126 protein-coding genes, 1 tRNA gene, 1 pseudogene and 1 riboswitch (2 of these 129 cut by a window edge) are annotated in these 110,775 nt (G+C 44.8%); of the genes and pseudogenes, 79 read left to right on the forward strand and 49 right to left on the reverse strand.

Annotated features, from left to right (window positions below; all coding sequences use genetic code 11):
• The 3 genes in view from mreD to ICE94_RS04390 are tightly spaced (at most 28 nt apart) and all read right to left on the reverse strand, a layout consistent with a single transcriptional unit that may run on beyond the window.
• Positions 1–511 carry the 5' portion of a rod shape-determining protein MreD gene (gene mreD / locus ICE94_RS04380; protein ID WP_216149237.1) on the reverse strand. Its footprint begins 8 nt before the window's first position, so the window shows 511 of its 519 coding nt (coding positions 1–511); the start codon lies at positions 509–511; its stop codon lies off the left edge, out of view.
• Complete coding sequence (gene mreC, locus ICE94_RS04385; RefSeq protein ID WP_216149239.1) at positions 508–1,425, reverse strand: rod shape-determining protein MreC; 918 nt, start codon at positions 1,423–1,425, stop codon at positions 508–510. Before mreC ends, mreD begins: the two co-directional genes overlap by 4 nt.
• A gap of 28 nt (positions 1,426–1,453) precedes the next feature.
• Complete coding sequence (locus ICE94_RS04390; protein ID WP_216149241.1) at positions 1,454–2,497, reverse strand: rod shape-determining protein; 1,044 nt, start codon at positions 2,495–2,497, stop codon at positions 1,454–1,456.
• A 67-nt stretch (positions 2,498–2,564) separates the two neighbouring features.
• Here ICE94_RS04390 and gatC point away from each other — a divergent pair, with 67 nt between their 5' ends.
• From gatC to ICE94_RS04475, 17 genes are all read left to right on the forward strand, one after another.
• The gene (gatC, locus tag ICE94_RS04395; protein ID WP_216149243.1) at positions 2,565–2,858 is read left to right on the forward strand and encodes an Asp-tRNA(Asn)/Glu-tRNA(Gln) amidotransferase subunit GatC; all 294 of its coding nucleotides are present in this window, start codon (positions 2,565–2,567) and stop codon (positions 2,856–2,858) included.
• Positions 2,855–4,357, forward strand: a complete 1,503-nt coding sequence (gatA, locus tag ICE94_RS04400) for an Asp-tRNA(Asn)/Glu-tRNA(Gln) amidotransferase subunit GatA (protein ID WP_216149245.1) — start codon at positions 2,855–2,857, stop codon at positions 4,355–4,357. The genes gatC and gatA overlap by 4 nt, the downstream gene beginning before the upstream one ends.
• Positions 4,354–5,820, forward strand: coding sequence for an Asp-tRNA(Asn)/Glu-tRNA(Gln) amidotransferase subunit GatB (gatB, locus tag ICE94_RS04405; RefSeq protein WP_216149247.1), 1,467 nt, complete (start codon positions 4,354–4,356; stop codon positions 5,818–5,820). The genes gatA and gatB overlap by 4 nt, the downstream gene beginning before the upstream one ends.
• Entirely contained in the window at positions 5,817–6,413 is a 597-nt protein-coding gene (locus ICE94_RS04410) for a DUF484 family protein (RefSeq protein WP_216149249.1), read from the forward strand. The genes gatB and ICE94_RS04410 overlap by 4 nt, the downstream gene beginning before the upstream one ends.
• 3 nt (positions 6,414–6,416) lie before the next feature.
• Positions 6,417–7,370 (forward strand): tyrosine recombinase XerC, encoded by a 954-nt coding sequence (gene xerC, locus ICE94_RS04415; protein ID WP_216149251.1) that lies wholly within the window; start codon positions 6,417–6,419, stop codon positions 7,368–7,370.
• 1 nt (position 7,371) lies between these two features.
• Positions 7,372–8,577, forward strand: coding sequence for a class I SAM-dependent rRNA methyltransferase (locus ICE94_RS04420; protein ID WP_216149253.1), 1,206 nt, complete (start codon positions 7,372–7,374; stop codon positions 8,575–8,577).
• A 56-nt stretch (positions 8,578–8,633) separates the two neighbouring features.
• Positions 8,634–9,707 carry a GTP-binding protein gene (locus ICE94_RS04425; protein WP_216149255.1) on the forward strand — a complete coding sequence of 358 codons (1,074 nt, stop codon included), beginning with the start codon at positions 8,634–8,636 and terminating at the stop codon, positions 9,705–9,707.
• Positions 9,708–9,832: 125 nt separating this feature from the next.
• Positions 9,833–10,249, forward strand: a complete 417-nt coding sequence (gene dksA / locus ICE94_RS04430; RefSeq protein ID WP_216149257.1) for an RNA polymerase-binding protein DksA — start codon at positions 9,833–9,835, stop codon at positions 10,247–10,249.
• Positions 10,250–10,251: 2 nt separating this feature from the next.
• The gene (locus tag ICE94_RS04435) at positions 10,252–10,608 is read left to right on the forward strand and encodes a hypothetical protein (protein WP_216149259.1); all 357 of its coding nucleotides are present in this window, start codon (positions 10,252–10,254) and stop codon (positions 10,606–10,608) included.
• 50 nt (positions 10,609–10,658) lie between these two features.
• Positions 10,659–12,719: a TonB-dependent receptor gene (locus ICE94_RS04440; protein WP_216149261.1), complete on the forward strand. Its 2,061-nt coding sequence runs from the start codon at positions 10,659–10,661 to the stop codon at positions 12,717–12,719.
• Positions 12,720–12,847: 128 nt separating this feature from the next.
• Entirely contained in the window at positions 12,848–13,750 is a 903-nt protein-coding gene (gene argB, locus ICE94_RS04445; protein WP_216149263.1) for an acetylglutamate kinase, read from the forward strand.
• A 7-nt stretch (positions 13,751–13,757) separates the two neighbouring features.
• Entirely contained in the window at positions 13,758–14,447 is a 690-nt protein-coding gene (locus ICE94_RS04450; protein WP_216149265.1) for a pyrimidine 5'-nucleotidase, read from the forward strand.
• Positions 14,444–15,091, forward strand: coding sequence for a nucleoid occlusion factor SlmA (slmA, locus tag ICE94_RS04455; protein WP_216149267.1), 648 nt, complete (start codon positions 14,444–14,446; stop codon positions 15,089–15,091). Before ICE94_RS04450 ends, slmA begins: the two co-directional genes overlap by 4 nt.
• A complete protein-coding gene (locus ICE94_RS04460) occupies positions 15,088–16,230 on the forward strand; it encodes a homoserine O-acetyltransferase (RefSeq protein WP_216149269.1) in 1,143 nt (380 codons plus the stop codon). Before slmA ends, ICE94_RS04460 begins: the two co-directional genes overlap by 4 nt.
• On the forward strand, positions 16,227–16,811 hold the full coding sequence (gene metW, locus ICE94_RS04465) for a methionine biosynthesis protein MetW (protein ID WP_216149271.1): 585 nt from the start codon (positions 16,227–16,229) through the stop codon (positions 16,809–16,811). Before ICE94_RS04460 ends, metW begins: the two co-directional genes overlap by 4 nt.
• Complete coding sequence (locus tag ICE94_RS04470; RefSeq protein ID WP_216149273.1) at positions 16,780–18,027, forward strand: AmpG family muropeptide MFS transporter; 1,248 nt, start codon at positions 16,780–16,782, stop codon at positions 18,025–18,027. Before metW ends, ICE94_RS04470 begins: the two co-directional genes overlap by 32 nt.
• 2 nt (positions 18,028–18,029) lie before the next feature.
• Positions 18,030–18,890: a M48 family metallopeptidase gene (locus ICE94_RS04475; RefSeq protein ID WP_255539081.1), complete on the forward strand. Its 861-nt coding sequence runs from the start codon at positions 18,030–18,032 to the stop codon at positions 18,888–18,890.
• 5 nt (positions 18,891–18,895) lie between these two features.
• Here the strand turns inward: ICE94_RS04475 and ICE94_RS04480 are convergent, their stop codons facing one another.
• Positions 18,896–19,678 (reverse strand): exodeoxyribonuclease III, encoded by a 783-nt coding sequence (locus ICE94_RS04480; RefSeq protein WP_216149277.1) that lies wholly within the window; start codon positions 19,676–19,678, stop codon positions 18,896–18,898.
• A 7-nt stretch (positions 19,679–19,685) separates the two neighbouring features.
• Between ICE94_RS04480 and pyrE the strand changes: the two genes are divergently transcribed.
• Complete coding sequence (gene pyrE, locus ICE94_RS04485) at positions 19,686–20,354, forward strand: orotate phosphoribosyltransferase (RefSeq protein ID WP_216149279.1); 669 nt, start codon at positions 19,686–19,688, stop codon at positions 20,352–20,354.
• A gap of 18 nt (positions 20,355–20,372) precedes the next feature.
• On the opposite strand, the gene dapF is transcribed toward pyrE, so the two are convergent.
• Positions 20,373–21,239, reverse strand: coding sequence for a diaminopimelate epimerase (dapF, locus tag ICE94_RS04490; RefSeq protein WP_255539082.1), 867 nt, complete (start codon positions 21,237–21,239; stop codon positions 20,373–20,375).
• 166 nt (positions 21,240–21,405) lie between these two features.
• On the opposite strand from dapF, the gene metK reads away from it, so the two are divergent.
• From metK to metF, 3 genes are all read left to right on the forward strand, one after another.
• Complete coding sequence (gene metK / locus ICE94_RS04495; protein WP_216149281.1) at positions 21,406–22,572, forward strand: methionine adenosyltransferase; 1,167 nt, start codon at positions 21,406–21,408, stop codon at positions 22,570–22,572.
• A gap of 10 nt (positions 22,573–22,582) precedes the next feature.
• Positions 22,583–22,664, forward strand: a riboswitch (S-adenosyl-L-homocysteine riboswitch).
• 67 nt (positions 22,665–22,731) lie between these two features.
• Complete coding sequence (gene ahcY / locus ICE94_RS04500; RefSeq protein WP_216149283.1) at positions 22,732–24,168, forward strand: adenosylhomocysteinase; 1,437 nt, start codon at positions 22,732–22,734, stop codon at positions 24,166–24,168.
• Positions 24,169–24,185: 17 nt separating this feature from the next.
• Entirely contained in the window at positions 24,186–25,016 is an 831-nt protein-coding gene (metF, locus tag ICE94_RS04505) for a methylenetetrahydrofolate reductase [NAD(P)H] (protein ID WP_216149285.1), read from the forward strand.
• A gap of 8 nt (positions 25,017–25,024) precedes the next feature.
• Here the strand turns inward: metF and ICE94_RS04510 are convergent, their stop codons facing one another.
• Positions 25,025–25,582 (reverse strand): 5-formyltetrahydrofolate cyclo-ligase, encoded by a 558-nt coding sequence (locus ICE94_RS04510; RefSeq protein WP_216149287.1) that lies wholly within the window; start codon positions 25,580–25,582, stop codon positions 25,025–25,027.
• 47 nt (positions 25,583–25,629) lie between these two features.
• Here ICE94_RS04510 and ICE94_RS04515 point away from each other — a divergent pair, with 47 nt between their 5' ends.
• From ICE94_RS04515 to ICE94_RS04525, 3 genes are read left to right on the forward strand one after another with little or no spacing between them, the layout of a single operon-like run.
• Entirely contained in the window at positions 25,630–27,576 is a 1,947-nt protein-coding gene (locus tag ICE94_RS04515) for a lytic transglycosylase domain-containing protein (protein WP_216149290.1), read from the forward strand.
• The gene (locus ICE94_RS04520) at positions 27,573–28,481 is read left to right on the forward strand and encodes a complex I NDUFA9 subunit family protein (RefSeq protein WP_216149291.1); all 909 of its coding nucleotides are present in this window, start codon (positions 27,573–27,575) and stop codon (positions 28,479–28,481) included. Before ICE94_RS04515 ends, ICE94_RS04520 begins: the two co-directional genes overlap by 4 nt.
• Positions 28,478–29,557: a hypothetical protein gene (locus ICE94_RS04525; protein WP_216149293.1), complete on the forward strand. Its 1,080-nt coding sequence runs from the start codon at positions 28,478–28,480 to the stop codon at positions 29,555–29,557. Before ICE94_RS04520 ends, ICE94_RS04525 begins: the two co-directional genes overlap by 4 nt.
• Here ICE94_RS04525 and ICE94_RS04530 read toward each other — a convergent pair.
• On the reverse strand, positions 29,552–30,712 hold the full coding sequence (locus ICE94_RS04530) for a class I SAM-dependent methyltransferase (RefSeq protein ID WP_216149295.1): 1,161 nt from the start codon (positions 30,710–30,712) through the stop codon (positions 29,552–29,554). The genes ICE94_RS04525 and ICE94_RS04530 overlap by 6 nt on opposite strands.
• A 39-nt stretch (positions 30,713–30,751) precedes the next feature.
• Here ICE94_RS04530 and ICE94_RS04535 point away from each other — a divergent pair, with 39 nt between their 5' ends.
• Genes ICE94_RS04535 through ttcA form a run of 3 tightly spaced genes read left to right on the forward strand, consistent with a single transcriptional unit; the run spans position 30,752 to position 32,796 of the window.
• Positions 30,752–31,534 carry an SDR family oxidoreductase gene (locus tag ICE94_RS04535; RefSeq protein ID WP_216149297.1) on the forward strand — a complete coding sequence of 261 codons (783 nt, stop codon included), beginning with the start codon at positions 30,752–30,754 and terminating at the stop codon, positions 31,532–31,534.
• A 3-nt stretch (positions 31,535–31,537) separates the two neighbouring features.
• Complete coding sequence (locus tag ICE94_RS04540; RefSeq protein WP_216149300.1) at positions 31,538–31,930, forward strand: dihydroneopterin aldolase; 393 nt, start codon at positions 31,538–31,540, stop codon at positions 31,928–31,930.
• Positions 31,927–32,796, forward strand: coding sequence for a tRNA 2-thiocytidine(32) synthetase TtcA (gene ttcA, locus ICE94_RS04545; RefSeq protein WP_216149302.1), 870 nt, complete (start codon positions 31,927–31,929; stop codon positions 32,794–32,796). Before ICE94_RS04540 ends, ttcA begins: the two co-directional genes overlap by 4 nt.
• Here ttcA and ICE94_RS04550 read toward each other — a convergent pair.
• Positions 32,744–33,640, reverse strand: coding sequence for a DUF6279 family lipoprotein (locus tag ICE94_RS04550; protein ID WP_216149304.1), 897 nt, complete (start codon positions 33,638–33,640; stop codon positions 32,744–32,746). The genes ttcA and ICE94_RS04550 overlap by 53 nt on opposite strands.
• A gap of 13 nt (positions 33,641–33,653) precedes the next feature.
• Between ICE94_RS04550 and glmU the strand changes: the two genes are divergently transcribed.
• The 3 genes from glmU to ICE94_RS04565 are packed head-to-tail and all read left to right on the forward strand — an operon-like array spanning position 33,654 to position 37,289.
• Positions 33,654–35,021 carry a bifunctional UDP-N-acetylglucosamine diphosphorylase/glucosamine-1-phosphate N-acetyltransferase GlmU gene (gene glmU / locus ICE94_RS04555; RefSeq protein WP_216149306.1) on the forward strand — a complete coding sequence of 456 codons (1,368 nt, stop codon included), beginning with the start codon at positions 33,654–33,656 and terminating at the stop codon, positions 35,019–35,021.
• Between the two features lie 21 nt (positions 35,022–35,042).
• The gene (glmS, locus tag ICE94_RS04560) at positions 35,043–36,863 is read left to right on the forward strand and encodes a glutamine--fructose-6-phosphate transaminase (isomerizing) (RefSeq protein ID WP_216149308.1); all 1,821 of its coding nucleotides are present in this window, start codon (positions 35,043–35,045) and stop codon (positions 36,861–36,863) included.
• Positions 36,864–37,289 carry a putative toxin-antitoxin system toxin component, PIN family gene (locus ICE94_RS04565; protein ID WP_216149310.1) on the forward strand — a complete coding sequence of 142 codons (426 nt, stop codon included), beginning with the start codon at positions 36,864–36,866 and terminating at the stop codon, positions 37,287–37,289.
• On the opposite strand, the gene ICE94_RS04570 is transcribed toward ICE94_RS04565, so the two are convergent.
• Positions 37,262–38,254: a nitronate monooxygenase family protein gene (locus ICE94_RS04570; protein ID WP_216149312.1), complete on the reverse strand. Its 993-nt coding sequence runs from the start codon at positions 38,252–38,254 to the stop codon at positions 37,262–37,264. The two genes, ICE94_RS04565 and ICE94_RS04570, sit on opposite strands and share 28 nt — an antisense overlap.
• A 105-nt stretch (positions 38,255–38,359) precedes the next feature.
• Between ICE94_RS04570 and ICE94_RS04575 the strand changes: the two genes are divergently transcribed.
• Complete coding sequence (locus ICE94_RS04575) at positions 38,360–39,343, forward strand: tripartite tricarboxylate transporter substrate-binding protein (protein WP_216149314.1); 984 nt, start codon at positions 38,360–38,362, stop codon at positions 39,341–39,343.
• Here the strand turns inward: ICE94_RS04575 and ICE94_RS04580 are convergent.
• From ICE94_RS04580 to aceK, 4 genes are read right to left on the reverse strand one after another with little or no spacing between them, the layout of a single operon-like run.
• Complete coding sequence (locus ICE94_RS04580) at positions 39,340–40,290, reverse strand: MBL fold metallo-hydrolase (protein ID WP_216149315.1); 951 nt, start codon at positions 40,288–40,290, stop codon at positions 39,340–39,342. The two genes, ICE94_RS04575 and ICE94_RS04580, sit on opposite strands and share 4 nt — an antisense overlap.
• The gene (locus ICE94_RS04585; RefSeq protein WP_216149317.1) at positions 40,254–40,430 is read right to left on the reverse strand and encodes a DUF1289 domain-containing protein; all 177 of its coding nucleotides are present in this window, start codon (positions 40,428–40,430) and stop codon (positions 40,254–40,256) included. The genes ICE94_RS04580 and ICE94_RS04585 overlap by 37 nt, the downstream gene beginning before the upstream one ends.
• A 1-nt stretch (position 40,431) precedes the next feature.
• Entirely contained in the window at positions 40,432–41,103 is a 672-nt protein-coding gene (can, locus tag ICE94_RS04590) for a carbonate dehydratase (protein WP_216149319.1), read from the reverse strand.
• 1 nt (position 41,104) lies between these two features.
• Positions 41,105–42,883 carry a bifunctional isocitrate dehydrogenase kinase/phosphatase gene (gene aceK / locus ICE94_RS04595; RefSeq protein ID WP_216149321.1) on the reverse strand — a complete coding sequence of 593 codons (1,779 nt, stop codon included), beginning with the start codon at positions 42,881–42,883 and terminating at the stop codon, positions 41,105–41,107.
• Positions 42,884–42,923: 40 nt separating this feature from the next.
• Between aceK and ICE94_RS04600 the strand changes: the two genes are divergently transcribed.
• Positions 42,924–43,982, forward strand: a complete 1,059-nt coding sequence (locus ICE94_RS04600; protein ID WP_216149323.1) for an MBL fold metallo-hydrolase — start codon at positions 42,924–42,926, stop codon at positions 43,980–43,982.
• Here the strand turns inward: ICE94_RS04600 and ICE94_RS04605 are convergent.
• A complete protein-coding gene (locus tag ICE94_RS04605; RefSeq protein ID WP_216149325.1) occupies positions 43,906–44,367 on the reverse strand; it encodes a PhaM family polyhydroxyalkanoate granule multifunctional regulatory protein in 462 nt (153 codons plus the stop codon). The two genes, ICE94_RS04600 and ICE94_RS04605, sit on opposite strands and share 77 nt — an antisense overlap.
• A 103-nt stretch (positions 44,368–44,470) precedes the next feature.
• Here ICE94_RS04605 and ICE94_RS04610 point away from each other — a divergent pair, with 103 nt between their 5' ends.
• The gene (locus tag ICE94_RS04610; RefSeq protein WP_216149327.1) at positions 44,471–45,508 is read left to right on the forward strand and encodes a homocysteine S-methyltransferase family protein; all 1,038 of its coding nucleotides are present in this window, start codon (positions 44,471–44,473) and stop codon (positions 45,506–45,508) included.
• A complete protein-coding gene (gene metH / locus ICE94_RS04615; RefSeq protein ID WP_216149329.1) occupies positions 45,508–48,204 on the forward strand; it encodes a methionine synthase in 2,697 nt (898 codons plus the stop codon). Before ICE94_RS04610 ends, metH begins: the two co-directional genes overlap by 1 nt.
• On the opposite strand, the gene ICE94_RS04620 is transcribed toward metH, so the two are convergent.
• A complete protein-coding gene (locus tag ICE94_RS04620) occupies positions 48,188–48,508 on the reverse strand; it encodes a DUF1840 domain-containing protein (protein ID WP_216149331.1) in 321 nt (106 codons plus the stop codon). The genes metH and ICE94_RS04620 overlap by 17 nt on opposite strands.
• A 48-nt stretch (positions 48,509–48,556) precedes the next feature.
• On the opposite strand from ICE94_RS04620, the gene argS reads away from it, so the two are divergent.
• Genes argS through ICE94_RS04635 form a run of 3 tightly spaced genes read left to right on the forward strand, consistent with a single transcriptional unit; the run spans position 48,557 to position 51,546 of the window.
• A complete protein-coding gene (gene argS, locus ICE94_RS04625) occupies positions 48,557–50,317 on the forward strand; it encodes an arginine--tRNA ligase (protein WP_216149333.1) in 1,761 nt (586 codons plus the stop codon).
• A gap of 9 nt (positions 50,318–50,326) precedes the next feature.
• On the forward strand, positions 50,327–50,887 hold the full coding sequence (locus ICE94_RS04630) for an SPOR domain-containing protein (protein WP_216149335.1): 561 nt from the start codon (positions 50,327–50,329) through the stop codon (positions 50,885–50,887).
• A 14-nt stretch (positions 50,888–50,901) separates the two neighbouring features.
• Positions 50,902–51,546 (forward strand): thiol:disulfide interchange protein DsbA/DsbL, encoded by a 645-nt coding sequence (locus tag ICE94_RS04635; RefSeq protein ID WP_216149337.1) that lies wholly within the window; start codon positions 50,902–50,904, stop codon positions 51,544–51,546.
• On the opposite strand, the gene ICE94_RS04640 is transcribed toward ICE94_RS04635, so the two are convergent.
• The 7 genes from ICE94_RS04640 to ICE94_RS04670 all read right to left on the reverse strand — a co-directional run bounded on the left by ICE94_RS04640 (position 51,547) and on the right by ICE94_RS04670 (position 57,509).
• The gene (locus ICE94_RS04640; RefSeq protein WP_216149339.1) at positions 51,547–51,966 is read right to left on the reverse strand and encodes a nuclear transport factor 2 family protein; all 420 of its coding nucleotides are present in this window, start codon (positions 51,964–51,966) and stop codon (positions 51,547–51,549) included.
• Positions 51,966–52,745 (reverse strand): SDR family oxidoreductase, encoded by a 780-nt coding sequence (locus tag ICE94_RS04645; protein WP_255539083.1) that lies wholly within the window; start codon positions 52,743–52,745, stop codon positions 51,966–51,968. Before ICE94_RS04645 ends, ICE94_RS04640 begins: the two co-directional genes overlap by 1 nt.
• Positions 52,732–53,958, reverse strand: a complete 1,227-nt coding sequence (locus tag ICE94_RS04650) for a cyclopropane-fatty-acyl-phospholipid synthase family protein (protein ID WP_216149341.1) — start codon at positions 53,956–53,958, stop codon at positions 52,732–52,734. Before ICE94_RS04650 ends, ICE94_RS04645 begins: the two co-directional genes overlap by 14 nt.
• Positions 53,955–54,722, reverse strand: coding sequence for a DUF1365 domain-containing protein (locus ICE94_RS04655; protein WP_216149343.1), 768 nt, complete (start codon positions 54,720–54,722; stop codon positions 53,955–53,957). Before ICE94_RS04655 ends, ICE94_RS04650 begins: the two co-directional genes overlap by 4 nt.
• Positions 54,719–56,050: an NAD(P)/FAD-dependent oxidoreductase gene (locus ICE94_RS04660; protein WP_216149345.1), complete on the reverse strand. Its 1,332-nt coding sequence runs from the start codon at positions 56,048–56,050 to the stop codon at positions 54,719–54,721. Before ICE94_RS04660 ends, ICE94_RS04655 begins: the two co-directional genes overlap by 4 nt.
• 109 nt (positions 56,051–56,159) lie before the next feature.
• A complete protein-coding gene (folE2, locus tag ICE94_RS04665; protein WP_216149347.1) occupies positions 56,160–56,954 on the reverse strand; it encodes a GTP cyclohydrolase FolE2 in 795 nt (264 codons plus the stop codon).
• A 9-nt stretch (positions 56,955–56,963) separates the two neighbouring features.
• Entirely contained in the window at positions 56,964–57,509 is a 546-nt protein-coding gene (locus ICE94_RS04670) for a glutathione peroxidase (protein ID WP_255539136.1), read from the reverse strand.
• Positions 57,510–57,804: 295 nt separating this feature from the next.
• Between ICE94_RS04670 and ICE94_RS04675 the strand changes: the two genes are divergently transcribed.
• The 3 genes from ICE94_RS04675 to rfaE2 are packed head-to-tail and all read left to right on the forward strand — an operon-like array spanning position 57,805 to position 60,784.
• Positions 57,805–58,734 (forward strand): cobalamin B12-binding domain-containing protein, encoded by a 930-nt coding sequence (locus ICE94_RS04675; RefSeq protein WP_255539085.1) that lies wholly within the window; start codon positions 57,805–57,807, stop codon positions 58,732–58,734.
• Positions 58,710–60,263, forward strand: coding sequence for a cryptochrome/photolyase family protein (locus ICE94_RS04680; protein WP_216149351.1), 1,554 nt, complete (start codon positions 58,710–58,712; stop codon positions 60,261–60,263). The genes ICE94_RS04675 and ICE94_RS04680 overlap by 25 nt, the downstream gene beginning before the upstream one ends.
• Before the next feature lie 23 nt (positions 60,264–60,286).
• Positions 60,287–60,784 (forward strand): D-glycero-beta-D-manno-heptose 1-phosphate adenylyltransferase, encoded by a 498-nt coding sequence (gene rfaE2 / locus ICE94_RS04685; RefSeq protein ID WP_216149353.1) that lies wholly within the window; start codon positions 60,287–60,289, stop codon positions 60,782–60,784.
• On the opposite strand, the gene ICE94_RS04690 is transcribed toward rfaE2, so the two are convergent.
• From ICE94_RS04690 to ICE94_RS04700, 3 genes are read right to left on the reverse strand one after another with little or no spacing between them, the layout of a single operon-like run.
• Positions 60,781–60,927, reverse strand: coding sequence for a hypothetical protein (locus ICE94_RS04690; protein WP_216149355.1), 147 nt, complete (start codon positions 60,925–60,927; stop codon positions 60,781–60,783). The two genes, rfaE2 and ICE94_RS04690, sit on opposite strands and share 4 nt — an antisense overlap.
• Positions 60,924–61,682: a type III pantothenate kinase gene (locus ICE94_RS04695; protein ID WP_216149357.1), complete on the reverse strand. Its 759-nt coding sequence runs from the start codon at positions 61,680–61,682 to the stop codon at positions 60,924–60,926. The genes ICE94_RS04690 and ICE94_RS04695 overlap by 4 nt, the downstream gene beginning before the upstream one ends.
• Positions 61,679–62,452: a biotin--[acetyl-CoA-carboxylase] ligase gene (locus ICE94_RS04700; protein ID WP_216149359.1), complete on the reverse strand. Its 774-nt coding sequence runs from the start codon at positions 62,450–62,452 to the stop codon at positions 61,679–61,681. The genes ICE94_RS04695 and ICE94_RS04700 overlap by 4 nt, the downstream gene beginning before the upstream one ends.
• A 26-nt stretch (positions 62,453–62,478) precedes the next feature.
• Between ICE94_RS04700 and ICE94_RS04705 the strand changes: the two genes are divergently transcribed.
• The 6 genes from ICE94_RS04705 to lipA are packed head-to-tail and all read left to right on the forward strand — an operon-like array spanning position 62,479 to position 66,485.
• A complete protein-coding gene (locus tag ICE94_RS04705) occupies positions 62,479–63,567 on the forward strand; it encodes a VanZ family protein (protein WP_216149361.1) in 1,089 nt (362 codons plus the stop codon).
• A gap of 7 nt (positions 63,568–63,574) precedes the next feature.
• Entirely contained in the window at positions 63,575–63,889 is a 315-nt protein-coding gene (locus ICE94_RS04710; RefSeq protein WP_216149363.1) for a ferredoxin, read from the forward strand.
• 4 nt (positions 63,890–63,893) lie between these two features.
• Positions 63,894–64,607 (forward strand): alpha/beta hydrolase, encoded by a 714-nt coding sequence (locus tag ICE94_RS04715; protein WP_216149365.1) that lies wholly within the window; start codon positions 63,894–63,896, stop codon positions 64,605–64,607.
• A 1-nt stretch (position 64,608) separates the two neighbouring features.
• Positions 64,609–64,884 (forward strand): DUF493 family protein, encoded by a 276-nt coding sequence (locus tag ICE94_RS04720; RefSeq protein WP_216149367.1) that lies wholly within the window; start codon positions 64,609–64,611, stop codon positions 64,882–64,884.
• Entirely contained in the window at positions 64,884–65,525 is a 642-nt protein-coding gene (gene lipB, locus ICE94_RS04725) for a lipoyl(octanoyl) transferase LipB (protein ID WP_216149369.1), read from the forward strand. Before ICE94_RS04720 ends, lipB begins: the two co-directional genes overlap by 1 nt.
• Positions 65,526–65,534: 9 nt before the next feature.
• Complete coding sequence (gene lipA, locus ICE94_RS04730; protein ID WP_216149371.1) at positions 65,535–66,485, forward strand: lipoyl synthase; 951 nt, start codon at positions 65,535–65,537, stop codon at positions 66,483–66,485.
• Here the strand turns inward: lipA and ICE94_RS04735 are convergent, their stop codons facing one another.
• On the reverse strand, positions 66,486–66,983 hold the full coding sequence (locus ICE94_RS04735) for a peroxiredoxin (protein ID WP_216149373.1): 498 nt from the start codon (positions 66,981–66,983) through the stop codon (positions 66,486–66,488).
• 49 nt (positions 66,984–67,032) lie between these two features.
• On the opposite strand from ICE94_RS04735, the gene ICE94_RS04740 reads away from it, so the two are divergent.
• Together ICE94_RS04740 and ICE94_RS04745 are read left to right on the forward strand one after the other, a co-directional pair.
• A complete protein-coding gene (locus ICE94_RS04740; protein ID WP_216149375.1) occupies positions 67,033–67,632 on the forward strand; it encodes a hypothetical protein in 600 nt (199 codons plus the stop codon).
• A 16-nt stretch (positions 67,633–67,648) separates the two neighbouring features.
• Positions 67,649–68,911, forward strand: a complete 1,263-nt coding sequence (locus ICE94_RS04745) for a nitrate/nitrite transporter (protein ID WP_216149377.1) — start codon at positions 67,649–67,651, stop codon at positions 68,909–68,911.
• On the opposite strand, the gene ICE94_RS04750 is transcribed toward ICE94_RS04745, so the two are convergent.
• Entirely contained in the window at positions 68,903–69,133 is a 231-nt protein-coding gene (locus tag ICE94_RS04750; protein ID WP_216150940.1) for an accessory factor UbiK family protein, read from the reverse strand. The two genes, ICE94_RS04745 and ICE94_RS04750, sit on opposite strands and share 9 nt — an antisense overlap.
• 283 nt (positions 69,134–69,416) lie before the next feature.
• On the opposite strand from ICE94_RS04750, the gene ICE94_RS04755 reads away from it, so the two are divergent.
• The 8 genes from ICE94_RS04755 (at position 69,417) to ptsP (ending at position 76,926) form a co-directional block, all read left to right on the forward strand.
• Positions 69,417–70,220, forward strand: coding sequence for a TorF family putative porin (locus ICE94_RS04755; protein ID WP_216149379.1), 804 nt, complete (start codon positions 69,417–69,419; stop codon positions 70,218–70,220).
• Between the two features lie 24 nt (positions 70,221–70,244).
• Positions 70,245–70,583, forward strand: coding sequence for a P-II family nitrogen regulator (locus ICE94_RS04760; protein ID WP_216149381.1), 339 nt, complete (start codon positions 70,245–70,247; stop codon positions 70,581–70,583).
• A gap of 13 nt (positions 70,584–70,596) precedes the next feature.
• Positions 70,597–72,081 carry an ammonium transporter gene (locus ICE94_RS04765; protein WP_216149383.1) on the forward strand — a complete coding sequence of 495 codons (1,485 nt, stop codon included), beginning with the start codon at positions 70,597–70,599 and terminating at the stop codon, positions 72,079–72,081.
• Between the two features lie 119 nt (positions 72,082–72,200).
• Positions 72,201–73,493, forward strand: coding sequence for a glutamate--cysteine ligase (gene gshA / locus ICE94_RS04770; protein ID WP_216149385.1), 1,293 nt, complete (start codon positions 72,201–72,203; stop codon positions 73,491–73,493).
• A gap of 1 nt (position 73,494) precedes the next feature.
• A complete protein-coding gene (gene gshB, locus ICE94_RS04775) occupies positions 73,495–74,442 on the forward strand; it encodes a glutathione synthase (protein ID WP_216149387.1) in 948 nt (315 codons plus the stop codon).
• 12 nt (positions 74,443–74,454) lie between these two features.
• A complete protein-coding gene (locus ICE94_RS04780) occupies positions 74,455–74,883 on the forward strand; it encodes a PTS sugar transporter subunit IIA (protein WP_216149389.1) in 429 nt (142 codons plus the stop codon).
• 15 nt (positions 74,884–74,898) lie between these two features.
• Positions 74,899–75,168 (forward strand): HPr family phosphocarrier protein, encoded by a 270-nt coding sequence (locus ICE94_RS04785; protein ID WP_216149391.1) that lies wholly within the window; start codon positions 74,899–74,901, stop codon positions 75,166–75,168.
• Positions 75,169–76,926, forward strand: coding sequence for a phosphoenolpyruvate--protein phosphotransferase (gene ptsP / locus ICE94_RS04790; RefSeq protein ID WP_216149393.1), 1,758 nt, complete (start codon positions 75,169–75,171; stop codon positions 76,924–76,926).
• On the opposite strand, the gene ICE94_RS04795 is transcribed toward ptsP, so the two are convergent.
• Genes ICE94_RS04795 through gpmA form a run of 3 tightly spaced genes read right to left on the reverse strand, consistent with a single transcriptional unit; the run spans position 76,913 to position 79,811 of the window.
• Complete coding sequence (locus ICE94_RS04795) at positions 76,913–77,677, reverse strand: HesA/MoeB/ThiF family protein (RefSeq protein WP_216149395.1); 765 nt, start codon at positions 77,675–77,677, stop codon at positions 76,913–76,915. The two genes, ptsP and ICE94_RS04795, sit on opposite strands and share 14 nt — an antisense overlap.
• A gap of 3 nt (positions 77,678–77,680) precedes the next feature.
• The gene (locus ICE94_RS04800) at positions 77,681–79,117 is read right to left on the reverse strand and encodes a S41 family peptidase (RefSeq protein WP_216149397.1); all 1,437 of its coding nucleotides are present in this window, start codon (positions 79,115–79,117) and stop codon (positions 77,681–77,683) included.
• 1 nt (position 79,118) lies between these two features.
• Positions 79,119–79,811, reverse strand: a complete 693-nt coding sequence (gene gpmA / locus ICE94_RS04805) for a 2,3-diphosphoglycerate-dependent phosphoglycerate mutase (RefSeq protein ID WP_216149399.1) — start codon at positions 79,809–79,811, stop codon at positions 79,119–79,121.
• A 22-nt stretch (positions 79,812–79,833) separates the two neighbouring features.
• Here gpmA and ICE94_RS04810 point away from each other — a divergent pair, with 22 nt between their 5' ends.
• Genes ICE94_RS04810 through ICE94_RS04825 form a run of 4 tightly spaced genes read left to right on the forward strand, consistent with a single transcriptional unit; the run spans position 79,834 to position 82,038 of the window.
• Complete coding sequence (locus ICE94_RS04810) at positions 79,834–80,247, forward strand: rhodanese-like domain-containing protein (protein ID WP_216149401.1); 414 nt, start codon at positions 79,834–79,836, stop codon at positions 80,245–80,247.
• Positions 80,248–80,254: 7 nt separating this feature from the next.
• Positions 80,255–80,512 (forward strand): glutaredoxin 3, encoded by a 258-nt coding sequence (gene grxC, locus ICE94_RS04815; RefSeq protein WP_216149404.1) that lies wholly within the window; start codon positions 80,255–80,257, stop codon positions 80,510–80,512.
• A gap of 12 nt (positions 80,513–80,524) precedes the next feature.
• Positions 80,525–81,028, forward strand: a complete 504-nt coding sequence (secB, locus tag ICE94_RS04820) for a protein-export chaperone SecB (protein ID WP_216149406.1) — start codon at positions 80,525–80,527, stop codon at positions 81,026–81,028.
• Between the two features lie 2 nt (positions 81,029–81,030).
• Positions 81,031–82,038 carry an NAD(P)H-dependent glycerol-3-phosphate dehydrogenase gene (locus tag ICE94_RS04825; protein ID WP_216150942.1) on the forward strand — a complete coding sequence of 336 codons (1,008 nt, stop codon included), beginning with the start codon at positions 81,031–81,033 and terminating at the stop codon, positions 82,036–82,038.
• Here the strand turns inward: ICE94_RS04825 and trmL are convergent.
• The 3 genes and pseudogenes from trmL to ICE94_RS08520 all read right to left on the reverse strand — a co-directional run.
• Positions 82,035–82,505: a tRNA (uridine(34)/cytosine(34)/5-carboxymethylaminomethyluridine(34)-2'-O)-methyltransferase TrmL gene (gene trmL / locus ICE94_RS04830; protein ID WP_216149408.1), complete on the reverse strand. Its 471-nt coding sequence runs from the start codon at positions 82,503–82,505 to the stop codon at positions 82,035–82,037. The two genes, ICE94_RS04825 and trmL, sit on opposite strands and share 4 nt — an antisense overlap.
• Positions 82,477–83,028, reverse strand: coding sequence for a ComF family protein (locus ICE94_RS04835; RefSeq protein WP_216149410.1), 552 nt, complete (start codon positions 83,026–83,028; stop codon positions 82,477–82,479). The genes trmL and ICE94_RS04835 overlap by 29 nt, the downstream gene beginning before the upstream one ends.
• Positions 83,029–83,091: 63 nt before the next feature.
• A pseudogene (locus ICE94_RS08520) lies at positions 83,092–83,190 on the reverse strand (hypothetical protein); the annotation flags it as partial.
• A gap of 21 nt (positions 83,191–83,211) precedes the next feature.
• Between ICE94_RS08520 and ICE94_RS04840 the strand changes: the two are divergent.
• The 7 genes from ICE94_RS04840 (at position 83,212) to ICE94_RS04870 (ending at position 88,722) form a co-directional block, all read left to right on the forward strand.
• Positions 83,212–83,964 carry a hypothetical protein gene (locus tag ICE94_RS04840; protein ID WP_216149412.1) on the forward strand — a complete coding sequence of 251 codons (753 nt, stop codon included), beginning with the start codon at positions 83,212–83,214 and terminating at the stop codon, positions 83,962–83,964.
• 206 nt (positions 83,965–84,170) lie between these two features.
• A complete protein-coding gene (coxB, locus tag ICE94_RS04845; protein WP_255539137.1) occupies positions 84,171–85,292 on the forward strand; it encodes a cytochrome c oxidase subunit II in 1,122 nt (373 codons plus the stop codon).
• Positions 85,293–85,321: 29 nt separating this feature from the next.
• A complete protein-coding gene (gene ctaD, locus ICE94_RS04850) occupies positions 85,322–86,917 on the forward strand; it encodes a cytochrome c oxidase subunit I (RefSeq protein WP_216149414.1) in 1,596 nt (531 codons plus the stop codon).
• 9 nt (positions 86,918–86,926) lie between these two features.
• Positions 86,927–87,046: a cytochrome oxidase small assembly protein gene (locus ICE94_RS04855; protein WP_216149416.1), complete on the forward strand. Its 120-nt coding sequence runs from the start codon at positions 86,927–86,929 to the stop codon at positions 87,044–87,046.
• A gap of 1 nt (position 87,047) precedes the next feature.
• A complete protein-coding gene (locus tag ICE94_RS04860; protein ID WP_216149418.1) occupies positions 87,048–87,638 on the forward strand; it encodes a cytochrome c oxidase assembly protein in 591 nt (196 codons plus the stop codon).
• Entirely contained in the window at positions 87,635–87,850 is a 216-nt protein-coding gene (locus ICE94_RS04865) for a DUF2970 domain-containing protein (protein ID WP_216149420.1), read from the forward strand. Before ICE94_RS04860 ends, ICE94_RS04865 begins: the two co-directional genes overlap by 4 nt.
• 17 nt (positions 87,851–87,867) lie before the next feature.
• Positions 87,868–88,722, forward strand: coding sequence for a cytochrome c oxidase subunit 3 (locus tag ICE94_RS04870; protein ID WP_216149422.1), 855 nt, complete (start codon positions 87,868–87,870; stop codon positions 88,720–88,722).
• Between the two features lie 70 nt (positions 88,723–88,792).
• Here ICE94_RS04870 and ICE94_RS04875 read toward each other — a convergent pair whose 3' ends face one another.
• Positions 88,793–89,002 carry a twin transmembrane helix small protein gene (locus tag ICE94_RS04875; protein WP_216149424.1) on the reverse strand — a complete coding sequence of 70 codons (210 nt, stop codon included), beginning with the start codon at positions 89,000–89,002 and terminating at the stop codon, positions 88,793–88,795.
• A 21-nt stretch (positions 89,003–89,023) separates the two neighbouring features.
• On the opposite strand from ICE94_RS04875, the gene ICE94_RS04880 reads away from it, so the two are divergent.
• The 5 genes from ICE94_RS04880 to ICE94_RS04900 are packed head-to-tail and all read left to right on the forward strand — an operon-like array spanning position 89,024 to position 92,994.
• The gene (locus tag ICE94_RS04880; protein ID WP_216149426.1) at positions 89,024–89,773 is read left to right on the forward strand and encodes an SURF1 family protein; all 750 of its coding nucleotides are present in this window, start codon (positions 89,024–89,026) and stop codon (positions 89,771–89,773) included.
• Positions 89,766–90,422: a hypothetical protein gene (locus ICE94_RS04885; RefSeq protein ID WP_216149428.1), complete on the forward strand. Its 657-nt coding sequence runs from the start codon at positions 89,766–89,768 to the stop codon at positions 90,420–90,422. Before ICE94_RS04880 ends, ICE94_RS04885 begins: the two co-directional genes overlap by 8 nt.
• Positions 90,423–91,526, forward strand: a complete 1,104-nt coding sequence (locus tag ICE94_RS04890; protein WP_216149430.1) for a heme A synthase — start codon at positions 90,423–90,425, stop codon at positions 91,524–91,526.
• Entirely contained in the window at positions 91,523–92,395 is an 873-nt protein-coding gene (gene cyoE / locus ICE94_RS04895) for a heme o synthase (protein WP_370623776.1), read from the forward strand. Before ICE94_RS04890 ends, cyoE begins: the two co-directional genes overlap by 4 nt.
• Positions 92,392–92,994, forward strand: coding sequence for an SCO family protein (locus tag ICE94_RS04900; protein WP_216149432.1), 603 nt, complete (start codon positions 92,392–92,394; stop codon positions 92,992–92,994). The genes cyoE and ICE94_RS04900 overlap by 4 nt, the downstream gene beginning before the upstream one ends.
• Before the next feature lie 47 nt (positions 92,995–93,041).
• Here the strand turns inward: ICE94_RS04900 and rpoH are convergent, their stop codons facing one another.
• Positions 93,042–93,911: an RNA polymerase sigma factor RpoH gene (rpoH, locus tag ICE94_RS04905; RefSeq protein WP_216149434.1), complete on the reverse strand. Its 870-nt coding sequence runs from the start codon at positions 93,909–93,911 to the stop codon at positions 93,042–93,044.
• A 65-nt stretch (positions 93,912–93,976) separates the two neighbouring features.
• The gene (gene ftsY / locus ICE94_RS04910; protein ID WP_216149436.1) at positions 93,977–94,867 is read right to left on the reverse strand and encodes a signal recognition particle-docking protein FtsY; all 891 of its coding nucleotides are present in this window, start codon (positions 94,865–94,867) and stop codon (positions 93,977–93,979) included.
• A 21-nt stretch (positions 94,868–94,888) separates the two neighbouring features.
• Here ftsY and ICE94_RS04915 point away from each other — a divergent pair, with 21 nt between their 5' ends.
• Genes ICE94_RS04915 through ICE94_RS04935 form a run of 5 tightly spaced genes read left to right on the forward strand, consistent with a single transcriptional unit; the run spans position 94,889 to position 98,975 of the window.
• On the forward strand, positions 94,889–96,271 hold the full coding sequence (locus ICE94_RS04915) for a pitrilysin family protein (RefSeq protein ID WP_216149438.1): 1,383 nt from the start codon (positions 94,889–94,891) through the stop codon (positions 96,269–96,271).
• Positions 96,271–97,593 (forward strand): pitrilysin family protein, encoded by a 1,323-nt coding sequence (locus ICE94_RS04920; RefSeq protein ID WP_216149440.1) that lies wholly within the window; start codon positions 96,271–96,273, stop codon positions 97,591–97,593. Before ICE94_RS04915 ends, ICE94_RS04920 begins: the two co-directional genes overlap by 1 nt.
• A 3-nt stretch (positions 97,594–97,596) precedes the next feature.
• Entirely contained in the window at positions 97,597–98,187 is a 591-nt protein-coding gene (gene rsmD, locus ICE94_RS04925; protein WP_216149442.1) for a 16S rRNA (guanine(966)-N(2))-methyltransferase RsmD, read from the forward strand.
• Between the two features lie 27 nt (positions 98,188–98,214).
• Complete coding sequence (gene coaD, locus ICE94_RS04930; RefSeq protein ID WP_216149444.1) at positions 98,215–98,688, forward strand: pantetheine-phosphate adenylyltransferase; 474 nt, start codon at positions 98,215–98,217, stop codon at positions 98,686–98,688.
• 20 nt (positions 98,689–98,708) lie between these two features.
• On the forward strand, positions 98,709–98,975 hold the full coding sequence (locus tag ICE94_RS04935; RefSeq protein WP_216149446.1) for a YfhL family 4Fe-4S dicluster ferredoxin: 267 nt from the start codon (positions 98,709–98,711) through the stop codon (positions 98,973–98,975).
• On the opposite strand, the gene pth is transcribed toward ICE94_RS04935, so the two are convergent.
• From pth to ICE94_RS04965, 6 genes are all read right to left on the reverse strand, one after another.
• Positions 98,972–99,562 carry an aminoacyl-tRNA hydrolase gene (gene pth, locus ICE94_RS04940; RefSeq protein WP_216149448.1) on the reverse strand — a complete coding sequence of 197 codons (591 nt, stop codon included), beginning with the start codon at positions 99,560–99,562 and terminating at the stop codon, positions 98,972–98,974. The two genes, ICE94_RS04935 and pth, sit on opposite strands and share 4 nt — an antisense overlap.
• An 81-nt stretch (positions 99,563–99,643) precedes the next feature.
• Complete coding sequence (locus ICE94_RS04945; RefSeq protein WP_216149450.1) at positions 99,644–100,279, reverse strand: 50S ribosomal protein L25/general stress protein Ctc; 636 nt, start codon at positions 100,277–100,279, stop codon at positions 99,644–99,646.
• Between the two features lie 112 nt (positions 100,280–100,391).
• Positions 100,392–101,348 (reverse strand): ribose-phosphate pyrophosphokinase, encoded by a 957-nt coding sequence (locus ICE94_RS04950; protein WP_216149452.1) that lies wholly within the window; start codon positions 101,346–101,348, stop codon positions 100,392–100,394.
• 59 nt (positions 101,349–101,407) lie between these two features.
• Positions 101,408–101,484 (reverse strand) — tRNA-Gln (locus tag ICE94_RS04955).
• A 13-nt stretch (positions 101,485–101,497) separates the two neighbouring features.
• A complete protein-coding gene (ispE, locus tag ICE94_RS04960; protein ID WP_216149453.1) occupies positions 101,498–102,358 on the reverse strand; it encodes a 4-(cytidine 5'-diphospho)-2-C-methyl-D-erythritol kinase in 861 nt (286 codons plus the stop codon).
• A complete protein-coding gene (locus ICE94_RS04965) occupies positions 102,351–103,793 on the reverse strand; it encodes an outer membrane lipoprotein LolB (protein ID WP_216149455.1) in 1,443 nt (480 codons plus the stop codon). Before ICE94_RS04965 ends, ispE begins: the two co-directional genes overlap by 8 nt.
• A 35-nt stretch (positions 103,794–103,828) precedes the next feature.
• Here ICE94_RS04965 and mutM point away from each other — a divergent pair, with 35 nt between their 5' ends.
• Entirely contained in the window at positions 103,829–104,665 is an 837-nt protein-coding gene (gene mutM / locus ICE94_RS04970; protein ID WP_216149457.1) for a bifunctional DNA-formamidopyrimidine glycosylase/DNA-(apurinic or apyrimidinic site) lyase, read from the forward strand.
• Positions 104,650–105,693: an A/G-specific adenine glycosylase gene (gene mutY, locus ICE94_RS04975; RefSeq protein WP_216149459.1), complete on the forward strand. Its 1,044-nt coding sequence runs from the start codon at positions 104,650–104,652 to the stop codon at positions 105,691–105,693. Before mutM ends, mutY begins: the two co-directional genes overlap by 16 nt.
• Here mutY and rapZ read toward each other — a convergent pair.
• The 7 genes in view from rapZ to lptA are tightly spaced (at most 56 nt apart) and all read right to left on the reverse strand, a layout consistent with a single transcriptional unit that may run on beyond the window.
• Positions 105,667–106,536, reverse strand: a complete 870-nt coding sequence (gene rapZ / locus ICE94_RS04980) for an RNase adapter RapZ (protein WP_216149461.1) — start codon at positions 106,534–106,536, stop codon at positions 105,667–105,669. The genes mutY and rapZ overlap by 27 nt on opposite strands.
• Before the next feature lies 1 nt (position 106,537).
• Positions 106,538–107,506, reverse strand: a complete 969-nt coding sequence (hprK, locus tag ICE94_RS04985; RefSeq protein ID WP_216150955.1) for an HPr(Ser) kinase/phosphatase — start codon at positions 107,504–107,506, stop codon at positions 106,538–106,540.
• An 8-nt stretch (positions 107,507–107,514) separates the two neighbouring features.
• The gene (locus ICE94_RS04990; RefSeq protein WP_216149463.1) at positions 107,515–107,970 is read right to left on the reverse strand and encodes a PTS sugar transporter subunit IIA; all 456 of its coding nucleotides are present in this window, start codon (positions 107,968–107,970) and stop codon (positions 107,515–107,517) included.
• A 42-nt stretch (positions 107,971–108,012) separates the two neighbouring features.
• Entirely contained in the window at positions 108,013–108,339 is a 327-nt protein-coding gene (gene hpf, locus ICE94_RS04995; protein ID WP_216149465.1) for a ribosome hibernation-promoting factor, HPF/YfiA family, read from the reverse strand.
• Positions 108,340–108,358: 19 nt separating this feature from the next.
• Complete coding sequence (gene rpoN, locus ICE94_RS05000; protein WP_216149467.1) at positions 108,359–109,726, reverse strand: RNA polymerase factor sigma-54; 1,368 nt, start codon at positions 109,724–109,726, stop codon at positions 108,359–108,361.
• Between the two features lie 56 nt (positions 109,727–109,782).
• A complete protein-coding gene (lptB, locus tag ICE94_RS05005; protein WP_216149469.1) occupies positions 109,783–110,529 on the reverse strand; it encodes an LPS export ABC transporter ATP-binding protein in 747 nt (248 codons plus the stop codon).
• A 6-nt stretch (positions 110,530–110,535) separates the two neighbouring features.
• A protein-coding gene (gene lptA / locus ICE94_RS05010) for a lipopolysaccharide transport periplasmic protein LptA (protein WP_216149471.1) crosses the window boundary here: on the reverse strand, positions 110,536–110,775 show its 3' end. Its footprint extends 267 nt past the window's final position; the window shows 240 of its 507 coding nt (coding positions 268–507); its start codon lies off the right edge, out of view — the gene reads right to left on this strand; its stop codon occupies positions 110,536–110,538.

Genomic DNA, 110,775 nt, shown 5'->3' on the forward strand with positions numbered 1-110,775 from the left:
GACGATTTAAATCGACATCTGTGGGCCTACGTTGCGGTGCCAGTAAAAGAAATACTGCCACTGGCCAAAGCCCCGCCTCTATGAATGCAGAAAATAGACTAGTCCAAGCCCACAGGGGAATGTCCCCGCTGGTTACCCAATTAACGGCCAAAGGCCAAATCGAAGCCGCGATAAATAATGGTAATAAATGTAAGGCTTGCTGAATACGTGTAAAGCCAAGAACCCGCCTTTGCCAGTTAATGCCGAAGAAGGCAACTACAGGGTACATAAAAGCATGTTGTCCCAAAAGACTTGCGCTATGGATATCCATAATCAAGCCTAAGAAAAAGGCCCATACAACTCCCACGCGTCTTGGTTGATAGATCGTCCAAAAAACTAAACAAATGAGCAGCCAATCGGGTACCCATGGCGCATTACCAAAGGGTAAAAAATTCAGAAGCAAGGCTACAAAAATACTAAAGCCAATAAACAGAGGGTTAGCTGGGCGCAGAATATAACCTTGCTCAATCATGGCTTGCCTCGATATAAGCGTGAAGGTTTATTAGGAGCATTATTAACGCTAGGGGTATTCGCAGTGGGGCGTGGCCCGTAGTTAGCGTCATAAAACAGAATCATCACGTGTCTAAAACGGTTCACGCCGCCGATGGGTGAGCAGTAAACACTCGCAAAGTTTTTGTCGACATTACGATCAATCTTGTCAATCGTAGCTACAGCAAATCCGGGTGGGTAAATGCCATCGATACCGGAGGTCATGAGAATATCGCCGACTTGTAAATCACTAATCGCTGCCATGTGACGGAGTTCTAAAGGTCTACCACGACCATTGCCATATAGTGCGCCACGTAAACCATTACGAGCGACTTGAATGGGAATGACCATATCACGGTCATCGAGTAAGGCAACTTCAGATCGGTTTTCCATGACTCGAACGACTTGGCCAACAATACCTTGGTGATCAGCAACACCCTGCCCTAGGCTGATATTGTCATTGGCGCCACGATCGATGATGATTCTTTGAGAGAGTGGGTTGGGCGGGCTAAATAAGATTTCAGAAATCAGAATCTTGAATCTAGATTGTTGTGCAATCCCAATTAAATTACGTAGTTGAGCGTTCTCGCTTAGCAGTAACTCAGATTGGTTGGCTAATAGAGTTAATTCAGCAACACGCTTGTTGAGATTTTCATTTTCCACTTCAAGAGAACCTTTAGTGGTTAGATAATCATAACTAGCACGCAAAAAATTTCGAGGCGCCTGCATCACTGCTTGAATAGGTGAAATCAAGACATTAGCGATAGAGCGAATTTGTTCTAAAGCTTTGAATTGCGAATCAGCAATCATCAAAGCTAAACTGATCAATAAGCAAAGCGCCAGCTTGAGTAAAGCTGGCGTGCCATGTTTGAAAAGTGGTGGAGGACTAAGCTGCACTTTGCATTTCGATGCTGCTCAGTAAGGATTACTCCTGTGAGAAGACACCGCCTAGTTTGTCCATTCTTTCGAGGGCGATGCCGGAACCGCGCACCACACACGTTAGAGGATCTTCAGCAACGTGAACGGGTAATCCTGTTTCCTCAAGCAAGAGGCGATCTAGATCTCTTAACAATGCACCACCACCGGTGAGCATCATGCCGCGATCAGCGATATCAGAAGCGAGCTCTGGAGGAGTTTGCTCGAGCGCCACTTTGACTGCAGTCACAATTTGATTCAGTGGGTCTGTCAGGGCTTCCAGGATTTCATTGCTGGTGACAGTAAAGCTACGAGGAATACCTTCAGACAAATTGCGTCCACGAATTTCCATATCGCGTACTTCAGCGCCTGGGAAAGCAGAGCCGATAGTCTTTTTGATCGATTCAGCGGTTTGTTCACCAATGAGCATGCCGTAGTTACGGCGAATGTAATTGATGATGGCTTCATCAAACTTGTCGCCACCAACACGAACAGAGCCTTTGTAAACCATGCCACCCAAAGACATCACCCCGACTTCAGTGGTGCCACCACCAATATCAACGACCATGGAGCCCGAGGCCTCAGAGACTGGTAGGCCCGCACCAATAGCAGCAGCCATTGGTTCTTCAATCAAATACACTTGAGAGGCGCCTGCTCCTAAAGCAGATTCACGAATCGCGCGACGCTCTACTTGAGTCGAGCCACAGGGTACGCAAATGATGATGCGTGGGCTAGGCTTGAGCAGTTTGGTTTCGTGAACCATTTTGATAAACTGCTTGAGCATTTGTTCTGTGATTGTGAAGTCAGCAATCACACCATCTTTCATAGGGCGAATGGCTTCAATATTGCCAGGTACGCGACCTAACATTTGTTTGGCTTCTTTACCTACGGCCAAAATTGTTTTTTTACCGTTAGGTCCGCCTTCTTGACGGATTGCAACTACAGAGGGTTCGTCGAGTACGATACCTTTGTCGCGCATGTAAATGAGAGTGTTGGCAGTGCCAAGGTCGATAGCTAAATCGTTAGAAAAATAGTTGCGAAAGAGACCAAACATAGTGAAAGTAGGAAAATAGGTAAATTAATTAGTTTTAAAACCCTTAAATGATACCGTAGCGGACCAAATGAATCTCGAAGAAGTTAAGCAAATTGCACATTTATCTCGCCTAGCCATCACTGATAATGAGGCCTCGGCTAGCCTAGAACAATTGAATAAGGTTTTTCAGTTGGTGGAGAAGATGCAGGCAGTCGATACCGAGGGCGTTATCCCTATGGCACACCCGATTGAAATGGTTATGGCGGTTGCCCAACCTCTAAGAGAGGATGCGGTGACTGAGCCTGATATGCGTGAAGCTAACTTAAAGAACGCGCCAGCCAGTTTTGAAGGTCTCTTTTTAGTGCCCAAGGTGATCGAATGACCTGGCATCTGAAAACATTGGCGGATCTTAAAAAATCCATTAAAAACAAAGAGGTAAGCTCATTTGAATTGGCTCAATATTTCTTGAGCCGGATCAAAAATAACCAAAAGTTGAATGCTGTCATTGACTTGGATGAGGCGCTTAGTCTGGCTCAAGCCAAAGCTGCGGATGAGGCTCTGGCGAATGGCAAAGCCGCTGCCCTGACGGGCTTACCCTTGGTGCATAAAGACGTATTCGTGACACAAGGTTGGCATTCAACGGCCTGTTCGAAGATTTTGCAGGGATATCAAAGCCCATTTGATGCCCACATTGTGGAGCGCTTGGGCCATCGGGGGGCTGGGATGGTCTGTCTCGGTAAAGCCAATATGGATGAATTTGCCATGGGCTCCACCAATGAAAACTCTTATTTCGGACCAGCGAAGAACCCATGGAATCTAGAAAAGGTCCCGGGTGGCTCTTCTGGGGGCTCAGCTGCTGCAGTAGCTGCGGGCTTAATTCCAGCTGCCACAGGTTCAGATACTGGGGGCTCTATTCGCCAACCAGCTTCTTTTTGTGGCATCACGGGTATTAAGCCCACTTATGGACGTGTATCTCGCTATGGGATGATTGCTTATGCATCCTCTTTGGACCAAGCGGGCCCTATGGCAAAAACAGCTGAAGATTGCGCTTTATTACTCGCGCATATGGCTGGTCATGATGCACGTGATTCAACTTGTTTGGCGAAAGACGTGGATGATTATGTGTTGGGAATTACTCAAGTTACCGAGAGTTCGAATAGTCAGCCCCTCAAGGGTATTCGAGTCGGTTTACCTAAAGAGTACTTTGGGCCAGGTTTGGCTGCAGATGTCAGAGCGGCCATAGAAGCAGGCATAAAGGTCTACGAATCCTTGGGCGCCACACTGGTAGAAGTGAGTTTGCCAAAAACCGAATTATCGATACCCGTGTATTACGTGATTGCTCCTGCAGAAGCTTCGAGCAATTTGAGTCGTTTTGACGGTGTACGTTATGGTCATCGTGCGAAGGCATACAAAGATCTACTGGATATGTATAAGACTAGTCGTGCAGAAGGCTTTGGGGCTGAGGTAAAGCGACGCATCTTGATTGGTACCTATGTTCTGTCCCACGGTTACTACGATGCTTATTACTTGAAAGCACAAAAGTTACGCAGAATTATTGCGCAAGATTTTCAGAATGCTTTTCAAGTTTGCGATGTGATTGCGGGACCTGTCGCGCCGAGTGTTGCGCCAACAATCGGTTCTAAAACCGCAGATCCTACACAAATGTATTTAGAGGATATCTTTACCTTATCGCCAAATTTGGCAGGCTTGCCTGCGATGAGTCATCCTTGTGGATTTGGTGCAGATCATATGCCTGTAGGTATGCAATTGATTGGTAATTATTTTGATGAAACCAGAATGTTACAAATGGCACATGCTTTCCAGCAAGTCACAGAGTGGCATAAAAAAATGCCAGAAGGATTTAGTGGGGTGGCGCAATGAAGTGGGAAGTCGTCATCGGCATGGAAACCCATGCCCAATTGAGAACTCAATCAAAAATTTTTAGTGGCGCTTCAATTGAGTTTGGAGCACAAGCCAACCGTCAAGCGTGTGCCGTGGATTTGGCTTTGCCAGGCGTGTTGCCAGTATTAAACAAGCAAGCCGTAGCGCACGCGATTCGTTTTGGTTTAGCCGTGGGTGCCAAGATTGCGCCCGTGAGTATCTTTGCTCGTAAAAACTATTTTTACCCAGATCTACCGAAGGGCTATCAGATTAGCCAATATGAAATCCCGGTTGTTCAGGGGGGTCAAATCAAAATCGTGGTGGATGGTCAAACAAAAATCATTCAACTAACACGCGCACATCTAGAAGAAGATGCAGGTAAATCTTTACATGAGGATTTTCAGGGGCCGCATGGTGAGCCTTCAAGTGGTATCGATTTAAATCGTGCCGGCACACCTTTATTGGAAATTGTTTCAGAGCCTGAGATGAGGAGTGCAGCAGAAGCGGTTGCCTACGCTAAAGCTTTGCATAGCCTAGTCGTATGGTTGGGCGTCTGTGATGGCAATATGCAAGAAGGCTCTTTCCGCTGCGATGCTAACGTGTCAGTCAGACCTTTAGGTCAGGCGGAGTTCGGAACGCGTTGCGAAATAAAAAATTTGAACTCATTTAAGTTTTTGGAAGAAGCCATTCAGTACGAAGTCAGACGTCAGATTGAGCTGATTGAAGACGGTGGCAAGGTGGTTCAGGAAACCAGACTTTACGATCCAGATCGTAAAGAGACGCGCAGCATGCGAACTAAAGAGGATGCCAACGACTACCGTTATTTCCCAGACCCTGATTTGTTGCCTTTGGTGATTTCCGATGCTTGGGTCGAAAAAGAAAAGAATGAGATGGGTGAGTTGCCATCCGAGCTCGCCAAGCGCTGGCAAGCTGAGTATGCCCTGACAGAATATGACACTCAGGTGTTAACCCAAGAGAAGAGCTTTGCGCATTACTATCAAGAGCTCGTGGCGAGATTAAGTAAGGATCAGGCAAAAACGGCAGCTAATTTTTTAATTGGCGACTTTGCTTCTGCACTTAATAAAGCTGATTTAGTGGCGGCCGATGCGCCAGTGAATGCAGAGCAATTAGCTTTGCTAATTCAGAGGATTTCTGATGGCACGATCTCTAACAAGATTGCTAAAGATATTTTTACGATCTTGTGGGATGAGAAAGCCAGCGATGCTAACGCGGTCGATCGTATTATTGAAGCCAAAGGCCTTAAGCAAATTAGTGATAGTGGAGCACTCGCAGCTGTTGTTGATGAAGTTTTGGCTAAAAATCAAAAATCAATTGACGAATTTAAAGCGGGTAAAGAAAAAGCGTTTAATGCCTTGGTGGGTCAAATCATGAAGGCCACGCAGGGCAAAGCAAATCCGCAACAAGTTAACAAAATATTGACTGAAAAACTGGGAGCCTTATGAGCGAGATCTCAACAGAACAACAAGAGCGTGAAGCATTGGTCGCGGAGTGGTTGAAAGCAACCCCAGGCTTCTTTGAAAGACATGCTGATTTGCTGGCGAGTATCCAATTAAAAAGCACACATGATTCGCGCGCAATTTCTTTACAAGAAAAGCAGTTAAAGGTTTTACGTGATCAGAATGAAGCTTTAAATCGTCGTTTGTCTGAGATGCTGCATTTTGGTAATCAAAATGACCGCACGCAGGGGCTCATGGTGGAGTGGTTGAAGTCATTGTTACAAGCGCACAATCAGACTGAGATAGAGCATGCGGTCATAGAAGGTCTTAAAGAAATTTTTGGTATTGAGCAAATCTTATTGACGCACCAGGCTGATGCGAAAGATTATTGCGGCACTATCAATCACGCCCCTGATTCTGTGAAAGCCCTTTTGGCTGAGAGCGTTAAAAGTCTTGCAATCGTAGCATTGCCCACACAGGCAAAAGAGTTGGTCTTGGCCAGTCATGCGGAGGCTAAATTTACTGCAGATATGGGACGTCATTATCTGAATCAAATCGCCTCTTTAGTCGATGCGGCTTTGTCACGAGTGTCTGAATAAAACATGATGCAAGATCTTGTCCATGAGTACTTGGCTGAGCTCCAAGTAGTCAGGCAAGTATCGCCTCATACACTGGCAGCTTATGGTCGAGACCTTAAGCTTTTAGCTGAGCGCACGAGTGAGGCAGGGCGAGAGCTAGCTCAGTTAAGTTCAGAAGACGTTCGATCATGGTCTGCCCGAATGCACGCTTCAGGTTTATCGGCTAAGTCAATCGCTAGAATTTTGTCGGCCTGGCGAGGGTTTTTTGAATGGTTAGCCAGTCATAAAAAACTCATCTCTAAAAATCCTGTTGATGGCGTTAAAGCGCCCAAGAAAAAAACGGCTTTGCCGAAAGCCTTGTCTGTTGAACAAACCTTAACCTTGTTAGATGGGGCCAGTCGCTTATCTGATTCAGAGGACAGGTTTAATCAAACTAGAGACCTAGCGATACTGGAGCTTTTATATTCTTCTGGCCTGCGTTTATCGGAATTATTGGGTATCGACTGCTTTCCGGTAGAGACAAAAACTTATACCTCGGTGGGCTGGATAGATCCTGATGCAAAAGAGGTCAACGTACTCGGCAAAGGTAAAAAACGTCGTACAGTGCCTGTCGGTTCGCAAGCATTGCTAGCCATTCAGCGTTGGCTAGAGTTGCGCAATGAGGTCAAGTTAGATGGTGAGTTTGGTGAAAAACCCATGTTCATTAATAAAAAAGGACAGCGCTTAAGCGCTCGAACTGTACAAAAGAAATTGGCAGAGTTAGCCTTGCGCTTGGGCATACCCACACATATTCATCCGCATATGCTCAGGCATAGTTTTGCTAGCCATGTATTACAGTCATCCGGCGATTTGAGGGCTGTACAAGAGATGTTGGGCCATGCGAGTATTGCAAGTACACAAATTTATACTGCACTCGATTTTCAGCACTTAGCTCGCGCCTATGATCAGGCGCACCCACGGGCCAAACAGAAGAAATAATATGTCAACAGTTATTCAATTGAAGTCAGGTAAGGAGAGAGCTGCGCTTAAGCGCCACCCTTGGATTTACAGCAACGCCATTGAGAGTGTTTATGGCAAAGCCTATCCAGGTGCTACGGTGACCGTTCAGGATCATCGAGGGGCATTTATTGCTAAAGGGTCGTTTAGCCCTAGTTCACAAATTAGGGTGCGCCTTTTAACTTGGAATGAGAGCGAGCCGATTGACCATGTCTTTTTTAAAAACCGCATACGCGCAGCTTTAGCCCATCGCCAAGCTTGGGTAAAAAATACCAATGCGGTGCGTTTAATTTTTGGTGAAAGTGATGGTTTGCCAGGATTGGTTGTAGATCAATATGATCAGGTTTTGGTCTGCCAGTTCTTATTTGCTGGCATGGACTATTGGAAAAAAACAATCGTTGAGGTTTTGGTTGAACTCACTCAATGCAAAACCATTGTTGAGCGCTCAGATGCTGCTGTGAGGCAGCGTGAGGGTTTGGAGCCGACGACTGGCATATTGTTTGGCGAACTAAAAGAAGCGCTGGTAAAAATTAATGAAGGTGGCGTCTTATATACCGTAGATGTCTTGCAAGGGCATAAAACAGGTTTTTATATTGATCAACGAGATAACCGTGCGATGGTGTCAGGGCTTGCTCGAGATAAAACGGTATTGAACATGTTTTGTTACACCGGTGGGTTTTCATTAGCGGCTCTTTATGGCGGTGCTAGTCATGTCACTTCCGTAGACTCTTCCGGCGAGGCTTTGAATTTGGCTAAAAGCCAGCAAAAGCTCAATCAATTTGCCGACAGTCGCGCAGACTGGATTGATGCGGATGCTTTTAAGATGCTCACAGAGTTTCGTAAGGAAGGCCGCCAATTTGACATTGTCGTACTAGATCCGCCTAAGTTTGCTCCTTCGGCGCATCATTTAGATAAGGCGCTTAGAGCCTATAAAGAAATTAATCGCGCTGGTATGCAATTGGTCAAGCCAGGGGGTTATTTCTTAACGTTCTCCTGCTCAGGCGCTGTGGATGTGCCCCTCTTTGAAAAAACAATTGCCCAAGCCTCTTATGAGGCGATGAGCCATGTAGAAGAGAAAACCTTAGATTTTCGCTTGATTAAGAGATTGTCTTCTGGAGCTGACCACCCTCTTTTGATGAGTTTTCCGGAGGGGGATTACCTCAAAGGTTTGTTACTCGAGCGTATCTGAGCCACAAAGGCATAGAATATTTGTTTAGTTGGTTAAATTAGAAATGTGAAAAAGCTATGGCATTGATTCCGGTAACGATATTGAGTGGTTTTTTAGGTAGCGGTAAAACCACATTACTCAAGCATATTTTGTCTGAGCATCATGGTAAAAAAATCGCTGTGATTGAAAATGAATTTGGCGAAGAAAATATTGATAACGAGATCCTGATTCAGGACTCTAATGAGCAAATCGTACAAATGAGCAATGGTTGTGTCTGTTGCACTATTCGTGGTGATTTGGTGGAGGCGCTCAATCAGTTGTGGGAGCAAAAGAAAGATAAGAAGATTGACTTTGACAGGGTTGTTATTGAGACAACAGGGGTCGCCAACCCTGGGCCAGTGGCACAAACATTCTTTATGGATGATGAAGTAGCCACGCGATATATTTTGGATGCCGTGGTGACTTTGGTCGACGCCAAGCACGGGCATCAGCAGTTAGACCAGCAAGTGGAAGCTCAGCAACAGGTCGGTTTTGCAGATCGCATCTTTATCACCAAAACGGATTTAGTCACAGAGCCAGAGGTGGCTAAATTAAAGCACCGTCTGATGCATATGAACCCCAGGGCGCCTATTTCTGCAATCAGTAAAGGGGTCGTACCATTAGACCAAGTGCTTGATTTGCGTGGCTTTAATCTCAATGACAAGTTGGAGATTGACCCTCATTTCTTGGAGCAAGATGATCATGATCATAGTGAGTGCGGTCACGACCATCATGAACATGGCCCTGATTGTGGCCATCACCACCATGGTGAACAGACCCAAACTGTGCAATTCATGCAAAAACCTAAATCACATACCGACAGAATTCAGTCATTTGTATTCAGAAGTGACCGACCTTTTGATTCAAAGAAATTAGAGGATTTCCTAGGTGGTGTTTTGTCTGTATTTGGGTCTAAGATGATGCGTTACAAGGGTGTTTTGTACATTAAAGGCTCGGCGCGCAAAGTAATTATTCAGGGCGTACATGAGATGATGGGGTCTGACCTTGGGGCACCATGGGGTAAAGATAAGAAAGAAAGCAAGATGGTATTTATTGGTACAGATTTACCTAAGGACTTGCTTTTAGGAGGCTTGGAGACCTGTTTGGTGTAGTGTTATTTGAATCATGTAGAATCCAACACCCTAGTTACTTATACTTTTTAGTAAGCTGGTGTAATGTACAGATAAGGTCGCCATGGAGATTGGCGTAATAAATAAAGTCCCGAAAGGACAATGAGATGAGCAAAAAACCACTAACAGAAGCTGATTTGCTGAAGATGTCTGAAAAAGACTATATGAACGCCGCACAATTGGAGTTCTTTAAGACGAAGCTATTGGCCCTGAAAGAGGATCTCTTGCAACATGCTAATGAAACGACTGAGCATTTGCGTGAAAACGTGCTCGTGCCTGATCCAGCTGATCGCGCCACGATTGAAGAAGAACATGCCTTAGAACTGCGCACACGCGATCGTGAGCGCAAGTTGTTGAAAAAAGTTGAGCAATCATTGGCTCGTATTGAGTCTGGTGATTATGGTTGGTGTGAAGAGACTGGTGAGCCGATTGGTATCCCTCGTCTATTAGCAAGACCAACTGCCACATTGTCTTTAGAGGCTCAAGAGCGCCGCGAACTCCGTCAGAAACTATTTGGCGATTAATTTTGTTTTCTAGAAGTGCCGTCCTCGTTTGTTTATGCTTTGCCTTGCTCAGTGCGCAGTGGCAAGGCTTTGCGCACGCAATCGGCCATGTTGACGGTTTGCAAACCGCGCAGCAAGAACTTATAGCTAAAGTTAGTCAAAAAGCTCATGATGACTGCGAGGGTAGCCAACAGCACGGCCATCATCATTGTGCTGCTTACGATGCAGTCACCTTAGCCGCATTACATGGTTTACCGAATTTTTTGACCGTATTACTTGATCTCGAACATGTCAAGATACGATTCTATGAAACCTATCAGGTTTCATTACCACCACAGCACCCTTTTGAAGCGCGTGCGCCACCGACTCTCAATAGTTAAACCATTTTGTTGCTCGAATGAGCAAGTTTTAACTTTTTAGAGGAATACATATGAAGTTCAATCAAACCGCTTTGGTGGCGGCTGTTACTTTTTTATTTACTACAACTGCATACGCTCATCAAACTTTATCGCCTGTCGTTGTGACGGCCAATCCTTTGGGTAATGATATCAACGATATAGTTGCGCCCGTCAGCGTTCTTGGGGGCGATCAACTAACGCAAAAGCAAAGCAGTACTTTGGGAGAAACGCTGAACGATTTACCCGGCATTAGCTCTAGTAACTTTGGACCTAATTCAAGTCGCCCTGTGATTCGTGGTTTAGATGGTGATCGTGTTCGCATCATGACCAATGGCGGAGCTAATCTTGACGTTTCATCATTCTCTGCAGACCACGCAGTTGCGATAGAGCCTCTCTTGGTGGAGCAGATTGAGGTGGTCAGAGGCCCCGCAGCTCTTCAATATGGGGGTAGTGCGATTGGTGGCGCAGTGAATATCATCGACAACCGTATCCCAAAAGCGGCCCAGAAAGGCACAGATGGTCGTGCTGAAGTGAGATTGGGTGGTGCCGAGATGGAAAGAGCCGGTGCAGCAGTTCTCAACACAGGTAACGGCAAGTTGGCTATCCACGCTGATGCAGCTTATAGACAGACTGATGATTTGAGAATTCCGGGAAATCCTTTGAGATCTTCTGCAATTAAGTCTGGTTCACGATTACAAAACACCAACGCAGATCAACAATCTGGCTCGGTGGGTATGTCAGCGACATCAGATCATGGCTATGCAGGCTTATCTATCGATAGCTACAAAAATGACTATGGTACTGGTTTGTTTGAATCAGGTTCTGCAAAACGAATCAATATGAATCAAGATCGCTTTACTTTTGCAGGTGAGCAAAGGAATCTAGATGGCAAGTTAGGATTCTTGAGCACCTTGCATGGTTCTATGTCATACACCGATTACAAGCATGACGAAACTAAAGGTTCAGAAGTTGAATCTACATTTAAAAACAAGGGCTGGGAAGCCCATATCGGAGGTACGCATATTCCAGTAAGCACTGCCTTGGGACAGCTCAAAGGCGCATGGGGCATACAAGCTTCTGAGAGTCGTTTGAGAATGACTTCTGATCATCCCTTGTTGCCTAATTCCAATACCAACACAAAAGCTTTCTTTGTTTTCGAAGAGTTAGCCTTTGCCAAAGATAAAGCAGTCAATTTTGGTGCACGTATCGAAGATGTCAGAGTTTCCGCCTTGGCTGGAAATGGAAGTGAGTCTGATGAAAGTGGTGCAAAAAAATTCAAGCCATTTTCTAGTTCGTTGGGCTACCGTCAAAACTTAAATAAAGTGTGGACGGCAACGAGCAATCTTTCTTACACAGAGCGCGCCCCCACCTTCTATGAGTTGTTTGCAGATGGTGAACATCATGCAACAGGATCGTATGAAGTTGGTAACGTTAATCAAAAGAAAGAAAAAGGCAGAACGCTCGATGTGGCCTTGAACTACAAGACAGATAGCTCAAGAGCACGATTGGGGGCTTTCGTAAGTGACTTTTCTAATTTCATTGGGATGGTCAGTAAGGGACTTACCACAGCTCCCGGCTCTAGCAATCCATCGTGTGATCATGCGGAGGAGGCGGGCTTGGCTTGCTACAACTATCAAGGCGTTAAAGCCCGCCTCTATGGTTTAGAAGCCGATGGTCGTTTTCCTATTGCTCGTGGTGTGATGCAGCAAGCTAGTCAAATTGATTTGGCTTGGAAGGCAGACTATGTTCGAGGCGAAGATCGCACTAACGGTACTCCTTTGCCTCGCATTTCACCATTACGCTTGAGTGCTGCTTTCAACTACACACAGGGACGTTATTCAAGTCAATTTGATGTACGTCATGCGGCCAGCCAAAATCGTTATGCAGATGGTTTGGGTTCCACGCCTAGCTATACCTTGTTAGGTATGGGCGCCTCATATCGTACTAAGATGCCAGGCTTAAATTCTGCATACTGGTTTGTAAGAGTCGATAACTTGACCAATGAGGTGGCGCGTAATGCTTCATCTGTGATGCGTGACGTCACGATGGCAGGTTCTAGAGCTGTGCGCGTTGGTTTGAGAGCTAATTTCTAAGCTTTCTTGCCTAGATAAGGGGGCGCTAAGCGCCCCTTTGTCGTTTTATGGATCAGAAAACAAGTTTTTTTTAGTTTTTCCCTGAAAACATATAGCCAAGATGGGGTTGAGGTCTTAGAATCACGCGCATGAACGCCCCACTCAAAGAACTAAAAGACGTATCTCCTGCAATCAAGGCCGAGGTTTTGGCTCAGGCTTTGCCATACATTAAGAAATACCATGGCAAAACGATTGTGATCAAGTACGGCGGTAACGCTATGACTGAAGAGCGCCTCAAAGAAGGTTTTGCTCGAGATGTGATTTTGTTAAAGCTCGTTGGTATGAATCCCGTTGTGGTTCATGGTGGTGGCCCGCAAATTGACGATGCCTTGAAAAAGGTGGGTAAGGCTGGAACTTTTGTACAGGGTATGCGTGTCACCGATGAAGAAACCATGGAAGTTGTAGAGTGGGTTCTTGGTGGCGAGGTACAGCAAGATATCGTGATGCTCATCAATCACTTTGGTGGCCAGGCCGTTGGTTTGACGGGCAAAGATGGTGGCTTGATTCATGCGCGCAAGATGATGGTTCCCAATAAAGAAAAAGCAGGCGAGATGTTAGACATTGGCTTTGTTGGTGAAATTGAGTCTATCAATCCAGCGGTTGTGAAAGCCTTGCAAGATGATGCATTTATTCCGGTGATCTCCCCGATTGGTTTTGGTGAAGATGGCCAGGCATACAACATCAACGCTGATTTGGTGGCTGGTAAGATGGCCGAGATCTTAAAGGCTGAGAAACTGGTCATGATGACCAATATCCCGGGCGTGATGGATAAGAGCGGAAACTTGCTCACCGATTTAACTGCTCGCGAGATCGATGCCCTTTTTGCTGATGGCACTATCTCTGGTGGCATGCTGCCTAAGATTGCTTCTGCATTAGATGCTGCAAAAAGTGGCGTTAATTCAGTGCACATCATTGATGGTCGTATCGAGCACTCATTACTCCTCGAAATTTTGACCGAGCAGGCCTTTGGCACGATGATTCGTTCACATTGAGGATGGCATGCGCCATCCTTGGTGGTTATTCGACTTAGATAACACCCTGCACGACGCATCGAGCGCCGTATTTCCCTACATCAATCAAGCGATGACGCACTATGTGGCGCGTCGTCTTGATTTATCGGTTGAGGATGCCAGTGCCGTTCGCCATCATTATTGGCAACGTTATGGCGCCACATTGCTGGGCTTAATTAAACATCATCAAATTAACCCTCATGACTTCCTTTATGAAACTCATCGTTTTGATGATGTTAGCGGTAAGCCGCTAGGAGATCTGGCTAATCTGGTGAGGGGTGAGCGAGGATTACGTCATTTATTGAATCGTTTGCCAGGCAAAAAAGTACTTCTGACTAATGCACCCAAGGCCTATGCCAAAGAGGTGATGCATAAGCTTGGTATCGAGAAGTGTTTTGTAGCTATTCATGCGGTTGAGGACATGCGCGTACATGCGCGTTGGCGTCCAAAGCCTGATCAATTGATGATTCGGAGATTATTGCGGCGCTATAGTAAGTCGCCTCGACAGGCAGTCTTGGTCGACGATACCTTGGGACACCTCCTGGCATACGAGCGCTTAGGCCTAAAAACCGTATGGTTTAAAAGGCATGTTAGGGCTTACACTCATCAGAGGGGGCGACTCAGTCTCGAAGTACAATCAATACATCAATTGTTCAATCACTGGCGAAAACTACTATGAACTCTGCTTTTAACCAAATGCTTCCTAAAGAGTCAGAAGAACAAACTACGGTTAGAAAGAGGCCGCGACCCGGTGAGCGCCGCAATCAAATTTTGCAGGTCTTGGCGCAGATGCTTGAAAACCCCATGGGCGAGCGTGTTACGACCGCTGCTTTAGCTGCTCGCTTGGAGGTGTCTGAGGCGGCTTTATATCGCCACTTTGCCAGCAAAGCACAAATGTTCGAGGGTTTGATTGTTTTTATTGAGCAGACTATTTTTGGTTTGATTAATCAAATCACAGAGCGCGAGGAGGCTGGCGATCGTCAAGCTCGTGAAATTCTCATGGTGCTATTAGGTTTTGCGGAAAAGAATCCCGGTATGACTAGAGTCTTATTGGGGGACGCATTATTAATGGAAGATGATCGCTTGCAAGAGCGAGTACTACAAATTTTTGAGAGGATTGAATCTTCTCTTAAGCAATCTTTAAGAATCGCCCAGTCTCAAGGCCGTTTGGCTCAATCTGCTGATGGTCAGGAGGTGGGTGCAAGAGCCGCCATGATGATGAGTTATGTCGTCGGTCGCTGGCATAGATATGCGCGTAGTGGCTTTAAGAAAATGCCTATGGACGCGAATGAGCTACCGATGAGGATTATGTTCTCAGCATGAGTATTGGGCTGGTATCTCCACAAAAATTAAGTTTTGCCGAACCTTTGGTTCTGCAAAGTGGCGCTCGCATTGCTAATTATGACTTGATGGTTGAAACCTATGGGCGTCTTAATGCCGATAAAAGTAATGCGGTCTTAATTTGTCACGCCTTAAATGCTTCACATCATGTGGCCGGTCACAGCGTTGATAAGCCGGGTGATGTGGGCTGGTGGGACAATATGGTGGGCCCCGGCAAGCCTGTAGATACCAACCGTTTTTTTGTAATCGGGATTAATAACTTAGGCTCTTGCTTTGGCTCTACGGGCCCTATGAGTATTAATCCTGAAACAGGTAAGCCTTATGGGGCCAGTTTCCCGGTCGTTACAGTGGAAGATTGGGTCAATGCTCAGGCGCGTGTGATTGATCATTTCGGTATTAAGACTTTGGCTGCTGTGATGGGCGGAAGTCTAGGGGGCATGCAGGCAACGGCGTGGGGTATGTTGTATCCAGAGCGTGTGCGCAACTGTGTCGTGATTGCATCGACCCCAAAACTCTCGGCACAGAACATTGCATTTAATGAAGTGGCTCGCAGCGCGATATTAAGTGACCCAGACTTTCATGGTGGGGACTACTATGCCCACCAAGTGGTGCCGCGCCGTGGTCTAAGGGTTGCTCGAATGATTGGGCATATTACTTATTTATCAGATGACGATATGGCTGAAAAATTTGGCCGTGAGTTACGTCGCGCTGAAGGCGATTCAAAAGAGTACAACTTTAATTTTGATGTTGAATTTGAAGTAGAAAGTTATTTGCGTTATCAGGGTGAAAAGTTTGCGGATTATTTTGATGCAAACACCTATCTCTTAATTACGAGAGCGCTAGACTACTTTGACCCTGCCAAATCTTGCGATGATGATCTGTCCGCCGCATTTAAAAACGTTCATGCGAAGTTTTTGGTGGTGAGTTTCACAACGGACTGGAGATTTTCTCCGCAACGTAGTCGCGAAATTGTTAAAGCATTGTTAGATAACAAGCTAGATGTGAGCTATGCAGAAATTGATGCGCCACACGGGCATGATGCTTTTTTATTAGAAGATCCTCGCTACCATGGCGTGGTGCGCGCCTACTTTGATCAGATTTTTCAGAAGGTGGGCTCATGATGCGCGCTGATTTTTCTGCTATTGCACAATGGATCAAGCCAGGCACTGAAGTTTTAGATGTCGGCTGTGGTGATGGTGCATTGTTAGCGCACTTAAGAGATGTGCGCTTGGCCCACACCTACGGTGTTGAGTTGGCTGATGATAAGGTCTTGGCTTGTGCTCAAAAAGGCATTAACGTCATACAGCAAGATCTAGAAGGCGGCTTAGCATTGTTTGAGGACAAGACTTTTGATACGGTCATTCTTTCTCAGACGCTACAAACGATTCATGAGACTGCCAAAATCTTGAGTGAGATTGCGCGCGTGGGTAAAGAGTGTGTTGTTTCTTTCCCCAATTTTGGTCATTGGTCTCATCGTCTTGCTGTGCTGACGGGTCGTATGCCGGTTTCTAAATCATTGCCTTATCAGTGGTACAACACACCTAATGTGCGTGTTTTGACGATTGCCGATTTTGAGGCTTTAGCGCCTGAAGTCGGGCTAGAGCTATTGGATCGAGTCGTTTTACACGAGGGGCAAGAAATTTCATTAATGCCTAATCTAAGGGGTAGTCTTGCAATCTATAGAGCACGCAGGGCCAAGTAAAACTAGCGCCGTATTGGTATGTGTGGCTTTTGGTTTTGCCAGCGGATTACCGCTATTTATTCTTTATAACCTTTTATCTGCTTGGTTAAAGAGTGAAGGTGTTGACCTTAAAGCAATCGGGTTATTTGCTTTAGTAGGTATGCCTTATACATGGAAGTTTCTATGGTCTCCTGCCATGGATCGTTTCCAGCTACCGTTTTTAGGACGTAGACGAGGCTGGATTATTTTTACGCAAATTGCTGTCATGTTGGCTGTGATGCTCATGGGGCAATTTAATCCTAAGTCAGACATCTGGATCGTGGTGGCCTTAGCAGCAACGGTTGCTTTTTTCTCTGCCAGCCAAGATATTGTGATTGATGCGCATCGTCGCGAATGGCTGACCGAAGAGCAGATGGGTTCTGGTACCGCGCTGTTTGTGAATGCTTATAAATTATCTACCCTAGTCCCAGGGTCTTTATCGCTAATTCTGTCAGACATTATCAGTTGGGACTGGGTGTTTTTTATCACGGCACTCTTTATGTTGCCTGGCATGATTACTACCCTTTTTGTTTCAGAGCCCAAGCTCTATGGCCCGCCACCGCAAACCATGCGCGAAGCGATCATTGAACCATTTAATGAGTTTGTCCAACGTAAGGGCTGGCGTTACGCCCTTCTAGTTTTATCTTTCATTTTTTTATATAAGCTGGGTGATTCCATGGCTACGGCCTTAGCCACCCCTTTTTATATAGAAATGGGATTTACGCGCACTGAAATTGGTGTTGTAGCCAAAAATGCTGGTTTATGGGCAAGCATATTGGGTGGCATATTGGGCGCCTATTGGATGCTAAAGACCGGTGTGAATAAAGCCTTATGGATTTTTGGTGCACTACAGGCGCTCGCCACTTTGGGTTTTGTGGTTTTAGCGGAATCAGGCCCAAGCTTATGGGTGTTAACTTGGGTCATTGGATTTGAGGCAATCACTGTGGGCTTGGGTACGGCGGCATTTACCTCCTATATTGCGCTTGAGACTAATCCGCGTTTTACGGCAACACAGTTTGCGCTATTTACGAGTTTGTCGGCTGTACCAAGAACGTTCATTAATGCTTTAACAGGGTTTATTGTTGAGTACACCGGCTGGACCCATTTCTTTATCCTTTGTTTTATCCTGGCTTTGCCGGGATTGATGTTGTTGCCTAAAATTGCTCCATGGAACGGTCAGAAAACTTCAACTAATTAATGATGAAGCAAACGATAGTTAAATTAAAGAGAGTCTTCGCGCTCACCATGGGTGCCCTTTTGATGGCATGTGCACCGGTGAATCCATCGCCTAAAGATGGGGTAAAAGTTGGGGATTCATCTAGCTTAAAAAGTATGGTGCCAGCTTCTTCCTTGGAGCAGGCGGCTGCACGTCAATATGCAGATATCAAGAAAAAAGCGGGCGCTAAGAATGCCTTGATGCCAGACACACATCCACAAGTGATTCGCTTAAGAACCATCGCGAAGAAAATTTTGCCGCATGCTGAAATCTGGAACCCTGAATCTAAAAAATGGCAGTGGGAAATCAATTTGATTGCCTCCGATGAGGTCAATGCCTTTTGTATGCCGGGTGGCAAGATTGCTTTTTATACTGGCATCCTAGAGAAGTTAAAGCTCAATGATGATGAGGTCGCGACGATCATGGGGCACGAAGTAGCTCATGCTCTGCGTGAACATGCGCGCGAGCGCATTGCCAAAGCACAGTTGACTAATATCGGCGCTAATGTGGTTTCGCAAGCTTTAGGCTTGGGTAGTCTTGGCAACCAAGCTTTAGGGCAAGGTTTGCAGCTTCTAGGTTTGAGCTTTTCTCGTTCAGATGAAAAAGATGCGGACTTAGTCGGTATGGATTTGGCTGCGCGTGCAGGTTACGACCCACGCGCAGGGATTTCTTTGTGGCAAAAAATGGGACAACTTAATAAAGAGAAGCCACCAGAATGGTTATCTACTCACCCTTCAGGCGAATCACGTATTTATGAGATTCAGCGTAACTTAGCTGATGTGATGCCTTTATATGCCAAAGCTAAAGGCACAACCATCGATCGCCTACCTGAATATCGCTATTAATCCGATTAAAGACTGTAGTCGTAATCTATGATCAGTGGCGCATGATCTGAAAAGCGCTCTTCCTTGTAAATGCGAGCAGTTTTAGCTAGTTGACTGAGTTTGGGGGTGGCAATTTGATAGTCGATACGCCATCCAACATTCTTGGCATAGGCTTGGCCGCGCTGGCTCCACCAGGTGTAACAATCATCACTACTTTCTGGATGAAGGATGCGATAAACATCTTGATAGTTTTCTTGGTAGAACAATTGATCAAGCCACGCACGTTCTTCAGGTAAGAAGCCCGAATTTTTAAGATTGCCTTTCCAGTTTTTTAGATCTTGTTCTTTATGTGCGATATTCACATCACCACACAAGATGATCTCTTTCTTTTTCTTCTTGAGCTCAACCAGGTGTGGCATAAACAAATCTAGAAACCTAAATTTAGCTTCTTGACGTTCTGGCGCGCTTGATCCTGAGGGGAAGTACGCCGAAATCACGATTAAGTCATAAAAGTGCGTTTCGACATAGCGCCCTTCAGCATCGAATTCACCATCATCAAAACCAATCACAACCTCAGTCGGCTCGTGCTTGGTGTAAAGGCCTACGCCGCTATACCCTTTTTTTTCTGCATATTGGAAAAATCCTTGGAAGCCTGCTGGAGAAAGCATAAAATCAGCCATATCGTCTGCTTGAGCTTTGAGTTCTTGTACACAAATGATGTCTGGTGACTCTTTTTGAATCCAATCAAAGAAGCCTTTTTTGGAAGCGGAACGGATACCGTTTAAGTTGGCAGTAATGACACGTAGCATGGGATATATGACTAATCAAAAAAACTTTAAAAAGGAATTCATCCAGTTTGCACTAGAAGCCAAGGTGCTGGCATTTGGAGAGTTTAAAACGAAGGCAGGTCGTCTGTCCCCTTACTTTTTTAATGCCGGCGGCTTTAATGACGGATTACGTCTGAAGCGACTTGGTGAGTACTATGCACAAGCATTGATTAGCTCGGGTCTTAAGTTCGATATGCTTTTTGGGCCTGCATATAAGGGCATCACCTTGGCGGCTGCCACAGCAATCGCGCTGGCTGAACATGGTCAAGCGGTGCCCTATTGTTACAACCGTAAAGAAGCGAAAGATCATGGCGAGGGCGGTGTATTGGTGGGGGCGCCCCTGAGGGGCCGGGTTGTCATTATTGATGATGTCATTTCTGCGGGGACTTCTGTTCGAGAATCGGTAGATATGATTCGCTCAGCTGGGGCCGAGCCTGCTGCAGTATTGATTGCCTTAGATCGAATGGAGCGCTCTGGTAATGCAGAGGAAATCGGTACCAGTTCAGCCGTTCAAAATGTGCAAAGCGAATTTGGTATGCCAGTTATTTCGATCGCAGATTTGGCGAGCTTGATGACGTTTTTAGAGCAGTCAGAAAGTGCCGAATTACAAAACTATTTGCCTGCAGTAAAAGCCTATCGAGAGCGCTACGGTATTTAATGGGCTTTAGCGCCCAATCTAGATACTAACTTCGCCCTCAAAAACAGTGACTGCGGGACCTGTCATCATGACGGGGTGCTCAGGATTGCCATCCCACTCAATGATTAAATCCCCGCCACGTGTATGAACCGTCACGGGGCTACTTAATTTATTTTGCATGATCCCTGAAACGACCGCCGCACAGGCCCCAGTGCCGCAAGCCAAAGTTTCTCCAGAGCCTCGCTCAAAGACGCGTAACTTAATTTCGTGAGCGGAAATGATTTGCATAAACCCTGCATTCATTTTTTTAGGAAATGCTGGATGTGATTCAAGAACAGGTCCTTGGGTAGCGACAGGATGATGATCGACATCATTCACAATTTGCACACCATGAGGATTACCCATAGAAACAGGATGAATCCAAAATGAACCTTCACTCGTTTGAAGTTGATAAAGCGTGGCTTGTGCTTCTTGCTTGGATGAGAGATTCATTGGGGTAAATGGAATTTTCTCTGTCCCGAGTATGGGTGGCCCCATATTAACTGTGACTTGGCCATCAGGATTTTCAGTCAAGCTCAAAATGGTATGAGCCACTTCAACTTGCACAGTGGTGTTTTGGGTCAACCCTTTAGCGCGGACGAAACGTACAAAGCAACGCGAACCGTTGCCACATTGTTCGACTTCATTACCATCCGCATTAATAATGCGGTATTTGAATTCTGCCCCCTCGCGGCTTGGGCGTTCGACAATCAAAATTTGATCGGCTCCTATGCCAAATTGTCGATGCGCTAATTTCACCCATTGGGCTTTGGAGATCCCGGTGAGGTCTTGATGAATGCCGTCAAGCACAATGAAATCATTGCCCGCGCCATGCATTTTGGTAAATCGTAAATTTCTAGAGCTCATAAGGGTTAAATATACAGGCTAGTTGTACTTTTATGAGAATGTTATAGAATTCACACATATTCGCTGAGTTATGACAACTTGCGGGGCGAATCCAAAATATCCGCTAAAGCGTCGCCGCTGTTAGAACCGGCACGTGTTGTCGGAATACTTTTTTTAGGAGCTAACAGTGTCAAACGAATATTTCTTTACCTCTGAGTCAGTTTCCGAAGGCCATCCTGATAAGGTTGCTGACCAAATTTCTGATTCCATTCTCGATGCCATTTTGGCTCAAGATCCTACTGCACGGGTTGCTGCAGAAACTTTATGTAATACCGGTTTGGTTGTTTTGGCTGGTGAAATTACGACTACGGCCAACGTCGACTACATTGGTGTGGCGCGCGAGACCATTCGTCAAATTGGTTATGACAATACTGAGTATGGTATTGACTACAAAGGCTGTGCGGTATTGGTCGCCTATGACAAACAAAGTCCAGATATCGCCCAAGGTGTTGATAAAGCCCATGATGATGGTTTAGATCAGGGTGCGGGTGACCAAGGTTTGATGTTTGGTTATGCAGTGGATGAAACCCCTGAGTTAATGCCTTTGCCAATCTACTTGTCACATCGTTTAGTTGAGCGTCAAGCCGATTTACGTCGTGATGGTCGTCTCAATTGGTTGCGTCCTGATGCTAAGTCTCAGGTGACATTAAAGTATGTCGACGGCAAGCCAGTTGCGATTGATACCGTCGTTTTATCTACGCAGCATTCACCAGACATTTCTTTAGAAAAGTTACGTGAGGCGGTCATTGAAGAAATTATTAAGCCTGTATTACCTAAAGAATTAATCAAAGGCGAAATCAAGTACTTGGTAAATCCTACTGGCCGTTTTGTGATTGGTGGCCCACAGGGCGATTGTGGTTTGACCGGCCGTAAGATTATCGTGGACACCTATGGTGGTGCAGCTCCTCACGGTGGTGGTGCGTTCTCCGGCAAGGATCCATCTAAGGTTGACCGCTCTGCTGCTTATGCAGGCCGCTATGTTGCTAAAAACGTGGTTGCTGCAGGTTTGGCAAGTAAGTGCTTGGTACAGATTTCATACGCCATTGGTGTTGCAAAACCTACTTCTGTCATGGTCAGCACTTTTGGTACAGGTAAGATTTCTGATGAAAAGATTGCCCAGTTAGTTCAAGAACACTTTGATTTGAGACCGAAGGGTATCGTGAAGATGTTGAACTTGCTCAGACCGATTTATCGCAAAACGGCTGCTTATGGCCACTTTGGCCGTGAAGAGCCAGAGTTCACATGGGAGGCCCGTGATAAGGCCGCAGCACTAAAAGCCGCAGCTGGGCTATAATACGTTTATCGCCTCTAAGGAGCGTTGCAAGGTATTTTTTCAAATACCCCAGGCTTAGAGGAATTAGTTAATTGCAACGGCGCTCGCTAACCTTTTAAAGAACCGGTTGGCGGGCGTTTTTTATTGCCCCCGATTGGCCTTTCAATGAGTGGGGTGCATATGAACAAACCTGTAGATTTAAGCTTAAAAGACTTTGCTATTGCCGACATTGGCTTAGCTGATTGGGGTCGTAAAGAGATCGCCATTGCCGAAACTGAAATGCCTGGCTTGATGGCGATTCGCGACGAGTTCGCTGCCAGTCAACCTTTGCGTGGCGCCAGAATTACTGGCTCTTTGCATATGACGATTCAGACAGCGGTATTAATTGAAACCTTAGAAGCATTGGGTGCTGACGTACGTTGGGCCTCATGCAATATTTTCTCAACCCAAGATCATGCTGCTGCCGCAATTGCTGCGAATGGCACGCCTGTATTTGCTATCAAGGGCGAGACTTTAGAGCAGTATTGGGATTTCACACACAAGATTTTTGAGTGGCCAGATGGTGGCTATACCAATATGATTTTGGATGATGGTGGCGACGCCACGCTTCTGCTCCATTTGGGTGCCAAAGCTGAAAAAGACCAATCTGTTTTACATCATCCAACCAGTGAAGAAGAGCGTGTGTTGTTTGCCTCTATTCAGGCAAAGCTCAAACAAGATCCAACTTGGTACTCAGTGCGCTTAGAGAAAGTCAAAGGCGTGACTGAAGAAACCACTACGGGTGTTCATCGCTTGTATCAAATGTTTGCTAAGGGTGAACTCAAGTTCCCGGCTATTAACGTCAATGATTCTGTGACCAAGAGCAAGTTTGATAACTTGTATGGCTGTCGTGAGTCATTGGTAGACGGTATTAAGCGTGCTACTGATGTGATGATTGCGGGCAAGATTGCTGTGGTGGCTGGTTACGGTGACGTAGGTAAAGGTTCAGCCCAGGCATTACGTGCTTTGTCTGCACAAGTGTGGGTCACTGAAATTGATCCTATTTGCGCATTGCAAGCCGCTATGGAAGGCTACCGTGTAGTGACCATGGATTACGCTTGTGACAAGGCTGACATTTTCGTGACTGCTACGGGTAACTATCATGTCATTACGCATGACCACATGGCCAAGATGAAAGATCAGGCTATCGTTTGTAACATTGGCCACTTTGATAATGAGATTGATATCGCAGGTATTGAAAAATATCGTTGGGAAGAAATCAAGCCACAAGTAGACCATGTGATTTTCCCTGCCATGAATGGTCAGCCAGAAAAGCGTTTGATTATTTTGGCTAAGGGTCGCTTGGTGAACCTAGGTTGCGGTACGGGCCATCCTTCTTATGTGATGAGCTCATCTTTTGCGAACCAAACATTGGCGCAGATTGAGCTTTGGACAGCTGCTGGTACGAATAAGTACCCTGTGGGCGTTTACACATTGCCTAAGCATTTGGATGAAAAAGTAGCTCGTTTGCAGTTGAAGACGCTCAATGCTCAATTGACGCAGTTGTCTGATCAGCAAGCCGCTTACATCAATGTGAAAAAAGAAGGCCCTTATAAGCCTGAGCATTACCGTTACTAAGAAAGTCTGGAATTGATATGGAATTGAGCGTAGAGTTTTTCCCGCCAAAGACGCCTGAGGGTGCAGATAAATTGCGCCTAGTGCGTCAGCAATTGGCAGCTACGCTCAAACCGACATTTTTTTCTGTGACTTTTGGTGCAGGTGGTTCTACGCAAGACGGTACTTGGACCACGGTTAAAGAAATGCATGAGGCCGGTCTACAGGCTGCGCCTCATCTTTCATGTGTGGGTAGTACACGTGAAAAAATTGCAACTCTCATTCAGCAATACCAAGCCATTGGCATTCGTCGCATCGTTGCTTTACGAGGTGATTTGCCATCTGGCATGGGTCAGTATGGCGAGTTTCAGCATGCTGATCAACTCGTTAGTTTTATTCGTGAAACAACAGGCGATCACTTTCATATTGAGGTGGCTGCTTATCCTGAGACACATCCTCAAGCGAAATCGCCCGCAGATGACATTGTACGTTTTGTCAATAAAGTGAAGGCGGGTGCAAATTCCGCGATCACGCAGTACTTTTTTAATACGGATGCTTATTTCCGTTTTGTTGATGAGGCGGCTAAGCAAGGTGCTGATGTACCAGTGATTCCCGGCATTATGCCCATTACCAACTCATCACAACTATTAAGATTTTCTGATGCCTGTGGTGCAGAAGTGCCCCGTTGGATTCGTTTAAGACTCCAATCCTATGGTGATGATGTGGCTTCGATTAAAGCCTTTGGTCTGGAAGTCATCACAGATCTTTGCGATCAACTCATGGTGGCAGGCGCTCCAGGATTACATTTTTATAGCCTTAATCAAGCCGAGACCACCTTGGCCATAGCTAAAAATCTGCAATTAGTCGACTAAGTCAAAAATCAGTCTGTGAGGAGTTCGTCTAGGGCCTCATCATGCCCGGCAGGTTGCCAGGTTTCATGGATCTCAAGCGCTTGGTAGCTAATCCCAATAAAGGGGATGGCCATTAATTCTGGATTTGATCGGTAGCTAGCCATAGTGCGGTCATAAAAGCCACCGCCATACCCTAAGCGATAGGTTTTACCAGCGCGCTTCAGCCAGCCCAAGGTGGGCACTAAGACTGCTTGAGGTGTTTCAAAACCATGCTCTGGCCCTACTTCAGGGATTTGATAAAGGCCTAAGTGTTGAGGGTTTTCGTGATGGTTCCAGTATTGAAACATCAAGGCTTGATTGTTTTGAGTATGGGGCAGTAGTAAGCGACGATCTGCCTGGTTATTGGCCCATACTTTCATGCTTTCCAAAAGATTAAATTCGTCACGAATTGGCCAATAAATGGCAATAGTGTTGTAGTTTTGTCTTGCTAGCCATGCTTGCAAGTTATTTTGTAGGCGTAGCTGTGTGCCGGCATCCTTGGCAATTAAGGCACGCTTTTGACTTAGATTTTGTCTTAAATTATTCATGCAAAACAGGTCTTCACAATTATCAAAAATCAGGCATGATTTAGCCTATGCTACAACGAAACCAAATTAAATCAATCAAAGCCATACTACTTGCTTCAGTAGTATGTGTCAGCGTGGCCAGCATTGGCTCGGTATATGCGCAGGCTAAAAATAAGCCAAAGTCAAATCCTCCTAGTACGGAGGGTCTATCTGCACAAGATAAATTATTTGTTGAGTTAAGAGAGGCTGCTCGCGCTAATGACGCATCTAAAGCAAATCAGCTTGCAGCAAAGCTTGAGCAATATGATTTACACGACTATGTGTCTTACTTTCAGATTAAGCCCCGATTGTTTGATAAAGGCGGACAGGCCAAAGCGGATAGTGGCGCAGATTATCTCGTCGAAGCTTTCTTAAAAGTAAATGCAGGAAGCGCAATCGCAGATCGTATGAGAAATGATTGGCTTTTAGTGCTTGGCAAAAGAAAAGAGTGGGCTTTATTTGATCGTGAATACGCTCAGTTTGTTTTGGATGATGACACTCAAGTGAAGTGCTACGCACTTCAATCACGCTTGGTCAAAGGTGAGTCCGCCAAACAACTGGGCAAAGAATTACAGAGGGTCATGCTCGATGCACAATATTTTGGTGAGGCGTGCCCAGAAACAGCTCAGGCCATCTACCAAGACAATGGCCTGAGTCGGGCTGAGCTCAGGGCCTTGGGCCGTATTGCTTTAGAAGCCAATTATGAAGGCTTGGCTAAGCGTATCGGTGGCGATGATCCGATTGCGGATCTTGTTAAAAAAGCACGTACAGAGCCCGTGGTCATGTACCGCGAATTCGATAAAAAGAGCTGGGTATATGCCAAAGAAAATGCAGCCGCTGCATGGGGGGTTATTGGCCAGTATTTAGCTAAGAGACTCGACCGTAACGCGATTGATGCATTTAGAAAGCAACATGAATTAGGTTTTCATCATCTTCTTTCGCCTGAAACGCAAGAGTGGAAAGTGCGAGCTGCTTTACGTGAGGGTGATTGGAAGCTGGTTAAAGAATCAATAGATCAGATGAATACCGCAGTACGTCGTCGTGATCCTGCATGGAGCTATTGGTATGCAAGAGCGGTGCGTGAATTAGGTGATGAAGGTTTGGCCAAAGAAACATTTTCAATTTTGGCTGAACAATTTCATTTTTACGGGCAATTGGCTCGTGAAGAATTAGGTTTGCCGATTATGGCCCCCAAGCGTGTCGCCCCAGAAGAAGATTTGGTTAAAAAAGCCTCGGCAAAAAAAGGTTTTGCCAGAGCAGTGCGCTTTTATGACATGAATTTACGCTTTGAAGGCAATCGTGAATGGAATTGGGAGTTACGCAATCTCTCTGATCGTGAGTTGATTGCAAGCGCTGAGTATGCCAAGCGCATCTCTTTGTATGACCGGGCGGTGAACACTGCCGACAGAACCAAGTTAGAACATGACTTCACATTGCGTTACCCCACGCCATTTAAAGAGGCATTAGCACCGATTGCGCAGCAAGTGGGTCTCGATATGAATTGGGCCTATGGCTTAATTCGTCAAGAGTCACGCTTCATTATGAATGCGCGCTCACATGTCGGTGCATCAGGTTTGATGCAGGTTATGCCAAAAACAGCACAGTATGTCGCTAAGAAAATCGGTATGAATGATTTTAAGATTAGCCAATTAAATGACATGAGAACCAATCTCACATTAGGAAGTCATTATTTAAATATGGTGATGATCGATTTGGATGGCTCATGGGCCTTGGCATCTGCTGCTTATAACGCCGGGCCGGGCCGGCCAAAATCTTGGCGTGAAAAATTAAGTCGTCCTGTTGAGGGCGCCATATTTGCTGAAACGATTCCTTTTAATGAGACGCGTGGTTACGTAAAACATGTTTTAGCGAATGCTAATTACTATGCTGCTTTAGCCACTGCTAAACCACAATCAATCAAAGCAAAGTTGGGCACGATTAGTCCTAAAGCGGCAGTACTGACGGAGTTACCATGAGTTTTAAATATGATGTGCTGATGATCGGTGGTTCCGGATTTATTGGCAAAAAAATTGCTGCTAAGTTGGAAGCCAGGGGCTATCGCGTGTGTATTCCGACGCGACGTTTAAAAGATGCAAAAGAGTTGAGTGTTTTGCCCAAGGTTTATTTGGTCGAGGCGGACATTCATCAAGACATGGATCTAGACCGTCTTTTCGGGGGCTTAAATCAATCGGGCATCGTTATCAATTTGGTAGGCATCTTGCATGACAAGATGGGTAGTCCTTATGGTCCTGGCTTTAAAAAGAATCACGTTGAGCTCACGAATAGATTGATTCAGAAGATGAAGAGCCTAGGGATTCGAAGATACCTTCATATGAGCGCTTTGGGTGCTGATGAAAATGGCCCGTCTATGTATCAGAGAAGTAAGGGTGCAGCAGAAAGACTGGTGCAACAAAGTAGTTTAGATTGGACCATTTTTAGGCCTTCAGTTGTCTTTGGGCAAGATGATAATTTCATCAATATGTTTGCAAAGCTGCAAAAAATCGCCCCTGTTTTACCTTTGGGAGGTGCGAGCGCCAAGTTTCAACCTGTTTATGTTGAAGATGTAGCGCGTGCATTTGTCGATTCCTTGGCGCTGTCACAAACGATCAGGCAAATTTATGATTTAGTGGGACCTAAGGTTTATACATTAAAAGAGTTAGTTAATCTGGCTGGTTTAAAAGCTCAGCGTCAGGCAGTCATTATTCCTCTGCCATCTCCATTGGCGTATTTACAAGCATGGGCTTTAGAAATCATGCCTGGACCTACGCTTATGTCGCGAGATAACGTCGCGTCTATGTTGGTTGATAACGTTTCTGACAAAAATTCACTGACTGAGGTGTTTCAGATTAAGCCAACGCCACTTGAAAGTATTTTGTCGTGAAGACCTATATTGTTGGGGGTTACCTGCGCGATCAGGCGATGGGTATTCAAACCCATGATGTAGATTATGTGGTGGTAGGAACGACTCCCGAAGAGATGTTGGCATTAGGCTATACCGCAGTTGGCCAACATTTCCCGGTTTTTTTACATCCCCAAACGAAAGCGGAGTATGCGCTAGCAAGAACCGAGCGTAAGGTTGGACCTGGCTACAAGGGCTTTACTTTTCATGCAAGCCCTGAAGTGAGCCTTGAAGAAGATTTATCGCGACGTGATTTAACCATTAATGCGCTTGCTCAAGAGTTAGATAGTAATAACAATCCGATCGGCCCCATCATCGATTTACATGGAGGTTTGGCGGATATTAAAAATCGTGTGTTTCGCCATGTGGGCCCTGCTTTTGTTGAGGATCCGGTACGTCTTTTGCGTGTTGCGCGTTTTGCTGCACGATTTCCAGATTTCACACTAGCGCCCGAGACTAAAAAATTACTGCAGTCCATCAGTGCCAGCGGTGAATTAAAAGCGCTGGTTCCTGAGCGGGTATTTCAAGAATTGGCAAAGGGGATTGTTGAGCAAAGCCCTGTACGCATGTTTGAGGTTTTAGCTGAAGCCCAGGCCTTAAGTTATTTTTTCCCCGAAGCAGAATCTGCTAACTTAAATGGCGCCATAGAACAGCTTAGTCGTTGTAAAGATTCATCGCTACCAGATCGCATGGGCCTTTTTTTGGGAAGCTTTTCTTCTGAATTCATAAAAATCTGGTGTGAGTCATACCGTGTGCCAGCAGAGATACGAGATTTTGCGCTTGTTATTCAGTACGTCAGAAAATTTGAGAGTAGCTCTCAAAAAACGTCCAGTGATATTTTGGATCTACTAGATCGTGCTGATTATTGGCGCAAGCCAGAACGTTTTGAAAACGCCTTACGTGTACTTCAATCGAATCAAGCTGCGCTTCTCAGCGGTGTTACAAACAAACTGAGTTCTTTGGATTTAGGAGTCTTGGCCAATGAGGCTCATCATCAAAAAGTGGATATCAAAACTTATATTCGGGCCAAGCGTATCGAGCTATTGAATAATTTATAAAGACCGAGGCCTTCCTCTAAAACCAGGTAGCTCTCCTTCGCTGAAATCTAGCCCCTTGCCCAGCAGCATGACTTTAAATAACTCCCCCATCTCCGCTTCTGAGAGAAGTTTTTGTGCCTGATTAGAGAGCTGCATAAACTCAACGGTATTTTGAGGATTGCTTAATGTAAGCATCAAGTCCATTAAGCCTGCATCCATTAAATATGCAGCCTGGTTGGTATAGCCCCATAAATTAAAGCCACTTTCGATGGCGTGTTTGGCAATATCAGTCCAGTTGACGTGTGTTGTTAAGTCACAGATGCCTGGATAAAAAAATGGATCTTGGATTGTGTGATGTCGATAGTGTCCTATCAAAGTTCCTTGAGAGCGTTGCGGGTGGTAGTACTCGTGAGCAGGAAAGCCATAATCAATTAATAAGACAGCGCCTGCTTCAATAATGTCGTACAAACTTTTAATCCAATATTGCGCATTAGAGTTGATTTCTGTTGTGTAGCCCTCAGTCTTTGGTGTGGCATTGAGCGATTCAGGTAGAAAACCTATGGTGCTTAATGATTTTCTTTGTAGAAAAAAATTCTTTTCATCAGCAAATACATGTAGGTCGTACCACGAGCCATCGTGATACTGCACCAAGTCAACAGGCATAGCATCGATGACCTCATTAGCGATGATGACACCATGAAATTTTTTAGGTAAGCCATCTAACCAATGAACTGGATAAGGACACTCTTGAAGGCATTCCTTTTGCTGACTCACTAAGTCGCCCGATAAATCTAAGATTTGATAACTATCGACCTGGGCTTCAAGCTCTTGAAGCTCTTCAAGAATGCTTTTTGCTAAGGCGCCAGTGCCTGCTCCAAACTCTAGAATGCTAGGACGGACTCCAGTCGTTTTTTGAATTTCTTGGAGGCAAGGCAGTATTGCCTTGGCTATCGTTTTACCAAAAAGAGGTGATATTTCCGGGGCGGTGGTGAAGTCCCCCTTGGGCCCAATTTTGTACTCACGTGTGGTGTAGTAACCATGCTGCGGATGGTAGAGGGCCATTTCCATATAGCTTGAAAATGGAATAGAACCCCCATTCGAGCTAATTTTTTCTCGAATTTCCTTAGATAATTGCTCGCTTTGAGACTTTTCCTGCGTAGAAGGGGTAATATCCATATCCTGCGAGTCTACAACGCTTAAGAAAACAAGCCAAGAATGCAAAACAATACAAAAATCGCCTTGATTACAGGGGCCGCGAAACGTCTGGGTCGTGCCATGGCTATTGCTATGGCAAAAGAAGGCTGGGACGTAGCTATTCACTATGGCAGCTCAAAAGATGCGGCATTGCAAACTGTTGCCGATATACAGGCTACGGGACGCCGGGGTATTGCATTTCAGGCAGACTTATCTGAAGAGTCCGAGGCCTCTACTTTAATTGCGCGTTGTACCGAAGAATTTGGTCTGCCTACATGTTTAGTTAATAACGCCTCTTTATTTCAATACGACGTTGCCTCAAGCTTTAGTTATGCAGCATTAGATCGTCACATGCGCACTAATGTGGCAGCCCCACTGATTTTGGCGCGTGATTTATATCGGCAACATAAAAAAATTGCTCAGGCAGGAGCTGGACCTAGTGGTGTAATCATCAACTTATTAGATCAAAAGTTAGCCAATTTAAATCCTGACTTTTTGTCTTACACCTTATCAAAAGCATCTTTGCACTCCGCTACTACTTTATTGGCGCAGTCATTTGCTCCAATTTTGCGTGTCGTGGGTCTTGCCCCAGGAATTACATTGGTCTCCGGGGATCAAACAGAAGATGGTTTTACTAAGGCGCACGCTATGACACCTTTAGGTAAGTCTTCAACACCCGATGATATTGCTGCTGCAGTGCTTTATCTAGCGCAGGCTCAAGCTGTAACGGGTACAACTTTGTATGTCGATGGGGGGCAGCATTTGTTACCGACCGATCGTGATGTGATGTTTTTAACGGAGTAAGGTATGCAAGCCCTTTTATCGCACCCAAAATTAATGAACTGTCGTCGCTTATTTTTAAGTAACTACGAAATTTATATCAATATCGGAGTTCATGATTTTGAAAAACGTGGCGAGCAGCGTGTCTTGGTGAATGTTGATTTATATGTACCACTCAATCAAAATACGCCGACCCATGATCGCTTAGAGGAAGTTGTGGACTATGACTTTATGCGTCAGAGTATTGTTGAGCGTGTTTCAAAAGGTCATATCCATTTACAAGAGACACTCTGTGACGATATTGCAAGAATCATGCTCGCTCACCCATTAGTGCAGGCCGTTCGAGTTTCGACCGCTAAGCCGGATGTTTATCCAGACTGTGAATCTGTTGGTGTTGAAGTATTTCATATTAAAGAATGAAAGACCCACGAAAAATTGCTCTTGAAGAGAACAAGCTAGAAAAGAAACTCTGTCGGCTTGTAGGCGAGGCCATTATCGACTTCAATATGATTGAAGCCGGCGATAAGGTCATGGTCTGCCTATCGGGTGGTAAAGACAGTTACGCGATGCTAGATATTTTGATGAGGCTCAAAGAGCGTGCACCGGTTGACTTTGACCTTGTTGCAGTTAATTTGGATCAAAAGCAGCCGGGCTTTCCTGAAGATGTTTTACCTAACTACTTAAAAAAATTAGGGGTTGCTTTTCATATTGAGGAGCAGGATACCTACGGCATTGTGAAGCGCGTTATACCTGAGGGTAAGACGACTTGTGGCTTGTGTTCTAGATTGCGACGTGGCATTTTGTATCGTGTTGCCAAAGAACTGGGCGCCACCAAAATCGCGTTAGGTCATCATAGAGACGACATCTTGCAAACCTTGCTCATGAATATGTTTTATGGTGGCAAATTAAAAGCGATGCCACCGAAGTTGAGGTCTGATGACGGCCAGCATATTGTGATTCGGCCCTTGGCATATGTGCCGGAGCACTATTTAGAGCGCTATGCGCAACAGATGGAATTCCCGATCATTCCATGTAATTTATGTGGCAGCCAAGAAAATCTTCAGCGCCAGGCGATGAAAGAGCTGTTGCACGAGTGGGAGAAAAAATATCCAGGTCGGGTACAAAGTCTTTTTAGATCTCTACAAAATTGCGTACCCTCGCATTTGATGGATCATCGCCAGTTTGATTTTAAAAATCTAACTGATAGTGCTGATGATGATATTGATGAGCAGATTACTTGGCAGCCGTTACAGATGCCTGGGATCTTAAATCCTCAAGATCCTTAATCCAAGAATCTAGCTTTTCAATAGCATGTTGCCGTTGAGAAGTCTCCATGATTTGCACAATATTTAAGCTCATATCAATGTTCGCTTTTAGGCGGGCCTGCTGTATTGCCCGGCTTTGTGAGTGACGCCCTAATTCAAAATGGGTATAAAAGTCATTCAGTCGATTGAGTATGTCTGCTTGCTTAGACGAGTTATTACGTGCGAACTGCACAATGTCTAAGAATTCTTTCTGACGCCTCAAGCGGTCTTCATAAAGTTGCTCTTGCGGTAAATAAGTTGCTTTGACAATCTCGGCAATTTTTCTTTCTTGCTCACTACTGAGTTTGCCAAATAGAGATTTAGAACGATCAATCACACGTTCGGTCTTCAGCTTGAGCTGCTTGTCTTTGGTTTCACCAATAAATTCTTTACGAAACTTAGCATTACTCTTGGCTATATTCTTTTCCAGGTTTTTATGTTGCTCGTCAGAGATTTGGCTTAGCAATTTCGCTGTATCTGCATTGCTGTACTCCGCAACACTCAATAAGTGTATGCGGATACGCTGCGTCAGGAATTCAAAATCAGAGCGTAAAAATTGATGACGTAATTTGTCTTTAGCAAACTCTAGGGTGGTAATGATTTCGCTAAGTTGTTCGGTGCGATGCCAATGGAGTTGGCGTTGTAGCGCTATTTTGACGAGCTGATTTTGTTCTTGGTTCAGGCTTAAATAGTCATCAAGCCACCAGCGAGCTAAAAAGTCGCTTTGGTTATAGGCAATTTTGAAGGTGCTACAACCCGCCAACCCGACAATCAGCAAAGTCAGGAATAAGCGTTTAAATCGGGCTATTAGGCTCAATATGCACATATAATTATTATTAATGAATATCGTGATCTTAGCTGCCGGCCAAGGAAAGCGAATGCGCTCTACCTTGCCAAAAGTCTTGCATCCTATTGCAGGTAAGCCTATGCTGGGATGGGTGCTTGATACTGCTAGCGCCTTAGACCCTAAGGCTAACGTGGTCGTCGTGGTCGGTCACGGATCTAGTCAGGTCGAATCCTATTTAAATAGCATCTCTTCTGCGGCGCAAATTGTTGTACAGAAAGAGCAAAAAGGTACCGGACATGCTGTGCTTCAAGCGGTTCCTGCTCTACGTTCAGATGATCAGACTTTGATCTTATATGGCGATGTGCCACTGATCTCTGCAAGCACATTACAAAAACTGGCGTTATTGGCCCAACAGGGTTCTTTAGGACTCTTGACTGAATTCATGGACGACCCGACTGGATATGGTCGGATTGTGCGTAACGCAGATACCACTGTAGCGGCAATTGTTGAAGAAAAAGACGCAAGCCCTGAGCTTCGTGCAATTCGTGAGGTGAATACGGGTTTGATGATAGCCCCCACAGCGACATTAAAGACTTGGCTATCAGGTTTAAGTGCCAATAACGCTCAACAAGAATATTACCTAACGGACATCATTGAAATGGCCGTGCGCGATGGTGTGCCAGTGATCACCACGCAGGCTCAGTATTCATGGGAAACAGCGGGCGTCAACAGCAAAAAGCAGTTGGCCGACTTGGAGTGTGCTTGGCAAAATCATTTAGCCCAAGCTCTCTTGGAGCAAGGGGTGACTGTGATGGATCCCCACCGAATTGATATTCGTGGGGAGCTTAGTTGTGAAGAAGATGTCACCATTGATGTGGGCTGTATTTTTATTGGGCGCGTGCAACTGGCTCGAGGGGTTCATATTGGCCCATACTGTGTGATTCAAGATGCGGTGATTGGTGAGAGCGTGACTGTTGAGGCATTTAGTCATATTCAGGAAGCGACTATTGGTGCACGATCTAAGATTGGCCCTTATGCGCGTCTTAGACCGGGTGCGCAGCTCGGTGAAGATGTTCATATCGGCAACTTCGTGGAAGTCAAGAAGACCACTATTGATGATGGTAGTAAGGCGAACCACTTAGCGTATTTGGGTGATGCCCAGATTGGTAAGGGAGTGAATGTCGGTGCAGGTACGATTACCTGCAACTACGATGGCGCTAATAAGCATTTAACTATTATTGAAGACGGTGCTTTTATTGGTTCGGATACACAGCTAGTTGCACCCGTTCGCGTAGGTAAAAATGCCACTCTTGGAGCAGGTACGACCCTAACAAAGGACGCGCCAGAGAATCAATTAACGGTTACACGTGTTAAACAAACATCTCTTCATTGGCAAAGGCCAGTCAAGACTAAAAAATAAGCTCATTATTTAGAGAAATCCATGTGCGGAATTGTTGGAGCTGTTGCTCAAAGAAATATTATCGATGTCCTAGTAGAGGGCTTACGACGCCTAGAATATCGAGGCTATGACTCTTGTGGTTTTGCGGTGGTACAAAATAATGCCCTAGTGCGCGCACGAACCACAGAGCGGGTTGCTGATTTGGCTGAACAAGGGAAATTGCTTCAAGGCTCATTAGGCATTGCCCATACGCGCTGGGCCACACATGGCAAACCCGATACGCACAATGCGCATCCTCACTTTTCACATGACTTAATTGGCCTAGTGCATAACGGCATCATTGAAAATTATGAAGAACTGCGTGAAGAGCTCAAGTCTGCCGGTTATCAATTTGTATCGCAAACAGATACAGAAGTTATTGCGCATTTAATACATCATTTGTATACCCATCAAGCGCAACAGAATTTAGACTTAGCGGTTCGCATGGCCTTACCCCGTTTACATGGCGCCTATGCAATTGCTGTGATCTGTAAAGATAGCCCAGATTTATTGGTAGGTGCTCGCGTAGGGTCTCCCTTGGTATTGGCCTTTGGTGAAAACGAAAACTTTTTGGCCTCTGATGCTTTGGCAGTGGCCGAGCATGCTAAACAGATGGTTTATCTGGAAGAAGGGGATGTTGCAGTGCTCAGCCATAGTAATGTCAAGATTACTAACGCAGCTGGAGAAATTCTGACGCGTGAAAAAAAGCCAGTTCCAGAGCAAGCAGTTGCAGTTGATTTGGGGCCTTATCAGCATTTCATGCAGAAAGAGATTTTTGAGCAGCCCAGAGCTATTGCCGATACCATTTCTAATGTGGAGTCGGTGGGAGCCCATTTATTTGGTGCTACAGAAGAGCAATTTAATCAGCTAGAGGGTGTGTTGATGTTGGCCTGCGGTACAAGTTACTACGCCGCATCTACTGCAAAATATTGGATTGAATCGATTGCCAAGGTTCCTGTTCAAGTAGAAATTGCTAGTGAGTATCGCTATCGAGATACAGTGCCTAATGCTAAAAATCTAGTAGTGGTCGTATCTCAATCAGGTGAAACCGCAGATACATTAGCAGCCTTAAGACATGCCAAAGCATTGGGGCATACTCAATCACTCGCGGTGTGTAATGTGGCTACAAGTGCGATGGTTAGAGAAACCAATTTTGCATTTTTAACGCATGCGGGTACTGAAATCGGTGTTGCTTCTACGAAGGCGTTTACAACTCAGTTGGCAGGACTTTATCTGCTGGCATTGAGCTTGGCGAAGGTGAAGAAACGTTTAAGTCTTGCTGATGAGCAGTTGGCTTTACATCAATTACGACATTTGCCGGCAGCAATTCATGCGGTGCTAGCACTCGAGCCGCAAATTATGGCTTGGAGTCAGAGCTTTGCGAAGTGCGAAAACGCACTATTTTTAGGTAGAGGTTTGCACTACCCGATCGCTTTAGAAGGCGCATTGAAGTTAAAAGAGATTTCATATATTCATGCAGAAGCCTACCCTGCGGGTGAGCTCAAGCATGGCCCGTTAGCTTTGGTGACTGAGCAGATGCCAGTTGTTACTGTTGCGCCCAATGATGCACTCTTGGAGAAGTTGAAGTCCAATATGCAGGAAGTGAAGGCGAGGGGTGGTAAGTTATATGTGTTTGCTGATGCAGATACGCAAATTGCGAGCTCTGATGGTATACAGGTGATACGTATGCCAGAGCACTATGGTCATTTATCACCGATTTTGCATGTCTTGCCATTGCAATTATTGGCTTACCATACCGCTTGTGCGCGAGGTACTGATGTGGATAAGCCGCGCAACTTAGCCAAGTCAGTGACGGTTGAATAATTGAAGTCTAAGCTGGTTATTGATACCAATATTCTTTTAGATTTATTGGTCTTTGATGATCAAAGAGCGCATCCATTGCGTACCGCTCTGAATGAATCTCAAGTCATTGCGTTAGGTTCTTCCTATACCGTGGCAGAATTTTTGGATGTCATTGCTCGACCACAATTTAATTTGGATCGAGAAGCGCAAACGAAGGCTCATCAGCAATTGTTAGCATGGCTCACCTTAGAGCATGATGAGGCTGTAGAAACTGCACCATGGAAATGTAAAGATAAAGATGACCAAATTTATCTCAATTTGGCATTCAGTCACCGACCATGCACTTTACTGTCCAAAGACAAGCAAGTATTAAAGTTGGCTAAAAGAGCTCGTCAGTGTGGGGTTGTGATCACGAATGATCACAATAAATTTCTTCTGGCGCTTTGATATTCATCTTCCAGGCGTTGCACAATCTCGGCAATACTGGGAGCGTCATTAATCAGGCCTACGCCTTGCCCTGCACCCCAAATATCCTTCCAGGCTTTTGCATTGGCTTCATCTTGATTGGCTTTTTGAAAATCCATTTTTGATTTGTCAACGCTCGGCAGATTTTTAGGGTCTAGACCGGCGCTAATAATGCTTTGCTGAATATAGTTGCCATGAATACCCGTAAAGAAATCGGTGTACACAATATCGGCAGCGTGAGCATCAATGATGGCCTGTTTATAGGCTTGAGATGCATGGGCCTCTTGGCTGGCAATAAACCGAGTGCCCATATAAGCAAAGTCTGCACCCATAGCTTGGGCAGCCAGTATCGATTGGCCGTTAGAAATAGAGCCTGAGAGTGCTATGGGACCCTTGAAGAGCTGACGGACTTCACCTACTAATGAAAAGGGAGATAGAGTGCCCGCATGACCTCCTGCGCCAGCGGCAACTAAAATTAAACCATCGACCCCTGCCTCAAGTGCCTTTTCAGCATGACGAATATTCACGACATCATGTAAAACAATCCCGCCATAGCTGTGAACCGCATCCAAAATTTCTTTGATGGGTGCGCGCAAGCTAGTAATAAAGATGGGCACTTGGTGTTTGACACAAGTTCTCACGTCTTGCTCAAGTCTTTGATTAGACATATGAACAATCTGATTCACTGCTATCGGACCGATTTTTTTGGCTGGGTTTTTAGCCTGTTCTTCTGCAAGTTCTTCTTTGAGTTGGCTTAACCAATCATCTAGGAGTTCTGCAGGACGAGCATTGAGCGCCGGAAACGAGCCCACAATCCCAGACATACACTGTGCTTTGACAAGTTCAGGGTAGCTCACGATGAACATGGGCGCCGCAATCACAGGTAGGCGTAAGCCTTGTAAAACCTGAGGTAAATGGGAGTTCTTGGCTAATTTAGGGTTATTCATAGGTATGAGTAGGGCTTTTTAGGTCGACTTTTCTTAATATTTCCTTACAATATAACCGCTATATAGTTTTTTATCTATGGCATAAAAACTTAGGAGAATTTTTATATGAACAAAAATATTCGTCGCACAGCTTTGGCATTAAGCTTAGCTGCTGGCGTATTCGCGTCTGCTGCACAAGCAGCTTTCCCAAGTGACAAGCCTGTCACTCTCGTGGTTCCTTTTGCTGCTGGCGGCCCAACTGATAAGGTAGCTCGTGAATTAGCTCAAGTGATGACTAAGTCACTTAAGCAACAAGTGATTGTTGATAACTCCCCAGGTGCTGGTGGTACTGTTGCCGCTAAGAAGGTATTGGCTGCTCCAAAAGATGGTTATACGATTTTGATTCACCACATTGGCATGTCAACAGCCCCATCTTTGTATAAGAATCTTGGCTTTGACCCCAATACAGATTTCGAACACTTAGGCCAAGTGGCTGACGTGCCAATGGTTATGATTGCTAACAAAGCTGTGCCAGCAAAGAATTTGACTGAGCTCTTGGCATACATCAAAGCAAACAGCACAAAAGTGTCATATGCCAATGCTGGTATTGGATCAGCGAGCCACCTGTGCGGTCTGCTGTTCATGAGCACTATTCAAGTAGACATGACGACTGTTCCATACAAAGGTACAGCCCCTGCTTTGACAGATTTGATTGGTGGTCAAGTACAGTTGATGTGTGACCAAACTACAAACATTGCTGGTCAGTTGAACTCAGGTGCTGTTAAAGCCTACGGTGCTACAACTATGCAACGTATCCCAGCATTCAAAGATATCCCAACTATGAATGAGCAGGGTTTGAAGAACTTCCAAGTGAACGTTTGGCATGGCGTTTATGCTCCGAAAGGTGCTCCTGCTGCTGCGGTAGAAAAATTAGCTGCTGCTGTTAAGGAAGGTATTAACGACGCTGGCTATAAAGCTAAGATGGCTGAATTAGGTGCTGCTGTACCTAATGAGAAAAATGCTAGCCCAGCAGGTCACAAGGCTCACTTGAAGGCTCAGATTGATTTGTGGGGCCCAATCATCAAGAAAGCTGGCGTATACGCTGATTAATTCTGATTAATCAATAGATCGCCTGACAATCGGGCGCCACCTGTTTCAATAAGAGCACGTGGCGCCCATTTTTTTATCTCATCCAAAGACATCCCCAAAATCTTCGCTATTGAGCTAAATAGGGGTGTTTTGACTATCCAATCTTGTGCATCATCAAGCCGAATAGATTGCCAATCTAATAATCGAAACTTAAGTAAAACTTTAGCGGCGTGCTTGGCATTTCTTTTTGGGTCTTGGGCTAAATAATCGAGCCTTGACCTTGCCGTATGAAGCGAGCTAGCAAGGTCACTAAAAGCTGGGCCATGGCCGGGCAAGACTAATTGCACATCTAGAGATTCAATAAGATCCAGAGTTTGACTCACTTCGTCAAAGCCACTTTCACCAATAAGCTCTGGGAAAATAGTGCCAAAACCATTTTGCCAAAGAGCATCGGCAGAAATTAATAAGCCATCTTGCGCGTTGTACAAAATGACTGAGTCTGGGTCATGACCTGGAGCGCCGAGAATATCCCAGGTGCGCTGGGCCAGAGTCAGTTGATGACCCACTTGAAGAGCTTGATCAAACTGAAAGCGTGAGCATTCTTGCCCTGTCGGAATAAAGCTTAATTGTGTTTCATCCCAGTTTTTTACAGCCTCACAGCTGGCTTGAGGGATATACGTTTTGATTTGTGGAAAAGCAGACTGCAGAGTTGCGTTGCCGCCACAATGATCAGAATGAAGATGAGTATTAATTATCGATACACACTGACTTTGAGGGTGCTGATTTAAATGTTGTTGTACTAATGAGAGAGTTTGTGCGCGATGACTATCGTATGAAGTATCAACAATATGTAACTCATCTTGGTTAAAGATAAAGATGTTGTTGGCTGATAGCCAACCTCTTTCAATAAAACGAATACCTGCTAGTGATTTCAAGATGCTTGGCGTCTTAGGTCTAGCACTTGCCATAAGGCATCTTTTTCTAGGTCTGATAGTTCAGACCAGACCGCAATTTCATCAAGAGTGCGGCGACAGCCAAGGCAGTAGCGATCCTCATCATCCATCTTGCACAAATTGATGCAGGGGGAGTGTGTTCTCAATGGCTCCATCTTATGAATAAGCGTAGTTTTTTTGTATTGTCGCCTGATAACGACTTTCTAGCTCGTCAGTATTACGAACACTCATCCCTAAATCTTTGAGGCGTCCGTCCTTGAGATCATAAATCCAGCCATGCACAGTCACATCTTGTTCTCTGGCCCAGGCATCTTGAATAGTGCTTGTATTGCAGACGTTCATCACTTGCTCAATAACATTCAGCTCACAAAGATAGTTGAGTTGCGTATCTTTTTGCAAGATGCTCCCTAGATATCTGCCATGCTTATCTTTGACGTCTTGTATATGGCGTATCCAGTTATCTGCCAAGCCAATTCTGAGGCCTAATTGAGACGCGCGTACGCCAGAACAGCCGTAGTGACCCACCACAATAATATGCTTGACCTTTATCTGATCAACAGCAAATTGAATAACAGATAAGGCATTTAAATCCGTGTGAACCACCACATTGGCAATATTGCGATGAACAAATACCTCTCCAGGTGCTAAGCCGGTTATTTGATTAGCGGGTACTCGGGAATCCGAACAACCAATCCATAAATACTCAGGGGCTTGCTGTGTAGCTAAGCGTGAGAAATATTCAGGATCTGTTTCTGTGACCTGTTTAACCCATGTTTGATTATTCTCAAGTAGGTTGGCTAACAGATAGGGGTTGTTCGACGGATTCATATTATTGATAGCGATTAATAAATCTTAGTTTTTTGTCATAAGGGAAAAAATCATGGACTTGATTGGCCAAAATTCTGTCTTTATGAACTTGCCACATACTGGCTTCAAAGAAGTCAGCGTGATGTTTTAAAAAGTATTTGCGCACCCTCTCATCCCCTAACAAGAAGGTGTTATATGTCTCAGGGAAGATATCGTGAGGCCCCACGTTGTACCAAACCTCACCAGATAGTTCATCTTCTTCGTTTCTGGCAACTGGCACCTTGCGAATATTACAGTCGGTAAGGTATTCAATCTCGTCGTAGTCATAAAAGACAACTCGGCCGTGACGCGTAACGCCAAAGTTCTTATAAAGCATGTCGCCAGGGAAAATATTGGCAGCAATCAGTTCCTTGATCGCATTACCATACTCAATAATGCCGTGCTCAACTTGTTCCTCGGTGCCGTTTTGGAGATAAATATTCAGCGGCGTCATACGACGTTCAATGTATAAGTGTTTAATCACTAATTCATCTTGCCCATCAATATCCTTGCCAAATTCAAGTTGTGAGGCGGCATGTTTTTTCAGCTCTTCAATGAGCTCAGGCTCAAAGCGTTCTAAGGGAAAAGCGACAGATGTAAATTCCAAAGTATCAGCCATGCGCCCAACGCGATCATGCTGCTTAACTAATTGGTATTTCGATTGAATCAATTCCCTAGTCGTTTCTTTGGGTGGCGGAAAGTAGTCTTTAATTAATTTGAATACATAGGGGTAGCTTGGTAAATCAAATACCAACATTACTAAGCCCTTGATACCTGGCGCAATCCTAAATTGATCAGTCGAGTGTAGTAAGTGATGTTGAAAGTCTCTATAGAAGAGATTTTTCCCGTGCTTTTGTAGGCCTAGAGAGTTATAGATTTCAGCTCTTGGCTTATGCGGCATGATTGTTCTTAAAAAGGTGACATAAGCCGATGGGATTTCCATTTCTACCAAAAAGTAACTGTGCGTAAAGCTAAAGATGACCACCAAGTCTTCTTCTTTAAGTAGGGCTGTATCTATATAAAGCTGATGATTCTTATTGTGCAAAATAGGCAAGGCCAAGGGGATCGTGCGATCACCATTGATCAGGCGACCAATAATGTAGGCCGTTTTATTTCTGAAGAATAAAGAAGTCAGTACATGAACCTGAAAATTAGTTCTGATTTCTGCTAAGCCAACTTCTTCTTCGATAGCTTTGACTACAAAGCTGATATCACGATTGAGGTTTTCAAATGGATTGCTGAGTTCATAACTAGAAATAATTTTTTCAAAAGTACTTTTTAAGCCGGCTAAATTCCCGGGATAGTAGGCGCGATAGGTCGGTCTTGTCGGTGGTTCATCATTTTCAATATATTCGGTTGAGATGGTGGGCCGAATGAAAATGAAGTCGTTATGAAAATAGGAGCGATTCAGTATGCGAGTGCAAACGGAATTGAAAAAAGTCTCAGCCAGTTCTGGCTGATGATGTTCCGTAAGTAAACCAATATAGTGCAGCTTAACCTGTTGCCATACCTCATCATTGAGGCTCACGGCATCATATTCATCTTCAAGAGTGACCACTGTTTCTGCGACACGTTTATCGTAATACGCAATGCGGTCACGCAGTAACTGTCTAACACCTAACCAATTTTCTTGTTCAAACTGTGTTTTTGCTTCACGGCTTGCTTCCCGAAAGATTCGATAATGTCGATTAAAACCATCGACTAAGGTCTGAGCCATATCAAAAGCAACCTGGGAAGAGAGTAATTTGGGAAAATGTGCCATAGTGAGTTATCGTAGCTGATGTTTCATAACGCAAACTGACATGCAGACATTGATCTATCCCTGGGCGGATACTGTCCCAGATGCCGGAAAAACCATTGCGATTACTCCCTTTTTGCGATGGGTCAGAATGCCCCTGCCTTTTGCTTTAGACCATATTAACCTATGGCTTGTCCAAGATGGTGAAAATTCAGAGGGGGCATGGTCGATCATCGACACAGGGATTAGCCATGAGACTACGCAAAATGCTTGGCAGGCTATTTTTCGTGATGAGCTGTCCAATAGTCCATTAAAAAGACTTTTTGTCACTCATATGCACCCTGATCATGTGGGTTTGGCGGCATGGTTGTGCGAACAATATCATTTGCCCTTATGGATGAGTATGACAGATTACCTTTTGGCTAAATGGCTTATTAGCACTGAGGGGAGCCAACAAGGTTCAGTCGCGGGAGGTGGTGGTGCAGCCGAACATTTTCAGCGGCATGGCTTAGCCGACCCTGATGATCTAGTAAAGATTAGACAAAGAGCAAACTATTATCAAAATATGGTGCCAAGCATGCCTTTGCGTTACACCCGTTTGATGCATGATGATCAGGTTCAGATAGGCAATCATCGCTGGCGTGTCATTGCTGGCTATGGCCATGCCCCTGAACACTTAAGTTTTTATTGTGAGGCCCAAGGTATTTTAATTTCTGGGGATATGGTTTTGCCCCGGATTTCCACTAATGTGAGTGTCTTTGATAGTGAGCCTGATGCCAATCCACTGAAGCTTTATCTGGACTCATTGTCTCGCTATGCAGACTTGCCAGCAGACACCTTAGTATTGCCCTCGCATGGCAAACCATTTCGGGGCCTACATTTAAGGGTTGAGCAATTAAGGCAGCACCATGAGGCTCGTCTAGAAGAGACGCTCACTGCATGTGGGCAAGCCCCTCAATCTGCTCGAGATCTAGTGCCTGTTTTATTTAAAAGAGCGCTAGATCTGCACCAATTAACTTTTGCTATGGGTGAGGCGATTGCCCACCTTAACTACCTCTGGCACGCCGGGTCTTTGTCGCGGGAGCTTTGCGCGGACGGGATTTTGCGCTTTTCGAAGGGCTAAAGCTAGCGCTAGTCATTTTTTTGGCCATATCTGTAGCTGCCTGAGTCGCCTGGTTGGCAGCTTTTTGAGCCGCCTTGGAGGCTTCGGCCATGGCTTCAGGGGTCATGGCTTCGCTAAATGATTTCAGGGCGGCCAGGGTGGCTCGTTGGACTTCAAGGCCCTGAATCGTACTTCTGAGGACATTCATATTCATTTGCAGCCAGTTTTCAACACTCTTTAGATCTTGAATGCGCTTATCGAGCTCTTCAATATTCAGAGTGGGCATAGCTGCACCGCCACCAATGCCAGCTCCAAAGCCGCTAGCATCGCCGGGAGTTGGGGAGTTGCCCCACATGGTTTTGAACATTTCTAGGCTTTGATTGAAGTCAGGCATAGCACCAAACATAGAAACTCCCCCGAAAAAGTTAAGTAAATCAGAAATATATCGTTATTAACGATAAAATATAGGTTTAATCGATTTGCCGCAAGTTAGGCAAACACTAAGACTTATGCTTTATACCCGCGCTAAGAATATTCCTGAATTACTAAAGCAACGCATCCTTATTTTGGATGGGGCGATGGGTACTATGATTCAACAGAGAAAACTTTCTGAAGAGCAGTATCGTGGCCTACCTGCCATCACCCGTTTCAAAGATCATCCGATTGATCTTAAAGGGAATAATGAGTTACTAAGCATCACCCAGGCAGAAGTGATCTTAGATATTCATCGTCAATATTTAGATGCGGGTGCCGATATTATTGAAACCAATACTTTTGGTGCGACCCGAATTGCTCAAGATGATTACAAAATGCCTGAGTTAGCCAAAGAAATGAATTTGGCTTCCGCGCGTTTAGCAAAACAAGCTTGTGAAGAATTTTCCACACCGGGTAAGCCCCGTTTTGTAGCTGGAGCTATAGGCCCTACTCCAAAAACTGCCAGTATTTCACCGGACGTGAATGATCCTGGTGCGCGTAATGTGACCTTCGAAGAGTTGAGAGCTGCTTACTATGAACAAGCGGAAGCCTTATTTGAGGGTGGCGCAGATTTATTTTTAGTTGAAACTATCTTTGATACCTTGAATGCCAAAGCGGCATTGTTTGCGATCGATGAGTTTTTTGAAAATACGGGCGAATGTTTGCCAGTGATGATTTCAGGAACAGTCACTGATGCATCAGGACGTATTTTGTCCGGCCAAACGGTTGAAGCTTTTTGGAATAGCTTAAGACATGCCAAGCCAATTACCTTTGGTTTGAATTGTGCTTTAGGGGCAACACTCATGCGCCCATATATTGCAGAGTTGGCTAAAGTTTGCGATACCGCCATCTCTTGCTATCCCAATGCAGGTTTACCAAATCCCATGAGTGACACCGGTTTTGATGAGACCCCCGAGGTCACCTCACGACTCTTAGATGAGTTTTCTAAAGACGGTCTAGTCAATTTGGTGGGCGGATGTTGCGGTACTACTCCAGACCATATACGGGCGATAGCGCAAGCGGTAAGTCAACGTCAGCCTCGTTCATGGGCAGCCTATAAGGAGGCTGTGTAATGAGTGAGGCAAGAATGGCAGCCATGCGTTTATCTGGTTTAGAGCCTTGTAACATTACGCCCGTAGTCGGTTTTGTGAATGTCGGTGAGCGAACCAACGTGACGGGTTCTAAGGCATTTGCTCGCATGATTTTGAATGGCCAGTATGACGAGGCGCTCACCGTTGCTCGTCAACAGGTGGAAAACGGTGCGCAGATTATCGATATCAATATGGATGAAGCCATGTTGGATTCGAAGGCGGCAATGGTCCGTTTTTTAAACTTGATTGCTTCAGAGCCAGATATCTCTCGTGTGCCGGTCATGATCGACTCTTCTAAATGGAGCGTTATTGAGGCTGGTCTGCAGTGTGTGCAAGGTAAAGCGATTGTTAACTCTATTTCCTTAAAAGAAGGGGAAGCCGAGTTCATTCGTCAGGCCAAGCTCATCAGACGTTATGGGGCTGCCACTGTAGTGATGGCTTTTGATGAGAAAGGCCAGGCAGATACTTATCAGAGAAAAATTGAGATTTGTGAGCGTAGTTACAAAATCTTAGTCAAGCAAATTGGTTTTGACCCACAAGATATTATCTTTGATCCTAATATTTTTGCCATAGCCACGGGTATCGAAGAGCACGATAACTATGCCAATGACTTTATTTCGGCAACGGCATGGATTAAAAAGAATTTACCGGGTGCCAAAGTCAGTGGTGGTGTATCTAATGTGAGCTTCTCGTTCCGTGGTAACGATGTGGTGCGCGAAGCAATCCATACGGTTTTTTTATACCATGCGATTAAAGCAGGCATGGATATGGGCATTGTGAATGCCGGGCAGTTGGGTGTCTACGAAGATCTGGATTCAGTACTGCGTGAGCGTGTCGAAGATGTGGTGCTCAATCGTTTTAAAGAAAAAGAGGGTCAAACACCTACGGAGCGTCTGTTAGCGATAGCTGATCAGTTCAAGGGTGGTGGCGCTAAAGTTCAAGAAAATTTAGCTTGGCGTGAGGCCTCAGTCAGAGAGCGCTTAACGCATGCTTTAGTTCACGGTATTACTTCACATATTGTTGAAGACACGGAAGAGATGCGCCAAGAAATTGCCGCCGCGGGTGGGCGACCCATTGAGGTTATTGAGGGCCCCCTCATGGATGGCATGAATGTGGTTGGAGATCTCTTTGGCGCGGGGAAGATGTTTTTGCCTCAAGTGGTGAAAAGTGCGCGCGTCATGAAACAGGCGGTAGCGCATTTGGTGCCCTTTATTGAAGAAGAGAAAAAAGCTATTGCTGCAAGTGGTGGTGACGTTAAATCACGAGGCAAGATTGTGATTGCTACCGTTAAGGGTGATGTGCACGATATTGGTAAAAACATTGTGACTGTTGTCTTGCAATGTAATAACTTTGATGTCGTCAATATGGGTGTGATGGTCCCCTGTGCTGAAATTCTGAAGGTGGCAAAAGAAGAAAATGCAGACATGATTGGTTTATCGGGTCTGATTACACCGTCTCTTGAAGAGATGGCCTATGTTGCTCAAGAAATGCAGCGTGATGAATACTTCAGAAGTAGAAAAATGCCTTTAATGATTGGTGGAGCAACGACCTCTCGAGTGCATACTGCTGTAAAAATTGCCCCATTTTATGAAGGCCCTGTTGTGTATGTGCCAGATGCCTCGCGCGCTGTTTCGGTCGCATCTAGTTTACTCTCGGATGAAGGTGCTAGAAAATTCATTGAGGATCTAAAGGCGGAGTACGAGCGTGTGCGTGAGCAGCATGCTAATAAAAAGCAGATGCCTTTAATTAGTCTTGAAGAGGCTCGCGCGAATAAAGAAAAAATTGAGTGGGCTAAAGAAACCATTGCGAAGCCCAAGTTTATTGGGCGCCGTGTTTTTAAGAACTACGACTTGGCAACTATTGCGCAATATATTGACTGGACACCGTTCTTCCAAACTTGGGATTTAGCCGGCAAGTTCCCGGCGATCTTAGAAGATGAGATTGTGGGAGATTCTGCGAAGAAGGTCTATCAAGATGCGCAGGCTATGTTGCAGAAACTCATTCAGGGGCGTTGGTTGCAAGCGAACGCCATTATCGGTATCTATCCGGCCCATGGTGTTGGTGATGATATACATCTGTATGAGACTGAAGAGCGTCAACAGGCCTTACTTGTGTGGAAGAACTATCGTCAACAAAGCGACCGACCCGTCGTTGATGGTGTTAAAAAGCCCAATCGCTGCTTAGCAGATTATGTGGCCAGCAAAGAGAGTGGCGTTGCAGATTATGTTGGCATGTTTGCTGTCACCGCGGGTTTAGGTATCGAGAAAAAATTAGCTGAGTTTGAAGCTAAACACGATGATTACAGTTCTATTATGTTAAAGGCCTTAGCAGATCGTTTGGCCGAAGCGTTTGCTGAGTGCATGCATCAACGTGTGAGAACGGAGCTCTGGGGCTATGCGGCCCAAGAAAATTTAAGTAACGAAGATCTGATTGGTGAAAAATATCAAGGTATTCGCCCGGCGCCCGGTTATCCAGCGTGTCCTGATCATACAGTCAAGGAAAACATGTTCAAGGTTTTACAGGCTGATGAAATTGGGATGAGTTTGACTGAAAGTATGGCGATGGTTCCAGCGTCTAGTGTGAGCGGCTTTTACATTGCCTCGCCTCATGCGCAATATTTTGATGTGGGTCGCTTAGGAGACGATCAGGTTAGTGATTTTGCTAAACGCCCCAAATAACTATTTTTTGAGTCGCTAAAGCTTTTTTGAGAAGTTCTAAAAATGGGTGAGCGCGTTGGCCTAAGCGATCATTTTTTTTGAGGGCTGCTTGTTCGTCTTCAGATAAGGATTCGACAGACTTCTGGCGTAGTTGTGCATCTATCTCGATAGCAGCTTCTAACTTTGAAATTGCATCGGGTAATTGCTCAAGAAGAAAGACCCCCTGTTTTTCTAGCGGTTTTTCAATGATGTTGAAAAGCCGCTCGGTTAAATCAGAGAGCATCAATACGTCGGGTGCTTCTTTAGATTGAAAGCGATACAACATAGTTATGTAAATGAATAGATTAAGCAAACTGATAAACTTGATGCCTGTATGCTACCAGTAATTAAAAATCAAATAGCAAAGCTTTTTCATAAAGCCTTAGAACAAATAGCCAGTCAACAACAGATTGACGGTGAAATACCTGCCATACAGCTTGAGCGCCCTAAGGTTGCTGAGCATGGTGATTTAGCCTGTAATGTGGCCATGCAATTGGCGCGTTCATGGAAAATGAATCCCCGTGACTTAGCCACACAGCTCATTGCCAATATTTCTAGTGACCCGAGTTTCTCGGAATTTCTGTCTGATATACAAATTGCAGGCCCTGGATTTATTAATCTCAGAGTAGCTGCGCGCGCTAAGCAAGCAGTGATTACCCAAGTATTGAGTGAGGGGCCGTGTTATGGTTTTCAGGCGGCTAATTATCAAAAAGTCTTGCTTGAGTTTGTGTCTGCCAACCCTACTGGTCCGCTGCATGTGGGCCACGGTAGACAAGCAGCGCTTGGCGATGCTTTATCTAATTTAATGATGACTCAAGGTTGGCAAGTTCACCGTGAGTTTTATTACAACGATGCAGGGGTTCAGATACAAAACTTAGCTATTTCTGTTCAGGCTCGTGCTAAAGGTCATCAACCGGGTGATGCTGCTTGGCCTACTGATGCTTATAACGGTGAGTATATTGCTGATATTGCACAAGATTTTCTAGCCAAGAAGAGTGTTAAAGCAGCCGATGGTGAGGCAGTGACAGCCTCAGGCAATGCTGACGACTTGGAGTCAATCCGTCGTTTTGCTGTTGCTTATTTACGCCACGAACAAGATATTGATTTACAAGCGTTTGGGGTGAAGTTTGATTGTTACTATTTAGAGTCTTCTTTGTATGCTGATGGTAGTGTCGAGCAAGCGGTAGAAGACCTACAGGCGGCAGGCCGTTGCTATGAGTCTGAGGGTGCCTTATGGTTAAGAACCACAGACGATGGTGATGACAAAGATCGTGTGATGCGTAAGTCTGACGGTAGCTATACCTACTTTGTACCTGATGTGGCATACCATGGACGTAAATGGTCTCGTGGCTTTACGCATGTGATTAATATTCAAGGTAGCGATCACCACGGCACCATTGCTCGAGTACGCTCTGGCATACAAGGTTTAGCTTTAAAGAGATCTTGGGATATACCTAAAGACTATCCTAATTACGTATTACACAAGATGGTGACTGTGATGCGTAACGGTGAAGAGGTCAAGATTTCTAAGCGCGCTGGATCTTATGTCACGGTGCGTGACTTGATCGAATGGTCAGGCGGTTATCAGGACTCTATGACTGAGAGTGAAAAACAAGATGCGATTCGTCGGGGTAGAGATGCCGTACGTTTTTTCTTGATTTCACGTAAAGCAGATACTGAATTTGTGTTTGATGTTGATTTGGCTCTTAAGCAAAACGACGAAAATCCTGTTTTCTATGTGCAGTATGCGCATGCCCGAATCTGCTCTATTTTGCGCCAGTGGGGCGGTGATGAAAAATCTCTAAATAAGGCTGATTTATCTTTGTTAACAGGCACTGCTAGTGATCAACTCTTGCAGCGTTTAGCAGAATATCCAGATATGTTGGCTAATGCCGCTAAAGATCTGGCACCCCATGCGGTCGCTTTCTATTTGAGAGATTTAGCCAGTGACTTCCATGCCTTTTACAACGCCGAGCGTGTATTGGTCGACGACGAGGCTCTGAAGCAGGCGCGCCTAGCCTTATTACTGGCTGCTCGTCAGGTCATTGCAAATGGATTAGCTGTATTAGGGGTTTTCGCACCCGAAAAGATGTAAGAGTAATATATGCCTATGAACTCACAAGCTCAATTTAGACAACACTCTCAATCTGGCGGAACTCTGATGGGTTTCGTTTTGGGATTACTCTTAGGCCTTGCGATAGCAGTAGGCGTGGCTATTACTTTGACGCGTGGTGCGCCTGAGCCTAAGCTAAATTTGCGTGCCCCTGAGCTCTCAAATAATAAAGCGCCGGTGGCACAAGCGATTGATGAAGGTGAGATTCAGGTAGAAGAGCGAGTTGATTTAAATAAACCCTTGCAAAGTAAGTCGGCGACTGCAAAAAAGAGCAAAGATCCTATTGCCGCCATTGCTGATTCGGCTCAAGGCGCAGAATACTGGTTACAAACAGGGGCATTCAGAAATCAAGATGAAGCTCAACGACAGAAGGCATCTTTAGCGATGCAAGGTCTTGAGGCAGTGATTTCAGAGCGTGAAGTGGATGGCTCTATTTTATGGCGTGTTCGTGTGGGTCCCTTTATCGGCCAAGATGAAGTGATTCAAAAAAGAGCCCAGCTGCAATCAGCCAGCATTCCCTCTACTGTTATCAGAATCAATAAAGCAAATTAATTAAGGGCATCTCTATGCGTTGGTTAAGAAGAAGTTTGCTAGCTATCTTTTGGTCTATCGGCTTACTCAGCCTCACTGCACACGCTCAAACAAGACCGATTGAAGAGGGTTTCGATTTTAGAGTTTTGCCGGTTGCTCAAACTACCGAAGCTAAAGGCAAGATTGAGGTTTTAGAATTCTTTTGGTACGGCTGCCCACACTGTCATGATTTTGAGCCTGAGTTAGCAGCATGGATCAAGCGCCAGGATAAAGATGTTGTCGTTAAAAAAGTACCCGTGGCCTTTAGAGATGATTTATTGATTCATAGTCAATTGTTTTACGCCATTGAGGCTTTAGGTCGATCTGACTTACACGCTAAAGTCATGGAAGCCATGCATGTTGCCAAGCGCCGTTTGATGACTGAGGCTGAGGTGATGGATTGGATAGCGTCTCAAGGCGTTGATCGAAATGCGTTTTCTAATGCATTTAAATCATTTTCAGTGATTTCAAAAGCCCGTGCAGCCAATCAAATTGCTCAGGCATACCGTATCGAAGGTGTACCTACTGTAGCTGTGCAGGGGAAATATATTACTTCCCCATCTATTGCTGGCGGATCAAAAGCCAGAGCGATCCAGACAATGGATCATTTAATCGCCAGAGCTAAAAAAGAGAAACGTTAATTAGTTGCGTGCTTGTTGCTTTAAAAAGCGCATGAAACTACCGATCGCGGGAAGTTTCTCGTAAAGTTCTTCGGCTGCGTCCCAGTAATCTCGATGGTTTTTGATCAAGCCCTCGCTATTGAACTCAATATAGGTGCACCCGCGAATTATCTGTTCTGCACTAGACCATCGCTTAAAGCGTAAATGAAAATTCCAGCTCAAGTAGGCGCTCTTGGCATCATGGAGATGGTGAGTCACTTTAAAGCGTGGCTCATTCACCTGAGAAAACATATGCGTAAAAATAGCTCGAATCGCTTCTTGACCTTGGACTTCATTAAAGGGGTCTTTGAATAAAGCGTCTTTGGCATAGAGCTCTATAAGATGATCTATAGTCTCTGGCCTTAGATTTTCATAAGCCTGAATGAGTCGCTCAAGCATCATCAAATCTTCACAAATTTACGTACAAGATAAAAATAAAGTGGGTAAGGCAAGATTCTCAAAAACTTTAAAAAACGTGTAAAGCCTTTCGGGAAATGAATATCGAACTCGCCTCTTTTGATGCCTTGCAAAATCTCTTGGGCAGCGTGGGCACTACTAATTAGCCCGGGCATATAAAAATCATTTTTGGCCGTCGCTGGAGTTTCTACAAACCCAGGATTGATCATGTAAACATTAATATTCTTAGGCTGTAAGTCATAGAATAAAGTCTCACAAAAATTAATCATGGCAGCTTTGCTAGGACCATAGGCTAGTGCTTTAGGTAGGCCACTATAACCTGCCACGCTGCTGACAATGCCGATACCACCGTGACCACGTTCTAGCATTTTGGGAAGCACTGTTGCGACAGTCGCCATGGGTCCCATAACGTTCACATCCATAATGGGTTTGGCTTTCACTAATGTGAATTGCTCGGCACGTAGTGGTGTATATATACCTGAGACAAATAAGACTAAATCAATTTCGCCCCAACGTTGAATGAGCGTGTCATAACATGTTTGAATAGAAGCTGGATCGCTGACATCACAAGCCTGAACTTCAATACTGCTATTGGGATATTTGCTCTTAATGTCATTCAGTAATTCAGTGCGTCGCGCACTAATTGCAATCTGAGCGCCCTCTTCGATAAAAGCTTCTGCACAAGCAGCCCCTATGCCACTAGATGCGCCAATAATCCAAACACGCTGACCTGCAAAGCTAGAAATGGGTTTATTCAGAGGCATGATCAGGCTTCATGAGAGTCAGTTGAGCCACATTAATACTGTTTTCGGCAAAGCCCGCCGCACAGTACATCAGATACATACTCCACAGGCGTATAAAAGACTCATCAAAGCCTTGGTCTTTGACCGTATCTAAATTGGCCATAAACTTCTTATGCCAAAGGCATAGAGTTTTGAAGTAGTCTTGCCCGAAGCTATAAGTGTTGGTAACCATCAGCCCTGCTTTTTGCGCAGCCATGCTAAAGGCCTGCACAGAAGGCAGCATGCCCCCTGGGAAAACATATTGTTGAATAAAGTCTGTGCCTTCACGATAGCGCTCAAATAAATGATCGGCAATCACAATGGTTTGAATGCAAGCTTTTTTGCCTGGTTTGAGGCACTGATATACGGTCTTGAAGTAAGTATCCCAGTATTGTTCACCGACAGCTTCAAACATTTCAATAGAAGCAATGCCATCATATTGATCAGTATGATCTCGGTAGTCGCGAATCAAAATTTGCGCACGCTCAGTTTGATGAATGCGTTGCGCACGTTCTTTGGCAAATTTAGCTTGTTCTTGAGAAATGGTTAAACAGTCAATGGCAATACCTTGTTGAGTGGCCACTTCCATCATGCCACCCCAGCCACAACCAATCTCTAGTAAACGATGCTCTTTAGAGATGCCCAGCTCATCGATGATGCGTTGGTATTTATTAATTTGCGCCTGAATCAGGCTTTCATCTTCTTTTTTGAACAAGGCGCTGGAGTAAGTCATAGTGGGATCAAGCCACAGGGAGTAAAAAGCATTGCCAATGTCATAGTGAGCATGGATGTTCTTTTTGCTTCCAGATTTTGAGTTGCGGTTGAGCCAGTGTTTGATTTGGTAAGTCAATCGACCCCACCAACTACCGTAGATGACGCGCTCTATCGTACGGCGATTCTGCAAGAGTAGTCTAAGTAATGCTAGAAGATCTTTGGAGTCCCATAATTGATCGATATAGGCTTCACAAAAACCAATATCACCGGACTTGAGAGCTCTTTCACAGACTGCCCAATCATGGATCTTGATATGAGCATGATGACCATCTTGTTTGCCATAAAAAAACAAGATCTCATTGCTAGGAGTTTCGATTTCTAGCTGTCCATATTCGAGTCTATTTAACAGATTCAGAACAACTTTGGCATGCCAAGGCATGCTATTTAACGATAGATTTAATTCATTAATACTGCTACTCATTCGCTAACTCGCATGGTTGGGGGATTGGGTTTGCTATAAAACTTGACGCCTTTAATCCAGAGCTTCAACGCCTGCCAATGAATACGCAGAATAACACCGATACTCATCGCTGGGTAACGTAGTGCGGACCAGAATAATTGACCTAGGGCGATACTTTTTTCTGAGCCACTGATACTAGTAATTAATAGAGGGCCGTCATGATGGTATTCAATACGTGCGATGTGTTGGCCATTGAATGAGCCAAAGCGGAATAAGTATTTGCCTGCTACATCGCAAAATGGCGATACATGAAAAATCTTCTGGGCTTGCAAGGTTTCACCCCAGGCTATGGGGGCTAAATCAGGTTTTTTTAGAAAGTAACAGTGGCGCTCGCCAAAAGTATTATTGACCTCAGCCAAGATAGCTATTGTTTGCTTGTCTTTATTGGTATAAAACCAAAAACTCACAGGATTAAATACATATCCGAGTACACGCGGAAATGTATGTAGCCAGATTTCATCTAGCTCTGCATCGATGCCAAATTCTCGTGCTAGGTCTTGCGCCCACTTCAGCGAGTTTTGATCACCATTGCCGTGGTCTTTGTCATAAAAGCTGAGCCAAGAAAATGAGTTATCGCCTAGGCCTAATTGAGCAATACCTGTTTTAGATTGAGCGCGAGCCATCATGGGGATGCGTAAATGAAAGACCCCATAGCGAAATTCATTTTGCACAGGCTTAAGCCTAGCGTGCCTGACAACACCAAAACAGATTGATGCTAGTTTCATGCAGCCTCAAATACTTCGGAGCTCGTATCAGTTTCTGTTGAATGAAGTTTTGTAAGCGCTTGTGCGACTAATTCGCCGGAGCGCAGACCGTCTTCATGAAAACCATAACCCGTCCAAGCGCCGCAGAACCAAGTATTTCTAATACCTTGGATGAGGCTTAATTGTTGCTGAGCTTCAATCGCTTTGGCATCGAATATAGGGTGCTCGTACTCAATTTCCATACGCTTTAGTCGTGCTTGTGGTTCTTTAACCGGATTTAAGCTCACCACCACGGCTTGATCTTTCCATGCCGCAGGTAGGGGTTGTAATTTGTTGATGAGGTAGTTCACGCAGACTCTGCGATCTGCCAGTGTCGCTCGATTATTGGTGGTGTAGTTCCAAGCCGACCAGCAATTTTCATTTTGCGGCAAAAGACTTCTATCTGTATGAACTACAGCGCGATTTTTTTGATAGCGAACGGCCCCTAATATTTTTGCTTCATCGGGATGAGCATCTCCTAGCATATTCAGGGTTTGGTCACTATGAGAGGCAAAGATCACATGGTCATAGTGTTTGAGTGAGTTATTCTCAGTCAATACCTCAATCGATTTGCCACGACGCACTGTCGTTACCTGATCTTTGATAATCTGAACACCTGATGCATTGAGTTTTGCCACGATACGTTTGACGTATTCTCGTGAGCCTCCGTTGACAGTCATCCATTGCGGACGGTCATTCACTTGAATCAAGCCATGGTTATGACAAAAACGAATCATGGTTGACATTGGAAATTCCAGCATTTGCTCAACTGGGCATGACCAAATGGCACCAATCATAGGCAAGAAGTACCAGTCCTTGAAGTATTGGCTGTAACGATTTTTGCTTAAAAAGTCAGCAACTGAATCATTCAGTTGATTCAGGGCGCCACTTTCTGCCAATTGCGTACATTGCTTATTAAAGCGCAGTATGTCAAAGACCATTTTGAGAAACTTTGGGTTATACAAGTTCTCTCTTTGGGCAAAGAGTGTGTTGAGATTAGTACCCGACCATTCCAATGGAGCTTCATTCTTTCTCGGAATCGATACTGAGAAAGTCATCTCGGAATTAGAGACAGGGACTTCGAGCTCATTAAAGAGTTTGACGAGACGGGGATAGGTCCGATGGTTGAATACTAAAAACCCCGTATCAATGCCATGTGTGACATCTTCTAGAGTTAAGTCAATGGTGTAGCTATGTCCGCCAATATGACGCTGACCTTCATAAAGATCAATCTCAAAATTCGATTCTTTACTGAGCGCATAGGCACATCCTAGGCCAGAGATACCTGCTCCAATGATGGCTATTTTCATATTGACTTTCGTTTAAATAGAAGAAAGCCACAAGACACCCCTGAGTCTAAAAAGGGAGGGAGAGAAATTGTTTGACTCAGTAGGCTTCATGTCTTGTGGCTAAAAGGGTTCACTGTTGCGGACCACACAGCCAGGCATAGGCTGAATGATTGTGAATAGATTCAAAGTTTTCAGAAGAAACTTCGTAATAGCTCACTTCTGGCATCTTTTGTAATTGGACTGCGATGTCTCTAACTAGATCTTCCACAAATTTTGGATTGTCATAGGCATACTCTGTGACATATTTTTCGTCAGGGCGCTTTAATAAACCCCAGAGTTGGCAGGACGCGGCATTTTCTGCAATATCAATCAGGCGCTCAATCGGCATCGCTTGATTGATCTTTGTTTTCATACTGATCAATGAGCGTTGATTATGCGCACCGTAGTCAGAAATCTTTTTGGAGCAAGGGCATAGGCTCGTGACAGGTACGCGCACTTCTTGCTCGAGAGAGAAAACACCATCGACAGAGCTGAGCGTATAAACCACGTCATAGTCTAGAAGGCTTTCTACCTTAGATATAGGGGCCACCTTATTAATGAAAATAGGAGCCGCAATCGTGATGTGTCCAGCATCTGCCTCTAAGCGATTGAGCATGCTTTCCATCATAGATTTCAGGCTTTCGTAATCGAGCGCAGCATGGTGGCTTTGCAGGATTTCTAAAAAGCGTGACATATGCGTGCCTTTTAGATGTGCGGCTAAACGTACAGTCATATCAATCTGCGCAATTGTTGCCTGCGGCCCGTTGCTTAACTGAATTTGAATGGGGTGGCGAATACTTTTCACCCCCACTTTTTGAATCACAATTTGACGTTCATCAGGGCTTGACTGAACATCGGGCAAGAAAAGTTTTTCTGGGGCGTTCATATCAGATTCCTATAGGATTTTTTCAATGTCTTTAATAAGAGACTTGCTGCTAGGTGAGGTCATGCTGCTGTAGGCATTGACCACATTACCCTGACGATCGATCAGGTACTTATAAAAATTCCAACGGGGTTTAGTACCTGATTTTTCGATCAGTAATTTGAATAGAGGGTTTGCATCTGCCCCCGATACTGAGCTTTTTGCAAACATAGGAAATTTGACGCCATAAGTGTTGTGGCAAAAATCAGCGATCTCTTTATTGTTACCGGGCTCTTGCTTACCAAAGTCATTGGATGGAAAGCCTAGAATCACAAGTCCACGGTCTTTATATTGTGCATAGAGCTTTTCTAAGCCCTCGTATTGACTTGTAAAACCACAGTAGCTTGCTGTGTTGACCACCAAAATCACCTTGCCCTGGTACTGGCAAAGATTTTGTGGCGCTTCATCTTGTAGGCGTGGGAAAGTAAACGAAAGTGAGCTTGGACAGGTCATAGCACTTGCTTCCTTAGGCCAGCTAAGTATCAATAGAGTAGAAATAATGAAGGTGTAGGCAGCCATGCGCACAAAAAATCCCCGGCCAGTCTTACGCTGGCTATGTGGGGATCGGTCATCTATATTTGCGACCAACATGGGTTTTGTCTCCTCGACCCTTATAATTTCGCTAAATCCCATTAGACAAATAGGGTTTTTGTCTAGGGCAAATTTAGTACTTGTTCAGATATTAGCTAAAAAATAAAAAATATGCAAATTTTGTCTATGACAGTGTAGAATTTGTTCATCGACACCAAGTATTAACTTGGCGATACCCCATGAGTCATCACTTATGAATGTTAGGTTTACGAATTTGCCAGATATGCTCAGCATTGCAGCCGTTGAGCGAGATACAGGCATTGCTAAAGATACTTTAAGGGTTTGGGAGCGTCGTTACGGCTTCCCAAAGCCACTCCGCGATGCTAATGATGACCGTGTTTACCCCGCAGATCAGATAGAAAAGTTGCGCTTACTCAAGCGTTTACTTGATATTGGTCATCGCCCCGGCCGTATTGTTCCTTTGCCTATTGAGACTTTAAGAGAATTAGCCACACAGGGAACACAGACGCACGAACACAGCTCTGCGATACCAGTCATTACCCAAGACGATATGAATCGTTACTTGGACTTATTGCGTTCACATCAAACCGAGGCCTTGCGCTTAGCGCTTTCAACCACATTAATGAAGATTGGTTTAGACCGCTTTGTAATAGATATTGTGGCCCCATTGATTAAGAACATAGGCGACTACTGGGCTAACGGCAAGATCGAGATTCATGAAGAACATTTGTTCACAGAACAAATCAAGCATCTTTTAAGAACGGCCATTAATTCTGTACCGAGGGGACATACGGGCCAGAATGAAGAGTTGGCACGCCCAAGAATTTTGTTAACAACCTTCCCACAAGAACAACACAGTTTAGGTTTGTTGATGGCTGAGGCACTCATGGCTTTAGAGGGATGTGTCTGCGTATCTTTAGGTACACAAACACCTATTCTCGAAATAGCACAAGCTGCACGAGCACAAAAAGCAGATATTGTTGCCCTGTCATTTTCAACACAAATTAATCAAAACCAGGTGGTGGATGGTTTGAATGAGTTGAAGTCTAAGTTGGCTCCTGGCGTTGAGATATGGGCAGGTGGTGAGAACCAAGCGCTCAAGCGTCGTGCCCCGGACGGTATTCGTGTGATTGAGCAACTCCCAGATATATCTAACTACGTCAAAGAGTGGCGTCTCGTTCGCAATCAGTAAGCGGGGCTAGACGACTGATCGGGTTGATACTGGGGGATCAACTTGATCATCAATCGCCATTATTTACAAAAATAAATCAGCAAACTGACTCACTGGTGATGATTGAGTCATCTCATGAGGCTCAAACGGTTTGGTCTCATAAAGCAAGAATCGCCCTATTTTTTTCTGCGATGCGCCACTTTGCAGATGACATCAAAAGCAAAGCATATCCGCTCGAATACATTAAAACCAATGACGCACTAGTAGAGACATTAAGAGTCTATCTAAGAACACAAGGTGCTACAGAATTAATGGCCGTTGAGCCTGGCGATTATCGAGTACAGCAAGAGATCGAACAAATGTGTCAGGCCGAGAAAATAGTATGCACATGGCTTGAAGATACGCATTTTTATTGCACGAAAAAAGAATTTGCTGCTTGGGCTCACCAGAAGAAAGAGTTACGTCTTGAGTTTTTCTACCGCATGATGCGTAAGAAACATAATGTACTCATGGAGGGTGATGAACCCTTAGGTGGGCGTTGGAATTTTGATGACGAAAACCGTAAGCCGTACTCTAAGAAGGGGCCTGGCCTAATACCACCCCCTCTGTTTATTGAACCTGATGAGATTACGCAAAAAGTCATACAAGAGGTTCAAGAAAAGTTTACAGATCATCCCGGCGAGCTCGATGATTTTGTTTGGCCAGTGACGCGCAAAGATGCGTTGTTAGCTATAGATGATTTTTTACAAAATCGTCTGATTCATTTCGGAGAGTATCAAGATGCGATGTGGACCCAAACCCCATTTGGTTGGCATTCATTAATTTCAGCGGCTTTGAATCTCAAGTTGATTTCACCGCAAGAACTTGTGGACAAGGTGGTTTCAGAAGGACTTTTGCAAAAAATTGATTTATCAACGATAGAGGGCTACGTCAGGCAGGTCATTGGATGGCGTGAATTTATTAGAGGGATGTACTTTTTAGACATGCCTCATATGGCCCAAGCCAATTACTTTAAAAACACACGCGCACTACCCAAATGGTATTGGACAGGACAAACAAAAATGGCCTGTATGCAAGACACAGTAGGTCAGACCTTGAGGTATGGTTATGCCCATCATATTCAAAGGCTGATGGTCTTGGGTAACTTTGCTTTATTGGCAGAGGTGATGCCGCAAGCAGTCGCTGATTGGTTTTTGGCCATCTATGTTGATGCGGTAGAGTGGGTTGAATTACCTAATGTGGCAGGGATGGCATTATTTGCAAACGGGGGGCGTTTTACCAGTAAGCCTTATATTGCCAGCGGTGCCTACATTAAGCGGATGAGTAACTATTGTGGTGCTTGTCGATATAAATCAGAGCAAAGATATGGTGACAATGCATGCCCATTTACCAATCTTTATTGGCATTTCTTGATCAAGAACCAACAAGACTTTAATAAAAATCCACGCATGAAATTGATGATGGCTAATCTCAATAAAATCAGCGAAGATGAGCAAAAAGAAATAGTGCTACATGCACAATCTATACTCTCTCATATCGATCAAATTTAAGGCCACTTAGCATAGACAGTCGTATGGACATTCATCAATTACCTGATCCCGACTTTGAGAAAAAAATCATTGCGCGTGAGAATTTGCAGGCAGTGTTAGCGAGCATACCAAGACCACTTGTTTTTACGAATGGGGTTTTTGATATTTTGCACAGGGGCCATGTCAGTTATTTGGCGCAAGCCAAAACCTTTGGTAAGAGCATGATGATTGGAGTCAATGCTGATGCTTCGGTCAAAATGTTGGGTAAAGGCGATGATCGACCATTAAATCGTGAAGATGATCGTATGGCCTTATTAGCCGCCTTACAGTCTGTGGATTACGTCACATTATTTACAGAAAAAACACCTGTAGAGCTCATCAAAATCATTCGTCCAGATATCTATATCAAGGGCGGGGATTATGACATTGCCACCCTAGAAGAAACGAAGTGCGTGGAGTCTTGGGGTGGTAAAGCTTATGCAATTCCATTTATTCATGATCGTTCTACAACTCAGTTAGTCAAGAAGATCAGACAATCTTAATCTGCCTTATTTTGTGGGCTAGCCCCAGGGGACTCAAACCAATGATTAATCCATTGTTGAGCGCCACTGGGATTAAAAAGCATAGTCAGGCTCAAGAAAGTCACTGCAATAATTAATAAGACTAGGACGATGCTTTTCTTCATGGATTTAGTTTTTTATGAAGACAGAGTAATCCTCTGAGAACGAGATCAGGAATTTGAATAACGGGCTCATTTAAGTGAGGGGCAATCCAAGAGGCATAGCCACCCGTTAGCACGATTTGACTGACGGTCTCATCTAGTTTGCTGATGAGCAACTCAACAGCTCCAATATGAGCTGCCAGAGTACCTTGTTGAATCGCTTCTTCGGTGCTGTTAGCCAAGCCAATTTGATTGGCAAAGGAATTTATTTTAGGTAGCTGACCGGTGGCATTGGCCAAGGCATTTTGCATGAGGCCAAGACCGGGAAGGATCAAGCCACCTCGATGTTCACCAGAAGAATCTAGTAGATCGATAGTGGTAGCTGTCCCAGCGCTGATAATCAGAAGATTTTGTGCAGGCATCAGAGCCCGGCTAGCCAGCAGATTGGCAAAGCGGTCGCTTCCGAGCTGCGCAATATTTTTATAGCTAGAGTGAAGTAAGTTTTTGTGTTGAGCTATGTATTGAATAGAGATGCCTGCGTATTCTTGAGAGAGGCGCTGGCTTAAGTTTTGCTGTAATGCATCACTGAGTACGCTAGATACATAAATATGTCGGATATCTTGACCTAAATTTAAATTTAGCCAAGTATGATTTTTAGGATCAATAGAGGCAGAATCAATACTTTTGACATCTGTGATCGGGGTCTGTATCGAAGCGTTCTCCTGACATATAGCCCACTTGGATTGACTATTGCCTGCGTCGATTAGTAAAAGACTCATGCCTGTTTCCTTAATGAGACATCTCCTGCCATGATTTTACGTATGCCCGTAGATGTCTTCAGTTCTAGTTGACCTTGTGTGTCAACACCCAAGGCAATGCCTGTGTCGATGACTTGGCCCTCTTGCACAATTTGACATTCGAGATTTTGAAATAAATGCCAACGATTCCATTCTGCCTGAAATTGGCTAAAGTCACCCTGTGCAAAATCTTGAAATAAATCAGCGAGCTCATCCAAGATGGCTCTAAAGAGATTTTCACGGACCAAATACCTTGGGTCGAGTATGTCAGACAAAGATCCAGCCTGATTAATAGAGCTATGTTGTGGTGTGCCTAGTAGGTTTAGACCAATACCTATAACGAGCCAATGTTGATTGGCCTGAGGACTGACCGCTTCAATCAGAATGCCCCCTACTTTTTGATTGTGTATATAAAGATCGTTAGGCCATTTGAGTCGGCAACCGCGAGCGTAGAGTTCCTCTTTGCTGATTGAGCACGCTTTAGCAATGCCTTGCCAGATTTTGAGGCCACAAGCTAGGCTCAATCCTGAGAGTTCTGCAAAGCTACGATAGATCGGGTGTGCCACAGAAAAAGTGAGTGATGTATGAGGATCGCTTAACCATGAGCGCCCCATTCTGCCTTTACCTGCAGTCTGTTCATCCACTAATAAAGCAGTGGCCTGATTTATGCTCTGGTTTCTAAGACCGTGAGCCAGTGCGTCATTGCTTGATGGGCTTGTTGCTAGGTGCTGAATCTGCCAATTTGTCCTCATAGGCATATTGTAGGTAGTATGTCAGTATGACGAGTAATTTTCGTAAACCGCAATTTATTCAATGGCCCGATTTACCCATGCCCACGGCTAGGATGGCGTGCGTGGGTTATGTGTTGTTGATTATTTACGCGAGTCTTTATCCGTTTAACTTTAATTTACAAGTGGGGGTCGAGCAATTTGAATGGTTTTGGGCGCCGATTCCTCGCTACATCACTTCCTTTGACATATTTACCAATATCCTAGGTTACGTACCCTTAGGCTTTCTCTTGGTGTTTGCTTTGTATCCTCGTTCTCGTGGTTACCAAGCTTTGTGGATTGCACTATTAGTCGGCGGTTTGCTCTCTGGTGTGCTGGAGTCTTTGCAGACATGGTTAATGTCTAGAATTCCAAGTAATGTCGATTGGTGGGCTAATTTAGGGGGAGTGGCGATTGGCGCGCTCTTGGCCATGCCGATGGATCCTCGCTGGTTGTCGGGAACGGCCTTTCAAAGAAAAAGACATGAATGGTTTGGCCAGCGTTCCAGTGTTCTGATATTGATATTGGCATTTCCGTTTGCTCAAATTTATCCTCAAACTGCATGGCTTGCTATGGGAGATTTGCCTGATTGGCTCTGGAGTCCTAAGTTGTGGCGTGTGGATGTTAACTTTGCCAGTTTAGAAATTGCCACCACGATGATGGCTTGGCTTGCAGCATCATTGATTATTGCTTTGGCGATGCGTGATAGTGCCCCACGCTATCGTTTACTCAGTGTGTTGCTCATCATGACTGTTTTGATGAAGGCTCTATTTGCCGGAATGCAATTTGGTATTGGGCGTTCATTTGTCTGGTTAACTCCAGCAGCTCTATGGGGCATGATTTTTTCGAGCATTGTCCTGATGGCAATTTTGCAACTGAAAAGACGCTATATCTATCTACTGGCCATCCTCGCATTTGTTTGTGTTCTGATTTTGGTCAATTTATTCCCCAAGAACCCATATTTCTTGGTGGCTTTGCAAGAGTGGCGCCAAGGGCGTTTGATACATTTCAACTCATTATTGTCATGGCTGGCCTGGCTGTGGCCTTTATTGGCGGCATTGTCCTTATTAAAAGGCTTAAAAACTAAGCCCTCGATATAATTTAAATATGAGCTACTACAAATACCATATGTTTTTCTGCCTCAATCAACGCCCTAACGGTGATGATTGTTGCGCCCTTCATCAAGCCCAAGAGCTTTTTGATTATGCAAAGAAGACTTGTAAAGCCTTAGGTTTGGATGGTGAGGGCAAGGTGCGTGTCAATAAGGCAGGTTGCTTAAACCGCTGTGCGCATGGTCCAGTGATGGTGGTTTATCCCGAGGGTGTTTGGTACACCGCTGTTGATCAGACCGATATTGATGAAATCATTCAAAGCCATTTCAAAGAAGGTCGTGTGGTCGAGCGTTTAGTCATTCAAGAATAAAAATATGTCACGCACAATCGCAGTTCATATTCAAGGTCCAGCCGGTAATATTGAGGCGTCATTAGATTTGCCAGATGGAGTGCGTCATGAGCCGCTTTCGTTTAGGCCGCGTGGTTTAGCTTTGGTGGCTCATCCTCATCCTCTTTTGGGTGGCACGATGGACAACAAGGTGGCGCAAACCTTAGCTCGCACTTTTACGCAATTGGGTTACATTAGTTTGCGACCTAATTTTCGTGGTGTGGGCGCCAGCGCAGGAACGCATGATGATGGCAAAGGCGAGACAGATGATTTGGTCTTTTTAATTCAATGGATGCGCGATAGTTTTAATTGGCAAGGCATTGATGAGATTAAAGAGCATGCCTGGACGCATCTCGTTGATGAATTACCCTTGGCTTTAGCGGGCTTCTCATTTGGTAGTTATGTCAGCAGTCACGTCGTGACGCGTCTGAACGAATTACAAATACCTCTAGAGCGCTTAATTATGGTGGGTTCTGCTACTTCGAAGTGGGAGGTGGCGCCAGTGCCTAAAGATACGATAGTGATCCATGGCGAAGTGGATGATGTCATTCCTTTGGCGAGTGTGCTTGATTGGGCTAGACCACAAGAATTGACTGTGCAGGTGATTCCTGGTGCTGATCACTTTTTCCACCGCAAACTACATTGCATTCGGGATTTGATTATTAGAGCTTGGCAGGGTCAGCCAGAGCCTAAGGCTTAAGATGGCAGAAATCTCAAAAGAAGAATCTCTCATTACCTATCCTTGTGCTTTTCCTATCAAGGTGATGGGTAAACATCAAGCTGGTTATTTAGAAGCGATCGTTTCTGTGGTCAAGCAGTTCGATCCTCAGTTTGATGAAAAGACTGTTGAACAAAGACCTTCTAAGCAGGGCAATTATCTCGGTTTAACGGTCACCGTATGGGTGACAAGTCGTGAGCAGTTGGATGAGTTGTATCGCACGCTATCGACACATCCCTTGGTGAGTGTGGTTCTTTGATGGATTGCAAGATTCAGTATTTGGGTCGGCAAGACTATCAGCCTATCTATGAGGCCATGCAGAACTTCACAAAAAATAGAGATAAACATACAGCCGATGAAATTTGGGTTTTAGAACATCCCCCTGTATTTACGCTAGGCCAAGCTGGAGATGAAAGTCATTTACTCCAGCGTGATACGCAGATTCCTTTAGTGCATATCAATCGTGGGGGTCAAATTACCTACCATGGCCCAGGGCAAGTGGTCGTTTATTTACTCCTGGATTTAAAGCGTCGCGGTATTTATGTCAAAGAGTTGGTGCATCGGATTGAGGCATCGATTATTCATACCCTAGCTGACTATGCAATCCTCTCAGAGCGCAAGTCGGGGGCTCCTGGGATCTATTTATCAGAATCGGCGCAGTTAAACCCAAGCTTTTGGGGGGCAAAAATAGCGGCTTTAGGTCTTAAAGTGAGTCAACACTGTTGCTATCACGGCTTAGCGCTCAACGTTAATATGGATTTAAGTCCTTTTGAGCAAATTAATCCCTGTGGTTATGCTGGTTTACGCACAGTTGATATGGCTACTATCGGAATTGTGGAAAAGGTTGATAATGTAGCTATTAAGCTTGTTTCTCATTTAGAAGCACAACTCAATCAGTAGTTAACTCATATGACTAAGTACGATCCAACTCAAAAACAGAAATCTGCCGATAAAACATCGCGGATACCCATCAAGATTGTTCCTCTGGAAGAAACCTTGAAGAAGCCGGATTGGATTCGAGTCAAGGCAGCATCTGGTAATTCCCGTTTTCATGAAATCAAGAAAATTCTCCGTGAGAACCAGTTAGTTACTGTTTGTGAAGAAGCGAGTTGCCCGAATATTGGCGAGTGTTTCGGTAAAGGTACAGCGACATTCATGATCATGGGTGATAAGTGCACCCGTCGTTGCCCATTTTGTGACGTAGGTCATGGCCGACCTGACCCGCTCGATGTGAATGAGCCCTCGAATTTGGCAAAAACAATTGCCGCTTTGAAGCTCTCTTATGTTGTCATTACCAGTGTGGATCGCGATGATTTGCGAGATGGTGGGGCGCAACACTTCGTCGATTGCATAACGCAAACCCGTGATTTATCACCTAATACGCGTATTGAGGTGCTCGTCCCTGACTTTAGGGGCCGCCTTGAAAAAGCTTTGGATATTTTTGCCAAGGGCTTGCCTGATGTGATGAACCATAATTTAGAGACTGTACCTCGCTTATACAAAGAAGCGCGTCCAGGCTCTGACTATATGCACTCTTTAAAGCTTCTGAAAGACTTTAAAGCGCTATATCCAAATATTGCAACCAAGAGTGGTCTGATGGTCGGCTTAGGTGAGACTGATGAAGAAATCTTGCAGGTCATGCAAGATATGCGTGAGCACAATATTGATATGCTCACTATTGGTCAATATTTAGCGCCATCGAACCATCATCTGCCAGTACGTCGTTATGTGCACCCAGACACATTTGCCATGTTTGAGAAAAAAGCTTATGAAATGGGCTTTACCCATGCGGCGGTCGGTGCGATGGTGCGTTCAAGCTACCACGCTGATGAGCAAGCTCATCAAGCGGGCGTCGTTTAATTAGATTTTTTCAGCCAGAGACTTTTCTAATAGTTGGTGAAAGCCTGACCAGTCAGGCTCACCAACATAGCGCTTGATAATCTTGCCTTTTTTATCGATTACCAATGTTGTAGGAGTCAGCTGAATTTTGCCAAAGGCTTTTGCAGCAGAACCATCAGAGTCCATCGCTACCCGAAATGGTAGTTTGCGTGTTTCAGTAAAGTTCACCACATACATCGGTGGGTCATATGACATGGCAATAGCAACCATCTCTAAGCCAGCTGCTTGATACTTTTCATAAGTCTTTACTAAGTCGGGCATTTCTTTAACGCAGGTGGTGCAACTCGTGGCCCAAAAGTTAATCACAGTCACTTTACCCTTGAGTGTGTCTTGTGTGAGTGTTTGGCCATTCACTTCGGCAACTTTAAAAGTGGGCATACTTTGTTGAGTATTGGACTGGCAGCCCCAGAGGGTACTTGCACAGATAAGACTAAAAATGATTTGATAGATTTTTTTCATGACAAGTCTTCTTCGCTCAAATGACCCAGAATAGGCATAATCATAGTTTATGCAAACACAAAGATCATTTTTGGCTAATTTCTACAAAGTTAGTGTGGCATTGTTGATGGCCATCGCATCGTCAGCTTGTACGCCTACCTATGATTGGCGCACAGTTAAATCTGATGATTTGCTGTTTGAGGCTTTGTATCCAGGTAAGCCTACTCGGGCAGAAAAAACCTTACTCATTGCCGACCAAAAAATTAAGATGACCATGGAAGCTGCTCGTGCCGGAGATGCACTTTATGCGGTTGGTGCGATACAGCTGACTAAAGAGCAGGCAAAGCTAGCCAATGAAGTGAGCACTTATTTGCAAAAGGGCATCTTAGCTAATCTTGGTAATCAAGATGAGCCGCTAGTGAGCCATAAAACAGTTCGTACTTTAGGTTCGCCCAGTTATGAGTTGCCCGCCAAGGAGTGGCAATTGAGCGGTCTTGGGCCTGATCAGAAAAAGAGAGTCATGATCGTGCGCCAAATACAAAGGCAATTTCCTGATGGCACCACCATGATTTATCAATTGAGTGTTTTGCAAAGCAATCTCAATGAGAAGAATACTCAAGAACATACAGAACAGCATCAGATGTTCCTCAACCAATTTAGGCCTTTTTAATCATTGAGGACTCATTTTGATTCAAGATAAAAGTCAAATTCGTGGGTTGGTAGCACTCAAGATTTTTCTTTTATTTGCCTTTGCTTATTTTTTGTCTTACGCCTTTCGCTCAATCAATGCAGTAATTGCCCCAGAGTTGGTCAATGACTTAGCCATTAGCAATACACAATTAGGTCTTTTATCTTCCGCCTACTTTATTGGTTTTGCATGTATGCAAATTCCTTTAGGGCTGGCAATGGATCGTTATGGCTCGCGCCGTACGGAAAGCATCTTATTGATCTTTGCCCTACTAGGGGCTATTACCTTTGCTTTCGCAGAAGACTTATATGGCTTGATGTTGGGCCGCTTATTTATTGGTGTGGGAGTCTCGGCTTGTTTGATGGCGGCTTTTACTGCTTATCGTCGTTGGTTTAAGTTAGAGCAACAAGGCCAGCTAGCCTCGGGTATGTTGGTCTTTGGTACCTTGGGCGCCCTGCTGACGACAGTACCAGTACAAATATCTTTGCCAGTGATAGGTTGGCGTGGCGTTTTTGTGGTGATGGCGGTTCTCGTCTTTATTGCCATGCTGGGGATTCGTTTTGGCTTGCCGCGATTTGATGATCATCCAAAGCATAATCAGGGTGAGCATGCCGAAGCATCCATGAGTCTTTGGCAAATTGTCAGACATCCTTTTTTCATCAGAATGTTGCCATTAGGTGTCATAAATCATGGTGGTTTCATGGCCTTACAGACTCTATGGATCGGCCCCTGGTTCATTTATGTGTCAGGCTTTGATCCTAAGCAGTCTGCGCAGATACTCTTTTTATTCAATGCTGCGATGTTGTGTGCTTATGCCTTTAATGCTTGGCTGATACCTAAAATTAATCTTAAAGGTGTACACACGATCTTGTATGTCAAATGGGCATTGATGTTAAGTCTGGGGCTGCAGTTCTTTGCTATTACCTCTACGAGCACGCACGCTTGGATATTTTGGGTTGCGATGGCTGCAGCTTCAACAACTCATATCTTGGGACAAAGTACAGTGAGTACTGCTTTCCCGAAACAAAATGCTGGTGTAGCTAGCACTAGCTATAACCTGATTATTTTTATAGGGGCTTTCTTTGTCCAGTGGTTAATTGGTGTTGGATTAGATATTGCAACTAATTTAGAGCAATCAAAAGCTGATGCTTTCAGACAAGTCTTCTTTGTTTTCTTTGTGATGCAGTTAGCGGCTTACCTATGGTTTTATTTTTATCCTAAGCCGCTAAAAAAGAATTTCCAAATACACGAATCACTTTGAGTTTTTTTCAAGCGCCGCGACTTTAGCTTCGAGCTCTTCTAACTTCGCACGTGTTTTTGCTAATACTTGCGTCTGAATATCAAATTCTTCGCGAGTCACTAAATCCATTTTTTGAAAACCTTGGGTCATTAGGCTGCGAACATTTTTTTCTAAATCTTTTGCAGGTGTTTGCTTGATCGCATCACTCACTTTGGATTGCATTTCATTAGCAATACTTTGCATTTTTTGTAAAACGTCTTGGGGATTCACGATCACTCCTTAGGAAAGCTACTTTTTACCAAATTAAAGCATAGCCGTCATGCACCAAAAAGATGCACCATTATGGTGAACGAAATATGCCCAACAAAAGTGCGGTTATTCATCGAAAAAGGATGACAATGAAACCATTCAATCAAAACAAATTTAACAAGTTATTGATATTTAATAAGAAAATTAAACTGGCACGCAGATTGCTTTAAATCATTGCAAGGAATTTCCCTTGGATTGTTTATTAGGAGTGCAACAAATGAAAACTTACTTAACTCTCTCTGCAATCGCATTGGCTGCTGCAGCAACATTATCTTCAGGCGCTATGGCTCAAACAGCACCAGCTGAGGTGCCAAGCGTAACGATTACACCTAACATCGGTATCACAAGCGACTATCGCTTCCGTGGTCTTTCACAAAATAACAAAAACCCAGCTTTACAAGGCGGTGTAGACGTTGCATTTAAAGAAGGTTTTTATCTTGGTACATGGGCATCGCAGGTTTCTGACTGGGCAGCGGGTTCAAAGGGCGATAACCTTGAGGTCGATTTTTATGGTGGTTTTAAAAAAGAGATTTCTGGTTTGACTTTTGATTTTGGTGCGATTGCTTACTATTATCCAGGCTCTAGAAAAGGTAGTGATTCAGGTACTGACTATGCCGCAAATACAGAAGAAGTTTACGTCGGTGTCACCTATGGGCCAGCTTTATTCAAGGTGAACTATGTAGTAGGTGATAACTACTTTGCATCTACTGATACGACTAAAAGTGCAAGAGGGACAAAATATTACGATTTAACTTTGACGCAAGAGATTGCACCAAAGTTATCCCTGGTTGCTCATGCGGGCTATACAGACTATAAAGAGTCAGCATCTGTAAACATTGGAACTGGAAAATTTTCCTATGCTGACTACTATGTTGGCCTAACTTATGACTTGGATGGTGTGATCATTAGCGGTAAGTACCATACCAACGATATGAGTGCTGGTTCAAAAGCATATGCAACCGCTGGCACAAAGACTTTATACAAAGATGCTTTTGTATTGTCTCTAACCAAAGCTTTCTAATCTGGCGACCTCACGGAGAACCTCATGAAACTTATTACTGCAATCATCAAGCCTTTCAAGCTTGACGAGGTACGTGAGGCGCTATCAGAAGTTGGCGTCTCAGGTATTACCGTCACAGAAGTTAAAGGCTTTGGCCGACAAAAAGGTCACACCGAGTTATATCGTGGTGCTGAGTATGTTGTGGATTTTTTACCTAAGGTCAAAATCGAAGCTGCCGTTGATGACGTCATCGTTGAGCAAGCGATCGAAGCAATTGAGAAGTCTGCAAAAACCGGCAAGATTGGTGATGGCAAAATTTTTGTCTCGCCAATTGAACAAGTCATCCGCATTCGTACCGGTGAAACCGGTCAGTCTGCTCTATAAAGCGAGGTAAAAAATGACACATTGGATTAAACGTCTACTCGCAGCTGGTGCAGCAGCATTGGCTCTGGGTTCATTTAGTTTGGCGGTAAGTACACCTGCTTATGCACAAGATGCTAAAGCGACTGCAACAGCTCCCGCAGCTGCTACAGCCGCTACAGCTCCTGCTGCGCCAGCAGCCCCTGCCGCTGTTCCTAACAAAGGCGACACTGCTTGGATCATGATCTGTACAGCATTGGTCATTTTGATGACATTGCCTGGCCTAGGTTTGTTCTACGGTGGTTTGGTGCGTAGTAAGAATATGCTCTCCGTGCTCATGCAATGTATGGTGATCTTCTCTCTAATCGCAGTGTTGTGGGCTGTTTATGGCTACAGTATTGCGTTTACAGAAGGTGGCGCATTCTTTGGTGGTTTTGATCGTCTCTTCTTGGCTGGTTTGACCCCTGAATCTGTGGGTGCAACATTCAGCAAAGGCGTCGTGATTCCTGAGTACACATTCTTCTCATTCCAAGGCGCATTTGCCACGATCACTTGCTGTTTGATCATTGGTGCATTTGCTGAACGTGCGAAGTTTGCTGCTGTATTGGCATTCATTGTTTTGTGGTTCACATTCAGCTATTTGCCAATCGCTCATATGGTTTGGTTCTGGCCAGGTCCTGATGCATTTACTGATGCAGCCGCCGCCGAAGCAGCCACAGCCGCTTCTGGTTTCTTGTTCCAAATGGGTGCTCTAGACTTTGCTGGCGGTACAGTCGTTCACATCAACGCTGCTGTTGCTGGTTTGGTAGGTGCTTATGTGATTGGCAAGCGTATTGGTTTCGGTAAAGAAGCCATGAAGCCTCATAGCCTCACATTAACCATGGTCGGTGCTTCATTGCTCTGGTTTGGTTGGTTTGGTTTCAATGCCGGTTCTGCGCTTGAAGCAACGGGTGGTGCTGCTCTAGCATTTGCCAACACATTCTTGGCTACTTCAGGCGCTGTACTCACTTGGACTTTAGGTGAGTGGCTGTCAAAAGGTAAGCCATCTATGTTGGGTGCTGCTTCTGGTGCCGTCGCTGGTTTGGTTGCTGTAACGCCTGCTGCAGGTTTTGTAGGCCCTATGGGTGCAATCATCATCGGTCTAGTTGCTGGCTTACTCTGCTTATGGGGTGTCAGTGGTCTCAAGCGCATGTTAGGTGCTGATGACAGTTTGGACGTGTTTGGTGTTCACGGCGTAGGCGGTATCTTAGGTGCCCTCTTAACAGGTGTATTTGCTTCTCCTGATCTAGGCGGTACTGGTATTTATGACTATGTTGCCAATGCTGTGTCTGCTGATTACTCAATTGCTGGCCAAGTATGGACTCAATTGAAAGCGGTACTCATCACGATTGTTTGGTCAGGCGTTGTTTCATTCATTGCCTACAAACTAGTTGATTTAGTGATTGGTTTGCGTGTTCCAGAAGAAGAGGAGCGCGAAGGTTTGGACATTACATCTCACGGCGAAACTGCCTACGAAGTGTAAGGTCGAGTATTTCTCTAGTTAGTGTGAAATAGCCCAGTTATTGCAGCGATTTCTGGGCAACTTTAAAGAGCGGATTCATAACGAACCCGCTCTTTTTTTATCTGACTTAGAATGACAGTATGGTTCCACATTTAATTACCGCACAGAATGGCCCTTTGCTTGAATTAGAAAGCAAGGTATTAGACGCAACCCCAGCGATTGAGCGTTGGTTTAGATTGGAGTGGCAAGAACATACGCCGCCCTTTTATTGCTCGGTAGATTTGCGTAATGCAGGCTTTAAGTTGGCCCCTGTAGATACCAATTTATTCCCAGGCGGGTTTAATAATCTATCAGCAGACATGTTGCCATTGGCTGTGCAAGCCACCATGGCCTCGATTGAAAAGATCTGCCCAGACGCTAAGAACTTACTTTTGATTCCGGAAAAACACACACGCAATGTGTTTTATTTGCAAAACGTCGCACGCTTAGCGTCTATCTTGCGCCAAACAGGTCTGAATGTCCGTTTGGGCTCTTTAAGTGATGACATCAAAAAGCCTACCCCAGTCGATTTACCTGATGGTCAGAGATTGGTATTAGAGCCCTTGGTCCGCATAGGCATGAAGGGCCGTCGTCTTGGACTTAAAGATTTTGATCCCTGCACTATTCTTCTGAATAACGATTTGTCTGGCGGGGTGCCGCCCATTTTGGAGAATATTTACGAACAGTATTTATTGCCTCCATTACATGCGGGTTGGTCAACGCGTCGTAAATCGAATCACTTCAATGCCTATGACGATGTCGCTAAAAAGTTTGCTAAGGTCATAGACATTGATCCATGGATGGTCAATCCTTTTCATACGAAATGCGCTGGTATTAATTTCCATGAGCGTAAAGGCGAAGAGTGTTTGCAAGAAAGTGTCGATGCAATACTCAAAAAGATTGCCCGTAAATATCGCGAGTACGGTATTAAAGAAAAGCCCTATGTGATTGTCAAAGCTGATGCAGGCACTTACGGCATGGGCATCATGACTGTGAAAGATGCGTCAGAGGTCAAAGATCTGAATCGCAAGGACCGCAATAAGATGAGTGTGGTCAAGGACGGTCTTGAAGTCAGTGACATCTTGGTTCAAGAGGGTGTCTATACCTTTGAAAAGATTAATGAAGCAGTTGCTGAGCCTGTTGTATACATGATGGATCGTTATGTGGTCGGAGGTTTTTACCGTGTTCATACCGATCGTGGTGTTGATGAAAACCTCAACTCACCGGGTATGCATTTTGTGCCTTTGGCATTTGCTCACAATGCGATTCCAGATACTGCAGCTAAGCCAGGTGTGGCTGTGCCTAATCGCTTTTATCTATATGGTGTAGTTGCCCGATTAGCTTTACTGGCCGCATCGATTGAGTTAGAGAGAACGGACCCAGAGGCTGAATAAGATGCGCCTCCTATTTGTTGCAGACCCATTAGATGCCTTCAAGGTAGCCAAAGACAGTACTTTAGCTATGATGCGTGCTGCTAGCGCAAAGGGTCATGAAGTCTGGCATTGTGAGATTGATCAGATGAGCTATCTTGAGGGGGCTGTGAGATGCGCTGCGCAGCACTTAAATATCCTCACTGATACAACATTAGTCCCTTGGTATAAGGTGCAAAAGCAAAGCGTAGAGGCAGCCACATTTTTTGATGTGATTGTGATGCGTAAGGACCCTCCCTTTGATGTGGCCTATCTGACTGCTACATGGATGCTGGCTCAAGCTGAAAAAGAAGGCGCTATTGTTCTTAACAAGCCTCAAGCATTACGTGATCACTCTGAGAAGCTAGCTCTTTTAGAGTTCATGCAGTGGGCTCCGCCAACGATTGTGACGCATCACGTCTCTGACATACGTGAGTTTCATCAAAAACATCAAGACATCATCATTAAGCCCTTGGATGGCATGGGCGGCATGGGAGTGTTTCGGATTGGTGCAGATGGACTAAATTTGGCGAGCGTGGTGGAAACCTTGGGTCAGCATGGGCAAAAGGCTCTGATGGCTCAGCGCTTTATTCCTGAAATTAGTGAGGGAGATAAGCGTGTTCTTCTGATTGATGGCAAGGCAGTCCCGTATGCGCTAGCACGTATACCTCAGGCAGGCGAGGTGCGTGGTAACTTGGCTGCAGGGGGTGAGGCTCGGGCCCAAGCTTTAACAAACCGTGAAAAAGAAGTGGTTCAAGCCATTGGCCCACTCCTAGCAGCTAGAGGTTTACATCTGGTAGGTTTGGATTTTATTGGCGGTTATCTCACCGAGATTAATGTCACCAGTCCTACATGTTTTGTTGAAATTACTCAACAAACAGGTCATGATGTGGCTATCGAGTGGTTATCAAGTATTGAATCTAAATTTGCTTAAGTTTTAATCTTTATGGCTGGAATCCTACTTATTGCTCATGCTCCTTTAGCTTCGGCTTTAAAAGACTTTGCACGCCACGTCTATGGCGAGGTGCCTGATCGTATAGAGTCATTGGATGTCATGGCGCATGAGGATGCTAAGGTCACCTTAGAAAAAGCAAAAACGATAGCTTCAGCGATTCATACGGGTAACGGTTTGATTATTTTGACTGACATCATGGGCGCAACACCGGCCAATGTGGCCACGAAATTAGCGCACTTACCAGAATATGAGGGGCGTGTCAGAGTGTTGGCCGGAGTCAATTTGCCTATGCTCATGCGTGCGATTGCGTATCGCGCAGAGCCACTAGATACAGCGATACAAAAAGCGATGCATGGTGGCCAACAGGGAATAATCCCAATAGGACATCTTAATCAAACGGTTGATAATTCCAATACATAAAGTTTTAGGTTTCATATGCCCAGTGCCGATATCACCATCATTAATAAATTAGGTTTACATGCGAGAGCTTCTGCAAAGTTAACGCAAATGGCAGCTTTATATCCTTGCGAGGTATTTCTTAGTAAGGGGGGGCGTCGTGTCAACGCCAAAAGTATTATGGGCGTCATGATGCTCGCTGCAGGCTTGGGTAGTGTGGTGACTTTAGAGACCAGTGGCGAAAAAGAGCAGGAAGCTTTTGATGCTATCAAAGCCTTGATTGATGATCGTTTTGGAGAAGGGGAATAATTGGCTTTTAGTCTGCATGGCATTTCAGTGACCAATGGTATTGCCATTGGTCGTGCCCTGCGTATTGCCCCTTCGACACTGGATGTCTCACATCACCTCATTCCTGAAACAGGAATTGCGGCTGAGCAACAACGTTTGCTAGATGCCTTTGAAATCGTTCGCCAAGAACTCAAGAATCTAAAAGTCAGTTTGCCATCCGGATCGCCTGAAGAAATGGGTGCTTTCTTGGACGTACACGCCATGATCTTGTCAGATCCGATATTGACAGAGACACCTCTTGAGCTCATTCGTGACCAACGTTATAACGCCGAGTGGGCCTTAGCTCATCAGTTAGATAACTTGCTCAATCAATTTGCAGAGATACAAGACGATTATTTGCGTGAGAGAGCAGTAGATATTAAGCAAGTGGTTGAGCGTGTGATGAAGGTTTTACATCACGGTGAGGATCATCAAACCTTTGCCTCATTCTGCGCCACGGTATCAGACTCGCGCAAGCTCTCGGAGTTGATTGTGGTTGCCCATGATATTGCGCCACCTGACATGATGCGCTTTAAAGAGTTACAGTTCGGTGGCTTTGTGACAGATTTAGGGGGTAAGACCTCTCATACGGCGATTGTTGCCAGAAGTTTGGATATTCCTGCGGCGGTCGGTGTACGTAAAGCCAGTGATTTGATCAAGCAAGATGATTGGATCATTATTGATGCTGATCGTGGGGTTGTAATTGTCGACCCTAGCGATCTCGTTTTAGATGAATATCGTCATTTACAAAACCAAAGAAAGCTAGAAAAGAAGAAGCTTTTCAGACTTAAGCACACTCCTACATTGACATTGGATGGTGTAGCTATTGATTTAATGGCTAACGTGGAAATGCCTGATGATGCACCAGCAGCATTGGACTCTGGGGCGGTGGGTATTGGATTATTCCGTTCTGAATTTTTGTTCATGAACCGTCAAGGTCGTTTGCCCGATGAAGAAGAACAATATTGGGCATATAGAAAAACGGTCGAGGCTATGAAGGGCCTACCAGTCACAATCAGAACGATTGATATTGGTGCTGATAAGCCCCTCGATGGCGGTCAAAGTGCCAGCGATGCAGTTTCTCCAATGGGTTTAAGGGCAATACGTTGGTCTTTGTCGGAGCCCGATATGTTCTTGACTCAATTGAGAGCTATTTTGCGGGCTTCTGCTTATGGCCAAATGCGGATCTTAATTCCAATGCTGGCTCATGCCCAAGAGGTTGATCAAACACTGGAGTTGATTGCTGAGGCTAAGAAACAATTGGAAGACCGCTGCCAAGCATTTGATCCCAATATCCGAGTGGGCGCCATGATTGAGGTTCCTGCTGCCGCATTGGCACTATCGATCTTTATCAAGCGTTTGGATTTCATTTCGATTGGTACCAATGATTTGATTCAGTACACCTTGGCAATTGATCGTGCTGATAATGCGGTGGCTCACTTATATGATCCTTATCATCCTGCCGTTTTGCGTTTGATTGCTAGCGTGATTGCTCAAGCAAAGCGTGCGGGTGTGCCAGTGTCGATTTGTGGGGAGATGGCTGGCGAGCTGGATATGACAAAAATTCTGCTGGGTATGGGTTTAACAGACTTTTCTATGCACTTTAATCAAATCCTATCCATCAAGAAAGAAATTCTGCGCTCTGATATTTCTAAGCTAAGAAGTGCTGTGCAAGAGCTATTAGAGCTCGATGAGGCTCATGAACAACTAGAGCTGATTGAAAAAATTAAGACGCTTTAGAGCACACAGGGCAGTCTAGACGCTTCTTAAGATGTATCTGATTCATCTCGTTACGCAAAGCATCCCACATCAGTAGGCGACTGCCTTTGGCGTGGCTTAGAGGTTCACCAAAACCACCTAGTATTTGTAATGCCTGAGCCGCTTGGAGTGTGCCAATAGTGCCGACCAAGGGAGAAAACACGCCCATCGTAGAGCATTTTGTTTCGACAAAATTTTCTTCTGGGGAAAACATACAGGCATAACAGGCAGATTGATCGATACGCGGATCAATCACCGTGATCTGGCCGTCAAAACGTATCGCCGCACCACTGACTAAAGGTTTTTTAAAGGCTACACAAGAGCGATTAATGAGCTGTCGTGTGGCGTAGTTATCCGTGCAATCGAGAACTACATCTACTGTGGGCAAAAGAGTATTCAGCAAATCACTATCTGCTTTTTGCTGATAAGTATGAACTTGGCAATTGGGATTAAGAGCCTCTAGCATTTGTTTGCCAGATACTACTTTTGCCATACCTACACTGGTATGACGATGCATGATTTGGCGTTGTAGATTCGTTAAATCGACCGCGTCATGATCAACGAGGCTGATCTGCCCTACTCCTGCTGCCGCTAAATAAGGAGCTGCAGCAGAACCTAATCCCCCAGCGCCAATGATGAGCACATGCGCATTGAGGATCCGCTCTTGTCCCTCAACGCCAATATCATCTAAAAGAATATGGCGTGAATAGCGGAGCAAATCCTCATCGTTCATCGTTTATTCGAGTTTGGATTTAGAGCGAACTACTTTTTGGCCTTTGAGGTGCGCTAAAGCTTGCTGCAACATAAAGTCCTCTGTCGTGCCAAATTCGGGTGGGCGACGTTTACGTTCTTTCTCTTTTTCTTCAGCGGACTTTTTGGCGTTCGCTTCTTCAATGCGTTGCAATTCTTCTAAGCGACGCTTTTCTCTCTCTTTGAGTAGCTTGTCTTCAGACGCTTGCTTGTTGCGTAAGTGTTTTTCGCTATCGATCTCACGAGTGATGAGTACATCATCAGGGTCGCCCTCTGGATTTTGATCCACCGCGATATCTGGTTTGATGCCAAAAGCCTGAATCGATTTACCAGACGGAGTGAAGTAATAAGCCGTTGTGAGTTTTAAAGCAGTATCTGCGCTTAAAGGCCTGACGGTTTGTACAGAACCCTTGCCAAAGGTGGTCTTACCCATGATGGTGGCGCGCTTGTGATCTTGTAGTGCACCTGCTACGATTTCTGAGGCAGAGGCAGAGAAGGCGTTTACGAGAACGACCATAGGAATATTTTTATAAGCAGCAGGCAGCCCGGCTAATGGATCGCTAGACTCAGATAGGCGATAGTTATTTTGATTCGCTTTAAATGTTTGTCTTGCATCGCTTGATTGACCGCGTGTAGAAACAATCGTGACATCGTTAGGCAAGAACGCTGCTGATACACCAACAGCACCCTGCAGAAGACCGCCACCGTTATTACGAAGATCAAGTACTAGACCTTTGATGGGGCCATTTTTCTCAGACAGCTCTTGCAATTTCTTTGCTAAATCTGGAACCGTTCTTTCTTGGAAGCTCGTAATACGAACCCATGCTAAGCCAGGTTCCATCATTTTTGCTTTGATGGATTGCACTTTAATTTCAGCGCGTGTAATGGTGACTGGGAAAGTGCGATCTTCACTCTTTCTGAAGATGGTGAGAGTAATTTTGGTGCCTGGCTCACCGCGCATGCGACGTACAGCCTGATCTAAAGTCATGCCGCGGACCGGTTTGTCATCGAGCCTTGTAATTAAATCGCCCGGCTGCAATCCGGCACGCGCAGCGGGAGTATCTTCAATCGGATTTAAGACTTTGACAAGGCCATCTTCAGAGGTAATTTCAATACCCAAGCCTGCGAAGCGACCTTGGGTATGTTCTTGCATTTCAGCAAAATCTTTCTTATCCAAAAATGAAGAGTGAGGATCAAGGCCGCTGACCATGCCTTTGATGGCATCTGTTAGGAGGCGCTTATCTTCTACAGGCTCAACGTAATCTCGTTTGATTTGTCCAAATACATTAGAGAGCGTGCGTAACTCATCGAGTGGCAAGTTAGAACTACCTTGCTGTGCAGTCGCTGAAAGTTGTAAGGTCAATGCAACACCGGCAATTAAGCCAGTGGTGACCAGGGCAGCGCTCTTAATGTATTTATACATATTATTTTTCTAGGTAAAAATGTCTTATAGGGTTTAAATCATCATCCAACTCATATACCAATGGTGTACCGTTTGGAATATTGATATCCATGATATCGCTGTCAGAGACTTTGTCTAAATACTTTACTAGGGAACGAATACTATTGCCATGGGCTGCCACCAGAATCCTTTTGCCAGACTTGAGGGCGGGGGCAATAGACTCGTCCCACAGGGGAATGACGCGTGCCACGTTGTCTTTCAGACATTCGCCCAAGGGGATTTCTTCTTTTTTGAGCTTGGCGTAACGAGGGTCATTAAATGAGGTGCGTGGGTCACTGGGCTCTAAGAGCGGTGGGCGTACATCATAGGATCTGCGCCAAATATGCACTTGTTCATCACCATATTTAGCTGCAGTTTCGGCTTTATTGAGGCCAGCCAGTGCGCCATAATGACGCTCATTTAAACGCCAGCTGTGTACGGTTGGGATCCAGAGTAGATCCATAGCATCTTTAACATGCCAAAGCGTGCGAATCGCTCTTTTGAGAACGGATGTGTAAGCGATATCAAAATCATACCCGTTCGCTTTAAGGCTTTTTCCAGCATTTATAGCTTGTTCAATGCCAGTCGGGGTAAGATCGACATCTACCCAGCCCGTAAAGCGGTTTTCAAGATTCCATTGAGATTCGCCGTGGCGGATTAAAACGAGTTGTTTCATAGTTACATTCTATAATTTGATGATGGATTTCTTTACAAATACAAATAATCTTCTACTGATAGCCACTCTAGTGACGTCTGGCCTAGCCCTGGCTCTGCCCAATATTTTAGGACGCATGAACCGTCAAATTTTGAGCGTTCATGAATCCGTTAAATTGGTCAATGAGCGTGGCGCACAGATTGTTGATGTACGAACTGTTGATGAGTTCAAAGCGGGCCATGTGGCCAAATCTAAGAACTTACCTGCTAAAGAGTTTGACAGTGACCTCAAAAACCTGAAGCTAGACGCGTCTAAGCCCGTTATTTTAGTGTGTTTGAGCGGGTCTCGGGCAAACAATTTGCTCGGTAAGTTCAAAAAAGCAGGCTTTGCTGAGGTAGCCTGTATGGATGGTGGTATTGCAGCATGGAAAGATGCTGGTTTGCCGCTCGTTAAATAGGATCGATATGCCTAGAATTACCATGTACAGCACACGTGTGTGCCCTTATTGCCAAATGGCTGAGCGTTTATTGGCTAACAAGGGGTTTGCGATAGACGAAAAGATCTTAGTCGACACAGAGGCGGGCAAAAGAGAAGAAATGATGGAGCGCACAGGTCGTCGAACCGTGCCACAAATTTTCATTGATGACACTCATGTGGGTGGTTTTGATGACTTATCTGCTCTTGATCGAGCAGGCAAACTAGACCCTTTACTCGGGAAATAACATAGGACGGATATGAGTGATACACAAAACGCAGCCAACGCTGCTGAGCAAGCCCCCAGTTTTCAGATTCAACGAATTTATTTAAAGGATCTATCACTAGAGCAGCCTAATGCACCACAAATCTTGCTCGAGCAAGAGGAACCACAATTAGAGGTGCAGGTTGATATAGGTGCTTTGCGTTTGGATGACAATAATTTTCAGGTGACATTGATTGGTACTGTCACCACCAGAATCAAGGACAAGGTATTGTTTTTGGTTGAAGCACAACAGTCCGGCATCTTTGAAATCAGAAATATGCCAGAAGAACAAGTGGACCCTTTGTTAGGGATTGCTTGCCCAACTATTTTGTTTCCTTATTTGCGCTCCAATATTGCTGACATGATTAGCCGTGCTGGTTTCCAGCCTGTCCATTTGTCTGAGATTAACTTCCATGCTTTATACGAGCAGCGCTTGCAGCAAGCGGCATCTGGCCAAGCGGCTGCCAACCAAGAGAGTGGCATTATTTTGCCTAACTAATGATGCGAGTCATTGTTCTTGGGGCGGGTGCATGGGGTACGGCTTTAGCAATACATATTGCTAAGCACCAAGGTGTAGCTACCCTATGGATGCGCTCTGAGAATTTGGCCCAAGCTTTAACTGGTTCTTCAGAAAACCAACAATATTTACCGGGAGTGAAGTTTCCTCCGGGTCTAAAAATCACATCAGATTTGGCAGCTTGTCAGATAAGTGCAGATGATCTGATTGTATTTGCCACGCCCTTAGCTGGGCTCAGTGAAACCGTTACTCGAGTACTCAATCTCAAAACAGCATGTCGCAATTGGATATGGGTATGTAAAGGTTTGGAGGCAAATACATCACGCCTACCCCATCAATTGATGGCTGATCTTTTGGGTGCTGCAGCATCGGAGTATCGCTTGGGTGTTCTCTCAGGCCCAAGCTTTGCTAAAGAGGTTGCGCAAGGTTTGCCATGCGCATTAACAGTGGCTTCCTCTTCGCAAACATTAATTCAAATGACGCAACAGGCTTTTCATCATGCTAATTTGCGGATCTACAGCACTCATGATGTGACGGGTGTTGAGCTAGGTGGTGCGATTAAAAACGTACTCGCGATTGCTACGGGTATTGCAGATGGAATAGGTTTGGGGCTCAATGCTCGCGCAGCTTTATTAACTCGTGGCTTAGCAGAGATGCGCCGCTTGATTGTTGCATGTGGTGGTGATGCTGAAACTGCTGTCGGTCTAACAGGTTTGGGTGATTTGATTTTGACGGCTACAGGAGACCTATCGCGTAATCGCCAAGTGGGTTTGGCCTTGGCCCAAGGCCAATCTTTAGAGAAAGTTTTGAATGATCTAGGGCATGTTGCCGAAGGTGTGCGCTGTGCTAGAGCCGTGCGTGAGTTAGCAACGCAAAAAGGCGTTGAGATGCCTATTACAAGTATGGTTTGTGAAGTTTTATTTAACCAACTCGAGCCACGCCTTGCGGTCAGTCATCTCATGGGGCGTGATGCCAAATCTGAAGGTCTTTAAATATGACCTTCATAGCCTAACTGTCGCCAGGCTTCATAAACCACAATCGCTACGGCATTCGATAGATTTAAGCTCCGACTCTCAGGTCGCATAGGTAGGCGCAAGAGTCGATCAGGCAAAAATTGATCACGAATCTCTTGGCTTAGGCCACGGGTTTCGGGGCCAAAAACCAAATAGTCTTTATCTTTAAATTGCGCTGTTGAATGTGTGGTACGTCCTTTGGTGCTTAAGCCATAGAGCGATACTTTTTCAGGTTGTTCACGATCTAAAAAATCCTGCCATGACTCATGCACTTTCATTTGAGCATACTCGTGATAATCCAAGCCTGCGCGTTTCATGCGGGCATCATCTAGAGGAAAGCCTAAAGGCTTAATGAGGTGCAAGGTGGCGCCTGTATTGGCGCATAGACGAATAATGTTGCCAGTATTTGGGGGTATTTCAGGTTCTACGAGTACGACTTGAATCATGAGTGGTGGTCCTTAATAAAACCCAATTAATTACGCGTTGTGCACCATGAGATTTTAGTAGCTTTGCAATCTGATGGAGTGTGGCTCCTGTAGTCATCACATCATCAAAGACTATGACGGTTCGCTGATTGAGTTGATTGGCGAATTGGGGTTCAATGTGAAATAGATCGGATTGCTGTAAGCGTTCGATGCGACTTGCTTGTGCTTGATTCAGTGAGCTGTGCTTTCTATGCAGAATATGGGCATCACATGGGACGTCAGTTAAGCGACCGATTTTTTTTAGTATTTCCCAAGATTGATTAAAGCCCCGCTGCGCCAGTTTTTGCTGACTTAGTGGCACAGGTACTGCGATTGAATTCAAGCCTTGAAGAGTATTAATACTGTTTTGGTGACGCATGAACCAGGCTTTTGCTAGGCCCGTGTCATAAGCAATTTGTTTGGTGTACTTCAGAGATTGAACGGCCTTAGCCCAAGCTGAGTCATAGTTATCTAAACACCAAGTTTCATCGAAAGCGAAAGCCATTCTTTTGCAAGCGATGCAAGTCATGTCCGCTTCGAGCGGGTACGCACATTGTTTGCAGCGAGATAAGGATTGGCTCACTAGTTCTTTAGCGCATACCTTACAAATCGATTGGGATTGGTAACGTTGGCAAATAAGACATGCTGTAGGTAGGAGATAAAACATTAAGAAAAGTATACTGAGCGTGTGTCAGATACTTTGCTCACCCATCACTCTATGCCACCCTGGTTGGCTCAAGAAATAAGTCGGCGTCTAGCTGAAAAGCTTGAGTTCATTAAGCTTGCGCCCCATCAAATTTTGGTGAACCCTGATCTGGATTTAAAAAAAATTAAACCCTATTACCCAAAGAGTATTTTTTCTTCATTGGGTAGTTGTCATGCCAATGATTACCTGACACGCATGAAGCGCCGTTTGATGGGCTTGCCACTGGTGCACAGCCTAGATTCAAAAAGCAGATCTTGTGATCTTGTCCTATCTAATTTGGAATTACAGCATGCTTCATCCCCCACTGAATTAATTCAGGCCTGGCATGCAGTTTTAAAGCCTGAAGCACTGCTGATGTTCACCTATCTAGGTCCTGATACTGCGCATGAGCTCAAAAAAGGGGGCTTAGCACTTCATCCAAAATTTCAGACAACAGATATGCATAATGTGGGCGATGAATTGCTGCAAGCGGGATTTGCAGAGCCCGTGATGGATATGGAGTATCTTTACTTGGAGTATGAGAGCTCTGATCGTCTCATGAAGGACCTCTTATCGATGAGTCTTATTGAGGCACACGCAGCGCATTTAGATTTTTGGGCGGAACTGAGATTCCCGCTTAAAGTGACCTTGGAAGTCGTCTATGGCCATGCTTGGATGCCCAAGCAACTTTTGTCCAAAGCTAAAGATGGCGTGGCTAGCATTCGGCCGGAACAAATAATTAAGAAAATAAATTAAGTTAGCAAGTGCACACTTTTATTAAATAATAGGTGTATAGGTATATACCTCTAAAAAACCGATGAAATAATTGCGCTAGATCAAATTCAGCAAATATAATTCAGGGACTTAATTAAGAGTGAAATTCTGAAATATTTGTTTCAGAACGCGGATTTACATAATAGGAATAGAGAATGAAATCATTCAAATCATTGGCTTACGCAGCGATGGGTTTATTTGTTGCGATGCAAAGTAGCCTCGCTTTAGCGATCAATGACATGCCAGGTGGTCCTGCCCGTTATCAGTTAAACCTCACGCCAGCTGTGACTAAAGTGGCTGAAGAGGTGGCCTGGTTACATTGGATGATGTTGATTCTATGTACAGTCATTTTCGTGGCCGTATTTGGTGTGATGTTCTATTCGATTTATAAGCATCGCCGTTCATTGGGTCACAAAGCAGCTAACTTTCACGAGAGTACAACTGTAGAAATCATTTGGACAGTGGTACCTCTGTTAATTGTGATTGGTATGGCATTGCCAGCTACAAAGACTGTTGTGGCTATGAAAGACACAACGAATGCTGATATCACCATCAAGGTGACTGGTTATCAGTGGAAGTGGGGTTATGACTACATCAAGGGTGAAGGTGAAGGCATTTCTTTCTTGCAAACACTAACCACCCCACGTGATCAAATTAATAATCAAGCTCCCAAGAGCGATACCTATTTGATGGAAGTCGATAACGAGATGGTTGTTCCGGTCGGTAAAAAGATTCGTATGGTGACGACCGCCAATGACGTTATTCACTCATGGACAATCCCAGCCTTCGGTATTAAACAAGATGCTATCCCTGGATTTGTGCGTGATGCATGGTTCCGTGCTGAGAAAGTCGGTACATATCGTGGTCAATGTTCTGAGCTCTGCGGTAAAGAGCACGCATTCATGCCGATCGTCGTTCGCGTTGTCAATGATGCCGAGTACACAGCGTGGGTCGATGAGACGAAGAAAAAATTAGCGGCTGCCGCTGATGATCCGACTAAGACATACACCATGGACGAGTTAAAGCAACGTGGTGAAAAAGTATATGCCGCCAACTGTGCAGCCTGTCACATGCCCAACGGTAAGGGTGCGGGCGCGTTCCCTGGCTTAGATGGTTCTAAAGTTGTGTTGGGACCTAAAGATGCGCAGTACAAGATTCTTTTGCAAGGCAAGGGCGCTATGCCTAAGTGGACACAATTGAATGATGTTGAGCTGGCAGCTGTCATGACGTACACCCGTAATGCATGGGGTAATAAGACAGGTGAGCTCATTCAGCCAAAAGATTTCACAAGCGCACGCGCAGCTAAGTAAACAAATTAAATAAGGTAACTGGAGTATTTATGAGCACAGTCAGTCACGCACACGATCACGCACATGATCACGATCACGCCCATGACCATCCCCATGGATGGCGCAGATGGTTGTTTGCGACCAACCATAAGGATATCGGTACCTTATATTTGATCTTCTCATTCGTCAGCCTCTTGGCTGGTGGTGTGATGGCTCTATTGATTCGCTTGGAGTTATTCCAACCAGGCTTGCAATACATTCGTCCTGAGTTATTTAATCAGTTGACCACAATGCATGGCTTGGTGATGGTGTTTGGCGCCATCATGCCGGCTTTCGTGGGCTTTGCTAACTGGATGATTCCTCTGCAAGTCGGGGCCTCTGATATGGCCTTTGCGCGTATGAACAACTTCAGCTTCTGGATCATGCCAGTTGCTGCTACTTTGTTGCTCTCTTCATTCTTTGTACCTGGCGGTGCGACTGCTGCTGGTTGGACGCTGTATGCACCGTTATCTGTGCAAATGGGTCCTGGTATGGATATGGCGATTTTCGCGATTCACTTGATGGGTGCTTCCTCCATCATGGGATCGATTAACATCATCGTTACCATCTTGAACATGCGTGCCCCTGGCATGACTTTGATGAAGATGCCAATGTTCTGCTGGACATGGTTGATTACTGCTTACTTGTTGATCGCTGTGATGCCTGTGTTGGCTGGCGCTATCACTATGGTTTTGACAGACCGTCATTTCGGTACAAGCTTCTTCTCTGCTGCAGGTGGTGGTGATCCTGTGATGTATCAGCATATCTTCTGGTTCTTCGGACACCCAGAGGTATACATCATGATCCTCCCAGCTTTCGGTATCGTTAGCCAAGTGATTCCAGCGTTCTCACGCAAGACATTGTTTGGTTACAGCTCAATGGTTTATGCAACAGCTTCGATTGCTATCTTGTCATTCATCGTCTGGGCGCACCATATGTTTGCAACAGGTATGCCAGTGACGGGCCAGTTGTTCTTCATGTATGCAACGATGTTGATTGCGGTTCCAACAGGCGTGAAGATCTTTAACTGGATCGCTACGATGTGGAAAGGTTCAATGACTTTTGAAACCCCAATGTTGTGGTCTATCGGTTTTATCTTCGTGTTTACGATGGGTGGTTTTACAGGTTTGATTTGTGCGATGGCTCCCATTGATATCATGATTCAAGATACATACTACGTTGTGGCTCACTTCCACTATGTATTGGTTGCTGGATCATTGTTTGCGCTGTTTGCTGGTTTCTACTACTGGGCGCCTAAGTGGACTGGTTATATGGTCAACGAGTTCCGTGGCAAGGTCCACTTCTGGGGTTCAATGATTTTCTTTAACCTCACATTCTTCCCGATGCACTTCTTGGGCTTAGCTGGTATGCCACGTCGTTATGCTGACTACCCAGTTCAGTTTGCTGATTTCAACGCGATTGCCTCGATTGGTGGTTTGGGCTTTGGTTTGATGCAGGTTTACTTCTTGCTCTTCGTAGTTCTGCCAACTTATCGTGGTGGTGAGAAGGCGGCTGATAAGCCATGGGATGGCGCAGAAGGTTTGGAGTGGACTGTTCCATCACCAGCACCATTCCATACATTTGAAACTCCTCCAACAGTGAAGTAATTACTGTTCATGGCAGTGAATCAATCGACAAAAAATTCAGGCGCTAATAAGCGCCTGGGTTTTATTTTATTGACCGTAGTTCTTGCTTTCTTTATTGGTATCTTTGCCAAGAAAATCATATTAGGTTGATATGCAGAAGTTAGCCAACTACAACCGACAAATGCTCATTAAACTAGCTGTCATTAGTACAGCCATGTTTGGTTTTGGCTATGCCTTGATTCCTATGTACCGTGTACTGTGTGAAGTGACAGGCATCAATGTGGTTACTAGCAAAAATGACTACGGTACACGTGCAGTCAAAGCAGTATCAAAGAATACGCAAGTCGATGAGTCACGTTTAATCACTGTAGAGTTTGATTCCAATACGCAAGGCCCATTTCGCTTTAGATCGGTCAAAAACTCAATGCAAGTTCACCCCGGTGAAATGGTGCAGGTTGTTTATGAGGTCGTGAATGTGCAAGGCAGACCTGTATCAGCTCAAGCGATACCAAGTTATGCACCCAAGCAAGCTACACAGCACTTTACTAAGTTAGAGTGTTTTTGCTTTGAGCAGCAAACGCTCAAACCTAATGAGTCACGAGAAATGCCCGTTGTATTTATTATTGATCCAGCTTTGCCCAAGGATGTGAAGAACATTACTTTGTCTTACACCTTCTTTGAGGTGGGTCAAGGGCAAAAGCCTCTGACAGGTGAGCATCGTAATAAGCCATCAAGAATATGAACGCAGTGAAAAAACAACAGGGTCCACTGCTCACATTTTTGATATCCATGAGAGCCATTTTGTGGGCTTTTTTGGGAGTAAGAAAAAAATCAGGTCAAGATGCTGATATGGCATCTTTGAGTTTTGTGCATATCATTTTGGCTGCTATTTTTGGCGCTATCGTGTTTATGACGATTTTGATTTTGATTGTTAATGCAGTAGTTAAGAGTTAATTTTTAGGAGAGAGAGTATGTCTTCGAGCAAAGCCCCATATTATTATGTACCGGGCCCAACACGTCACCCCATCGTGACCAGTATTGGTTTGGCTGGATTTGGCTTTGGTGCCTCATCATGGGTCAATGGTAGTACCTTTGGCATGATTCTCTGTCTAGCCGGTATTGTTTGGACTATTGCCTCCTTGTATTCATGGTTTGGTGATGCGATCAGTGAAGCTGAAGGTGGTCTCAATAGTGTGAACGTTGACGTTTCATATCGTTGGTCTATGAGCTGGTTCATCTTCTCTGAGATCATGTTCTTCGGTGCATTCTTCTCAGCTCTTTTCTATGCCCGTAGCATTGCGATGCCATGGTTGGCCGATATTGATAACAAATTATTGTGGCCTGATTTTGCTGCAGTATGGCCTAATGCTGGTCCTGCTGGTTTGGTTGATTCATTTACCACAATGGGTCCTTGGCCTATTCCAACAATCAATACTGCCTTATTGTTGCTTTCTGGTGTGACAGTCACTTGGGCTCACCATGCATTACGCGAAGGTAAGAGACAACAAGTTATTCAAGGTCTTGCAGCCACAGTAGCCTTGGGTGCGATTTTTATGGGCTTTCAGGTATACGAGTACATCCATGCCTACAATGACCTTAACTTGAAGTTGACTTCTGGTATTTACGGTTCAACATTCTTTATGTTGACTGGCTTCCATGGTTTCCACGTAACGATGGGTGCCATTATGTTGTTCGTCGTATTGATTCGTGTGATGAAGGGTCACTTCACGCCAGAGAATCACTTTGCTTTTGAGGGTGCCGCATGGTACTGGCACTTCGTAGACGTGGTTTGGTTGGGCTTGTATGTTGTTGTCTACTGGATGTAAATTCTAGTGAGCTCATTAAAAACGCCGCAGTAGCGGCGTTTTTTATAGATGCAATCAAGATAGCTAATGCTTATCGACTAATTTGAATACCTGTACTTTGAATGAGACCCATGGAGTGGGCGATCCATATACAGATAAATAAGGTGACCGATAAACCAATACGTAGCATCAAGGAATATACTGTTTTTGAGCTTTTACCTTTATCACGCATCATGAAAAATAGGGCTGAACCCAAGCTCGCGAGTATGCAGATAAAAGCAATTAAGATAATCCATTTCATAGGCCGTAATCGTAACACTCAATGATTCTCAAGCGTTTAATTTTCGATCGCTGGATAGCCACATTTGCCATGTTATTTGTGGTGATTGTGGCCTCTAGCCTAGGTCTGTGGCAAGTCGATCGTATGGGGCAAAAGATTCGTTTGGCTGAAGAGTTGGCACAAAAAGAGTCCGCTGCTCCATTATTGGCCCATGCGCGAGCCTGGACGCTTGAAGAAGCGCTTCATCGCAATATGGTCGTGAAGGGTGAGTTTTTAAAAGATGAGGCGATATGGCTTGATAACCGACCTCATCCTCAAGGCCGGGATCCTAAAACAGGTGCAACCGTTGGTTTTTATGTACTGACGCCAGTACGTTTACTCCATAGTGGACAAATTCTCTGGGTTAACCGCGGCTGGGCGCCACGTAATATGATGCAGCGTGAAGCTTTACCCGAATTGGATACCCCTAGCGGCATCATAGAACTAGAAGGGGTGGTGTTTGCCCATGCGGCTAGGGTCATGAATTTAGGGTCTTCTGCAGTTTTGGCAGAAAAGACCAAAATTAAGCAAAATCTAGATTTGCTCGAAGAAGAAAAGCGTTTAGGTGTAACTCACCTGCCCTTTATTGTGCGCCAGAACTCTCACACACCGGATGGTTTAGTAAGAGATTGGGCGCCAGCGGATACAGGTGCAGACAAGCATCGGGGTTATGCTTTTCAATGGTTTTCTTTAGCAGCCTTGGCTGTTGTGTTTTGGGCGATGAGTGGTCTTTTAAGGAAAAAAAGTGACTAATAATGATTTAGATCCGTTGATCCCAGCGGCACCCAGTGAAAAGATCAGTGCGGGCACACGACGTGGTCGCATACAGATGATTCTGCTTTTATTGGTGTGCGCTTCTCCCGTGATTGCATCGTATTTCACTTTTTATGTGATCAAGCCAGAGGGCGGAAAACCCAAAGTAGGTCAATTGGTCGTTCCTGTACAGTCTTTCCCACTGCAGGCCGTTGAAAATCCACTGGTGGGTAAATGGACTGTACTGATTGCACGACCCGCCAAAGAATGTGTCACGGGTCAAGATGAGTGCGTAACCGATTTACACACAGCGCGTCAGCTACGTTTGTCGATGGGGCGTGAGATGGCCCGTGTGCAAATCGTTTGGTTAGTCACTGATGATGCTGCGATTGATCCGGAGATTCAGAAGGCCTACGACAAAGAAGTGGCGGGATTTCATTATTTACGCTTGCCTAAGGATACGGAAAAAAGACAGGCCGTATTGGAATGGTTAGCCCGTGATGGAGCTGCTAAACAGTTACATTTACTCGATCCACGCGGCGATCGTATGATGCGTTTTGATTTAAATCCACAGACCCTAGATTTCAAGAGTATGTCTAAAGATTTAGAAAAGCTCTTGAAGTGGAATCCAATTGGCAAGGCGAGCTAAATGACTTGGGTTGCGTGGATACAGTTAGCCTTGATTGGTTTGGCCATAGCGGCGACCGTCATTTTTTTATTCTTACTAAAGAATAAAAATATCAATTTTTCAAGATTGGTATGGCTCACCGCTTTCTTTACATTTGATTTAATTCTGTTTGGCGCATTCACACGCCTCACAGATTCAGGCTTGGGATGTCCGGATTGGCCTGGTTGTTATGGCACCTCCAATCCTTTAGCAGCATTAACAGATATTCGCGCTGCCGAAGCGGCTATGCCAACTGGGCCGGTGACTCTGAGTAAAGCCTGGATTGAGATGCTGCATCGCTACTTTGCGATGGGTGTGGGTGTTCTCATTATTGCAATTTCTATTTGGGCATGGGTAAAGCGCCATGTTCTTGGCCCAAGGATCATGTGGACGAGTTTAGGTATTTTGATTTTGGTGTGTGTTCAAGGCGCCTTTGGTGCATGGACGGTGACCATGAAGCTTCAGCCCATTATCGTCACCATTCATCTGATGTTGGGTTTGTCTTTGCTAGCGAGTCTGGTTTATCTCTACACCCTATCTCAGTTAGATCAGGGTAGCTCTTGGCAAATGCGTGGAACCAAGGTGACTTATCCTAGTGTTTGGCTGGTATTGGCTTTTATTGCATTGATCATGCAAATCTTTTTGGGTGGTTGGGTGAGCACGAATTATGCAGTTCTTGCCTGTGAAGATTTTCCACTGTGTCATGGGCAATGGGTGCCGGTCATGGATATGAAGTCCGGCTTTCAGTTATGGCGTGAGCTGGGATTAACCAAGACTGGCGAGGTACTTGCTTTACCTGCTTTGGTGGCGATTCATTGGGTACATCGAGTCATGGCAATCTTTGTTTTAAGTATTTTGTTTGCGCTAGCCTATAAAGTGCATGGCTATGGTAAGAACACCCAGAGTGTGCGACATCAACATCTTGGCCTCATTTTGGCTTTCTTGGCTTTATTACAACTATTAACAGGCATGAGTAACATTATTTTGGATTGGCCTTTAATTGCCGCTCTGATGCATACGGGAGGTGCAGCTGCAATCTTGGTCGTCTTGGTGCGTTTGTTGCCACTCTCTAGGAGATTCTCGTGAGTTCACTATCGACACCACGTTGGCGACAATATTGGGCTTTGACTAAACCGCGAGTGACACAATTAGCGGTCTTTTGTGCAGTCATTGGTATGTTTTTGGCTTCACCAGGTATGGTGCCGTGGTCTGTTTTGATTGGCGCTTCTGCGGGTATTTGGCTATTGGCCGGCGCAGCCTTTGCAATTAATTGTTTGGTTGAGCAGCGTGTGGACGCTAAAATGCGCCGCACTTCCTGGCGACCCTCTGCTACTGGTGAAATCAGCGACTTCAAAATTTTAGCGTTTTCATTTGTGATTGGTGCCATGGGTATGTTGCTTTTGTGGCATTTTGCGAACCCGCTGACGATGTGGGCTACATTTGCAACGTTCATTGGTTACGCGATTATCTATACGCTCTTATTGAAACCTGCTACACCTCAAAACATTGTGATTGGAGGCTTGTCAGGAGCGATGCCGCCTGCATTGGGTTGGTGTGCAGTAGCTAATGAAATGCCTGCTGAGGCTTGGTTATTGGTGCTGATTATTTTTACTTGGACACCCCCGCATTTTTGGGCGCTCGCTTTATATCGTCGTGATGATTATGAGAAATCTGGCCTACCCATGCTGCCTGTTACGCATGGAGAAAAATTTACGCTTCTGCATATTTTGCTCTACACCCTCATATTAATAGCAGCCACTTTATTGCCATTCATCTATCGTATGAGCGGATATTTTTATTTAATCAGTGCGCTAGTTTTGGGACTTATGTTTATCTACTATGCAGTTGCTTTATTAAAAAACTATAGTGACGAGTTGGCGAAAAAGACTTTTAAATTTTCTATTTTGTATCTTGCGCTATTATTTGCTGCGCTACTCATCGATCACTATTTATGACTATGAATCAATCTCGACTACTGAAATATATACTTGCCAGTCTAACTGCTTTGGCTCTTATCGCTTGCGGTGAGAAGGCCTTGAAATTTAGTAATGTGGATATCACAGGCAGCAAGGCCTTTGGCACTGACTTCTCGCTGATGGATCATCATGGTCAAAAGAAAAGCCTTGCTGATTTTCGTGGCAAGGTTGTCGTGATGTTTTTTGGTTATACCCAGTGCCCTGATGTTTGTCCAACAACCATGAGCGAAATGCAGGCTGTGATTGAGTTGATGGATAAAAAGGGTCAGCAGGTCCAAGTTTTGTTTGTGACAGTCGACCCCCAAAGAGATACTCAAGAATTATTGGCGCAGTATGTACCAGCATTTAATCCGACTTTCCTAGGTTTAAGACCTGCATCTAAGGAAGATTTAGAGAAAGTGACTAAGGACTTTAAAGTGTTCTACAACATAGTGCCTGGTAAGACTCCCAATAACTACACCATTGATCACACAGCGGGTAGTTATGTTTTTGATCCTTCGGGACGCTTGCGTTTATTCCTCAAGCATCAGCAGAATCCGAAGTTGATTGCAGATGATTTATTGCAGCTATTGAAGTAAGGGTGCCAAGTCATTGCATATAAAAATAGCGCTGAGAAGCGCTATTTTTATTGATACGTTTGTAAGGCTGATTTCATTTTCTTTAATGCAAGAGACTCAAGCTGTCTGACCCGTTCAGCTGAAATATTGAATTCAGCGGCTAAATCATGAAGGGTTGCAGATGCTTTACCTTCGTCGTTCACATCGAGCCAGCGAGAGCGAATAATCCTTTGACTTCTAGGATCTAGCTGTGTCAGAGCCTCTTCAACACCTGCTGTTTGTAAATGATGGTACTCTTGTTTGGCAATCACCTCAGTAGGCTCATAGCGATGATCTTCAAGCCACTGAATAGGCGCAAAAGAGTGGTCATCATCAGAGTCGCTGCCTTCAATAGCTACATCGTTGGCAGTTAAGCGACTTTCCATCTCTTTGACGTCATCTACTTTGACATCCAGTGACTTCGCAAGATTTTGAATCTCATCTTGCGATAAAGGATTGAGTGTGGGCCGATTGCTGCGGAGATTGAAGAAAAGTTTGCGTTGCGCTTTAGTCGTTGCTACTTTAACTAAGCGCCAATTTCTTAAAATATATTCATGGATCTCAGCTTTGATCCAATGAATCGCATAAGTCACTAAGCGAACCCCTTGATTGGGATCATATTTTTTGACCGCTTTCATGAGCCCAATATTGCCTTCTTGAATCAGATCTGCATGTGGTAGGCCATAACCTAAGTACTGTCTAGCAATTGAAACCACCACTCTGAGGTGAGACATCACCAAGGCGCGAGCCGCGTCTAAGTCTTCTAGGTCCCGATATGATTTGGCTAAACGCAACTCTTCCTCTGCTGTGAGCATAGGCAGACGATTGACGCTAGCGATGTAGGACTCTAGGCTGCCAGCCTTGAGTTCAACGGGAAGTAATGGAGCAATTGCTGTCATACCGTTATATTAGCACTCCTACAATTAGAGTGCTAATTTTTTAAAACATTGATTTTATTGAGTATTTATTGTTTTGGCAGTAATAATTCTGCAAATTGAGGGGCATAAAAGGGTTTTAAATCTGCCATTTGCTCGCCAAGGCCTAAAGCCAAAACATGGATGGGTTTGCTATGAAATTCTTGGGCAATCGCGCACAGTACGCCACCTTTAGCGGTACCGTCTAATTTGGTAATCACGAGAGAATTGAGCTCTAAAGCCTGATCAAAGGCTTTGACTTGCATGAGCGCATTTTGTCCCGTATTGCCATCAATCACTAGGATAGTTTCATGGGGTGCACCATCTAGCGCCTTACCAATCACTTTTTTGACCTTCTTGAGCTCGTCCATGAGATGGTTTTGTGTCGAAAGGCGACCGGCAGTATCAATAATGACCACATCACTGCCTCTAGCAATGCCTGCCTTCACTGCGTCGTGTGCTACTGCTGCCGCATCACCACCATCTTGGGTAATCACGGTGACTTGGTTACGTTCACCCCAAACTTTGAGTTGATCCTTAGCGGCCGCTCTAAATGTGTCCCCAGCGCCTAAAAGCACACTCAGGCCACGTTTTTGAAAGTGATGGCAAAGCTTGCCGATGCTGGTCGTTTTCCCGGCTCCATTAACCCCTACAACTAATAAAACAATCGGTTTGTGGTTAATATCACTAAGGAGTGGGTTATGTGGATGTTCTAATGGCTTGAGTAATGACTCAATATGAAGCTTTAAGAGTTGTCGTAACTCATCGACACTGTCTACACCCTGCTCTTTCGCTGATTTTTTAAGTTGTTCAAGTAATACTTGGGTGGCAGGAATGCCTACATCGCCTAATAAAAGGCTTTCCTCTAGATCCTCGAACCACTGATCGTCGCATTTTTGTCTGGTGAATAATTTAGAGAGGGTTTTACCGAGTCCGAACATGATGGCTACAATTAAAAGACTATGAGCATATTATCAAGCATCAGCACCTCTTTGGCCCTTTTTTGTTTGGGTTTATCTCTTACGCTGACAGCCCAAGCCAATACATTTGAGACTGTAATGGCTAATGGCATGAAGGTGATTGTGAAAGAAGATAAGCGAGCCCCTACAGTGGTTCACATGGTTTGGTATCGCGCCGGCTCGATCGATGAGGTCAATGGTAAGACTGGTGTGGCTCATGTCTTAGAGCACATGATGTTCAAGGGCACAAAGAATTTAAAGCCTGGTGATTTTTCAAAGAAAGTCGCGGAGGTGGGTGGTCGAGATAACGCCTTCACAAGCAAAGATTACACAGCCTATTTTCAGCAAATTGAAAAAAGTCACTTGCCCAAAATGATGGCTCTTGAAGCTGAGCGCCTACAGCATTTACGTATTTCAGAAGAAGAGTTCAAAAAAGAAATCCAAGTGGTGATGGAAGAGCGTCGCTTGAGGACTGATGATCAGGCACAAGCTATTTTGTATGAACAATTGTTAGCGAATGCTTTTGTCAACTCGCCCTATCGTCGCCCCATCATTGGATGGATGGATGATTTGAAGAATATGACTTACCGAGATGCATGGCAGTGGTATCAGGATTGGTATGCCCCTAATAACGCTATTTTGGTGGTCGCTGGCGATGTGGATGCTAAAGAAGTATTTCGTCTAGCTGAGCAATATTATGGGGTGGTCCCCTCTAAGAAATTACCTGACAGAAAGCCTCAAGAAGAAATTCGTCAAATAGGTAAAAAACACATTACTGTTAAGGCGCCTGCAGAAAATCAACAACTCATGATGGCGTGGAAAGTACCTAAATTAGAGGCCAATGATTTAGAAAATATTGAGCCTTACGCATTAGCTGTTTTATCAGGAATTCTGGATGGTTACACCAATGCGCGCCTGAATAAATCCATGGTGAAGGAGCAGCGCTTAGCCAATAGTGTTGATGCCTATTATGAGATGTCTGCCCGTGGCCCCCAGTTATTCATCATTGGAGCTAGCTTATCGAAGCAACAACAGATCAGCGTGGCGGATCAGGCAATTCGTAAAGCTTTGTCTGAGATAGCGCAAAAAGGCGTGAGGGATTCTGAATTAAAGCGTGTGCAAGCTCAAATCATTTCCTCACAAATTTACAAGCGTGATTCTGTGTTTGCTCAAGCTATGGAAATTGGTATGACAGAGATCGTTGGTATTTCATGGCGTGAAAAAGATCAAATTCTGGAGCGCTTACAAAGAGTTAAGTCCTTAGACATTCAGCGCGTGATTCAAAAATATTTTATTGATGATGCCTTAACTGTAGCCGTACTTGATCCGCAGCCATTGGCACAGTCAAGTCAGCCACGGGCGACTATTCCTGGAGGGAGACATTAATGTTGCGTCAATGGCTAGTTGCTGGCGTCACTTTTTTATTGAGTACTGCTGTTACGGCAGGTATACCGATTCAGAATTGGAAAACCCCATTAGGTATTGATGTTTATTTGGTTGAAGCCAAATCCATACCGATGATTGATATTCAGATTGATTTTATGGCGGGTAGTCTTTATGACCCACCAGGTCAGGTGGGCTTAGCGAGCATGACAGCCAGTATGCTGGATAAAGGTAGCCGCTTAAGCCAGAGTGTATTGTCAGAAGATCAGATTGCAGATGTTTGGGCTGATGAAGGAGCTGTGTTTGGCGCTAGTGCCTCAGCAGAGCGCGCCAGTATTCGTATTCGGACATTAAGTCAGGCTGATCGCCGACAAAGAGTTTTAAAAATTGCGCAGCAAATGCTGAAAGAACCTCTTTTCGATGAAAAGATTTTTCAGCGTGAACGTGAGCGTGTTATCGCCTCTTTAAGAGAATCCAACACTAAGCCAGAATCCATCCTATCCAAAGAATTTTCTAAAGCCCTCTATCCTAATCATCCTCGGGGTATAGATGTTACTGAACAAGATTTAAAAAATATTCAGGTAAAACATTTAAAGAGCTTTTATAGAAATTATTTTGTCCAAGACCAAGTGAAGGTCACGATTGTGGGTGATATTTCGCGTCAAGATGCGCAACAGTTAGTTGATGATCTACTAAGTCAGTTTCCGCGTAATACGACTGTGAATCGTGATTTGCCACCGGTCAAAAAATTACCTGTAGATACGATGGCGAATCGAGAAAAGCGCATTGCTCATCCCTCGCAGCAAGCTCATATCACTATGGGGACTATCGCAATTACTAGAAACGATCCTGATTATTTCCCTTTGCTCGTTGGTAATTATGTTCTCGGCGGTGGGGGTTTCGTATCTAGACTCGTTAAAGAGGTTAGAGAAAAGCGTGGCTTAGCCTATAGCGTATATAGCTATATTGCACCTGGTAAAGAGCCGGGTCCATTTGCTGCGGGTATGCAGACTCAGGTCGGCCAAATCCAAACAGCCTTAGATGTAATGCGTACTACGATTGGTGACTATGTCAACCAGGGGCCCACGGATGAGGAGTTGACTGCAGCTAAAGCTAATTTGATCAATGGTTTTCCTTTACGTATTGATAGTAATCGAAAGCTTTTAGATAACGTAGCGAGTATTGCTTGGTTAGGATTACCTTTAGATACCCTTGATCGCTGGACCCAAGAGGTGGCTAATGTTAATGCAGATCAAATTCGACAAGCGTTGAAGAAGCATATTCAAATGAACACGATGGTGACTGTCGTCGTTGGTGGGCCTTAATGAATGGGTAAGGTCAGAATTATTGGCGGTAGTTGGCGCGGACGAGTTTTATTGGTCGAGGATGCACCTGGTCTAAGACCTTCTGCGGATCGTGTGCGTGAAACACTTTTTAATTTATTAGGTCAAGTTCTTGATGATCTAATTTGTGTTGATTGTTTTGCAGGAACAGGGGCTTTGGGTTTGGAGGCGCTCTCGCGAGGAGCTCGACAAGTCCATATTTTAGAAAAGGCCTCTAATGCTTTTAAAGCGTTGCAAAAAAATATCAGTTCATTCAAGCTAGAAGAGGTGACTGGTGAGTTGATTTTGCAAAAAACAGATGCCCTGACTTACCTAGCAAAATTATCTTCTCAAGCCATTGATATCGTCTTTATAGACCCACCTTTTGCACAGCCTGAGCTATTGCAACAAGCTTTATTACAGGCCAAACGGATTTTAAGAGTAGGGCCTAGTGCTGCTATTTACTTGGAGCACCCGAGTACATTGAAAATCGAGACGCTATTGACTGAATTAAAGCTTGATCAAGAACTTATAATCAAGCGTAGTATTCGATCTGGGCAAGCCATAGGCACCCTTTTAGTGCCAAAAACCATATAAACTAAGAAAAAAATCGAGGGAGTAAGTATGACAATAGCCGTATACCCAGGTACTTTTGACCCATTCACTCGTGGGCATGAGGATTTGGTACGTCGCGCCTCTTCAATTTTTGAAGAACTGGTGGTTGGAGTGGCTGATAGTCGTAATAAAAAACCCATTTTTACTTTAGATGAGCGTATTGATATAGCTAAAGAGGTTTTGAGTCACTACCCTAACGTTCGCGTTGAAGGTTTTAGTGGTTTATTGAAAGATTTCGTCAGAAAGAATAATGCCCGCGTGATTGTGCGTGGTTTGCGCGCAGTCTCTGATTTTGAGTATGAGTTTCAGATGGCCGGTATGAACCGCTATCTTTTACCCGATGTAGAAACATTGTTTTTAACCCCTTCCGATCAGTACCAATTTATTTCTGGTACATTTGTTCGTGAGATTGCTCTGCTGGGTGGTGACGTTAGTAAATTTGTTTTCCCATCAGTAGAGAAGTGGTTGGCAAAGAAGGTATAGGGAAGGTATAGGAATCGTAGATGGCTTTAATGATTACCGACGAATGTATTAATTGCGACGTTTGTGAGCCAGAGTGCCCCAACGATGCGATTTCTATGGGGCCGGAAATCTACATCATTGATCCTAATAAATGTACTGAGTGTGTGGGGCATTACGACACCCCTCAATGCCGCCAAGTATGCCCAGTAGACTGTATCCCATTGCATCCTGATCATGTCGAAACCCAAGATCAGTTGATGAGTAAATACTATCGTCTAACTGGCAAGCAGCCCAAAGTTATTTCTTAAGTATTCGAGTGCAGCTCTTGTGTGGCTAGCTGTATTTGGCCTGCAAAAATCTTGGGTAATACATGCACAAAAACCCCAATCGCGCGTTCTATTTCAATTTGCTGATCTTGATTGGGTGCGCTTAAAACAAAGTCGGCCACTTCCATGTGTTTACTTGCATCGGTCGCTCGTCGTGGATGCCCAATGCCTAAACGTAGGCGCCAGTAATCCTGTGTTCCAAGTTGCGCTGTAATGTCTTTTAAGCCGTTGTGACCTCCAAGACCACCTGCCCATTTGAGTCTTGCGTTACCAGGTTCTAGATCTAGCTCATCATGCACAACCAGAATTTCGTTTGGATTGATTTTATGAAAACGCATTAGAGCGCTCACTGCCTGACCGCTGCGATTCATGAAGGTGTTAGGTTTTAGTAAATAGCATTCACCGGTAGGAGATTTAATTTTGCTAATCAAGCCATAGAACTTACTCTCTTCTTGCCAGCTACAGTGATGTGATTTAGCAATTTCATCCACTAACCAAAACCCAGCATTGTGCCGATCTTTAAGATGTTTATTGCCTGGATTACCTAAGCCGATGATGAGTTTGAACATAGCGATACTCTAGCGTATTTTTGCTGCACCAAGAAAAAACCCGCATGAAAAACATGCGGGTTTTGATCAAGCAAGAAAAAATTATTTCTTTTCTTCTTTAGCGGGTTCAGCGGCTGCTTCAGCTGGTGCTGCGCTAGCAGTTGGCTCCACGTTACCTGCAGGTACGCGTGCGTTAGCAATCACTGGGTTTTCATGATCGAGATGAGAAACCAAGGTTACACCCTTAGGTAAGGCAACATCTTTAACGTGAATGGATTGACCCACTTCTAATTTCGCCAAATCAACTTGGATGAACTCAGGCAAATCTGCTGGTAAACAGCTGATCTCAAGCTCAGTAGCTACGTGGCTGATAATGGCGCCACCTAATTTCACGGCTGGAGAAACTTCAGCGTTCGTGAAGTGTAAAGGCACCTTCATGTGAATCTTTTGTTTGGCGTCAACACGTTGGAAATCGATATGCAGAACCAATGGCTTAAATGGGTGCATTTGATAGTCACGCAACAAAGCTTTTTCGGTTTTGCCGGCAACTTCGATATCCAAAATAGATGAGTGAAACGCTTCTTTGCGCAAGGCGTGATAGAGCGCATTGTGGTCAAGCTCAATCGCTTTAGGGGCTTCTGTACCACCGTAAATAATGCCAGGCGTTTTGCCAGCATTGCGCAGGCGGCGGCTCGCACCCGTTCCCTGTACGCTTCTTTCAAAGGCTACAACTTTCATAGAAATACTCCAGTAAAAAATTAAAAAGGCCTTTCTCGTTCGCGACCAAGCGAGAAAAGCCCTCTATTCTAACTTAAAACTATCTTAGAACTGTTTAAGTAATTGAAATTATTTATGAATCTGCAAAAAGAGACATTACTGAATCACCAGTATTGATGCGTGATAAGGTCTCGCCAAGCAGGGGTGCTATTGATAAGACTCTGATTTTATTGATCTTTTTGGCCTCATCACGCAATGGGATGGTGTCAGTAACGACTACTTCATCCAAGGCTGACTCGGCAATACGGTTGACGGCACCACCGGATAAGACTGGGTGGGTACAGTAGGCTACAACGCTTTTAGCTCCACGCTCCTTCAGGACTTGCGCTGCCTTACAAAGCGTACCACCGGTATCAATCATGTCATCCATAATCACGCAGTGACGACCTTCTACTTCACCAATCACATGCATCACTTCTGACACATTTGCTTTAGGGCGGCGCTTATCAATGATGGCTAAGTCACAACCTAATTGTTTAGCAAGGGCGCGAGCACGAACTACGCCACCCACATCCGGAGAGACCACCAGTAGATCGGGACTCTTCTTGGCTTGCAAATCAGCGAGCAAGACCGGTGAGGCATAAATATTATCTACAGGGATATCAAAAAAACCTTGAATTTGATCGGCATGCAAATCCATAGTGAGTACACGCTCTACGCCAGCGACTTGCTGCAGCATATTGGCGACTAAGCGGGCAGAGATTGCAACACGCGCTGAGCGCGGACGACGATCCTGACGAGCATAACCAAAATAAGGAATCACAGCAGTAATGCGTCCGGCAGATGCACGTTTGAGAGCATCAACCATGATCATGAGCTCCATCAGGTTGTCATTTGCGGGTGCGCAGGTGGACTGGAGGACTACCACGTGCTTACTACGCACGTTTTCTTGAATTTCTACTTGTATTTCACCGTCTGAGAAGCGGCCAACTTCGGCTTTGCCCAAAGGTAATTTGAGGTAGTCTGCGACTGATTTGGCAAGCGCTGGATTGGCATTGCCAGTAAAAACCATCATGGATTCATGTTGCATGGGGCCTCGTGTCATTTCTCAAGATAGGTGCATAGTGGATATGAGTGTATTGTAAGAGGTGGCAGGGGAGGAAGGACTCGAACCCTCGCATGCCGGAATCAAAATCCGGTGCCTTAACCAACTTGGCGACTCCCCTGTAGTCTTAACTCCTATAGAACGGTATTGTATGCCGGATGTTGCTCAACACTCCAACAAACAAAACCTATCCACTGATCAGGTAGTTGCGCTAGTAATTGATTAGCTAATTCGGGCGCCATTTGGGCAAACACCGTACTTCCGGATCCAGACATCTTTGGGTAAGTGTTTGGAGCCTTTGTTTTTAGCCATTCAATTGCACGAGCAACTTCTGGGTGTCTCTGAACAGCCACTTTTTCACAGTCATTGTTGCCAAACTCTGGGAGGTGAGCCCGTTCAAATAAGTCTGAGATTGTAACCTTAGGGTGATTCCTAGTCAAATTCCTGTCTGAGAATATCTCAGAGGTAGCAATGTGTACTTGAGGGTAAATCAAGAGAAAACATGACTTTTCAAGCTTGATTTCTTGAAGTTTTTCACCAATTCCTTGTGCAAACGCATTTTTCCCAAAAATAAAAAATGGCACATCTGCGCCGAGTTGGAGGCCAAGATCTGCCAGTTTTTCTCGATTTAAGTTCGTCCTCCAAAGTTGATTTAAGGCGATTAACACGGTCGCGGCATCAGAGGATCCGCCACCTAGGCCTGCACCCATAGGAATCATTTTTTTGATGGATAGATTGCAACCTAGTGCAGTCTGCGTGTGTGACTGTAAGAGTTTTGCAGCACGAATCATCAAGTCCTGATCTTCGGGAACGGTATCTAAACCTGCTTGACGAGTAATTACACCATCATCTCTTAGCTCAATTGAAATCTCATCACATAAATCGATCATCTGAAACACGGTTTCAAGGAGATGATAGCCATCAGGTCTTTGACCGACGATATGCAAAAAGCGATTGATCTTGGCTGGAGCCAGAAAGACTGTCGATTTATTCATCAATGGGGTCAAAAATTAAGCGAACATCAATTTGCGTAGGCCCATTGATTCTTTTGAGATCCATGCGAAGTAATTGGTGCTTGTCATTCCACTGGTAAGTCATTTCCCAGTTGTCTTGTATCAAGCGTTGTGTGCGGTTCATTGCATCGCGCGTTAGCGTTGAGCTGGCGCCGATTCTAGGTAGGCCGCTGAGCCAGTTAGCCAGCCCTCTTGCAGGTAGCGGTAGACCCAAGTAGTTCTGTACAAGCGTATCCGCGTCATGGGCTTCATAAACACCCTTACCATCGTCAAGCTTAGCGCTCGATGGACCAATAGTAATTTTGGCTAGGGCTCCACCCACCGGGTTTCTTAAATCCAAAATATCAAACTGACCATCATGGCTGAGTGTAAAACTACCTGTGCCCCCCTGTTGGCTCTGATTATTTGCAGTCACTTTGACGGCAAAGCGACCATCCCATAATTTATTTTGTTTGACTGGGACGCGATCGGGTTGAAGTCTTTGAATAGTCTCGAGCAAGGTTTTATTGCTAGCATCCAGTTCTTCTGAGGCCCGCCAAATACGCTCTGCGGCATCTCGTTCACCAAGCACAAAGTGAACTTCTCCAAGGTGTGCCCCAATTTCAGCCTCGGGTTTCATCGAAAAAGCTTTTTTAAGCTGTGATAAAGCCAATTGATTTTTACCTAGGCGATAGTTCACCCAAGCCAGGCTATCTAAGATGTAGGGATCATCGGGTTTGAGTTGATGCGCCTTGTTAATGAGGTTATAGGCATCATTAAGAAGGATGCCGCGATCTGCATAAGAGTACCCCAGGGCATTGAGCGCGCTGACATTATTGGGTTCTTTTTTCAGAATCTGCTTAAGCGCATTTTCCATGACACCAATACGATTGGCTTTTTCAGCTGATAGAGCAAATGTATAGAGGAGGTCGTTATCTTTAATTTTTTGATAAGACGGCAGAACAATTTCAAAGAAGCTAACCCATGCCGCATCACTACTGCTAAAGCGATTGAGTATTTCTCGCCAGCCGGCAATTAACTTTTCTTGTTCGGCTACTGTTTTGCTAGCTAGTAAGCGAGCACGTGCCGGCCCAATGCTCTCTGACCAGCGCTGGTTAAGCATCAATAGCGTGACAAAAATGTCTTTACCTTCTTTGGGGTTAAGCTCATCAAATGTTCGGGCTGCTTCCAGTGCGAGATCGGCAGCATTTCCGGCGATGGCAATTTCCATCGCTCGTTGCGCCATGCGAAAGTCTTTTGTACTCTTAGCCAAACTCATGTAGGTTTGGTAAGCCGCTGATGCCTCACCCCGTTGGAGCGCGATCTCAGAGGCTAGTATTTGGAAAACCTCTTCTGGTTTGGCGGCAAACCCTGAAGCCGGGCTGACGGTGATCAATCCTGCGATGAGAAGGGATAAAGGTTTTAAGTAATAGCGCATCTGCACATTCTAATCGCTCAGCCTACAATTGGAATATGCCAGAATTACCAGAAGTCGAAGTGACACGCCAAGGAGTGGAGCCCCATTTAGTGGGAGAGCGTGTCAATGCCGTCCATATATATGATGGTCGCTTGCGTTGGCCAGTACCTAAAAATCTCTCAAAATATATTGTTGGTGAAGTGCTAGAGAGTATTACGCGTCGTGGTAAATACCTTTTACTGCGCTTTTCAAATGGCTATCTCATTATTCATTTAGGTATGACGGGTGTCTTGCGCGTGTTACATGCCAAAGAGGAGCTTAAAAAGCACGACCGAATCGAAATCGTTTTTGGTAAAAAACATTTACGTTTTCATGACCCTAGGAAATTTGGTGCGGTGTTGTGGCACGACGATGAGAAAGGAGAGATCGAGAATCATCCTTTGCTTAAGAAGTTAGGCGTTGAACCCTTTTCTAGTGAGTTTTCTGGAGAAGCTGCTGCAGATTTACTTTACAACCACAGCCGCGGTCGTTCGATTGCCATCAAGCAATGGCTGCTCTCTGGGGCAGCGGTGGTCGGTGTGGGCAATATATATTGTTCAGAAACTTTGTTTGAGGCTCGTATTCACCCGCAAATGCCAGCAGGTCGTCTGACTCGTCCTAAAGCACAGCTTTTGGCAGAGGCTGTTCGTAAAGTCCTGGCGAAAGCCATCAAGGCAGGGGGTAGTACTCTCAAAGATTTTGTTAATGCAGAAGGCGAGAGAGGTTACTTCATGATGCAAACAAAAGTTTACGATCGTGCTGGCTTAGCATGCCATGTCTGTAAAACCCCCATCCGTCAAATTGTTCAGGGTCAGCGCTCGACTTATTTTTGTCCTACATGCCAAAAGAGATAAATCGCTTTCCAAAACACTTTGCATTACGCCTGATTGATTGGCAAAAGAAAAGTGGGCGCCATGATTTGCCTTGGCAAAAAAGTACAGACCCCTATCGGGTCTGGTTATCAGAAATCATGCTGCAGCAGACTCAAGTGGCGACAGTGCTTGAGCGATATCCGCGGTTTCTTGAGCGTTTCCCAACGCTAAAAAGTTTGGCCCTAGCAAGTCAAGATGAGGTATTGGCGGAGTGGAGTGGGATGGGTTACTACAGCCGCGCTAGAAACTTGCATCGCTGTGCTCAAATCGTTTGGCATGAGTGGGGCGGGCAGTTTCCCGAGCATGTCGATGATTTAATAACTTTACCCGGCATCGGTCGATCGACTGCCGCTGCTATCGCAGTTTTTTCTTTTGGTAAAAAAGAGGCTATCTTAGATGGCAATGTGAAGCGGGTATTGAGTCGTTTGTCTGGGTTTGAGGGTGACTTATCAAAGAGTGGTGATACTCAGCTATTGTGGGATGCTGCAGAACAGTTGTTGCCTGAAACAGCGCAGCAATTGCGTAGTTATACCCAAGGGCTAATGGACTTTGGTGCCACGCTTTGTGTTCCCAAGGCTAAATGTCTGAGTGATTCTCAACAATGCCCTTTTGCACTTGAGTGCAAGGCTAAGCAAGAAAAACGCGTCTTAGAATTACCGCGCAAGATGAAGAGGGTCAAGGTTCAAGATCTGACCCTAGAGTGGTATATCCCTGTATTGGCTCAGAAAGTGTATTTGCAAAAAAGAGATGAGTCAGGGATTTGGGCAGGTATGTGGACCTTCCCTGAACAATTAAATAAGAAGTCAAATTCATCTTTAGAGTTAGAGCCTCTCGTGCATGTGTTGACGCATCGTCGCCTACAAATTTTGCGTACGGTCGTGCTAGGCGCAAAGCTCAAAGATGATGCAGTAGGACGTTGGTTTACCTATGAAGAAGCATTGGAACAGGCGATTCCTAAACCTGTCAAAGACACCTTAAAGAGTTTAATGAAGCTCGCGGTGACGCTTTAGGAGATAAAGCGTTTTTTGGCCTTGGTGTTTCTTCTTAAAATAGTCAAATAAGCAATTGACTAGATAGACTGAGCGATGTTGACCACCGGTGCATCCAATTGCGATAGTGAGATAACTACGGCGATCTGCCTGATAGTTGGGTAGCCACTTTTCTATAAAGCCTCGAATGTCATCACCCATGGCTGATACATCGGCTTGTTCTTTCAAGAAGTTAGCCACCTCGATATCGTTACCGGTTAATGGTTTTAATTTTGGATCGTAATGAGGGTTCGGTAAGCACCGTACATCAAAGACTAAATCAGCATCCCGCGGTACCCCATGCTTAAAGCCAAAAGATTCGAATAAGAGGGTGAGCCCAGGATGGTCATCTTTGATTAGTTCAGAAATCCATGAACGCAGTGTATGAGATTTAATATGACTGGTATCAATGTTGTGCGCTGTCTCAGCTAAAGGAGCGAGTAATGAACGCTCTTTTTCAATTGCTTCTTCAAGGGCAACTTGAGGTGTGCGATGGTCGTCTGACTGAGAGAGGGGATGTCTGCGACGTGTTTCTGAGAAGCGTTGCACCAGTGTTTCAGTATTCGCATTCAGGAATAAGACTCGCACATCATGATCTTTGCTTAAGGCATCAATAATAGCTGGCAGACCAGTAATACTTTGGCCACGTCTAGCATCAATTGCAACGGCGATACGTTCACGTCCTTGTTGCTTTAGTGAATCAACAATACTTTGAATGAAGTCCACTGGTAAGTTATCGACACAATCATATCCAGCATCTTCTAAGGCATTGAGTGCGACTGATTTGCCAGAGCCAGAAATACCTGTGATAACAAAGACACGCATACTAGATGAGTTTTCCTTGCTGTTTGGGTTCCTCTGCAGCCATTAATTTACGCTGACGTTCCATGAAGTCTTTCAGGGTATCAATCCCGCGTAATTGCAAAATAGTATTACGTACTGCTGCTTCGACCAATACCGCTAAGTTGCGACCCGCGGCCACCTGAATTTTGACACTACGAATAGGAAGACCAAGCACGTCAATGGATTGCCCATCTATGGGTAAGCGTTCAAACTCACCATCATTACGTCTGACAAGTTGCACAATCAGGCGTAACTTCATGCGACGACGTACCGCAGTCTCACCAAAGATAGTCCGAATATCTAATAGACCTAGACCTCGAACCTCTAACAAATCTCTAAGAATTTGTGGGCAGCGTCCTTCGATATAGTCAGGACCTAAGCGGGCAAAATCAACTGCATCATCAGCTACCAAACCATGGCCGCGAGAGATAAGCTCTAGCCCTAATTCGCTTTTACCTAGACCAGAATCACCTGTAATCAAAACGCCCATCCCTAAAATATCCATAAAAACACCGTGCATAGTGATTCTAGGAGCGCCAATTTTAGTGAGATAGCTGCGTAAGTGGTCGATGACTGTTGCAGCTGAAGTCGGCGTTTTAAAAAGGGGTGTTGATGATCGTTGGCAGTAAAGAATCAAATCTTCAGGTGTTTCGCAACCATCGGCTACGATCAGGCACGGAGGTTTGAGAGCAATTAAGCCGGCCAATTGACGTTTGCGGTTATCAACATCAAGCTTGTGATAGTAATCCACCTCGGGGGTGCCAAATACTTGGAGACGGTCTGGGTGGATTAGGTTTAAGTGACCAACTAAATCAGAAGAGGAGGACGCATTTTTGACTGCATCAGAATCAAATTTCTTATCAGCACCTTCGTGACCACTGATCCAGCTGAGTTTTAGCTCAGAAGAGTTGTCGTCAAACAGTGATTGAGCGGTGACCGCTTCAAGATTCAATGGTTGAGTCATGATTTCTGTTCAGTCAGGATGCTGTAGATAGTTTCAGGATTGGTTTCGGTAAATAGTAGAGTTCTGCTTGTCTGGTCGGATAAGGTTTGCACGATTTGTGACAGGATATCTAAATGAGCCTGCGAGGCTTGCTCGGGAACGAGCATCACCACAAACACTTGGACAGCTTGTTGATCGGGGGCCTTAAAGTCAATGCCCCGTTTTAGCCTAATAAAGCCAATATGCGCGTTTGCCAGATTTTGAATACGACCGTGAGGTATAGCGATTTGATGACCAAGTCCTGTAGAGCCCATACGCTCTCTGGACTCTAAAGATTCAATCACTTGTTTAGCAGGAACCTTGGTTTTTTGCTCAAAAAGTGTCCCTAGATATTGAAACAACTCTTTTGAGTTAGTTATTTCAATATCAAGAGAAATGTTACTAATATTTATAAGAGTTGCCAAAGCATTCATATATGTAATGCATTATATGATTGCCTTGGGGAAAATACTTAATTAATGGTTTTTCGGGCTTGCGTGGTGGTGGTTTTGGACCTTTTCCTTATGCTTGAGCACCTGGCGGTCTAGTTTATCGACCGCTAAATCCATGGCGTGATACATGTCGCCATGGTGAGCCTCGGCAAATAGGTCTTTGCCTTTGAGGTGAAGACTAATTTCTGCGTGATTGTGTAGATCTTTTTCTTTTTCGTTATTAATAGAGAGATTCACAGTGACGCTAATCACTTGGTCGAAGTGGTGAACAATCTTGGTCAGCTTGTTCTCTAGGTGAGAGCGCATCGCTGGTGTGATTTCAACATGATGACTATTGAGCTTCAAATTCATGTTTATTCCCTCTATATGTTTATTTTCTGCGCAAGTGAACAGCCGGGATGCGCAGTGACTCCCTGTATTTAGCAATGGTGCGACGTGCTACCACATAGCCTTTATCAGCCAGAAGATCAGCAATTTTTGAATCAGATAGCGGACTATCGGTGTCTTCTGCGTTCACCATATGTGCAATCAAGGCACGGATAGCGGTAGAAGATACTGACCCACCAGAGTCAGTGCTAATTTGGCTGCCGAAGAAATATTTAAATTCAAAAGTACCTAGATGGGAGGCTAAGTATTTCTGGGTTGTGACACGCGAAATGGTTGATTCATGCATGCCTACGGTATCCGCAATTTCTTTAAGTACCATGGGGCGCATGGCAACTTCGCCGTGATTGAAGAAATTTTGTTGTCGATCCACGATTGCGTTAGCAACTTTTAGAATGGTTTCACTTCTTTGTAGCACATTTTTTACCAACCATCTAGCCTCTTGTAGTTTTTGTTGGATACCCTCACTGTTATCCCTATTTTTTGATGTGCCCAATATTTGGGCGTACTCATCATGAATCTTGATCTTAGGCATTGCTGCTGGATTAGGTATGGCACGCCAAGCCCCCTTGATTTTTTTGACAATCACTTCAGGAACAATGTAATTTTCTTGAGGCGCTTCAAAACTTATGCCAGGATTGGGGTTCAGTGTCTTGATGAATGCCACGGCGGCGTCTAATTCAGATTGATTGGCCTTCAGCTGACGTTTGAGTTTTGCCCAATCTTTTTGTGCCAAACTGGCAATGTGATGTTGGCAAATTTGTAAAGCCAATTGATGTACCCTGCTAGCTGGCAAAGACGCATTGCGAATTTGTAGACAAAGACATTCACTGAGGTCTCGAGCTCCGACACCGATGGGGTCAAGATGTTGTAAATGGGAGAGTGCGCGCTCTAATTGCTCCAAAGGAGTGCCGTCATCAAGATCAAGAAAGTTCAAGATTTCGGGAATAAAACTGTCGAGGCTTTCGTTGAGAAAACCTTTTTCATCTAGATTGCCTGCCAGTAAACCCACTAAAGCTTTTTCCTGGGTCTTGAGTCGTAATAATTGAATTTGTTCAAGCAGGTGGTCTAAGAGGGATCTATGGCTAGCGATCCTGGCAAAGCGATCTTCGTCTACCTCACTATCAACTACACCCTTGCTAGGTGCTACGCTGCGATGAGAGAGTTGAGCGATGGGTTCATATACCTCATCATCAAGTGAGCTATCAAATTCTAATAAAGGGTTTTCTTGCGCAGCCTGTAAGATTTCTTGCTCGAGCTCAACGGCCGACAACTGCAACAGTCGTATCGATTGTTGCAGCTGAGGTGTGAGAGCGAGATTTTGTGACTGTTTAAGTCCGAAGGACTGCTTCATTAGGCCATTTTAGACCTATGATTACTGCATTGGTATGAATTTTGCTTATGTAAATCTTACATGCGGAAGTTTTCGCCTAGATAGACTTTGCGAACTGCCTCATTACCAATAATTGATTGTGGTTCACCTGTGGCTAGAACGGTTCCTTCGCTGATGATGTAGGCGTAATCACAAATACCTAATGTTTCACGCACATTGTGGTCTGTAATCAAAACACCAATATTCCGATCTTTTAAGAAACTCACAATTTTTTGGATTTCTCCCACAGCAATCGGGTCAACGCCTGCGAAAGGTTCGTCTAGAAGAATAAATTTGGGTTTAGAAGCCAGTGCGCGAGCGATTTCTACACGACGACGCTCTCCGCCTGACAAAGACATGGCGGGGTTATCACGTAAATGGCTGATTTGTAGATCATTGAGCAGCTGATTTAATTCTTGCGTAATGACAGATTTATTCGCCTTATCTTCTGTGTGCTGTAGTTCTAAGACGGCTAAGATATTTTCGGCAACAGTCAGTTTTCGAAATACTGAAGCTTCTTGAGGCAGATAAGAAATGCCTAATTTGGCACGTTCATGAATCGGTTGATGAGTAATAGCCTGCCCATCAAGAATAATTTCACCGTGATCGAGTGGTACTAGGCCAACGATCATGTAAAACGATGTTGTTTTACCTGCGCCATTGGGGCCAAGCAATCCCACCACCTGACCACTTTGAACTTCTAAGCCAACATTTTTGACCACACTGCGTGAACCATATTTTTTTTGCAGTCCTTCAGCTTTTAAAACGGAGGTGGTTGGGCTCATGATGAATTAGTTGTCTCTTCTCTTGGGTGACAGTATGGTCTTGGTACTTGACTGTGATTGGGCGAAATATTTCTCTGTATAAGAATTGTAAATAATTCGTTCACCATGGATCTTATCAGTCACTTTGGTTCCGGTAATTTGATACATTCTAGCGTCGTCAATCAAGACCACAGTTTCTTTTTTTGCGTCATATTCAATAATCTTTGATTGGCCTTCGATAAACAAATCTTGACCGGTATCGCGTTT

Source organism: Polynucleobacter sp. MWH-Loch1C5, assembly GCF_018881775.1.
In the GTDB taxonomy this organism is placed as follows: Bacteria; Pseudomonadota; Gammaproteobacteria; order Burkholderiales; family Burkholderiaceae; genus Polynucleobacter.

Coding starts and splice junctions, on each gene's coding strand:
- mutM (WP_216149457.1), top strand. CDS start 103,829: ATGCCAGAATTACCAGAAGTCGAAGTGACACGCCAAGGAGTGGAGCCC.
- ICE94_RS04870 (WP_216149422.1), top strand. CDS start 87,868: ATGTCTTCGAGCAAAGCCCCATATTATTATGTACCGGGCCCAACACGT.
- ICE94_RS04570 (WP_216149312.1), bottom strand. CDS start 38,254: ATGAATAACCCTAAATTAGCCAAGAACTCCCATTTACCTCAGGTTTTA.
- aceK (WP_216149321.1), bottom strand. CDS start 42,883: ATGGCACATTTTCCCAAATTACTCTCTTCCCAGGTTGCTTTTGATATG.
- pth (WP_216149448.1), bottom strand. CDS start 99,562: ATGTTCAAACTCATCATCGGCTTAGGTAATCCAGGCAATAAACATCTT.
- ICE94_RS04735 (WP_216149373.1), bottom strand. CDS start 66,983: ATGAAAAAAATCTATCAAATCATTTTTAGTCTTATCTGTGCAAGTACC.
- ICE94_RS04695 (WP_216149357.1), bottom strand. CDS start 61,682: ATGAGTCTTTTACTAATCGACGCAGGCAATAGTCAATCCAAGTGGGCT.
- ahcY (WP_216149283.1), top strand. CDS start 22,732: ATGAACAAACCTGTAGATTTAAGCTTAAAAGACTTTGCTATTGCCGAC.
- gatB (WP_216149247.1), top strand. CDS start 4,354: ATGAAGTGGGAAGTCGTCATCGGCATGGAAACCCATGCCCAATTGAGA.
- ICE94_RS04785 (WP_216149391.1), top strand. CDS start 74,899: ATGCCCAGTGCCGATATCACCATCATTAATAAATTAGGTTTACATGCG.
- ICE94_RS04835 (WP_216149410.1), bottom strand. CDS start 83,028: ATGGCTTTCGCTTTCGATGAAACTTGGTGTTTAGATAACTATGACTCA.
- mutY (WP_216149459.1), top strand. CDS start 104,650: ATGCCAAAAGAGATAAATCGCTTTCCAAAACACTTTGCATTACGCCTG.
- ICE94_RS04890 (WP_216149430.1), top strand. CDS start 90,423: ATGACTTGGGTTGCGTGGATACAGTTAGCCTTGATTGGTTTGGCCATA.
- rapZ (WP_216149461.1), bottom strand. CDS start 106,536: ATGCGTGTCTTTGTTATCACAGGTATTTCTGGCTCTGGCAAATCAGTC.
- rfaE2 (WP_216149353.1), top strand. CDS start 60,287: ATGGACATTCATCAATTACCTGATCCCGACTTTGAGAAAAAAATCATT.
- rsmD (WP_216149442.1), top strand. CDS start 97,597: ATGGGTAAGGTCAGAATTATTGGCGGTAGTTGGCGCGGACGAGTTTTA.
- gpmA (WP_216149399.1), bottom strand. CDS start 79,811: ATGAAACAACTCGTTTTAATCCGCCACGGCGAATCTCAATGGAATCTT.
- ICE94_RS04920 (WP_216149440.1), top strand. CDS start 96,271: ATGTTGCGTCAATGGCTAGTTGCTGGCGTCACTTTTTTATTGAGTACT.
- metF (WP_216149285.1), top strand. CDS start 24,186: ATGGAATTGAGCGTAGAGTTTTTCCCGCCAAAGACGCCTGAGGGTGCA.
- ICE94_RS04410 (WP_216149249.1), top strand. CDS start 5,817: ATGAGCGAGATCTCAACAGAACAACAAGAGCGTGAAGCATTGGTCGCG.
- gatA (WP_216149245.1), top strand. CDS start 2,855: ATGACCTGGCATCTGAAAACATTGGCGGATCTTAAAAAATCCATTAAA.
- ICE94_RS04865 (WP_216149420.1), top strand. CDS start 87,635: ATGAACGCAGTGAAAAAACAACAGGGTCCACTGCTCACATTTTTGATA.
- ICE94_RS04475 (WP_255539081.1), top strand. CDS start 18,030: ATGAAGCAAACGATAGTTAAATTAAAGAGAGTCTTCGCGCTCACCATG.
- ICE94_RS04765 (WP_216149383.1), top strand. CDS start 70,597: ATGACACATTGGATTAAACGTCTACTCGCAGCTGGTGCAGCAGCATTG.
- dksA (WP_216149257.1), top strand. CDS start 9,833: ATGAGCAAAAAACCACTAACAGAAGCTGATTTGCTGAAGATGTCTGAA.
- ICE94_RS04580 (WP_216149315.1), bottom strand. CDS start 40,290: ATGGCAAGTGCTAGACCTAAGACGCCAAGCATCTTGAAATCACTAGCA.
- ICE94_RS04620 (WP_216149331.1), bottom strand. CDS start 48,508: ATGTTGTATCGCTTTCAATCTAAAGAAGCACCCGACGTATTGATGCTC.
- ICE94_RS04700 (WP_216149359.1), bottom strand. CDS start 62,452: ATGAGGACAAATTGGCAGATTCAGCACCTAGCAACAAGCCCATCAAGC.
- ICE94_RS04880 (WP_216149426.1), top strand. CDS start 89,024: ATGATTCTCAAGCGTTTAATTTTCGATCGCTGGATAGCCACATTTGCC.
- rpoN (WP_216149467.1), bottom strand. CDS start 109,726: ATGAAGCAGTCCTTCGGACTTAAACAGTCACAAAATCTCGCTCTCACA.
- ICE94_RS04780 (WP_216149389.1), top strand. CDS start 74,455: ATGGCTGGAATCCTACTTATTGCTCATGCTCCTTTAGCTTCGGCTTTA.
- dapF (WP_255539082.1), bottom strand. CDS start 21,239: ATGAGCTCTAGAAATTTACGATTTACCAAAATGCATGGCGCGGGCAAT.
- ICE94_RS04825 (WP_216150942.1), top strand. CDS start 81,031: ATGCGAGTCATTGTTCTTGGGGCGGGTGCATGGGGTACGGCTTTAGCA.
- trmL (WP_216149408.1), bottom strand. CDS start 82,505: ATGATTCAAGTCGTACTCGTAGAACCTGAAATACCCCCAAATACTGGC.
- ftsY (WP_216149436.1), bottom strand. CDS start 94,867: ATGTTCGGACTCGGTAAAACCCTCTCTAAATTATTCACCAGACAAAAA.
- coxB (WP_255539137.1), top strand. CDS start 84,171: ATGGGTTTATTTGTTGCGATGCAAAGTAGCCTCGCTTTAGCGATCAAT.
- ICE94_RS04425 (WP_216149255.1), top strand. CDS start 8,634: ATGGCATTGATTCCGGTAACGATATTGAGTGGTTTTTTAGGTAGCGGT.
- ICE94_RS04755 (WP_216149379.1), top strand. CDS start 69,417: ATGAAAACTTACTTAACTCTCTCTGCAATCGCATTGGCTGCTGCAGCA.
- gshA (WP_216149385.1), top strand. CDS start 72,201: ATGGTTCCACATTTAATTACCGCACAGAATGGCCCTTTGCTTGAATTA.
- ICE94_RS04515 (WP_216149290.1), top strand. CDS start 25,630: ATGCTACAACGAAACCAAATTAAATCAATCAAAGCCATACTACTTGCT.
- ispE (WP_216149453.1), bottom strand. CDS start 102,358: ATGAATAAATCGACAGTCTTTCTGGCTCCAGCCAAGATCAATCGCTTT.
- ICE94_RS04450 (WP_216149265.1), top strand. CDS start 13,758: ATGCGCCATCCTTGGTGGTTATTCGACTTAGATAACACCCTGCACGAC.
- ICE94_RS04440 (WP_216149261.1), top strand. CDS start 10,659: ATGAAGTTCAATCAAACCGCTTTGGTGGCGGCTGTTACTTTTTTATTT.
- ICE94_RS04460 (WP_216149269.1), top strand. CDS start 15,088: ATGAGTATTGGGCTGGTATCTCCACAAAAATTAAGTTTTGCCGAACCT.
- ICE94_RS04715 (WP_216149365.1), top strand. CDS start 63,894: ATGTCACGCACAATCGCAGTTCATATTCAAGGTCCAGCCGGTAATATT.
- ICE94_RS04420 (WP_216149253.1), top strand. CDS start 7,372: ATGTCAACAGTTATTCAATTGAAGTCAGGTAAGGAGAGAGCTGCGCTT.
- lptB (WP_216149469.1), bottom strand. CDS start 110,529: ATGAGCCCAACCACCTCCGTTTTAAAAGCTGAAGGACTGCAAAAAAAA.
- metH (WP_216149329.1), top strand. CDS start 45,508: ATGAGTGAGGCAAGAATGGCAGCCATGCGTTTATCTGGTTTAGAGCCT.
- ICE94_RS04640 (WP_216149339.1), bottom strand. CDS start 51,966: ATGATGCTTGAGCGACTCATTCAGGCTTATGAAAATCTAAGGCCAGAG.
- ICE94_RS04740 (WP_216149375.1), top strand. CDS start 67,033: ATGCAAACACAAAGATCATTTTTGGCTAATTTCTACAAAGTTAGTGTG.
- metW (WP_216149271.1), top strand. CDS start 16,227: ATGATGCGCGCTGATTTTTCTGCTATTGCACAATGGATCAAGCCAGGC.
- ICE94_RS04915 (WP_216149438.1), top strand. CDS start 94,889: ATGAGCATATTATCAAGCATCAGCACCTCTTTGGCCCTTTTTTGTTTG.
- glmS (WP_216149308.1), top strand. CDS start 35,043: ATGTGCGGAATTGTTGGAGCTGTTGCTCAAAGAAATATTATCGATGTC.
- ICE94_RS04945 (WP_216149450.1), bottom strand. CDS start 100,279: ATGAAAGTTGTAGCCTTTGAAAGAAGCGTACAGGGAACGGGTGCGAGC.
- pyrE (WP_216149279.1), top strand. CDS start 19,686: ATGACTAATCAAAAAAACTTTAAAAAGGAATTCATCCAGTTTGCACTA.
- ICE94_RS04710 (WP_216149363.1), top strand. CDS start 63,575: ATGAGCTACTACAAATACCATATGTTTTTCTGCCTCAATCAACGCCCT.
- gshB (WP_216149387.1), top strand. CDS start 73,495: ATGCGCCTCCTATTTGTTGCAGACCCATTAGATGCCTTCAAGGTAGCC.
- gatC (WP_216149243.1), top strand. CDS start 2,565: ATGAATCTCGAAGAAGTTAAGCAAATTGCACATTTATCTCGCCTAGCC.
- lipA (WP_216149371.1), top strand. CDS start 65,535: ATGACTAAGTACGATCCAACTCAAAAACAGAAATCTGCCGATAAAACA.
- ICE94_RS04650 (WP_216149341.1), bottom strand. CDS start 53,958: ATGAGTAGCAGTATTAATGAATTAAATCTATCGTTAAATAGCATGCCT.
- ICE94_RS04675 (WP_255539085.1), top strand. CDS start 57,805: ATGCTCAGCATTGCAGCCGTTGAGCGAGATACAGGCATTGCTAAAGAT.
- ICE94_RS04540 (WP_216149300.1), top strand. CDS start 31,538: ATGCAAGCCCTTTTATCGCACCCAAAATTAATGAACTGTCGTCGCTTA.
- ICE94_RS04530 (WP_216149295.1), bottom strand. CDS start 30,712: ATGGATATTACCCCTTCTACGCAGGAAAAGTCTCAAAGCGAGCAATTA.
- grxC (WP_216149404.1), top strand. CDS start 80,255: ATGCCTAGAATTACCATGTACAGCACACGTGTGTGCCCTTATTGCCAA.
- ICE94_RS04575 (WP_216149314.1), top strand. CDS start 38,360: ATGAACAAAAATATTCGTCGCACAGCTTTGGCATTAAGCTTAGCTGCT.
- argB (WP_216149263.1), top strand. CDS start 12,848: ATGAACGCCCCACTCAAAGAACTAAAAGACGTATCTCCTGCAATCAAG.
- ICE94_RS04990 (WP_216149463.1), bottom strand. CDS start 107,970: ATGAATGCTTTGGCAACTCTTATAAATATTAGTAACATTTCTCTTGAT.
- secB (WP_216149406.1), top strand. CDS start 80,525: ATGAGTGATACACAAAACGCAGCCAACGCTGCTGAGCAAGCCCCCAGT.
- coaD (WP_216149444.1), top strand. CDS start 98,215: ATGACAATAGCCGTATACCCAGGTACTTTTGACCCATTCACTCGTGGG.
- ICE94_RS04610 (WP_216149327.1), top strand. CDS start 44,471: ATGCTTTATACCCGCGCTAAGAATATTCCTGAATTACTAAAGCAACGC.
- xerC (WP_216149251.1), top strand. CDS start 6,417: ATGATGCAAGATCTTGTCCATGAGTACTTGGCTGAGCTCCAAGTAGTC.
- ICE94_RS04510 (WP_216149287.1), bottom strand. CDS start 25,582: ATGAATAATTTAAGACAAAATCTAAGTCAAAAGCGTGCCTTAATTGCC.
- rpoH (WP_216149434.1), bottom strand. CDS start 93,911: ATGACAGCAATTGCTCCATTACTTCCCGTTGAACTCAAGGCTGGCAGC.
- ICE94_RS04655 (WP_216149343.1), bottom strand. CDS start 54,722: ATGAAACTAGCATCAATCTGTTTTGGTGTTGTCAGGCACGCTAGGCTT.
- ICE94_RS04480 (WP_216149277.1), bottom strand. CDS start 19,678: ATGCTACGTGTCATTACTGCCAACTTAAACGGTATCCGTTCCGCTTCC.
- folE2 (WP_216149347.1), bottom strand. CDS start 56,954: ATGAACGCCCCAGAAAAACTTTTCTTGCCCGATGTTCAGTCAAGCCCT.
- ICE94_RS04535 (WP_216149297.1), top strand. CDS start 30,752: ATGCAAAACAATACAAAAATCGCCTTGATTACAGGGGCCGCGAAACGT.
- ICE94_RS04860 (WP_216149418.1), top strand. CDS start 87,048: ATGCAGAAGTTAGCCAACTACAACCGACAAATGCTCATTAAACTAGCT.
- ICE94_RS04600 (WP_216149323.1), top strand. CDS start 42,924: ATGCAGACATTGATCTATCCCTGGGCGGATACTGTCCCAGATGCCGGA.
- argS (WP_216149333.1), top strand. CDS start 48,557: ATGCTACCAGTAATTAAAAATCAAATAGCAAAGCTTTTTCATAAAGCC.
- ctaD (WP_216149414.1), top strand. CDS start 85,322: ATGAGCACAGTCAGTCACGCACACGATCACGCACATGATCACGATCAC.
- ICE94_RS04585 (WP_216149317.1), bottom strand. CDS start 40,430: ATGGAGCCATTGAGAACACACTCCCCCTGCATCAATTTGTGCAAGATG.
- ICE94_RS04390 (WP_216149241.1), bottom strand. CDS start 2,497: ATGTTTGGTCTCTTTCGCAACTATTTTTCTAACGATTTAGCTATCGAC.
- ICE94_RS04645 (WP_255539083.1), bottom strand. CDS start 52,745: ATGCCTCTGAATAAACCCATTTCTAGCTTTGCAGGTCAGCGTGTTTGG.
- ICE94_RS04760 (WP_216149381.1), top strand. CDS start 70,245: ATGAAACTTATTACTGCAATCATCAAGCCTTTCAAGCTTGACGAGGTA.
- ICE94_RS04520 (WP_216149291.1), top strand. CDS start 27,573: ATGAGTTTTAAATATGATGTGCTGATGATCGGTGGTTCCGGATTTATT.
- hpf (WP_216149465.1), bottom strand. CDS start 108,339: ATGAATTTGAAGCTCAATAGTCATCATGTTGAAATCACACCAGCGATG.
- ICE94_RS04810 (WP_216149401.1), top strand. CDS start 79,834: ATGGATTTCTTTACAAATACAAATAATCTTCTACTGATAGCCACTCTA.
- ICE94_RS04965 (WP_216149455.1), bottom strand. CDS start 103,793: ATGCGCTATTACTTAAAACCTTTATCCCTTCTCATCGCAGGATTGATC.
- ICE94_RS04900 (WP_216149432.1), top strand. CDS start 92,392: ATGACTATGAATCAATCTCGACTACTGAAATATATACTTGCCAGTCTA.
- ttcA (WP_216149302.1), top strand. CDS start 31,927: ATGAAAGACCCACGAAAAATTGCTCTTGAAGAGAACAAGCTAGAAAAG.
- ICE94_RS04950 (WP_216149452.1), bottom strand. CDS start 101,348: ATGCAACATGAATCCATGATGGTTTTTACTGGCAATGCCAATCCAGCG.
- lipB (WP_216149369.1), top strand. CDS start 64,884: ATGGATTGCAAGATTCAGTATTTGGGTCGGCAAGACTATCAGCCTATC.
- ICE94_RS04720 (WP_216149367.1), top strand. CDS start 64,609: ATGGCAGAAATCTCAAAAGAAGAATCTCTCATTACCTATCCTTGTGCT.
- ICE94_RS04635 (WP_216149337.1), top strand. CDS start 50,902: ATGCGTTGGTTAAGAAGAAGTTTGCTAGCTATCTTTTGGTCTATCGGC.
- ICE94_RS04690 (WP_216149355.1), bottom strand. CDS start 60,927: ATGAAGAAAAGCATCGTCCTAGTCTTATTAATTATTGCAGTGACTTTC.
- ICE94_RS04935 (WP_216149446.1), top strand. CDS start 98,709: ATGGCTTTAATGATTACCGACGAATGTATTAATTGCGACGTTTGTGAG.
- ICE94_RS04855 (WP_216149416.1), top strand. CDS start 86,927: ATGGCAGTGAATCAATCGACAAAAAATTCAGGCGCTAATAAGCGCCTG.
- glmU (WP_216149306.1), top strand. CDS start 33,654: ATGAATATCGTGATCTTAGCTGCCGGCCAAGGAAAGCGAATGCGCTCT.
- ICE94_RS04800 (WP_216149397.1), bottom strand. CDS start 79,117: ATGTATAAATACATTAAGAGCGCTGCCCTGGTCACCACTGGCTTAATT.
- ICE94_RS04795 (WP_216149395.1), bottom strand. CDS start 77,677: ATGAACGATGAGGATTTGCTCCGCTATTCACGCCATATTCTTTTAGAT.
- slmA (WP_216149267.1), top strand. CDS start 14,444: ATGAACTCTGCTTTTAACCAAATGCTTCCTAAAGAGTCAGAAGAACAA.
- can (WP_216149319.1), bottom strand. CDS start 41,103: ATGAATCCGTCGAACAACCCCTATCTGTTAGCCAACCTACTTGAGAAT.
- ICE94_RS04550 (WP_216149304.1), bottom strand. CDS start 33,640: ATGTGCATATTGAGCCTAATAGCCCGATTTAAACGCTTATTCCTGACT.
- ICE94_RS04750 (WP_216150940.1), bottom strand. CDS start 69,133: ATGCAAAGTATTGCTAATGAAATGCAATCCAAAGTGAGTGATGCGATC.
- ICE94_RS04705 (WP_216149361.1), top strand. CDS start 62,479: ATGACGAGTAATTTTCGTAAACCGCAATTTATTCAATGGCCCGATTTA.
- ICE94_RS04670 (WP_255539136.1), bottom strand. CDS start 57,509: ATGGCTGCCTACACCTTCATTATTTCTACTCTATTGATACTTAGCTGG.
- ICE94_RS04875 (WP_216149424.1), bottom strand. CDS start 89,002: ATGAAATGGATTATCTTAATTGCTTTTATCTGCATACTCGCGAGCTTG.
- ICE94_RS04660 (WP_216149345.1), bottom strand. CDS start 56,050: ATGAAAATAGCCATCATTGGAGCAGGTATCTCTGGCCTAGGATGTGCC.
- ICE94_RS04630 (WP_216149335.1), top strand. CDS start 50,327: ATGCCTATGAACTCACAAGCTCAATTTAGACAACACTCTCAATCTGGC.
- ICE94_RS04605 (WP_216149325.1), bottom strand. CDS start 44,367: ATGTTTGGTGCTATGCCTGACTTCAATCAAAGCCTAGAAATGTTCAAA.